The following is a 101,581-nucleotide window of genomic DNA, read 5'->3' as shown; positions in this document are numbered from 1 at the left end:
GAGAAACACATTTACTCCGGGCTACGGAACCCTCTAGCATGGTCGCTCAGACCGAGCGCGAGGATGGGGTTTGGTACGAGTGTGAGAAGTGCGGCCTCATGTTCGACGACGAAGAGGACGCCCGCCAACACGAGGCCAACTGTGACGCCGAGGAGCCGTCGTACATCCAGTAACGCCGGTGACGCCGCCCGCACGACGTAACGGGTTTGTCCGTCGCCAGCGTAGGGAGGGTAGTGACCGACAACGCGGCCGACGACGGAGGCGACGAGGGTGGGTCCGACGACGACTCGACCACCCTCGACCCGAACAGTGACACCGACGAACTGACGCTCGACGGCGACGGGTTCGCCGACCTCGTACAGACGGTCGGCCGTCCGGTCGTGACCGCACGGCAGGCCGCCCGCGAACTCGACTGCTCGCAGGAGCGGGCCAGTTCACTCCTCGACAAACTCCACGACGAGGGGGCCGTCCAGCGCGAGGACGTATCGAGCGACCCCGTCGTCTACTACCCGACCGATTGGTCCCGACTGGCAGACCGCGAGCGCGTCGTCGTCTTTCCAACGCGGCGGCAACTCGTCGTGGACCACCCCACGCAGTTCACGCGGGCGCAACTCTCCCAGTTCGCCCACCTGCTGGACACGACCCACCGCGGCGGCTACCTCTACGAACTCCGGCGCGAGGACATCTGGAGCGCGCCCTACGACGATGTCGACGCCCTCCTCGGGACGATGCGGGACGTCATCCCCGAACGCTCGCCCGAGTTGGAGGAGTGGGTGACCGACCAGTGGGAGCGTGCCCACCAGTTCACCCTGCGGACCCACGAGGACGGGTACGTCGTCCTCGAAGCCGCGACGGCGAACCTGATGGGCAACGTCGCCAGAGAGAAACTGGACGAGGGGTTGCTCCGCGCCCCGATTTCCGACACCGAGTCGTGGGTCGCCGAGGACGCCGTCGCCGAAGTCAAGCGCGTCCTCTACGAGGCGGGCTATCCGATACAGGACGAACGTGACCTCGACACCGGCGAACCGCTCGCCCTCTCGCTCGACCTCGACCTCCGGGACTACCAACACGAGTGGGTCGGACAGTTCATGGAGACCAAATCCGGCGTCCTCGTCGGGCCGCCCGGTGCCGGCAAGACCGTCGCCGCGCTCGGCATCCTCGCTCGGGTCGGCGGCGAGACGCTGGTCCTCGTCCCCTCGCGGGAACTCGCCGGGCAGTGGCGCGACGAGATTCTCGCCCACACGACGCTCACGGAGGACCAAGTCGGCGAGTACCACGGCGGGACCAAGGACGTGCGACCGGTGACCATCGCCACCTACCAGACCGCCGGGATGGACCGACATCGACAGCTGTTCGACAGTCGGGAGTGGGGACTGGTCGTCTACGATGAGTGTCTCGCTGGAGAGACGGTTATCGAGACACCGTCGGGACGTACGACGTTCGACGACCTGGATTCAGAGCTAGCACTGCAGCACGGATGGACTACAGACGTGGACCTGACGGTCCGGTCGTTTGACCCAGTAAAAGACGAGTACGAGTGGCAGGACGTGACTGGTATCTTCAAAACAGAGGCTCCAGTGGAGCGTATTGAGACCGATGCAGGCCATTCGTTGCGGGCGACCCCAGAGCACACGCACATCGTGTTCGATACCGAGACCGGAGAACTGGCCGAACAAACCGGCATTAGCGAGGGCGATTACCTCGTCCAGCCGACACCAGACCCAAAGCTATCGAACCCGGGGGAGTCACACGGGATACCACCAGAAATCGCAAGAGGTGAGTTACTTGGTTGGTTTTTGGGAGATGGGCATCATAACGAGTACGGCGATATCAAGTTCTCGTTCGGACGGAAGGCCGACGCACAAGTCGACATCATCAGGTCACTCTGTGATGCTGCCGGATTCGACTATTCCGTTTACAAGAACAGCAGAGACGACGTGACGATTTGGATTCCCAACCTCGGTTCGAAGTTGGACCACGACCTGCCGTCGGGGTATAAAACCGACTCCGTTCGTGTCCCGTCGGAATGTTATACGTGGTCGGCGGCCCGGGTCGGCGCACTGCTCCGTGGGCTGTTCGATGCGGAAGGGTCCGTCGATACCAAGTCGCGTATTCAATTCAACTCCGTGTCGGCGAGCCTAGCGGCGGATGTCCGGCTTCTGTTGCAAAAAATCGGCATCCCTTGCCGACGACTCGAAATAGAACGCGACGACGTACGCCACAACGACGTCTACCGTCTCACGATAGCGTCGTTCTACGGTGGCCGTTTCGAAGAAGCAGTCGGGTTCCGGCTGTCGCACAAGTCAGAGCGGGTGGGGACGGGAGAGAGTCCAGCAACCGGTCTCCCAGTTGGGGCCTTGCTCCAGTCCATTAAAAATGATATTGAAGCGACAAATGCAGACCTCGCTTCGATGGCGGGAGTCAACAGACAGACTATCGGTGATGTCATTAGAGGGAAATACAGAATCGGGCAGAGACACCTCTCCGAACTCGCCCATGGTCTGCGTGAGTACGCCGAGAATGACGTAGAAGGCCCCAAAAGAGTACGTGATAGACACAATGTCACGTATCAGGATATCGGTACTGAAGTGGGACTAACGTCCGGGGGTGCATACCGACGGTTTCAGGAGCGAGACGCGGGGGCACTGAACGCAACGAAACAAATCGCCTCAGAGCGACGGCAACGAGCGAAAGCACACGCATCCAAACTGTCGAAACTGACGGGACTGACTATCTCCGAAGTGACGACCGTTGAGACAGAGGGCGTGGATACTGTCTACGACCTCGAAACTGAATCACACACGTTCGTCGCGGACGGGTTCCTCACACACAACTGCCACCACATCCCTGCGAATGTGTACCGACGTAGTGCTGATTTGCAAACGAAACATCGCCTCGGACTGTCTTCAACCCCTGTACGTGAGAGTGACGACGAAGAGGAAATCTACACCCTCATCGGGCCGCCTATCGGCACCGACTGGGACGCGCTGTTCGACGCGGGGTTCGTCGCGGAACCCGAGGTACAAATTCGGTACGTCCCGTGGGCCGACGACGACGCGCGCAACCAGTACGTCAGCAGTCACGGCCACGAACGCCGGCAACTCGCGGCGACGAACCCGGCGAAAGTCGAGGAAGTCGAGCACTTGCTGGCTCAGCACAGCGACAAGAAGGCACTGGTGTTCGCCGACTACCTCGACCAAGGGCGGGCACTCTCGGCGGCACTCGACGTACCCTTCGTCAGCGGCGAGACGCCCCACAGCCAGCGTGAGCGGTTCCTCGACGAGTTCCGTCACGGCGCGCGTGACAGGCTCGTCGTCTCCCGCATCGGCGACGAGGGCATCGACCTCCCCGACGCCGAGGTGGCCATCGTCGCCTCGGGACTGGGCGGGTCGCGGCGACAGGGGGCACAGCGAGCGGGCCGGACGATGCGTCCCGAGGGCCGGTCGCTGGTCTACGTCCTCGCCACCCGCGGGAGCAACGAGGAAGACTTCGCCCAGCGTCGTCTCAGGCACCTCTCCTCGAAGGGCGTCCGAGTGAGCGAGTCCGAAGCAGAGACGGGGGCCGTCGCGGGCGAACTCGACGGCAACGGCACGGCGGATACCGCGACCGACGACGACGGTGATGCCTCTGTGGAGCGGGACGAACGAGAGTGACGAACGGTTACCGCGGTCGGTCGCGGGTCGGCGGGTTCAGGAAGAGCGCGTCGACCAGCGCGGCAGTCCCGACGACGGACGCGCCAGCGAGCGTCATCTCGACCGGGACGGACAACAGGTGGCCGAGAAACACACTCGCGGCGAGTACCAGCGGTATCAGGACCAACACGAGGTCGTATCGGGACAGCCCCGCGACCGGCGTTCGCTGGTCGGTACCGAACTCGTGGGGTCTCCTGTCGCTCGTCGCCATGTGTTGCCACCTCCTCGTTCAAAAGTAGGTGGAGCATCCAGTAAAAATGTTACTCCGGTGTCTTCGTTGGAAGGCATTAAGAGAGACGCCAGTGGTTCTCAAAATAATACGAGAATGCAACGGAGGGGCGGAACGCACGAACCGGCGTGTTCGGGCAGAACTCTCTCCGCCGACCGCACCGGGATGGGGAGCAGTTGCCGTGGGCCGTTGTGACACAACTGTTTTACTCGGGCCACTCGTAGCTCCGTGCAACTATGGTCGCCGACGTCTGGGTTCACGGTGCTATCGTCAGCCTCGCCGTGGCACAGTTGGTCGTCGTCGTGTACCTCTACCGGCGTTCGGCACTCGCCGACGCGTGGGAGGGGGCACAGGGGGCCGACGGGTCGGGACGTGGGGGTGCCGACATCTCGGTGGTCGTCTGTCCCGAGTGTGACGCGCGCAACGAGACCGAGTTCCAGTTCTGTCGGAACTGTGCGGCCGAGCTTCCGGGGCCGACGGCGACGAGTGGCCTCGTAGGGGGCGCGCAGGGGAGCGGGATGCGGTGAACTCGGCACGAGTCCACAAGAGACAGGCCGGTAGAGCCGAAGAGACGGGTATGGACCCCGGAACCGACCTCGAAGGACAGCGGGCACGTGTGACTGTCGACGGTGTCGAGTGTGCGGGCACGGTTACCGCCGTCACGTACACGCCGAAGAAGGGGAACGCCGTCGCACGACTGGAGTTGGACGAAGCCGGCCCCGACGGCAGGGAGACGGTTGCCGTCGGCGTCGAGGAGTTAGAGGGGGTCTGACCCGGCCGGTCAGTTCGTCCAGCGCGCGTCCGCCAGCGTCCGCTGGACGGCTTCCTCTCCGACCGCACGGGCGAGCGTCTCGAACCCGGCACGCTCCGTGTGGTCGTCGGCGTCCGCGACCAGTCGGGAGACGATGAACTCGGGTGTAGACTTCCCGACGGTGCCGAAGCGTGGCTGATAGTCCACGGCCAGTTCCAGGTCCGGGTCCAGCCCCTCCGCGAAGATGCCGTCCGTCCGGGCGGTGTCCGGGAGTGGCTGTAAGTCGTCGGCGAGGTGCGTGACGAACACGCCGACGGCGTCCCGGTCGACGGTCAGCGTGACAAGTCCGTGGAGCAGGTCGGCCGCGCTCCCCGGTTCCGTGATGGCCTCGAACTCGTCGACGAGCATCAGCGGCCGGTCCGCGTCGGTCAGCGGCGGGACGATGGTCCGGAGCGTCGATTCGAGGACGCCGGCGTTGAAACTCGCGTGACGGCGGTGGAAGACCACCACGTCGACGATGCTGACTTCGGCGGTGTCGGCGGGGACTGGCAGGCCCATCTGCGCGAGCAATTGCACCTGACACAGCGTCTCCAGCAGTGTCGTCTTCCCGCCGCTGTTCGCGCCGGTCAGGACCGCCACCCGGTCGCCCGACGGCGGGGCCGTCGCCGCCGCGAACTCCACCTCGTGGTCCCCGATACCGTACTGCACCGGCTGGACCTGCACGTCCGACTCGGCGAGGAGCGTGAGGTTCCGGGCGTCGGCCACCGCGAGGGTGTCACGGTCCTCGACGAAGGTCGGCGGCTGTAACTCGTACGCGACGGCGAAGCGCGCGAGCGAGACGTAGAACGCGGCGTCGTCGACCAGTTCGACCGCCGCGTCGATGTCCTCGCGGGCGTCCTCGACGGCCCCCTCCAGCGTCGCCGCCACCTCGGTCTCACGGTCATCGACTGCCGCCCGCAGGTCGTCGGTGAGCGTCCGCAACGTCTCGCCCAGAAAGCCCGCGGCGTCGGCGGCGTCGGACGGCATCGCGTCCCGCACTCGGCCGATGTCGACGCCGGTGTCGGCGGCTATCTGATCCAGTACCGTCTCCCGGAACTCGTCGGTGCCCCGGACTTCGCTCTGGACCGTCTCCGACAGGTCCGTCTGGTTCGCGGCGAGTTCCTCGGCCGCCCGGTACTGCTCGCGGAGGGCGTCCAGTCTGTCGTCCGCCCCCTCACCGACTGCCCCGTCACCCAGAACCGCGAGCGCGTCGGCGGCCTCGGCCAGCGCGTCCGTGTCGAGGTCTGTAATACCCTCGAAGGCACCTTCAGAGACGCCGGCGTCGGCGAGGGCGAGTGCCGTCTCCGCCGCGGAGCGGTCGCCGCCTGCGACGCTGTCGTGAGTCTCGAAGGCGGCGACGACTGTCTCACGCGTCGCGGGGTCGAGCGTTCGCCACGCATCGACGGCCGACAGCACGGTATCGAGGCGGTCCCGAATCGCCGACAGGTCACGGAGCGGCGTGAGGACGCGGATGCGGTCCTCGGCGTGGCGCGTGACGGCGAACTCGCTGGCTACGTCCAAGATGTCCTTGTACACGTCGCGGGTGTCCCGGGTTGCGAGAACGTCCATCCCCTCGCCACCCTTCGCCCGGCGGAGGATGCGAGTCGCACGGCCGCGACTCAGCCCCGCGTTCACGAGCGTCCTGCTGTCGGCCGCCTCGATGGCCGCGATGGCTTCGCTCTCCCCGAGTTCCTCGGCCAACACCTCGCGGGTCTTGGGACCGACGCCCCAGAACTCCTCCAGTCGCATACACCCGCCACGAACGGCGGTGCCTTAGACGTTCGTGACTCGCGGCGAACGCCCCGGCGACGAACGGGCCGACGACGCTACTCGAGAAGTTCCTTCGTCTTCCGGTGACGGAACCGGAACATCGGTTCGAGGCCGACGACGGCGAGCGGTCCCAACATCCGCCCGAGCGGCCCGAACGGGAGTTGGTATTCGACGTGGTCGTGGACGACCGTTCCGTCACCGTCGGCGTAAAACGAGTGCGTGTGCTCCCACTCCGCGAAGGGGCCGCCCTCCATCGTGTCCCGAAACATCGCCGTGCCGTCGCCCGATTCGCGTTCGGTGATGACGGAAGTCCACTGCTGGCGTGGCCCGACGCCGAACGGCCGTACCGACGACTCGGCGCGTGCCCCTGCTTCGAGGATTTCCGGGTCGGCCTCGCCGTCGGGACCGGTGACGGACTCGATCTCGAGGTTCATCCACCCCGGGGTCAGCGCGTCCAGCCCCGAAATCTGTGAGTGAAACTCCCACACATCCTCGAACGGCGCGGCGACGCGAGTTCTGCGCTCGTAGACAGCCATGCACCCTTTAGGAGCGACCGGAGTAAAACGTCGGTGGTCGGTTCGTTCCCACGGCGTGAGACTGCCCCCCGTGTTGAAGGGGTGGCGTGTGAAACCGTTACACATGAACTACGACAGGATACTCGTCCCCACCGACGGAAGCGAAGCCATCGTCGACGTACTCGAACACGCCCTCGACATGGCCGACCGCCACGACGCGACCGTCGAGGCCCTGTACGTCGTCGACGAGCGGCAGTACCACGCACTCCCGGCGGACAGGCGGGCAGAGGCCGAGGAAACGCTCGAACGGAAGGGTGAGCGGGCCATCGAGGAAGTCCAGATGCGTGCCGAGGAACTCGGCGTCGAGGCGACGGGGTCCGTCCGCGAGGGCATCCCGTCGGAGACCATCGTGAAACACACTCGGGGTTCGAGCAACGACGTCGTCGTCATCGGGACGCGCGGGAGTGGCGACCACGACCGACACGTCAAACTCGGAAGCGTGACCAGACGCGTCGTCGAGAACGCGCGGGTGCCGGTGTTCGTCGTCCATATCGGCGACCCGAGTGCGTGAGACGGACTGCCGGCGTCAGGGGAAGACACCGGCCTCGTCAGCGGCAGTCGCGACGCGGTCGATTGCGACGACGTACGCCGCCGTTCGGAGGTTCGGGAGGTCACGGCGTTCGTAAGTGTCGGTCATCGTGTCGAACGCGTCGGTGATGACGCGCTCCAGTCGGTCGTTGACACGCTGTTCGGTCCACGCGAACCGCTGTCGGTTCTGGACCCACTCGAAGTACGAGACGGTGACGCCGCCCGCGTTCGCCAGCACGTCGGGGAAGACGGCCACGTCACGCTCGGTGAGCACGTCGTCGGCGTCCGGGGTGAGCGGGCCGTTGGCCGCCTCGACGACGATGTCCGCCCGCACGTCGCGGGCGAGCGTCCCGTCGATGGCGTTCTCGAGCGCGGCGGGGACGAGCAAATCCACGTCCATCGTCAGCATCTCGTCGTTGCGTAGCTCCTCGCTCGCACCCTCGAACCCGGACAGCGACCCGGTCGACACCTTGTGGGCTTTGGCCGCCTCGGTGTCCAAGCCGTCGGCGTTGTACACTGCCCCGCCGGAATCCGAGACAGCGACCACGTCGGCCCCGAGGTCGTCGATGAGTCGGGCGGCGACCGACCCGGCGTTCCCGTAGCCCTGTACCGCGACAGTCGCGTCGGCGATGTCGCGGTCGAAGTACTCGAACGCCTCCCGGGCGGTGAGCATCACCGACCGCCCCGTCGCCTCGACGCGGCCCGCGCTCCCGCTGCTGGTCGGGGACTTTCCGGTCACCGTGCCGGGGGCCGTCGTCCGTTCGAGCGTCTCGTATGTGTCTTTTATCCAGTTCATCTCCTGCTGGCCGGTGTTGACGTCCGGCGCGGGGATGTCCCGGTCCGGCCCGATGAGCGGGCGCAGTTCGGTGGCGTAGGACCGCGTGATGCGTTCGAGTTCACTGGCGGAGTAGTCCCGCGGGTCGAGGACGATACCACCCTTGCCGCCACCGTACGGGATGTCAACGACGGCACACTTGTAGACCATCCACCCGGAGAGTGCCTTCACCTCGTCGCGAGTGACGCCGGGATGATAGCGGATGCCGCCCTTGTACGGTCCCCGGTCGCCGTTGAACTGCGACCGGAACGCCTCGAACACCTCGATGGACCCATCGTCCATCTCGACCGAGAGGTTCGTCTCCAGCACCCGCTCCGGTCGCTTCAGCCGTTCGATGCGGTCCGGAGCGATGTCGAGAAAGACGGCTGCGTCGTCGATTTGCTCCTGCAAGCTCTCGAACGGGTTCACCTCGTTTGTCATGCCCCACCAATCGGCGACGGCCGAGTTAAACGTGGTGCCGTCCGTGAGTCAGCGGTCGTCGCCCGCCCGTGCCAGTTCGAGGACGCGTTCGGCCCGCGCGACGACCGGTGCGTCGACCATCTCGCCGTCGACGCGGACTACGCCACGGCCCTCCGCCGCGGCGGCCTCGCTCGCTTCGAGGACGCGTTCGGCCCACTCGACCCGCTCTGCGGGCGGTGTGAAGGCATCGTTGATGACCGGAATCTGGTCGGGGTGGATTGCGACCTTGCCGTCGAACCCCAGTCGCCTCGCCGTCGTCGCGTCCGCCGCCAGACCCTCGGTGTCCTCGATGTCGGCGTGGATGCTGTCGAGGGCATCCACGCCCGCGGCACTGGCGGCGAGGACGACGCGCTGGCGGGCGTACATCGTCTCCCCTCCCTCGACGGACCGAGCCGCCCCGATGTCGACAGCGAGGTCCTCGGCACCGAACACCAGCGCGTCCGTCGGGTCCGCGCGAGCGATGTCCTCGGCGGCGAGGACCGCCGCCGCCGACTCGACGATAGCGAGGACCGACAGTGCCGCGCCGTGGTCGGCCAACAGGTCGCCGAGGGCGGTCACGTCGGCGGCGTCGCTGACTTTCGGGAGCATCACGCTGTCGAGTCGGGGGTCACCGTCGAGAACCGCGGCCACGTCGGCGGCGGCCCCGGCACCCACCGGATCGAGGCGGACGCACACCTCACAGTCCGGGTCGAACGCCGGGTCGGTGAGTACCTCGTGGACGGCGTCGCGGGCCGTCGTCTTCTCGTCGGGTGCAACGGCGTCTTCGAGGTCGAAAATCACGCCGTCGGCACCCGTCTCGGGTGCCTTCCGCAGCAACGCGGGCTGGTCACCGGGCGAAAACAGGAGACTCCGACGTGCCATACAGGCCGTTTCGGTGGTGGCGGCTTCAGCGTTCCGGGGGTCGAGCCGGGCGGTCCCCGTTCCCGATACCGTTATCAGCGGGCCAGGAGACGACACGGGCGTGACCGGTCTCTACTACGAGGAGTTCGAGGTCGGCGAGACCATCGAACACGACAAACGGCGGACGGTCTCCGAGAGCGACAACCAACAGTTCTGCGACATGACGATGAACCAACAGCCGCTCCACCTCGACTCGGTGTTCGCCGCGGACACGCAGTTCGGCGAACGCGTCGTCAACGGCCTCTACACGATGGCACTGGCCGTCGGCATGACGATACCCGACACCACCGACGGCACCATCGTCGCCAACTTGTCCTACGACAACGTCGAGCATCCCGCACCGGTGTTCCACGGCGACACGATTCGGGCCCAGTCCACGGTGACGAACAAGCGCGAGACGAGCGACGGGGACCGTGGCGTCGTCACGATGCACGTCGAGGCGTACAAACTGGGCGACGACGGCGAGGAGACGCTCGTCTGCGAACTCGACCGGACGGCACTCTCGAAGAAACGACCCGACGATGCGAGTGAATGACACAACATTGATTTGCCAGTGCTGAGAGGGATACGGTAGTATGGCGAACAACACGGCACTGGGCGTGCTGGGGGTCATCGTTCTCGTAGCGATGGGCGTCGGGATTCTCATCGGGATGCAGATCGGTGGGCCGGACCCGGTAGCGACTGATGCCGACGAGGGGACGCCGACACCGGTTCCGACCGCCGCCCCCGACCAGCAGGGTGGGAGTGGAACGCCGACTCTTCCGGGCGGCCGAACCACGGTTCCGACGCGTGAGTTCGACGAGAGCGAGATTCGGTCGGAGGTACTCCGCTTGGTCAACAGCAGACGGCGCGCGGACGACCTGAACGCCTTCGAGAGAGGTGGACAGACGGCCGACGCCGTGACCGAGATGGCCAACAGCCACAGCCAGCGGATGGCCAGAGAGCGTCTCGTCAGCCACGAGTTCGACGCCACGAGTAGTGCCGACCGCTACCGGAACGCGAACCTCTACGACACCTGTCAGTTCGAGTCGGCCGCCGGCACGTACATCATCAGGGCCGACACCTCGTCGAGCAGTAACCTCGAAGTGCTGTCACAGACTGTCGCCGGGCGGCCGTACGAAGTCGACGGCGTCACGGAGTTCAACGAGGACGAAACCGAAGTCGCACGCGACATCGTCGAGAAGTGGTACGACAACTCGGCGTACCGGGAACGGCTCTCCTACGAGAACGCGGAGTATCTCGGTGTCGGCCTCGCGATAACCGACGACGGAGAGGTCTACTCGACCGGCAACCTCTGCTGAAGGGGGCGTTCCACGCGGCAAGCGGGCGCGAACATTGATACCCGCGGCCCCCCAGCGTTCGACCATGTTTGTCGGCGACAAGACGTGGCCGGAGTTAGGCGAGTATTTCGGAACCGAATCGGTCGCACTCGTTCCGCTGGGGTCGACAGAACAGCACGGCCCGCACCTTCCCGAGGCGACTGACGCCATCATCGCGGAAGGGTTCGCCCGCGAGGCGGCCCGACGGACCGGGTTCCTCTGTACGCCCACCGTCGACATCGGCGTGAGTCCCCACCACCGACAGTTCCACGGGACGATGTGGGTCGACGCGCCGGTGTTCCGTGACTACGTGGAGAGTTTCACGCGCAACCTCACGTATCACGGCATCGACCGAGTGGTCTTCGTCAACGCACACGGCGGCAACGTCGAACACCTCCGGGAGGTCGGTCGCCGCCTCCGCGACGACGAAGTCGCGTACGCCGTCGAGTGGATGTGGGACGAGAGCATCACCGACCGCATCGAGGCGGTGTTCGAGACGCCCGGGCCGCACGGCGGCCCGAAAGAAACGTCGCTGGTGTGGCACCTCGCGCCGGACCTCGTGCGCACGGACCGTATCGAGGACGCACGGGACGGTGGCCTCGTGGAGTTCGACGCCGAGGCCGGGCGGACCTACGGCGCCAGAACGTTCTACGACGCAATCGACAACACGGACAACGGCGTGCTGGGCGACCAAACCGACGCATCGCCCGAAATCGGCGAAGAACTGTTCGAGGCCGCCTGTGAGAACCTCGTCAACCTCGCGGGCTGGTTGGACGACCAGCCGTTCGAGGACTTACTGCCGAAACCGCACGTCTGAGTTACTGGTTGTCTTCTACCCACTGCTGGACGAGCCACTGCTGGTACTCGTTCTGTGAGCGCACGTCGACCGTTCCGAGCATCCCGGAGTGGCCCGTGCCACAGTATTCAGCGCAGTAGAGCTGATGGGTACCGGTTTCACCGACGTTCGTCTGCAGGTAGTTCGACTGCTCGGGGAAGGCGTCGGACTTCAGCCCGAGGCTCGGGACGTGGAAGGCGTGGAGCCAGTCGACCGAGGTGATGTTGAGGCGCACGTCCTCGTTTGCGGGCATCACCATCGTCTCCGTCGTTCTGACGGAGGCACCGGCGAGCGTCGCGTCCGAGATGTTGGCGTCCGAGACATCGACACCGTCGGCGGAGACGCTCTCGCCTTCGTTCGCATCGATACCGGAGACAGTCGCGGAGTCGAGCGTTGCGGACTCGACACCAGCCCCGGTGAGTTCTGCCCCCTCGACGACAGTGCCGTCGTCACCGGTACTGACCACCTCCCCGCCCTCGACGGAGACGTTTTCGAGCGTCAGCCCGGTGGCCGAGACGTCCTCGGCACTGATGTCGTCGTACTGGAAGTACCAGATGTACTTTTGCCCGATGACGTCAATCTGCTCCATCTCCTCGACCTGCTCTTGCTGTGCGGTCGAGGCGGTGACGTACGGGTTCCCGAGGACCTGATAGGACGCGACGCCGACGAAGAGGAGAATGACGGCTGTCGCGATGGTCCACGTGATTTCGAGTCGGCGGTTCTCCTGTGTGGGTTTGGCCTCGTCGCTCTTGCTGTACTTCCAGACCGTGTACACCAGAATACCCTCGACGAGGATGGTGATCGGTATCGCCACGTAGAGGAGCTTCATGTTCAGCCCCCAGATGAGGCTCTCCGTCGTGGAGGTACTGGTCTGCGCGAGGGCGGGTTCGACCGCCACCAGCAACAGCGCGGCACTGAAGAGGCCCATCAGCCCGGCGCGCTTGCGGTTCATCGTAAGCGGGCGTTAGGAATTCCGGCATAAATACCTACTGTCTTCCGCCCAGCCCGTCCCTCGTGACGCGGTTCTCGCGCCGCCGTCGACGCCGAAGCGGGGGGCATAAGTGGACCCGCGACAAGGAACGACTAGTGAGAGTTCCATCGGTGTTTGGGGCCACCGGCCGCCCGCGGTTTGCGACGCTCCTCGCCAGCACCGCCGTTGGCGTGTACCTGCTGGTAGTTCTCGGTGCGACCGCCGCCATCTCCGACGCCGCGAGTGCCTGCCCGTCGTGGCCGGTCTGTGCACAGACACCGACGCTCGCCACGCCCGCACTGGCCGTCGCGTGGACCCACCGCGCCGTGGCCGCGCTCGTGTTCGTCCTATTGTTCGTGGCCGCACTCGCCAGCCTCCGCCGTGACGACATCTCGACCCGCGTCCGGGTGGCACTGGGCGTCGCGCTCGTTCTCTACCCCGTCCAGGTCGTAGTCGGCGCGTTCGTCGCCGTCGAGACCGGTGCCGCCCCGTTCCCCCTCGCCCACCTCGTCGCGGGCATGGGCATCTTCGCGGCACTGACCCTCGCGCTGGCGTGGCACCTCGAACCCGCCGAAACCGACGAACCCGAGGAATCACCGACCCTCGAACCGCCGAGTGCCGAGGCGGCCGACGAACCGCTCGACCAGCCGCCGCTCCCCGACAGCGCGCTCGGCCGGGCGAAGGCCGTCGGCATGGCCTACTTCCGCCTGACGAAACCTCGGCTGATGTGGCTGCTCTGTCTGGTCGCCGCCGCCGGTATGGCACTGGCTGCCGGTCCCTCCTTGACCGTCCGCACCGTCGTTCTGACGCTCGGCGGCGGCGTCCTCGCAATCGGGGCCAGCGGGACGTTCAACCACGTCTTCGAGCGCGACAGAGACAAGCAGATGGACCGCACCAGCGACCGGCCGATAGCGACCCACCAAGTGCCGGTCCGCAACGCGATGGCGTTCGGGCTGGCACTGGCCGCCGCCTCCCTCGCGGTGTTCCTGCAGTTGAACCCCCTCGCGGCGGTGCTCGGCCTCGTCGCCATCCTGTTTTACAGCATCGTCTACACGCTGGTCCTCAAGCCGAACACGGTCCAGAACACGGTCATCGGCGGTGCGGCGGGCGCGCTCCCGGCACTCATCGGGTGGGCCGCCGTCACCGGCTCTATCGGGATACCGGGCGTGGTGTTGGCCGGCGTCATCTTCGTCTGGACGCCCGCCCATTTCTACAATCTCGCGCTCGCGTACAAGGACGACTACGAGCGCGGCGGGTTCCCGATGATGCCCGTCGTCCGCGGCGAGGCGACGACGCGCAAGCACATCCTCCTGTGGCTGGGGGCCACCCTGCTCGCCGCGACGGTGCTGGCCGCGGTGACGGAACTGGGCTGGGTGTACGCCGCGACGACCACCGCGCTCGGGACGGTGTTCCTCTGGGCAGTCGTCAGGCTCCACCGTGAGCAGACCGAAGGGGCGGCCTTCCGCGCCTTCCACGCCTCGAACGCGTATCTCGGCGCGCTCCTGCTCGCCGTCGTCGTCGATGCACTCGCGCTATGACAGACACCGCCACCGCGAACTGGCTGGACCGCTTCGACATCAGCCGTGAGACAGTGTTGTGGGGGCTGTTGGTCCTCAACGTCGAACTCTTCGCACTCGGGCTGTACTGGCTCGTCTCGAGTGCCCAGTTGACGAGTGCCGGCGGACTGCGCTACTGGGTGTACCCGTTCGTCTGGATAAACGTGGGTGTGTGGGCCGTCCTCCGAACCGACCCGGCACCGACGGGGACGCGACAGCGACGACTCGCGGCCGCCGTCGCCGTCGGCTACTTCGTCCTCCTCGGCTACTTCGGTGGCCTGTTCGGCCTCGCCACGCCCGGCCCCTCGTCGTTCCGCATCGCCGCGCTCTCCATCCCGCCGGGATGGGGGCCGGCCGTCCTGTACAACGGGTCGGTGGTCGCCGTCACGCTGTTGCCGTTCAAAGTCGTCGGCTACGCCGCGCTCGCGTATCTCGTCTACGCGACAGTCATCGACGCCGCGGGGTCGGCCGTCACGGGACTGCTCGGTCTGCTCTCGTGCGTGAGTTGCACGTGGCCGATTCTGGCAACGGTCGTGACCGGCGTGGCAGGCACCGGGACGGCACTGGCGGGCGCGGTGTACGCCCAATCATACGGTCTCTCGACGGTCGTGTTCGTCGTGACGGTCGGCCTGCTGTACTGGCGGCCCTTCGGCCGCTGACGGCGTAGCCTTTTGAATGGTGCCGACCAAACCCCGGGTGTGACCGAAGTCGAAATCGAATACTGCGTCCCCTGTGGATACCTCGACCGAGCGGTGAGCGTCCAGCGCGCGCTCCTCACGGCGTTCGGCGAGCGACTCGACGCGGTGACGCTCCGAACCGGCGACCACGGCGTGTTCCGCGTCACCGTCGACGGAGAACCGGTGTTCGATATCGCAGACGACGAGTTCGACGTGGACGAGACGGTGCGCCGCGCGCGGCAGTACGTCTAAACCAGCCGTTCCCACGAGATGGTCCGGGCGACCAGCGCGGCCAGTCCCGCACCGAGGAGACCGCTGACCGCGTAGGCGACCCAGATTGCCGTCGGCCCGAGTGGCCCGACCAGCGCGAGCGCGAGGCCGAGGCGGACGGGGAGGAACGCGACACCGGTGACAACCATCGCCACGCTGGTTCGACCGGCACCGCGGAACACGCCGCTGTACACCCGGAGGGCCGCCTCCAGCCCGAACGCCGGCCCGGTGTAGGTGAGGAAGGCTGCCGCGTGGCCGATAACGGCGTCGTCGGGCGTGAACACGCCGGCCACGACTGGTGCCGCGGCGACGACGAGGAGGCCGACGGCAGTCAAGCCGACGAGGGGGTAGCCGACGGCGATTCGGGCGGCGCGGCGCGCTCGTTCCGGTTCGTCCGCGCCGAGGTTCTGCCCGACCATCGTCGTCGTGGCACTGGCGACGCCGATGGCTGGGAGAAACATCAGCGAAAGGACGCGCTCGCCGATACCGAAGCCAGCGACGACGGGTTCGGGGAACCGCCCGACGACGAACAGCATCGCCGTGACGGAGACGGCGATGGCCGTGGTTTCGAGCGACGCTGGGACTCCGAGTCGGAGGACGCGCGCGAGGTACGCCCGTCGCGGCCACATGTCCCCGAGGGGGACACCCGGTCCGACACGGCCCGACACGAGCAACCACACGCCGGCGACGGCGGCCACCCCACGCGCGCCGAGCGTGGCGATGGCGGCCCCGCGCAGGCCGAGTTCGGGGACTGGGCCGAGTCCGAACACCAGCACGGGGTCGAGGACGATGTTCAACAGGACGGAGGCGGCGACGACGAGCAGTGGCGTCACGGTGTCCCCGTAGCCTTGGAGGACTGCCGAGAACGTCGCGGCGAGAAAGAGTAGCGGCAGGCCCGCGAGGACGTAGGTGAGGTACGTCTCCGCGAGCGGGGCAACGTCGGGCCCAGCACCGGCGGCGGCCAACAGCGGCGGCACGCCGACGACGCCGAGGCCGGCGACGACGAGTGCCGCGGCGACGGCGAAGGTCAGCGTCTGGCCGGCGACGACGCCCGCGTCACGCCGGTCACCGGCCCCCTCGTACTGGGCGACGAGGATGCGACCGGTGGTCGAGACACCGCCGCCGAGTGCGAGCGAGAGGAACACGAGGGGGAAGGAGAACGTCAGTGCCGCGAGCGCGGTGCTGTCGTACTGCCCGACCCAGAAGGTGTCGGTCAGGTTGTACACCGTCTGGAGCAGGGTGGCGAGGACGACGGGGACGGCGAGTTTGAACAACGGACCGCGCACGCTCCCCGCAGTCAGTTGCAGGTCCTCTTTGCTAGCGAACAGGTCCACGGCACAACTCGGGCCGCCAGCGGCTTATCCCCCCGGGACGAATCGAATCGCTTACGCCGATACCGGCCCCCCGGGCACACATGACAGCGGCCATCGTCGCCGAGGACGTGCGCCGGGCCTACGGCGACACCGTGGCGGTGGATGGCGTCTCGCTCTCCGTCGAGGAGGGTGAAGTGTTCGCACTGGTCGGCCCGAACGGCGCGGGCAAGACGACGCTCGTCCGGGCACTCGTCGGAACGACCGACGCCGAGGGGCGCGTGTCGGTGTTCGGCGGGCCGCCGACCGAGATGGACCGACAGCGGCTCGGCCTCCTGCCGCAGTCGTTCGACCCCCCTGCCCGGTTGACCGTCCGGGAACTACTGGCGTACTACGCCGGGCTGTACGACGAGACGCGGTCGGTCGAGTCGGTCCTCGCGGACGTGGGCCTCGCCGACGCCGCCGAGACGTGGTACGAGAACCTCTCCGGCGGGCAACAGCGACGCGCCTGCGTCGGGACGGCGTTGGTCAACGACCCGGACTTGCTGGTGCTGGACGAACCGACGACCGGTATCGACCCGGCCGGCCGGCGGGCACTCTGGCGTCTCGTCGAGGAGTTGGCCGCCGCCGGAACCACCGTCTTCCTGACGACCCACTACATGGAGGAAGCCGAGCGACTCGCCGACCGGGTGGGGTTGCTCGACGGCGGCGAACTCGTCGCCTGTGACGTGCCCGCCGCACTCGTCGAGCGGCACGGCGGGGAGAGCCGTCTGGTCGTCGAGACGGACGCCGACCCGTCTGTGACGGACGCGCTCGACTACCCAGCCGAGTTCGCCGACGGGCAGTTGACCGTGTACGACGTGCCCCCGGAGGCCATCGGTGACGTGGTGGCCACGCTGGAAGCGACCGGTGCGGCGTACGACGCCCTCTCGTGGACGGAACCGGACCTCGAAGACGTGTATCTCGACCTGACGGGGCGAGCGGTTACGCGGAGCGGCGACGCGGTGGACCGCGGCGAGATACCGCTTGCCGACGGCGGCAGGCGGTCACACGGGGCGGACGACACGGAGGAGGTGCAGTGACGATGGGCGCGCTCACTCGCGTCCGCGCCGCGTCGGTCGCGGCGTGGCACTCCTTCCTCCGACGCCGGACAGCGGTGTTTTTCACCTTCTTCTTCCCGGTCATCATCGTCCTCATCTTCGGGGTGCTGGTCGGTACACAGCCGACGGGGGGCGGCCTGTTCACCGAACCGCCAGCCTACTACATCCCGGGCTACCTCGCGGTGGTCGTGTTGTTCACGCCGCTGTCCCGCGTCGGGAGCGAGGTGGCGCGCCACCGGGCGGGCAACCAGTTCGAGAAACTCGCGACGACGCCGCTCTCGCGGGGGGAGTGGTTGCTCGCACAGACGCTCGTGAACGTCGTCGTCATCGGACTGGCGGGGCTGCTGTTGCTCGCGCTGGTCGTCCTCGCCACGGGGGCGGATGTCACGCTCTCGCCGCTGGTCGTCCCGTTCCTCGTCGCCGGCGTCGCCCTGTTCTGTGGCGTCGGGGCACTGTTGGGGTCGTTCGCGGACTCACAGGACGGCGTCATCGCGGCCAGCAACGCCATCGCGCTCCCGCTGTTGTTCCTCTCTGAGACGTTCGTCCCACCGGACCTGCTCCCGGCGTGGTTCCGCCCCGCGATGCAACTCTCGCCGCTGACGTACTTCGCCCGCGGCGTCCGTGCCCTCACGTCCGAACCGGCGGCCGAGACGTGGTTCGGGATGGCCGCACCCGGTCCGCTCCTGTACTTCGGCGTGTTGGCCGGGGTAACGGTCGTCTGCTTCGCGGCGGGTGCGGCGTCTCTCCCGCGGACGGACTGAGGGACCCATGCGGTGACTCGCCGTGCCGTTGCGATACATGACTTTCCCGTTTATATCAGTTTACACTCACTCGTTCACTACGATAAAGACAGGCACGACAACCGTTCTCATAACACCGGTGTTACCAACTAATACCCAAGAAATGCAAACTTTTGCTCGTTTCGACGTTCGAAGTGTTACCGGCTACTAACCGGCTGAATACCCAAATACCTGATAATTCTTGGTACGGTGTATGCAGTCGCGAGCGGTAAGGGCGGGAGCGGCAAAACGACGACGGCCATCAACCTCGCATCTGTCTTCAGCGCGACCGGTCGTGACGTGGCACTCGTCGACGCCGACCTCGCCATGTCGGACATGGCTGACGTACTGAACCTCAGCCCCGAGCACACCATTCACGACGTGCTCACCGGCGACGCGGAACTCTCGGAGGCGTTCGAGGGGTACCCTGTCGAGTTTGGCGACGTGGAAACGAGTCTCGACGTACTCGCCGGGTCCGACGACCTGCTGGCGTTCGCCGACGCGGACCCGAAGCGCGTCGCGGACGTGCTGAAGACGGTCAGCGCGGCGTACGACATCATCGTCGTCGACACGGCGACTGGCCTGACCGAGGAGGTGCAGGTTCCGCTGGAAAACGCCGACGAGGTGGTCGTGGTGAGTTCGCCGGAGCGCGCGGCCGTCTCCGACACTCGCAAGACCGTCGAGTTCGCGGAGAAACTCGGGACGGACGTGTCGGGCGTCGTCGTCACGGACACGGCCCGTGAACTCCCGTTAGAGCGCGTCCCGGTGGAAGTCGGCAGTGACCTCCTCGGCACCGTCCCGGACCTGCGCGAGACGGAGGACCCGGTAGCCGCCTACGAGGACATCGTGAAGAACCTCCTCCTCGGCGACGTGATTGCCGGGAGTGGGTCGAGCGCGCTCTCGACGGCCACCGACGAGTCCGACTCGGACGACACGGAACAGACCGACGACTCGACGCTCGAAGTCAATAAGTCGCTCTCCGAGGTAGGTAGCGGTGGAAGCGGCGACGGCGAGGCTGAGACGGATGCCGACGACAGCGAGGCGGAGGCGGACGAGGACCCGGAAATCGGCGGCGCGTTCGGCCGGTTCGTCGACGTGGTCGGCGGCGGTAGCGACGACAGTTAACGGTTTCAGCCGTCCAATTTCTCCCACAGGTTCGGCACGGCGACCAGCAAGAGGAGTTCTGCCCGCGGTTCCCAGCCATACACGTGGTTGAGCATCAGGTACGTCACGATGCCCAACGCCAGCGAGAGGCCCCACGCGGCGACGGCGACGCGGCCGACGCGCTTGTGAACCGTGTCCCGCAACTCCTCGGGCGTGTGCGTCAGTCCGAGGACGACGGCGTGGAGGACGACGGGCACCGAGAGTGCCGACAGGAGAATGTGAATCGCGAGCATGGCGAGGTAGGCCCACAGCACCACGCCTTTGGCGAGGATTGCCTTCTCGAACCCGCCACCGACCTTGAGGAGGTACAGGGCCAGAAAGACCATAATCAGGCTGAAAGCGGTCAGCATCGCGGCGCGGTGTTTGCGGACTTCGCCCCGACGGATGAACCGGACACCGACGAGGATAGCCGCCAATGCCGCGGTGTTCACGACGGCGATAGCGTCCCCGAGCAGGTTGACCGTCCCGCGCTCGATGGTCGGGAACGGGAGCACCCCGCCGAACGCACCGAGGACGAGGATGTACCCGACAACCGACAGCACGGCGGTCACGACACGGGGATGAGCCTTCGGAAAGCGTCCGAGAGTCTCGGCAGCGGCCATACCGGACTTGAGGCGTCGAGTTTCTTCAGTCCGTCGGGTTCCGGGCACAACGATAAGAGTGAAATCATCCACCGTGTTAGAGAGGGGCATGAGCGCGGAGCAAGAGCAACGGACGATACGGTGTCTGGTCGGCAAGGTCGGGTTAGACGGCCACGACAGGGGTGCGCACGTCATCGCTCGCGCCTTCCGGGACGCCGGGTTCGAGGTCATCTACTCGGGCCTGCACAAGGCACCGGACGAAATCGTCCAAGCGACGGTCCAAGAGGACGTGGACGTACTCGGCATCTCGATTCTCTCCGGCGCGCACAACACGCTGGTACCGAAAGTCCTCGACGGCCTCGAAGAGTACGGCGCGAAAGACGACACACTCGTTCTCGTCGGCGGCATCATCCCCGAAGAGGACCGTGATGAGCTGCTCGACCAGGGCGTCGCCCGCGTCTTCGGTCCCGGTGCGTCGATGGACGAGATAATCGAGTTCGTCCGCGAGAACGTCCACGAGCGATGATGGCGGTGGCGAGTCGCCCGCCGCAGGGCGGTGGTCGAGCGTGACCGAACAACTCATCGAAGACCTGCTCGCGGGGAAACACCGCGCGCTGGCCCGCACTATCACGAAGATAGAGGACCGGTCGCCGGGCTACCGGGACCTCGTCTCGGCACTCCACGAACACACCGGCCACGCTGATGTCATCGGCATCACCGGTAGCCCCGGGGCGGGCAAGTCCACGCTGGTGGACAAACTGGCAGAGGCCTACCGCAACCAGGGACAGACCGTCGGCGTCATCGCCATCGACCCGTCCTCGCCGTTCACCGGCGGGGCGGTGTTGGGCGACCGCATCCGTATGGCCTCGAACGTCGGCGACATGGACGTGTTCTTCCGGTCGATGTCAGCCCGCGGAACACTGGGCGGTCTCTCGACGGCGACGACGGACGCCGTGAAGGCTCTCGACGCCTTCGGCAAGGACAAGATTCTCATCGAGACGGTCGGTGCGGGGCAAAACGAGGTGGACATCGTGAAGACGGCGGACACCGTCGCCGTCCTCGTCCCGCCGGCCAGCGGCGACGACGTGCAGATGCTGAAGGCGGGCATCCTCGAAATCGCGGACCTGTTCGTGGTCAACAAGGCGGACTTAGACGGGGCCGACCGCACAGTTCAGGAACTCCGCGAGATGCTTGAGATGCGCCGGAACGACCTCGCGGTAGCGACGGGGCACCACGGCACGGTCGAGACGGACACCGGGGGCGGCTCCGGGACGGGCGACGCCGACGACGAAACCGTGTGGGACCCACCAATCGTCGAAACGGTGGCGAAAACCGGCGACGGACTCGAAGACTTACTCGCGGCCTTCGCGGACCACCGCACGTTCCTCGAAGCCTCCGGGCAACTGGTCGAGAAAGAGCGGGACCGCTACGCCAGCGAGATACGGGCACTCATCCGGGAGGACACCGCCGCCCTGCTGGCCGACGAAATCGAGGCGCGTGGCGGGATGGAGCAGTTCGTCGACCGGGTCGCCGACCGCGAGACCGACCCCTACGCCGTCGCGGACGAAATCGTCGGCCCCATCGTCGACTGCGTGGAGTCACAGCGGCACTGACGCGAGTTCCCAGTCTCTGGGAGCGCGACGTGTCCTTATACCGACTCATATTGTACAACGAACACAAGAGCACAGTGGAGGTCGGCGACGGAACCGGCCGCAACAATTCGAGACAGACGCGATTCCGAGACACTACATATGTGCGACAAACACAAGACTGGCGGACGAGCGGGCGAGCAGACTGACTGTAACTATCACCTGGGACGGCGGCGCGTCCTCGAAGGCGTCGCGGCGGCGGGAGCCGTGTCACTCGCCGGGTGTTCGAACCTCGGCACGGACGGTGATACCGAGGAAGTCCCGTCGGCGGTGACGCTGACGACGGACGACGCCTGTGAAGTCTGTGGGATGATTATTCCGAACCATCCCGGCCCGTCGACGGAGATATTCTACCCCGGCAGGGAACCCTCCGGGCACGAGAACCCAGCGCGGTTCGACAGCACGTGGGAAGCGTTCCAGTACGACTTCGAGCGTTCGGACCGGGGGTGGGAACGCGCCGTGATGTACGTGACCGACTACTCCGCCGTCGACTACGACATCGCCGACGAGGGCGGCGACCTGCTGATTTCGACCCACCCCGAAGCGGACGCCTTCGTGGAGGCGAGTGCAGTCACCTTCGTCGTCGGGTCGGAGGTCAAGGGCGCGATGGGGCGGGACCTCATCGCGTTCACCGACGGCGGGGACGCCGAGTCGTTCGCCGACGAGTACGGGGGCGAGTTGCTGACGCTCGACGAGGTGACGCCGCAAGTCATCGGCCGACTGGGGCGGAACTGACGGCGAGCATGCGAGTCACATACGCGCTCGTCGGTGTCGTCCTCCTCGTCTCGGTCACCGGGATGGGGTTCCTCGTCGACCCCTTCGACGCCAGCGACCCGGACCCGGCCCCGTTCGGCGAGACGCTCACGCTGGGAATGACCAGTGCCGACGTGAACGAGGCAGAAGAGGACGGGTACAGCATCCCACGAGCCGAGGTGTTCTTCTCACAGTACCAGTACGTCATCGGCTACTACGGCGTCGAGAGTGCCGCAAGCCACCTCACGGCCCCGTACACCGAACGCCAGTTCGGGCCACCGCTCGAAGTGCTCGTCACCGACTACAGCGGCACCGAACTCCGACTGTCGGACGGCGGCTACCTCGTCGAGGGGTACAGGGGCGGTGGCGGCTGGATACCGGCACGGACCGCGGTGTTCGTGGTCGATAGCCGCGCGCGCACCCCCGCCGGACCGGCCGTCGTCCCGTTCAGCGACCGGGACGACGCGGAGCGCTTCGCCGAGGGCTACGGCGGTGACGTGGTCGATTGGCAGGGCGTCCTCGCGCGGAGTCAGCGCGACGAGTCACCGACCGCAGACATGGCGCGACACGTCTCGAACCGAACGGAGTGGGCCGACCGACAGGTGACGGCGACAGCCCCGCTGACGGAGCGACCGGTGTCGGTTGTCGTGGGGCGTGACGTACCGACGCTCGCAGCGGCGATAGACCGCGCACCCCCCAACACCACCGTTCGCCTCCCGCCGGGCACCTACGACGGGAACGTGACCGTCGACAAGCCGCTCACGCTCGCAGGTGCAGGCTCGGACAGTCACGTCGCCGGTGACGGGACGGGGACGGTCATCGACGTTTCGGCCCCCCGGTCGGCCGTGACCGACTTGCGAGTCACCGGCGTCGGCCCGAACGGGTCCCGGTCCTTGGCGAACCTCTCTGACGAGGAGTGGGACCAACGCATCAGGGTGGCCTACGGACAGGGCGACGCTGCCGTCCGCTTCGAGGACGCGAACCAGTCGCTGGCGACAGGATTGACCATCGAGACGGACGCCAACGGCATCCTCGCTCGTGCCAGCGACGGCCTCGTGGTGCGAGACTCGAACGTCACGGGTCCGGACGAGTGGCCGGACGGATTCATGGGCGTACTGGCGATGTTCGACCCCGTCGTCGTCCAGAACGTCACGTTCGAAGGGGGCCGCGACGGCGTGTACACGCACCGCGCACACGGCGTCGTCGTCCGGAACTCTCGGATGGAGGGCCTCAGATACGGCGTCCACGAGATGTACACCTCCCGGGCACTGGTGGTGAACAACACGGCACGCGACACCTACGGGGGTATCATCGTGATGACGCGGCCGCGCCGGAACGCGCTCGTCGGCAACGAAGTGACCGACTCCCGTGCGGCAATCACCGTGGCCGGGACGGCGTCGTTCGTCGCCGACAACGTCGTCAGCGACAACGAAATCGGCCTCTCGGTCGCCGCACCCCAGTCGCTCGTGACCGGAAACGTCGTCGTCGACAACGACATCGGGGTCAGAGCCGACACGCTCTTGCCGTCGCTGACCGTCGTCGGCAACGACATCGTCGCCAACCGGCAGGCAGTGAGCGCGGGGGGCGGTCCGGTGCGCATCTGGACTGCCGACGGCCGCGGGAACTACTGGGGCGCGCTCCCGGGCCGCTCGGCAGGGGGCGAGACGCTCACGACGACGTACCGGCCGACAGGACCCATCGACGGCGGGCTACTGGGCACACCCGGCGGCGTAACGCTCCGTGATTCACCGGCGGTGACGCTCCTCAGAACCGTGCAGGACCGACTTCCGGGGTTGCGGGCCAGCGGTGTCATCGACACGGCACCGCTGGTCGACCCGGTCCACCCCGAGACGCTCGACAGACTCAACACCACAGCATGACTGACAACGCACTCGTCGTCGACGACCTCACGGTCACGTTCGGTGACCTCCGGGCCGTCGATTCGGCCTCGGTAACGCTCGGGACGGACACGGTGGCGTGCCTCGTCGGCCCGAACGGGTCAGGGAAGACGACCCTCGTCCGGGCCGTGGCCGGCCTCCTCTCCTACGAGGGAACTGTCGAATACGCCTCGGAGGCGGACAGACCGGTCGGTTACCTGCCGCAAGCACCGGCGTTCCGACCAGAGTTTACCGTCCGTGAGACGCTCTCGTTCTACGCGGACCTCGTGGCCGCCGACACCGACGCGGACGCCGTCGCGGACCGGGTCGGTCTCGGCGGCGTGACCGACCGCCGCGTGAACGCGCTCTCGGGCGGCATGACGCGTCTGCTCGGCATCGCACAGGCGACGGTCGGGGAACCGCCGCTCGTGTTGCTCGACGAACCGTCGAGCGGTCTCGACCCGATGATGACCCGGCACATCTCGACCGTCCTGACCGACCTCGCGGGGGGTGGCCGGACGGTGGTGGTCTCGACACACGACCTGCGGGCCGTCGACCGCATCGCGGACGTGGTAATCGTCCTCGACCGCGGGTCCGTGGCCGCGACGGGGTCGCCCGCGGAGTTGCGCGACCGCACGGACACGGACGACCTCGAAGCGGCGATGGCGGCACTCGTCGGCGGCGAGACGGGGGAAGTCACGACCCGCGAACCCGCCGAGGGGGTGGCCGAGTGAACCGACCCGACCATCTCCTCGCCGTCGCGCAACGCGAGTTCGATACGGTCGTCCGGGCCCGGACCGTCCTGCTGTTGGGTGCCGGGTACGCCGCCGTCCTGTTCGGCCTCGTCGCCACGGCCGGCACGGGCGGCTACCTCCCGCTCCTGCTGGACCTGTTGACGCCGGCGGAGGCTCTCGTCCCCCTGCTCGCGTTCGCGTTCGGGTACCGGGCGGTCCTCTCGGACGCCGACAGCGGCGAACTCGAGACGATTCGGACCTACCCCGTGAGTGCCCCGGCCTACGTCGGCGGCGTCTTCCTCGGTCGGTTGGTCGGGTTCGTTCCCATCGTCGTCGTCCCGATGTTGCTGGCCGCCCTCGCCGTCGTCCTCGGCGGCCCGGCGGAGATTACGGTGGTCGCCGCCCACGGTACCGTCGACGCGCCCGCACTCTACCTCCGGTTCGTCGGGTTGACAGCCGGGTTCGCCGTCGTGTCGCTGGCGGTGGCCGTCGCCGTCTCGGCCGTCGCCCGGTCGGCACGACAGGCACTCGCACTCGCCGTCGTCGTCTTCGTCGCCTTCGTCGTCGGGTTCGACGCGACCATCGTGGCGGCGCTCTCCGGCGGCCTCGTCGATACCGACTCGCTCTCGACGGTGGCGGCACTCAGCCCGAACAGTGCCTACCGGAGTCTCGTGTACGCACTCGCCGTCGGGGAGACGTACGCCCGAAGCGCGCCCCTCGCCGCGCCGTTGCCGGGCGCGGTCAGCCTGCTCCTGTGGCTCGGTGGGTCCATCGCCGTCGCCATCCGCGCAGTCTGGAGCGACTGACGCCGCCCACGTCGCGCAAGACCCTGCCGTTCTTAATACTGCCCGGAGAACGGTCGGCGTGTGACGGGAACCGCCGCGGTCACGTCGCTCGAACCGAGTCCGGTCGTCGAGGTGGCCACCGCGCTCGGCATCGGGGTGCTCGTCGGCATCGAGCGCGAGCGCAGCGACTCTGCAGGCGTGTTCGCCGGGAGTCGGACGTTCCCGCTCTTTGCACTCCTCGGCGCGCTGACGGGCGCGTACTTCCCCTCGCTGCTGCCGGTCGTCGGAGCCATCGTCGGCCTCGTCGTCGTCAGCGCGTACGTCGGAAAGGTCGTCGTCGTGGGCGACCTCGGGACGACGACGACGGCCGCGCTCCTCCTCACGTTCGTCTACGGCGCGATGACGACCCACTCGGCGACGGCCTACACGATGGCCGTCGTCCTCGGCGTCCTGACGACGGCCGTCCTCGCCGCGAAGGGACCGGTCCACGACTTCGCCGACCGACTCGAACACGAGGAGTTCCGGGCGACGCTCCAGTTCCTCATCGTCTCGCTCGTCGTCCTCCCGCTGTTGCCGGACCGCAGTCTCCCGGCCCTGCTCGGACTGAACCCCCGATTCGTCTGGCTGATGGTCGTGTTCGTCTCGGGCATCAGCCTCCTCGCGTATCTCCTCTCGCAGTACCTCGGCACAGAGCGCGGCGTCGGTCTGACCGGCGTCCTAGGTGGGTTCGTCTCTTCGACGGCCACCTCGGCATCGATGGCCCAGCACACGAACGACGAACCCACACTCTGGCCCGTCTCCGGCGTCGCCGTCGTCGTCGCCTCGACGGCGATGTTCCCGCGAGCACTGCTGGAGGTCACCGTCGTCAACCCGGCACTGGTGAGCAGTGTCGCCCTCCCGTTGCTGGCGATGACCGCCACGGGCGGCCTCCTCTCTGGCGTGACCGTCGTTTGGTTCTACACCCGGGAGTCGGTCGACATCGAACTGGAGAACCCCTTCCGGTTGCGCCCCGCGCTGTTTTTCGGGCTGATTTTCGCTGTCGTCTTGTTGGCCTCGGAGCAGGTGAGTATCCGCTACGGTGCCAGCGGCGTCTACGTCGCGTCGTTCGTCTCCGGGTTGGCAGACGTGGACGCGATGACGCTCTCGCTGAGCCGTCTCGCTCAGGACGGGACGGTCACGACGGACGTGGCGGCGACGGGCATCGTCATCGCGGCGGCGTCGAACACCATCGTCAAAGCGGGTATCGCGTGGGTGCTGGGGACCAGAAAACTCGGGTTGTTGGTCACGGGGTCGCTGGCAGTGACCGCGGCCGTCGGTCTCGTGACCGTCACCGTGGTCTGATAAACATATAACCGGCTGTCGACCGTACCACGTAGTATGAAACTCCGAACGGCTATCGCCGGGACGCTCGGTGCTGTCGGGCTGACCGCCGCGGCGAACCGCATCCTCCAATCACGGGCAGGAGACCTCGACTCGCCGCTGGACGGGACGACTCGAACCTACCGCTGGCGGGGCTTCGACGTGGCATACACCGAGGCCGGGGACCCGGAGGACCCCGACCTTCTCTTGCTCCACGGCATCAACGCCTCCGGGTCGAGCCACGAGTTCCGGGGGGTCTTCGACGAACTCGCCGAGGACTACCACGTCCTCGCGCCGGACCTGCCCGGGTTCGGCCGGTCGGACCGCCCGCCACTCATGTACTCGGGGTCGCTCTACACTACGTTCGTCGAGGACTTCGCGACCGACCTGACCGACGACGCGACGGTCATCGGCTCCTCACACGCGGGCGGGTACGCCGCCGTCGCGGCCCAGTCCGTCGATTTCGAGGAGTTGCTGCTGGTCTGCCCGACGACGGAGGGGATTCCCGGGACGCGGCCACTCGTCCGCTCGCTCGTACGGACGCCGCTGCTGGGCGAGGCGCTGTTCAACCTCGCCACGAACGAGCGCGCCATCCGCTACTTCAACGCCGACCACGGCTACTACGACCCCGAGAAGGTGACCGACGAACTCGTCGAGTACCAGTGGCAGACCGCCCACCAACCCGGCGCGCGGTTCGCGGCCGCCTCCTTCTTCGGCGGCTTCCTCGATTTGGACGTGGACCTCGGCGAAGTGCTGGCGGACGTGGACGAACCCGTGACGCTCGTGTGGGGGCGGCAGGCGACCGTCAGCCCGCTCGACGACGGCAAGGACATCGCGGCCGCCGCGGACGCGCAACTCGTCGTCTTCGACGAGTCCGACGTGCAACCCCACGTCGAACACCCCGACCAGTTCGTCCGGCAAGTCGTCCGCGGTGCCGACGTGGGCGCGACGACCATCGAAATCGAAAGCGTCGGCGAGGAACACGAACCCGCGTCGGAGTGACGCCGCGGCGACCGGCCGCCATCCGACCAGTCGGTCGGTTCGGCTAGATGCGAGTCGTCTCTCCCGGTGGCGACAGGTCGCGACCGAACTCGTCGAACTCCCTGATATCGTCCGGTACCTCGCTGGGTAGTCGCCGCTCCTCCCGGTTGTCCGGGAGTGGGCCGGGATGGTCGGCGACCGGTTCCCAACCCGGCTTCACTTTGACAGTCTTCGCCGGGGACCCGACAGCGATGTGGTGGGCCGGAACGTCGCCGCGGACTATCGAGGACGCACCCACCATCGCGTTCTCGCCGACCCGTACCCCGGCGTCTAGCATCGTGTCGTAGCCGAGGCGAACGTCGTCGTCGACGACGGTCCGGTAGTTCGTCACGTCGGTCTGGTCCACCGTGTCGTGGTTGTGGGTGTGAAGGTGACAGCGGTCTGCGATGGACACCCGGTCCCCGAGGACCAACTCGCCGCGGTCGTCGAGCAGGACGTCGTTGTGGACGACGACGTTGTCCCCCATCCGGATGTTGTGCCCGGCCTGAATCTTGATACCGCCGAACAGTCGGAGGCCGTCGCCCGCCTCGGCGAAGAGGTGGTCCGCGAGCAGTTGCCGGAACGGCAACGCGAACGCCAAGTTGTTCGCGAGCGGTGACTGGTCGAACCCGCGCCAGAGGTACAGCAGACACTTCGACTCGCGGAGTTCCGAACGGTCCTGTTCGGCCCAGTGTTCGGTCTCAGTCAGCGCGCTTCTCGGGTCGTAACTCTGGAGGCGGACCGAGGCTATCGGCGAGAGCGAGGCACCCGCACGGTACTGTTCGAACAACTTCCGGTCGCCGAACAGGTCGGCGAGCAGTTCCTGCACGACCATCGCAGTGTCCTCCTCGCCGGAGAGACGCCGGTCGATGGCCGCTATCGCCTCGTCTATCTGGTCTCGGGCGTCCGCCGGAACCTCGACGTGTCGCTTCGTCATGGTTCGCCTTGCCCCCCAGTCCGCGCCGACCGGACGCTTCGGCAGTGTTCAGTTATCGACGGCATTTACCCTGTAATCGTCTCGGTTTCACCTAAGTCTTTGGTATAGTGTAAACATTTACGCCCTCAGAGGAAACGTAGGTGGCCCACTGTCGCAGATAACTGGACGACCGAAGGTCTATCTCTGCTGGAATTGCAACTCCGCGGTACGGGAACGTCTCACGGCGAGAAGGGGTGCGTTCGGGGCAGTTACCGGGGTTCGAAGACGACGAGGCGGTCGCGGTTCGTGACGGTCCGGTCGGTGTCGATACCGACGACCAGTCCGGTCTCCACCTCGTCGTGGTCGACGCCGCGGACTTGTCCGGTAATCGAGACGGGGCCGAAGTCCGCGATGGCAGTCACGTAGGGTGCGTCGTCCTCGAACTGTGGTGTCGCCACGGTGATGATTGTGAACGTCGACACCGCACCGGAGTCGGGGAGCGGCGTCTCCGCTATCTCGCGCGACCCACACTGCGGGCAGACCCGCCGTGGCGGGAGCGACCCGTGGCCGTGTTCGCATTCGAGGAAGTACCCCTCACCGTCCGCGATGGCGTCCAGCCACTCGTCGAACCCCTCGTCGGGAACTGACTCGCTCATTCTGCCACCTCCAGCACGTGAACGGTCGCACTCGCGACCGTACCGCCGGCGTTGTGTGCCACCGCCGTCTCGGCGTCCGCCACGTCGGCGGCGCGGTCGTGCCGCCCCTCGAGGAGTTTCGTGACGCTCACCAACTGCGCGACGCCCGTCGCACCGACGGGGTGACCTTTGGCCTTCAGACCGCCCGAGAGGTTGACCGGCGTTTCGCCGTGGCGGGTGGTTTCGCCGTTCGCGGCGGCGTCGATGGCCGCGCCGTTCTCGTAGATGCCCAGCCCTTCGAGGGCGAGTACCTCCGCGATGGTGAAACAGTCGTGGACTTCGAGGAAGTCGACGTCGGCCGGGCCGATACCGGCGTCGGCGTACGCCTCCTCGGCAGCGTCTTCGGTCGCCGGGGACCGGGAGTAGGCCTCCCGGTCGTGGAGTGCGAGATTGTCCCCGCCCTGTCCCGTTCCAGTGACGGCGACGCCCGCGTCCAAGCCGTGGTCCGCGGCGTACTCGGCACTCGTGACGACGGCCGCGCTCGCACCGTCGGTGATGGGACAGGAGTCGTAGAGACCGAGTGGGTCGGCGATTATCGGCGCGTCCAGCGCGTCCTCGACGGTTATCTCCTGTCGAATCTGTGCGTGTTCGTTCGGCAGGGCGTGTTCGTGGTTCTTGACCGCGACTTCGGCGAGTTGCTCGCGCGTCCCGCCGTACTCCTCGAAGTAGGCGCGGGCCATCAGCGCGTACGCACCGGGGAAGGTCATCCCCGCCCGAATCTCGTAGAGGTCGTCCGCGGCGATGGCGAGGGCGTCCGTCGCGGCGGCCGTGCCGACGTTGGTCATCCGTTCGGCACCGCCGACGAGCACCACGTCGGCCTCCCCGTTGCGGACTGTCCGGACGGCGTCGCGGACGGCGACCCCGCTCGACGCACAGGCGGACTCGTAGCGCGTCGCGGGGGCCTGTAGCCCGACGGCCTCGGCCATCAACGGCCCCTGATGGCCCTGGTGTTCTGCCAGTTCGCCCATGAAATTGCCGTAGAAGAGTGCCTCGACGTCGTCCGGGTCGACCCCGGCGTCGTCGAGAGCGTCCAACCCAGCCTCGGCAAACATGTCCCGTCCCGTCCGCTCGGGGTGTTTCCCGAAGTGGGTTAGGCCAACTCCGGCCACGCGTGGGTTTGACATCACACCCGTTACGAGGTTTGCCGCATTTATGCCTGCCGATGGGATGTTACGGATGCACACTCGTCGCCGTTGACAGGTGGTTCGCGGCTCGAAGGCGCGATTCTGTAAACCGACCGGCAGTTGACGGTGCCGTCACATCCCCATGTCGGTCGCGGGTTCCGGAACCGGCAGGTCGTGGGGTGACACGCCGAGCAGTTCGGCCGCGTGGTCGAGTGCCATGTCGAACCCGTAGTAGCGCTCGAGTTCGTCGCCGTCCGCACTGGGACGGACTTTCAACATCGCGTATCCCTCGATGTTCTGCGCTATCGCCGCCGTCATGCCGTCGCGTTCGAAGGTCAGCAGGCGTTCGGTGTCCGTCTCTCGGTACGTGCCCGTCACTCCGTCCGCCGTCGCCGTAGCCTCGGCGTCCGTCATTACCCGGCATACGGGTTGGAGTTAGTCGTGTCTTCCGGTCGCGTCGAACCACAAAAGCCGTTAGCGGCCCGGGGCCATCGTCCCCATGGCTCGCTGGCTCCAGAGCGGCACCCGCCGAGACGTCTGCATTCTCCTCGCGGGTGCCGACGGTGGCGAACTCCCGGCACAGAAGTTGAAGACGCGGCTGGAACGCCACTACGACGACCGCATCGACCCCAAGCAGTTCTACGGCGCGCTGGACGCGCTACAGCGACAGGGGTTCGTCGCGTCCCGAACGGAGGGGCTGAGCGACGTGTACGAACTGACCGACGCCGGCGAGTCACGCCTCCGGGACCACTACGAGTGGACCCGAGAGAACGTCGACCCGAGCGCGCTCACCGAGTAGAGACGGGAAGGTGGGACGACCGGCTATCCGCCACCGGTCGCGTTGATGTTGTCACCGGTGGTGATGTTGAGGTCCGTCCCTGTCGTTCCGGTCGTTCCGTCGGTCTGCCCGCCACCGCCACCCTGTGCGTCGGTCTGGAGGATTATCGGCGTCCCCTCGTCGTCGGTGGCGAGGATGACCTTGTCGGCAGCACTGATACCCCGGATGTAGTCCTGCCGGAGGACGATTGGATTGTCTCTGAGTGCCTGTCCCCGTATCTCGATGACACGGGCTTCGGCCTCGGCCTGTATCTCCCGGCGCTCTCTCTCGCGTCTGGCCTGCTGTATCTCGAACTCCTTCTGTTGCACTTCCTGTTTGGCGATTTCTTTCTCGTTCAGTGCTTGGTCGTAGGAGTCCGGGAGGTCCACGTCTCTCACTTGGACTTCCTCCAAGACCAGTGCTTCGTCGTCGAAGACCGACTCCAGTTTCTCCTGTGCGGCCATGCCAAGCCGTTCGCGGCCGTCCCGCGTGTATATCTCGCTGGTCTGGATACCGGCCGCCTCGTCACGGAGGCGCGAGCGAACCGAGGGGCGGATGAGTCGCTGTTCGACTTGTCCGACCGTACTCCACTCCGACACAAACCTGGACGGGTTGTCACGCTGGACGCGGTACCGCACGGTGATGTCGATGTCGGCCGTCGTCCCGTTGACCGTCTGGACGGTGACCGCATCGGCCCGTTGTGGCTCCGCACCCTCACCCCGTTGGTTCGCCATCGTGTACGTCCGCGGTCGTATCTCCACGTCCTGTACCGAGTCCTTTATCGGCACGATGATGTGCGCACCGGGGGCGAGTTCGGCACCAGTCACGGCTCCGAAGGACTTCTGGACGCCGACGTGCCCTTCCGGGACTTGGTGGTAGCCACCGAGGAGGACGACGACGACGAACAGGCCGACGATTGCGATGCCAGCCAAGCGGAGGTACCGTCGAGCATCGACGTCGATGTCCGGCCCGGACCCCGAATCGTCCCCGAGGTCGAAGTCGTCGTCTGGGTCGGGTACGTCAGCCATGCGTTACTCCGTTCGCTGTCTCGGTCGAAAGTGTGTGTTCGGGAACCACAGTTCGACTTCGGCCCGAACTCAATTAAGTAGCGCGAGACGAGTCCGACCGAGTGGCGGCATCACTCGCGTCCGGGTAGGTCCTCGGGATTCCGTGGGAGTCGCTCCGGGCCGTTCCCGAACCCGACCCCGAGCCATCGGTAGACGTGGCTCTCGGTGTAGACGTACAGTTCGTCCCACCCCGTAACGCCGCCGTCCGGGAGGTCCGCGACGGCGTCGAAGCGCGACCACTCGGTGTCCGGGGCCGAGAGCGTCCCCGTGTTCTCGCGGTACACGATTTCCGTCACCGCCGTGTCGCCGACGGCGTCACGTACGAGCGTCCGCAGGTCGGCATCGCTACCTTCGTGGTCCGGTGTCGTCTCTCCCGTGTCGACTCCCACACTCTTCCCTGACATACGTACCCGTACTACGGAGAAGAGCCACCTAACACTCCCGGCGCAAATATGTTGTACTTTAATTACAGTCCCGGTGGCTCGAGTCGCCGCGTCCGGCCGTCACTCGAGCAACTGCTGGCCGATGGTGTTGCGGAGGACTTCGCTCGTGCCCTCGTATATCTCGTTGAGTTTGGCGTCGCGGTAGAACCGCTCCATCGGGAAGTCCTTGGTGTAGCCGTAGCCGCCGTGAATCTGGATGCCCTCGTTGGCGACTTCCCGCGAGACTTCCGAGGCGTAGAGTTTGGCCTGTGCGGCCTCCTTGATGAAGCTCTCACCGCGAATCTTCTTGTCGGCGGCGTCGTGCATCAGCAGGCGGGCCGCCCGGGTCTTCGTGTCCATGTCCGCGAGTTTGTGCTGGATGGCCTGAAAGTCGCCGATGGGCTGGCCGAACTGCTCGCGGTCACCGGCGTAGTTCGCCGCCTCGTCGAGTGCGGCCTGTGCGATGCCGACGGAGCGGGCGGCGATGGTGATGCGGCCGCCGTTGAGCGTCTTCAGCGCGTGGACGAACCCGTCGCCCTCCTCGCCGAGGCGGCGGCTCTCGGGGATGCGCATCCCGTCGAAGCGGAGTTCGGCGGTCGGGCAGCCCTTGTCGCCGAGTTTGTCCTCCGTCCCCTCGACGATGAAGCCGTCGTCTTCCTCGGGGCGGACGATGAACGAAGAGATGCCCTTGTTTCCGGCGTCGGGGTCGGTCTTCGCGAACAGGGTCACGGTGTCGGCGACGCTCCCGTTAGAAATCCAGAGTTTGTTCCCGTCGACGACGTACTCGTCGCCGTCCTTCTCGGCCGTCGTCTCCATCGCGGGCACGTCGGACCCGGCACCGGGTTCCGAGAGCGCGAACGCACCGATGTCGTGGCCCTGTGCCAGCGGCGTGAGGTACTCCTCTTTCTGGTCCTCGTCGCCGAACTCGTAGACCATGTTGCCCGCCAGTGAGATGTGAGCGGCGACGATGGTGCCCAGTCCGCCCGACCCGCGTGAAATCTCCTCCAGTGCCATCGGGTAGGCGTGGTAGTCCAATCCTGCACCGCCGTACTCCTCGGGGAATGGCATCCCCATCAGGTCCAGTTCCGCGAGTTCGTCCACGAGGTCCCACGGGAACTCGTCTTCCTTGTCGATTTCAGCCGCGCGCGGCTTCACTTCCTCGTCGACGAACTCCGCGACCATCTCTTGAATCTGCTTTTGCTCGGGCGTCGGGCTGAGGTCCATACCCGGAATCTAGGGCAGTCAATCCTTTACTTTTCTCATCGCCGGGTCAGGCGTCCAGGTGACGCTCGAAGAACGCCCGCTCGGCCGATACCACTTCCTCGAAGCACTCGCCCGTGTACGGCTCGAAGTGGCCAACGGGGTATCGGTCGCGTTCGACGTGGTCGAGTTCGCGGACGAGGGCGTCGACAGAGTCCGCGGGGATGATGCTGTCCTCGGTGGCCTGTGCGACGTAGACCGGACAGTCGACGTCCGCGGCCGCCGTCACTGGCCGGTACGTTCCGACGGTGGCGAGAATGCGAGCGGCACACTCGTTGTCCCAGTCTTCGCCCTCGGGGACGAGCGAGAGGTATCCCGGTTTCGCGTCGGGCGTGTTCAGGACGCCGAACTCGTCGGGGTCGGCGACGATGGGCACGTACGCCGGGCCGCGGAGCGTGGCCCGCCGGAGGGCGTTCCGAGTGAGTGCCCGCTGGACGCCCGCCACGTAGGAGAGGCCGCCCTGTCTGACGAGGTGGAGCGCGGTCCGTCGGCCGTCAGTGAACGGCACCTGTGAGACGACGGCTTCGACGTCCGCCTCGGCGGCGACTTCGACGACGTGGCCGCCGCTGAACGAGGTCCCCCACAGCCCCACCCGGTCGCCGTCGACGCCGTCCAGCGAGCGAACGTGGTCGAGCGCGGCCCGGTAGTCCTCGACGTGCCGACGACCGGAGACGACGTGCCGAGGCGTGCCCTCGCTGTCGCCGAACGTCCGGTAGTCGAAGACGAGGACGGCCATCCCGGCCGCGGCGAACCGTTCGGCGAACGCCGGGAGGCGGGCCTCGCGCTCGCCCCCGAACCCGTGGGCCATCACGACCACGGGCGGGTTCTCGGCGGCCGGTTCGTAGAGCCACGCCGCACATCGCGTCCCGTTGCTCCTAAAGTCTGCGTCGCGCCGTTGCACTGACATGGGGTGGCCCAGTAGGGCAGCCAACAAAGCCGTTGTGCGCGTCTTCGACGGTCCGTTTATATCTGCCCCGTCCCGCCGTCGGTGTAAACGCTTACCCGAGCGGGACCACTCCGCCGATGTAGGAATGTCGCCGACGCTATCCGAGTTGCAGGACGTGCTCGACTGGGAGGCAATCGTGGTGCTCCGGGCCATCGACGACGCACAGGGCGCGAGTGTGGCGTCGGTCACCGAGACGACCGGTCTGGAGCGCGAAACTGTCACGAGTCGGTGCCAGCAATTGTCCACACTCGGGTTGCTAACCGACGCCGAGGACAGCGACGTGTACGAGGTGACCGGGATGGGTCACGGTGCTATCGGCGAGGGGCTGTACGACGAGTACGAGATGGTCGGCGAAGCGGACATCGACGAACTCGCGGCGGAAGTCGCGGACCTGCTGGACCGCCGGGAGACCATCGAGTCCGAACTCGAACGGCTCCGCGAAGACGCCGACGAGATACGGACGCGGGCGCGACAGCAGTTCGGTGACCGCGAGGACGTGGCCGCCGAGTTCGAGTCGCTGCTGGCCGACATCGACGCGCTGGCGGACCGCTTGGCGGAGTAGCCGACTCGCCAGTTGGTCAGTCTCCGTACTCGTAGAACCCCCGCCCCGTCTTCTTGCCGAGGTCACCAGCCTCGACTTTGCGCTTGAGCAGGTAGGGTGGCTGGTAGCGGTCGCCAAGTTCCGCGTGCAGCGTCTCCATCGCGTCGAGACAGATATCGAGACCGATGTGGTCGGCGAGTTCGAGCGGTCCCATCGGGACGTTCGTGCCGAGTGTCATGCCGCGGTCGATGTCGGGTTTCTCGGCGACGCCCTCGTCGTAGGCGCGGATGCCCTCGGCCAGCCACGGCATCAGAATCCGGTTCGTGACGAACCCGGGCTTGTCGTCGGACTCCCACGTGGACTTGCCCAGCGACTCGGCGAAGTCGTGGGCGAGGGACGCCACGGCAGGGTCGGTCTTCTCGCCGACGACCACCTCGACGCCCTCCATCAGCGGGACGGGGTTCATGAAGTGGAGGCCGACCACGAGTTCGGGGCAGTCCGTCGCGCTGGCAATGGACGTAATCGAGAGCGTGCTGGTGTTCGTCGCCAGTACCACGTCCTCGGCCACGGTGTCGTCCAAGTCGGCGAATACGGACTGTTTGACGTCCATGTCCTCGACGATGGCCTCGACCACGAGGTCGGCGTCGGCGAGGTCCGCGAGGTCTGTCGTGCCGGTGACCCGCTCACGGGCGTCGTCGGCCTCCGCTTCCGAGAGGTCGCCCCGCGTCACGAACCGGTCCAGACTCTCGTGGATGCCCGACAGCCCCGACTCCACGAGTTCGTCCTCCACGTCGCGTAGCACCACGTCGTAGCCGTCGAGTGCCGCGACCTGTGCGATGCCGTGTCCCATCGTGCCCGCGCCGACGATGCCGACGGTGTCGATGTCATCGAGTTCGCGCATAGGACCATCCACGACGCCACAGGGTGTAAGGGTGGCGTCGAGCGTTCCAACAGGATTATTAGCGAACGTGGGGCATCAACGCGTGTATGATTCCTATCGACGACAGCCCCCTGACCCGGGACGGGAAGGTACTCATCCTCGCCTACGACCACGGCCTCGAACACGGGCCGGTGGACTTCGAGGACGTGCCGGAGAGCGCGGACCCAGCACGGGTCTTCGACGTAGCGACCCACGACGCCGTCACCTCCCTCGCGGTCCAGAAGGGCGTCGCCGAGGCCTACTACCCATCCTACGAGGACGACGTGGACTTGCTCGCCAAGTTGAACGGAACCTCGAACCTCTGGCGCGGCGAACCGGACTCGGCCGTCAACTGGTCGGTCGACTACGCCCACGAGGTCGGTGCCGATTCCATCGGCTTCACCGTCTACGGCGGGTCGAACAACGAAATCGAGATGGTCGAGGAGTGGCGTGACGCCCAAGAGACGGCCCGCGAGTACGACATGGCCACGGTCATGTGGTCCTACCCGCGGGGGCAGGGCCTCCGTAACGCCAAGACGCCCGAGACCATCGCCTACTCCGCGCGCCTCGGCCTCGAACTCGGTGCGGACGTGGCGAAGGTCAAGTACCCCGGGAGTCAGGACGCGATGGAAGAGACCGTCCGCATGGCCGGCAAGACGAAAGTCGTCATGAGCGGTGGGTCGAAACGCTCCGACGAGGAGTTCCTCTCGAACGTCAAGTCCGTCATCGACGCGGGCGGCGCGGGCCTCGCCGTCGGGCGTAACGTGTTCCAGCGGGAGAACCCCGAGCGCATCCTCGACGCCTTGGAGCAGGTCATCTTCGAGGAAACGTCCGTCGAGGAAGCACTCGACGTGGCCGACGCGGCCGCACCCGAAGCCGAGTGAGATGGACGCCATCGAGCGCGTCTTCGAGACGGTCGCCGAGACGGCCCCCGACATCCGCGCGAGTCTCCCCGGACGGCGCGAGTACGAGACGGCCGAGAACCCGACCGGCGACCAGATGCTCGCCGCCGACCGCTACGCCGACGAACTGCTGGAGGAGCGACTCCTCGCTATCGAGGGCGTCGCCAGTTACGCGAGCGAGGAGCGCGAGGGCGTCGTCGAGGGAGAAGGCGGGGACCTGCACGTGGCCTGTGACCCCCTCGACGGGTCCTCGAACCTGAAGTCCAACAACGTCATGGGGACCATCGTCGCGGTGTACGACGACCCCCTCCCCGCCTCGGGGCGAGCACTGCGGGCCGCCGGGTACGTCCTCTACGGCCCCATCACGTCGATGGTCACGGCACGGGACGGGACAGTCGCCGAGGCAGTCGTCGAGGACGGCGAGCGCACCGTCGTCGACGACGACCTGACGCTGCCCGCCGACCCAGTCGTCTACGGCTTCGGCGGCCGCGTTCCCGACTGGCCGGACGAGTTCGCGGCGTACGCCGCGGAGATAGAGGACGAACTGAAACTGCGGTACGGCGGCGCGATGATAGGCGACGTGAGCCAAGTGCTGGAGTACGGCGGCATCTTCGCCTACCCCGCACTCGACTCCGCCACGAACGGGAAACTCCGCCTCCAGTTCGAGGGGAACCCCATCGGCTACATCGTCGAGTCCGCGGGTGGTCGCTCCTCGGACGGACACCAGTCGTTGCTGGACGTGACACCCGAGCGACTCCACCAGCGCGTCCCGGTCCACGTCGGGAACACCGAACTCGTCGACCGGTTGGAGCGGGCCCTCGGGGAGTGACTGGCGGCGAGTCGGCCGCCGTCCGGGGAAAACGGTTTCACGACGGTGGCCGCAGACCGGGGTATGAACGTCCGCATCCCCGAGGGGGCAAGCGAGGAGGAAATCGCGGCGATTGCGGAGGCACTCGCCCGACACGTCGAGGACACCGTCGAACTCTACGTCGGCGATGCCACCGAACCGACCATCACGCACGAGAGTTCGGCGAGTCCCGACGCCACGGACGCCGAGGATACGCTCGGCCCGACGGAACGCGAAGAGCGACTCCGCGAGGAGATTGCGGACATCGAGCGTGGCGGCCCCGAGAAGTACCGCGACCGTCTCGAAGAGCAGGGGAAACTGTTCGTCCGCGACCGCCTCAACCTGTGGTTCGGTGACGACGGCGATACCTCGGGGCTGCTCTTCGAGGACGGCAAGTTCGCCAACTTCGACAGCGAGGACCGCCTACCCGCCGACGGGCTGTTGACCGGTGCCGCGGAGTTCGAGGGCCGGGATGTCCACTTCATGGCCAACGACTTCTCGGTGAAAGCGGGGTCGATGGCCGAGAAAGGCGTCGAGAAGTTCCTGCGGATGCAACAGCGCGCGCTGAAAACCGGGAAACCGGTGTTCTACCTGATGGACTCCTCCGGCGGCCGCATCGACCAGCAGACGGGCTTTTTCGCCAACCGGGAGGGCGTCGGGAAGTACTACTACAACCACTCGCGGCTCTCGGGCCGCGTGCCCCAGATTTGTGTCCTCTACGGCCCCTGTATCGCCGGGGCGGCGTACACCCCGGTGTTCTCCGATTTCACCGTGATGGTCCGGGACATGAGTGCGATGGCCATCGCCTCCCCGCGGATGGTGGAGATGGTGACCGGCGAGGAAATCGACCTCCAAGCGTTGGGCGGCCCGGAGGTCCACACCCGCCACTCCGGCAGTGCTGACCTCGTGGCCGAGGACGAGGAACACGCCCGCGAACTGGTCGCACAACTGGTCTCGTACCTCCCGAACAACAGCGACGAGGACCCACCACAGACGGCGGGCAAAGCACCCGCGAAGTCGCCCGACGGCATCGACGCCGTCGTCCCGGCGGACCCGAACAAGGGCTACGACATGGAGCGGGTGATAGAGCGGGTGGTCGACGCCGGGTCGTTCTTCGAGTTGCGCCCCGAGTACGGGGCCGAGATTCTGACCGGGTTCGCCCGCGTCGACGGCCGCCCCGTCGGCGTCGTCGCCAACCAACCCGCCCACCGCGCGGGAGCCATCTTCCCCGACGCCGCCGAGAAGGCCGCCGAGTTCGTCTGGACCTGCGACGCCTACAACGTCCCACTCCTCTATCTCTGTGACACGCCCGGGTTCATGGCCGGGTCACAGGTCGAGAAGGAGGGGATTCTCGAACAGGGGAAGAAGATGATTTACGCCACCTCCGCGGCCACGGTCCCGAAGCAGTGCGTCGTGGTTCGGAAGGCGTACGGCGCGGGCATCTACGCGATGTCCGGCCCAGCCTACGACCCCGAGTCCACGCTCGCCCTCCCGTCCGGCGAAATCGCCATCATGGGTCCCGAGGCGGCAATCAACGCGGTCTACGCCAACCGACTCGCCGACATCGAGGACGAGGAGGAACGCGCCGAACGCGAGCGCGAACTCCGCGAGCAGTTCCGCGAGGACATTGACGTGCGCCGGATGGCGAGCGATGTCGTCATCGACGAGGTGATTCCGCCGAGCGACCTACGGACGGAGCTGGAAGCCCGCTTCGCGTTCTACGAATCCGTCGAGAAGGACGTTCCCGATAAGAAACACGGCACCGTCCTGTAGCGGTCACAGCGTCGGCGACGACACTCTCAGTCGTCGGCCGTGGCCGTCTGCCGGTCGGCCGCCGCGACGACTGCCGCGGGGAGTTCGTCGGGGGTGACGGCCGGACGAAACTCCTCCCACCCGACAGTTCCTTCGAGGGCAGTACCGTCGGGTGTGACGGCGACGGCGGGTACCGTCACGTCGGCGGCGAGTTCGAACGCCGGGTTCGACGGTCCCGATGGGCCTACCGCGAGAACGGCCACGTCGGCCCCGTCGAGGAGTGCCGTCACGCGCTCGCGAGCCGCGTCCGGTACCGCCGCGAACGGCGGGGCGGTCACCGCGTCGATGCCGTGTGCCTCGGCCGTCTCGACGGCCACGTCGCCCTCCGGGAACGGGCCGCCGGTGACGGTCGCACCCGCGTCGACCAACCGGCAGATGGCACGCGTCGCGACGGGGCCGCCGCCGAGGACGTGGACGCGGAGGTCGCTGTCGCGCCGGTACCACAATGCCGTCACCGAGGGGGTCCCCGTCGCGGCGTCGGTCGTAACGGCGGTGTCGGTCCCGAAGGCGTCACCCAGATGCGTCGACTGCAGCACCTCGGCCGGTGGGCCGCTCGCCCGGACCTCGCCGTCCGCCAGCAGGACGAGACGGTCACAGTACCGTGCGGCCAAGTCGAGGTCGTGAATCGCCGCGAACGCCGTCTTCCCCTCGGCCACGAGGTCCGAGACGAGTTCCAGCGTCCTGACACGGTGGTTGATGTCGAGACTGGCGGTCGGCTCGTCCAACAGGAGCGCGGGCGTGTCCTGCACCAACGCGCGGGCGAGCAACACCCGCCGACGCTCCCCGCCGCTGACCGCGCTGACGGACCGGTCTGACAGTTCGGCCGTGTCGGTGCGAGCGAGCGCGCGCTCGACGCGTTGGCGTTCCTCGCTCGGGTTCGCGCGGCCGAAGCGCGACTGGTAGGGGGTCCGTCCCATCGCGACCACGTCGGCGACGCTGAAGTCGAACGCCATGGTCGGGTTCTGTGGGACCGTCGCCACGAGTCGGCTCACCTCGCGGGAACTGCAGGTCGTCACGTCACGGCCCGCGACGGTCACGGCCCCGGCGTCCGGGTCGAGGAGACCGTTGACCGTCTGGAGGAGTGTCGTCTTGCCCGCGCCGTTCGGCCCGACGAGCGCGACGAACTCGCCGTCCGCGACGGAGAGGGACACGTCGGTCAGCACCTGCGCGTCGCCCCTGCTGACGGCGAGGTTCTCGACGGTTATCACAGCGCGTACACCTCCCGTGTGCGCAAGAGGTAGAGGAAGAAGGGCGCGCCGACGGCGGCGGTGACGATGCCGACGGGCACCTCTGCGGGGCCGGCGCGTGCAAGCGTGTCGGCCGCGACGAGGAAACTCGCGCCGGCGAGCGCGCTCGTCGGCAGGAGGACGCGGTGGTCCGGGCCGACGACGAGTCGCATCCCGTGGGGGACGATGAGGCCGACGAAGCCGATGACGCCGGTGACGGCGACGGCGGCGGCGGTGAGGAGACTCGACAGCGCGAGCAACACGCGCTTGGTCCGCTCCACTTCGATGCCGAGCGTGTGGGCGTCCGCCTCGCCGAGCATCAGGACGTTCAAATCGCGCGTGTACGCCGCGAGGACGGCGAACGCGAGGAGTGCGAGCGGGAGCGTCACCTCCAACTCCGCCCACGAGGCGTTGTGGAGGTGACCCATGAGCCAGTACACCGCCTGCCGGAGGCTCTCGCCGGCGTGGAGGAGCATGTACGAGACTGCCGCACCGAGGAGCGTCTGAATCGCGACGCCCGCGAGCAGGAGGGTGGCCACCGGCGTGTGTCGCCCCTCCGAGGCGATGAGGTAGACACCGAACGCCGCCAGCAACGCGCCGACGAACGCCGCAGTCTGGAGGCCGAACGGGAGCGCGAGGGGGAACGCGATGGTGGCGACGGCACCGACCGCCGCGCCGGAGGAGACGCCGACGATAGAGGGGTCGGCCATCGGGTTGCGGAAGAAACCCTGCATCACGGTCCCGGCCGACGCCAGCGCGAACCCGACGACGGCGGCGAGCAGAATGCGGGGGAGTCGCACCTGCCGGACGATGGTCTCGGCTCCGCCCTCGACGGCGAAGGCGAACGGGTAGGCGTACGTCACGTCTGGGACGGGGACAGGCAGCGAGAGTGGGCCGAGGGACGCCGTCCCGGTGACCACGCCGAGGCCGACGGGGACGCCGACGGCGTTGAGCGTCGCCTTCGCGACGACGAGCGTATCGAGCGCGACGGGGCCGACCGTCGCGCTGGCGAGGACGACGCCCACGAGCACCGCCGCGAGTACCGCCGAGAACGTGGCCGCTCTGGTCCCCGTGTGCATCGTCTACAAGCCAACTTTCGGTAGGCAAATATTTGTTGGGTAACGACGGAACGTTAGGGAATGCGACTGAACGCAGTGCTTCTCACGGTGGTGGTGGTAGCCAGCGGGTTCGCGGCTGGCGGGTCCGGGGTCGCCGCGGCACCCGACGGCGCGACGCTCGCACAGTCCGACTGTACGTTCCCCGTCTCCGTCACGGACACGACGGGGACCGAGGTGACCGTCGAGGAACGGCCCGAGCGGGTGGTCGTGCTTCAACCGAGCGACGCACAGGCCGCGTGGGCCGTCGGGGCCGAGGACCGCGTGGTCGGGATGCAACAGACGCAGTACACGGCGTATCTCGACGGGCGTGAGGGCATCACCGATGTCGTCAACGACGACCTGAGTGTGAACGTCGAACAGGTCGTCGGGCTGAACCCTGACATCGTCCTCGCGGCGAACACGACGAGCGTCGAGACGGTGCGACAGCTCCGCACCGCCGGGATTACCGTCTACCACTTCGGTCTCGTCACCTCGCTGGACGAAATCGAAACCAACCTCGAGACGACGGGCGCGCTCCTCGGAGCCTGCGATGGAGCACGCGAGGCGAGCACAGAGTTCCGCCTCGGCGTCGAACGCGCCGAGCGCGCGGCCGAACTCGCGGAGAACAACCCACGCGTCCTGTACTACTTCTTCGGGACGACGACGGGCACGGGCACGCACATCCACGACGTACTCACGACGGCTGGCGGGACCAACGTCGCCGCCGAGGCTGGAATCGAGGGGTACCGCCAACTCAGCGAGGAAGTCGTGGTCGACAGCGACCCCGAGTGGATAGCCTACCCCGGCGACGCGACGATTCCACGGACCGCGGCCTACAACGGGACGACGGCCCTCCAGCGGAGCCAGACCATCGAGTTGCAGTCCAACTACATCAGCCAGCCCGGACCACGCGTCACGCAACCGCTGACGCGACTGGCCAAAGAGTGGCACCCCGACGCACTCGACAGGGCGAACGAGAGCATCACCCGCGAGGACGTGCGGACGGCGACGGAAACAGTCGCGGACACCGAGACGCCTGAAGCGACGACGGCGGAGACGGATGCGGCCGAGACGACTGCGGCCAGCGGGCCGGGACTGGGCGCCGGTGTGGCGACGGCCGCCATCGCGCTCGCGGCCGTCCTCGGACTGGCCCGCCGGCGGTAGTCGGCCCCGTGGGAGTCCCGGCACCGGCGCGACCAGCAAAGCACTTGTGTCGGGGCGGGCGAGGTGACGTATGGTCGAGAACGTCATGTGGCCCGCGTTTTTCGACGCGGACCTGACCCGCGCGGAGGGGCGGCGGGTCCCGTTGGAGTTGGCTGTCCCCGACCCGACGGTCGAGGAGATAGCCCAAGCCGTCCAGCAGGTCGGGTACGACGCCGTGGTCGAACGCGACAAACAGTACCCTAGAGAGTGGGAGGAACGGGGCCGCGTCCTCGTGAAGGACGCGGACGACGCGACGAAGTCGGACCTCGTGCAGGCCGTCGGCGCGTACCTCGGAGCCATCCGCGAATGAGACGCGTGGGCGAGGTCGTCCGAACGGCACAGGGGCTGGCCGTCCTTCGCACGCTGGAGGACGACCACCCGGAGTTCGGGACAGATGTCGTCGACGAGAACTTGGACGACGTGGGGCGCGTCGTGGACGTGTTCGGGCCGGTCGACCGCCCGTACGTGGCTGTCTCGCCCGCCGAGGGCGTTCGGCCGGCCACGCTCCTCGGGGACGCACTGTACGCGCGGTGAGTGACCGACGGCGCGCGCGTCGCTGACGTTCGCAATCCTGAAACCGGAGCCACGACAGGGGTCGGTATGGAACAGCGCACGCGGGCGGTCCTCGCAAGCGGGTTCATCGGCGTCGTCTTCCTGCTCGTGCAGGTGGGTGCCCTCGCGCTCGTCACCCCGTTCGACACGGCCGGATATCAGGCCGTCGAGGACCCGCAAGACCCGACGAACAGTCTCCTCTACATCGGTGCGATTCTGGTCGTCACCGCCCTGATGCTCGCCGTCATCAAACTCGACCTCGAACGACTCATCCGCGCGTTCGTGGTGTTCGCCAGTGGCTACCTCTCGTGGTACGTGTTCAGCGTCGTCCTACCGCCGGTGGTGGCACCGTACGGCGTCAACCTTCTCGCGCTCGGTGCGGCGGGCGCGCTCGCCGTCGCGCTGTACGTCTACCCCGAGTGGTACGTCATCGACGCTGCGGGCGTGGTCATGGGTGCGGGCGCGGCCGGCCTCTTCGGCATCAGCTTCGGCCTCCTCCCGGCCATCCTCCTTTTGATCGCGCTGGCCGTCTACGACGCCATCAGCGTCTACGGCACCGAACACATGCTCGAACTGGCCGACGGCGTGATGGACCTCAAGATGCCTATCATCCTCGTGATTCCGCTCACGCTCTCGTACTCGTTTCTGGACGCGGAGACGCCCGACCCGACTGGGGAAGTCGAGGGCGGGCCAGCAGACGAGGAGGTCGCAGCCGACGGCGACAGCGCGCCAGACGACGAGGACAGTGACGGCATCGAGGCCGACCCACTCGACCGCGAGGCGATGTTCATCGGGTTGGGCGACGCGGTGATTCCCTCGGTGTTGGTCGCCAGCGCGGCCTTCTTCGCGCCCGCAAACGTCCCGACAGTCACGCTCCCGGGGCTCTCGGTTCCGGTCCCCGCGCTCGGTGCGATGGTCGGGACGATGGTCGGTCTCGCCCTCCTGCTTCGGATGGTGCTACAGGGGCGGGCACACGCGGGACTGCCGCTGTTGAACGGCGGAGCAATCGCGGGGTATCTCGTGTCCGCACTCGCCACCGGGGTTCCAATCGTCGACGCCCTCGGGGTGGCGCAGTACCTATGAGTCCGGCTTGCCCATCATCGCCTCGCTCGCCGGAGAGAACGCGATAGTCTCGCCCAGTCCGCGCTCTTTGGCACGTTCGTAGAGCATGTGCCCGGCGGCCACCGTCTCGATTGCGGTTCCGCCGCTGTCGAACAGGGTAATCTCGTCGGGGCTCTCACGGCCCGGTTCGACGCCCGCGAGTATCTCCCCGAGTTCGGCGTGAACGTGGTCCTCGTCGATGGCCCCCTCCTCGAGGGCCACGATGAACGCCCCGGCGTCGGTTCGCGTTCGCGCGCGGAGGTCGGGGACGTACTTGGCCTTCTGCATCGCCGTGCTGTCGATTTCGCGCACGTCGGTGGAGTACTGCCCCATCGCGGTGACGTGGGTTCCGGTCTCTAAGAGGTCCCCGTCGAAGACGGGTTCCGGGGCGCGCGTGGCGGTGATGACGATGTCGGCCCCCTCGACGGCGGCGGCACTGGAGGCGACGGCGGCGACGGTGGCGTCGAGTTGTTCGTTCATCTCCGCGGCGAAGTCCTCGCGGTGTTCTTTCGTCGTGGAGTACACGTCGACGCGTTCGAGGTCACGGACGGTCGCTGTGGCGAGTAACTGGCCGCGTGCCTGCGCGCTGGACCCGATGAGTGCGACCGAGGAGGCGTCGGCACGCGCAAGTGCGTCGACGCCGACGGCACCGGTGGCCCCGGTCTTGTAGGGGTTCATGCTCGCACCGTCGAGGAGAGCGAGGGGTTCGCCGCTCTCGCTGTCGTACAGCGGGAGCATGAAGTGTGCGTCCTTGGTTCCGAAGCCCGCGCCGTAGGTGTACGTCCCCATCACACCCGTGTCGGGAAGGATGGCGAGGTACGCGGTGAAGAACCCCGGCGGGTGTTCGTTCGGGAGTTTCGTCCGGGGTTCGGCGGGCGCGCCCTCGCCGCGTTGGCGGTAGCCCTCACGGACGGCGTCCACGTACTCGTCCATGGTGGCGAGGTCGGCGAGTTCGTCGCTTCGCAGGAACAGCGCTTCGACATCATCGTCTGACATAGCCCTTCGTTCGGGCGAGGTCGTCTTAGATGTGTGGGACGGAATCAGTCGGCAGAAACGGGGGTGTCACGGGACGCGTTTGCGGTCGAGGTGTCCGTTCGTGTTGATGCGTCGACCGGACCGTTGACGAACAAGGCGTGTCCGACGAGTGCGACGCCGACTGTGGACGCCGCCGCGACGGCGAACGTCAGCGTGAACCCGGCGACGACGAAGGCCGCAGAGATGGTGATGAGTGAGACTGGAATGAGACCGAGCACGATGTCGTAGTAGCCCGTCATAGCGTACTCTAACAGAGGATAGTTCCTAATATAAGTGTTTCCCATAGGCACTGCATTATATCCACTGTAGGCACTGGCTATTTACTGTGAAGTTTCGGAATGACATGTCTATAACTTACGGATTGGTTTTGCCGGCAGTTTCGGCCCGAGCCCCGTCGTTCCGAGCGTGCGAAGTCTGACGAGGTTCGGTGACGGTGGCGTGGCTCAGGCGGAGGTCGTCGGTATGCCGGAAGCGGAGACGGGCCGGGCCGTCTCCAGTATCAATTTATGAAATAATCGACTAGAGAGCTTTGCATAAATTAGTTTCTGTTATTCGGGATGATAACAGCATGGACGGAATTATTTACGTCGGGGAACTTCTCTCGAGTGGAGGCAGCCCAACGGCGGTATAGCCGCCATGGTACCGATGAGCAGCCACGATACCAACCACGACGACGGCACGGGTGAGGACCGGACGGACCGGTACGCGGAACTCGTCATCGGAACCGACGAGTACGTCATCTACGACCGGGAGAACCACCACGCGTGGCTCCAGTCGGATATCGCCGTGTCCGTCGCCGAGCGGCGGTGAGCCAGTCGGTCTCCCCCCAGAGACGGGTGCCTCCACTCACTGCACCTGCACCTGCACTGACACCTTGCCCCGGGCCAACCGGGGCGTATTGAGTCCCCTCCGAGCGAACGCAACCGACGCGTTGAAGCCGCTGAGCCGTGAAGCGCGAGCGTGAACGACAACGACCGCTCTATCGTGGGCCTCGTCGCCGTCGCGCACGCGATGGTTCACACCTACGAGTTGTCTATCCCGATACTGGTCCCCATCTGGCTCGACACGTTCACCGCAATCGATCTCGGCCTCACGCAGTTCCCCGTCAACGCCGCGACCATCGGCGCGCTGGTCACCGTCGGCTACGGCCTGTTCGGACTCGGCGCGCTCCCCTCCGGCATCCTCGTGGACCGCATCGACGCGCGTATCCTCATCACCGGCTGTCTCGCCGGGATGAGCCTGTCGTTCCTCCTGCTGGCCGTCGCCCCCTCGCCCGTGCTGGTCGGCGTCGCACTCGCTATCTGGGGCGTCGCGGCCAGCGTCTATCACCCCTCGGGGCTCTCGCTCATCTCCCGGGGCGTCGAACAGCGTGGCAGTGCCTTCGCGTATCACGGGATGGCCGGCAACATCGGCATCGCCGTCGGTCCGCTGGTGACCATCCTCCTGCTCCTCGTGCTGGACTGGCGGGCCGTCGTCGCCGTGCTGACCGTCCCGGCGGCACTCGCGGCCGTCTACGCCATCCGCGTCGACATCGACGAGCGTGCGGCAGTGACGGCCACCGACGGCGGCAGTGAGGACGGGCGCGCCGGAACCGGCGTCAGTTCGTTCGCTGAGTTCCGTTCGGCCTCGGTCACGCTGTTCGCGGGTGCCTTCGCCGCCGTCTTCCTCGTCACGCTCTGTTCCGGACTGTTCTACCGCGGGACGCTGACGTTCCTCCCCGAACTCCTCCAGAACGTGCCCGCGCTCGCGCCCGTCGAACTCGCCGGTCGGACGTACCAGCCCGGCGATTACCTCTACGTCGGCCTGCTGATGGTCGGCGTCGGCGGGCAGTACACCGCCGGACGGCTGACGGACCGGGGTCGCCCGGAAATCGGCATCGCGGCCGGATTCACCGCGCTGGCCGTCGTCGCCGTCCTCTTTCTCCCGGCGGCGGCACTCGGCCTCGGTGCCCTGCTGGTGGTCTCCGCACTGCTCGGCTTCTTCCTCTTTCTCATCCAGCCGTTCTATCAGGCGGCCGTGGCCGAGTACACCCCGGCCGGGACGCGCGGCCTCTCGTACGGGTTCACGTATCTCGGCACCTTCGGCATCGGCGCGCTCGGTGCCGTCGTCGCCGGAGCGATGTTGACGTACTTCTCGCCGGAACAGCTGTTTCTGGTCCTCGGCGGCGTCGCGCTCTGTGGTGCTGGGCTGGGCGCGTTCCTCGTTACGCGCGCCCCGTCGACCGGAACCGGGGCATAACCGCGACGAGGACCAACCGCCAGGCAACGAGGAAGAGACCACCTACGGCGGCCGCGACGAGCGCGAACGTCAGCGCGGCGTCGCCGTGAAAGTACGCCGTCGACCGGAGCAACTGCCCGACGGCGTCCGCCACGAGCCACGCCCCGAGGACTGTGACGGCCTTCCGACGCGGCGACTCGTGCAGTCCACGGGCATATACGCCCGCCAACCCGGCCGCGAGGAGCCACCCGACGAGGAACGGGACGTACGTATCGGCGACGATACCGGGGTTCGCCAGCGGGTCGATACTGTGACTCATCTCGCCGATGATTACGAACGCGGCGATTGCCACGAGGTCACCGAGCAGCAACCCCGCCGTCGACACCGAGAGGTCCACGCGTCCGCGAACGCGGTCGGCCACGGTACTCATGCGGGGCCGTTCGGACCGGGCGGACTTGTGTCCCCCGACTCGGCGGGCTTGACGCCCGCGACGAGGTACTCGAAGCCACGGCGAGGAATAGACGCTCGGAGTCCGGCGGCCCGGACCCGAGCAGCGAGGTCTGCCGGTGTGTAAAACTGTGAGTCGAAGCCGACGAGATGCTCCCCAGCGACGAGTGCGCGCCCCGGGAGCGTCGTCGGGTCGAACTCCAGTACCGCGAGGACGCCGCCCGGCTCGAGGATGCGTGCCGCCTCCTCGATGACGGCCGCCCGGTCGTGCATGTGGTGAAGCGCGTCGAGTATCAACACCGCGTCGACCGACTCGTCTCGAACCGGGAGGTGCCGTCCGTCCCCGCGAACCGCGGCCACACCACGGTCGGCCGCCCGGCGGACCATACCGGGTGCCGGGTCGACGACGAGCGACGACGCGATATCGAGGCCGCGGACGCCCTGTCCGGACCCGCCGCCCACGTCGAGGACGCGGGTCACGTCCCGCTCGGCGAGTTCGAGCGCGGGTGCGACCGTAGCGGCGTCGGTCGCTGGCTTGAACCGGTCGTAGACGGTCGCGAAGCGGTCGAACAACCGGACATCGCCGGGAGAGCGGTCGTGTGCCACGGCGGAGGAAGGGGACACGCAGTCGTAAGTGTGTCCCACAGGGTACAAGCCGCAGGCACCGCTGGCTTCGGTATGGAGTTCGCGGTACGCGGGTGGCCGCCGGACGGCCCGACGCTCCGTCTCGACCACGAGCGGTTCAGCTACGCCGGGAAGTTCGTGATGTCGAACACCGGGAAGGCCGTGGTGCTGGACGACGGCGAGGTGGTGGCCGCCGTCTCGTTCAACGAGGACCGGACCGACGCCGACACCCTGTGGCTCCGGTACATCACGGTGCGGGCCGACCGGCGCGGCGAGGGAATCGGCCCGCGACTCGCGCGCTTCGCCACCGCGCGTGCCCACGAGCGGGGGTACGACCGCGTGACGATTGCGGTCAACAACGTCTTCGCCTACGAAGCCCTCTCCCGCGCCGGGTTCGGGTTCACCGGCGAGGAGACCGGCATCGCGGAACTCGTGCTCGAACACCCGAGCGACCGGTCGCCCGAGACGTACCGACGCGGGTTCGAGGCGTTCCGTGACCGCGAGTTGAGCGCGGACGAGCGGGCGTTTCTGGTCCGGAAGTCGGACGCTAGTCCGCCGCCGGTCGTGCCGGTGCCGGAGTGACGGCGGAACCTGTCGGGGGTTTCAAGCCCGGGCCACACTAACGAGACTGCGATGGGAAACGCAGATTTACGCGACCTCGCGGCCATCGAGGACGTGGCTTACGACGATCTTGAGGGGTCGGTCGTCGCGGTGGACGCCCACAACTGGCTGTACCGCTACCTGACGACGACGGTGAAGTTCACGCGGGACTCGGCGTACACCACCGCCGACGGCGAGGAGGTGGCGAACCTCATCGGCGTCGTACAGGGCCTCCCGAAGTTCCTCGAACACGACGTGACGCCCGTGTTCGTCTTCGACGGCGGCGTCACCGACCTGAAGGAAGCCGAAGTCGAGAAACGCCGCGAACAGCGCGAGCAATACGAGAAGGAACTCGAAGCCGCCCGCGAGGAAGGGGACGCGGCGAGGGTGGCGACGCTGGACTCGCGCACCCAGCGGCTGACCGACACCATCATCGAGACGACGCGGGGCCTGCTCGAACGGTTGGACGTGCCGGTGGTCGACGCGCCCGCCGAGGGCGAGGCCCAAGCCGCCCGGATGGCCCGTTCCGGGGTGGTGGACTACGCGGGCACCGAGGACTACGACGCCCTGCTGTTCGGGTCGCCCCTGACGCTCCGAGGCCTCACGGCCAGCGGCGACCCCGAGTGCATGGACCTCGACGCAACGCTCGCGGACCACGGGCTGACGTGGGAGCAACTTGTCGACGTGGGCATCCTCTGTGGCACCGACTTCAACGAGGGCGTCACCGGCATCGGCCCGAAGACGGCAGTGAAGGCAATCACGGAACACGGCGACATCTGGGGCGTATTCGAGGCCCGCGGCGTCGCCGTCGAGAATGCCGACCGGGTGCGTGACCTCTTTTTGAACCCGCCGGTGAACGAGGACGTGACGTTCGACACCGACATCGACCCGGACTTGTCGGCGGCCCGCGAGTACGTCGTCGGGGAGTGGGGCGTCGCGGGCGACGAGGTCGAACGGGGGTTCGAACGCATCGAGGACGCCACCGTGCAGGCGGGTCTCGACCGATGGACGTGAGAGGGCATCGACAATTATTCACCCGTCGCGCGCGAGGATAGAGCCATGAACGCCCTCCATCCTCGCGTTCGCCTCCGCTGGGGACTCGTCGGCCTCCTCGTCGCCCTCGTCCTCGGCGGTATCGTCACCGCCGTCGACCGGTTTCTGCTGACGATATCGCCGTTCCTCGGCGTGGGCGTCGCCGCCGTCGTCCTCCCCGTCGTCGTCGTGTACGTCCTCCTGCTGTACCGCAGTTGGGGGTACGAACTGGAACCCGACGCGCTCGCGCTGGAGCGTGGCGTCGTGACGAAAGTCGACACGGCCGTCCCCTACGTCCGAATCCAGCACGTCGACACGCGGCGTGGCCCGCTCGACCGCCTGCTGGGACTCGGACAGGTCGTCGTCTACACCGCCGGGTCACGGGGCGCGGACGTGACCGTGCCGGGCCTGACGCCCGACCAAGCCCGCGACCTCCGCAATCGACTCCGTGACCTCGCCATCGAGAGCGAACCGGAGGACGCGGTATGAGACTGCACCCGCTGAGTGCCCTCGTGCGCGGCATCCAGCGGGGGCTCGTGGTCGGGAGCGTCGCCTTCTTCCTGACCAGCATGTCGAACTTCCTCGTCCCCGACAGCACCGACACCGTCGGCCTGATTTTCGTCCTCGCTCCCCTCGGCTTCCTCCTCGGCGCGGGGTATCAGGTCGCCTACTACTACCGGTTCGAGTACGACCTCACGCCGGACACGCTCGACATCGCGGCCGGCGTCGTCGGCCGGAAGGAGCGCGAGATTCCCTACCGCCGTGTCCAGAACGTGGACATCACCGAGAGCATCTTCCACCGAATCGTGGGCGTCGCCGTGGTCCGCGTCGAGACGGCCGGCGGGTCCGAGACGGAGGCGACGCTGAACTTCGTCGCGGCCGACGAAGCCCGCCGGGTGCAGTCGGAAATCCGTGACCGGCGGGCCGCCGCACAGGGCGAGACGCGCGCGGCCGACGAACCGGACACGGCGGCCGCGACACCCGAGACGGACGCGGACGCACCCCGACGCGACACCACACCCACGGAAATCTTCGAACTCGACGAGAGCGAACTCGTCGTCCTCTCGCTGGCCTCGTTCCGGCGGGCCACCCTCTTTCTCGTGGCAGTCGGGTTCCCGCTGGTCCAAGACCGACTGTTCGGCTTCGCGGCGTCGGTAACCGGTATCGGCACCGACGTCGAGTCCATCACGGGAACGCCGGACTTGCTCTTGCTCACGGGCTTGGTCGCCGTCGCAATCGGTGCGGTCGGGACGTGGGCACTCAGCGCGGCCGTCACGTTCAGCGAGTACTACGGCTTCCGACTCGGGCGGCAAGGCGAGGACTTGGTGTACGAGCGGGGCCTGCTCCAGCGGTACAGCGGGTCGATTCCGACGGACAAGGTGCAGACGCTCACGATAAAGGAAAACCTCGTGATGCGCGCGCTGGGCTACGCGGGGTTGGCCGTCGAGACGGCGGGGTACAGCCCCGGGCAAAACAGCGGGCAGGGCGGTTCACAGTCGGCGGTGCCGCTGACGCGCCGTGCCCGGGCACTCGAACTGGCCCGGGACATCGAACCGTTCGATACCCTCTCGTTCACTCGGCCACCGAAAATCGCGCGGCGACGCTACGCGGTCCGCTACCTGCTCGCCGTCCTCGCCATCGCAGGCGTCTTCGCGGCGGCGCGGTCGTTCGTCGGGAACTTCTCGCTGTGGTTCACGCCGCTGCTCCTCGTCCCCGTGGTGCCCGTCGCGGCACACTACAAGTGGAAACATCGCGGCTATCACGTCGGTGAGGACTACTTCGTCGTGCGCGACGGGTTCTGGCGACAGACCACGCGCGTCGTCCCGTACTACCGGTTGCAGACGGCTATCCGGTCGCGGACGGTGTTCCAGCGACGGCTCGGCCTCGCACACCTCACCGCCGATACCGCCACGTCCTCGACGTTCGGCCAGCGGGACGCGACCGCCTACGACATCGACGCCGAGGACGCCCAGCGGTCCTTCGAGACCATCCGGGAGCGACTGCAGGCACATCTCGGCGCCGAACCCGTCGGGCAGTCCGAGTGAGAGGGGCGTATCACATCGTTTAGGAGGGTCCCGAACGACGGGGGGAGTGAACATGACTGACGAGGATTACCGTACGGAGCGGGACAGTCTCGGCGAGATGCAGGTGCCCGCGGACGCCTACTGGGGTGCCCAAACCCAGCGCGCCGTGGAGAACTTCCCTATCTCGGGCATCACGTTCGGGCGGCGGTTCGTCCGGGCACTCGGCGTCGTCAAGAAGGGGGCCGCACAGGCGAACCGCGAACTGGGGCTGATTCCCGAGGACAAGGCCGAGTGTATCGTCGAGGCGGCCGAGGAAGTCATCGCGGGCGACCACGACGACCAGTTCCCCGTCGACGTGTTCCAGACAGGGAGCGGCACGTCCTCGAACATGAACGCGAACGAGGTCATCGCCAACCGCGCGACGGAACTCTACGGCGGTGACATCGGGTCCCGCGAGATTCACCCCAACGACCACGTCAACTACGGACAGTCCAGCAACGACGTGATTCCCACCGCGATGCACGTCGCGTCGATGGAGGCCGTCGAGAAGGACCTCCTCCCCGCGCTGACGACGCTCCGCGACGAGTTGGCGGCGAAGGAAGAGGAGTTCGCCGACGTGGTCAAGACGGGCCGGACGCACCTCCAAGACGCCACGCCCGTCACGCTGGGGCAGGAGTTCGGCGGCTACCGCGCTCAGGTCGAGAAGGGCATCGACCGCGCCAAGAACACCCGCGACCACCTCAGCGAACTCGCGCTCGGCGGCACGGCGACCGGAACGGGACTGAACACCCACCCCGACTTCCCCGAACTCGCCGCCGAGTACATCAGCGAGGAGACGGAATTGGCCTTCGGCGAAGCCGAGAACCACTTCGAGGCACAGGCCGCCCACGACGCGATGGGCGAGGCCCACGGCCAACTGCGGACCATCGCGGGCTCGCTCAACAAAATCGCCAACGACCTGCGACTGCTCGCCTCCGGGCCGCGGAACGGCCTCGGTGAACTCGACCAGCCCGAGAACCAGCCCGGGAGTTCCATCATGCCCGGCAAAATCAACCCCGTCGTCGCGGAGGCCGTCAATCAGGTCCACAAGCAAGTCGTCGGCAACGATGCCGCCGTCGCCGCGGGTGCGGCCGAGGGCCAAATCGACCTGAACCTCTACAAGCCGGTCCTCGCGCACAACTTCTTGCAGTCGGCGGAGTTGCTGACCAACGCCAGCGAGACGTTCGCGGAGAAGTTCGTCCACAAACTCGAAGCCGACGAGGAACACTGCGAGGAACGCGTCCAGCAGAGCATGGCACTCGCCACCGCGCTGAACCCCGCCATCGGCTACGACAAGGCCAGCAAAGTCGCCAAGAAGGCCATGGCCGAGGAGAAGACCATCCGGGAAGTCGTGCTCGAAGAGGGGTATCTGGACGAGGACGAGGTCGACGAGGTACTCGACCCCCGGAAGATGACCGAGCGCGTCATCTTGGGCGACGAGTGACCCGGACGGTCGTAGAACCGAACTGCGGTCGTCGGCCAGTATGGGACGAGTGACCGACGGCTCGGAATTCTCCGATTCCCGGTGAGGCTATCGGCTCCGGTACCGCCGGTCGAACGCGGTTGCCGGACGCGTTCGAATCGGAAGTCGATTCGAATCGGCCATTGAATATCGGGTACTCCCGAGTAGGGGTATGGCCACAGACCACGCCAGTCAAGCCGACACCGGGACCGAACAGACGGGTTCGGAGGCGTACATCTCACCCGTGGCTGACTTCACTATCCTGTTCGTTGCCCTGACCGTCGTCGCTCTGATAGGCGTCGCCATTATTATGCCCTGACCGGCAAGTACCCGGTATGGGTTCTCAGAGTGTGCTCGCGGTGCTTGCGAACCATCAGCGGGCACTGTGGGCGGCAGCGGTCCTCTTCTACGGCCTCGGCGACACCGTGACGACGTTCTGGGGCCTCTCGGTCGGGACCGTGTCGGAGGGAGGGGTCGTCGCGGGGCCGCTGATAGAGGTACACGGCCAGTACGCCTTGCTGGCGGTCAAGGCGGCCGTCTTCGCCGGGTTCTACGCCGCGTGGCGGCTCCTGCGTGGACCGGGCCGCACCGCAGTCCCCGCGGCACTGGCCACTGTCGGTGCGACTGTCTCAATCTGGAACCTGTACGTAGTCTACACGAGCTAACCGCAGTGGCCAGCACCGGCGTGGTTCGTCGACTACTGGGGTAGTTTCTCCGTGAGTTTGTCCATCGTCGCCGCGAGTTGGGTCCCCTTCTGGATGTCGCCGTCCATCTCGAATTCCTGTTGCATGAACCCCTGAACGGGGTCTTTCCCGCCGGTGATGAGACTGGCGAGGGTGTTCGCCGGACCGTTGATGGTGATGTCCGGGTCGTCGAGCAGTTCGGCACCGCCGTCTGCGGTGCCTTCGTCGGCATCGAGCTGGAGGTGCCCCTCCATCGGCGCGTTCGAGGCCTCGAAGTTGACGCCCAAGTCCTCGGTGATGGAGTCTTGCACGTCGGGGCTGAACCGGACGAGCAGGTTCATCCCCGTCCAGAGTACGTCCATGAACCGGTCGACGGTGTCGGGATAGTCATCGGCGAAGGCGGCGATGTCCATCTCGTCCATCCGCTGGACGATGCGGGCGAACACCCGCGGGTTCTCCATGGCGACGACCTCGACTTGGCCTTCGATGTCGTCCAGTAGCGCGGGGAGTTCGTCCGCCAGTTCTTCGGGTGGGAGTTCGAGTGCCGATTCGACGCGTTCGATGAGGTCGTCGTCAGTCATGCGACTGTGATACCGTATCACATATATTCGACCTGTTCCCCAGTATAGAAGGCCGTTTATTTTAGGGTAGGTATATGATGGTCGCTATACCGGGCCGGTCTGCCGGGCGCGCCGACCGGGCGGAAGGGTGTGTTTTTTGCACTCCGCCCTCCCACGGACGGGTAATGACTGACGCGGACACCCTCGACTACGAGGAACTGGGGCTGGTCGCCGGCTTGGAGATACACCAGCAACTCGACACGGCGACGAAACTGTTCTGTGAGTGCCCGACCGTGCTTCGGGAACCCGAGGAGTCGGCGCGGAGTTTCACGCGCTATCTCCACCCCACCGCTTCCGAACTGGGCGAGATAGACGAGGCCGCGCTGGAGGAGAGCCGCGTCGACCGCGAGTTCGAGTACCTCGCCTACGACACCACCTGTCTGGTCGAGGAGGACGACGAACCGCCGGCCCGCGTCGACGGGGAGGCGACGACGACGGCACTCGAAATCGCCCAACTGCTGGACATGGACGTGGTCGACCAGATACACGTCATGCGGAAGATAGTGGTCGACGGCTCGAACACGACGGGGTTCCAGCGGTCGATGCTCGTCGCCACCGACGGCGAGATAGAGACCGAGGACGGCCCCGTCAGCATCGAGGACATGCAGTTAGAGGAGGAGTCCGCCCAACGCGTCGAAGAGACGGACGCGGGCGTGCGCTACAGCCTCGACCGACTCGGGATTCCGCTGGTCGAAATTGGGACGGGACCGGACATCACCACCCCAGCACAGGCCCGCGAGGCCGCCGAGCGCATCGGAATGCTACTGCGGTCGACCGGAAAGGTCAAGCGCGGTCTCGGGACGATTCGGCAGGACGTGAACGTCTCAATCGCCGACGGCGCGCGCATCGAACTGAAGGGCGTCCAGAGCCTCGACGACATCGACGACATCGTCCACAACGAGGCGCGCCGGCAGGTCGAACTGCTCGACATCGCCGCGGAACTGGACGAACGTGGGGCGGCAGTCGGTGACCCGCGGGACGTGACACACGTGTTCGAGGGAACGGATTCGGGGGTCATCGGCGGCGCGCTCTCCTCCGGGGGCGTCGTTCAGGCCGTCCCCCTCTACGGGTTCGACGGCCTCGTCGGCCGGGAGATTCAACCCGACCGCCGCCTCGGGACGGAGTTCTCGGACCACGCCAAGCGGCACGGTGCGGGCGGCATCTTCCACACCGACGAACTCCCGGCCTACGGTGTCACCGAAGCCGAAGTCACGGACCTCCGGGAGGCCGTCGGGGCGGGTCCCGAGGACGCCGTCGCCATCGTCGCCGACGACCCCGACACCGCCGAGATGGCCATCGACGCCGTCGCGGAGCGGGCGGAGACGGCGATTGCGGGCGTCCCCGAGGAGACCCGCGACGCCAACGAGGACGCCACCTCGCGGTACCTCCGTCCCCTGCCGGGTGCGGCGCGGATGTACCCCGAGACGGACGTGCCGCCCGTCGAACCCGACGTTGCCGAGGTGGAGACACCGGAACTGCTCACGGAGAAGGTCGACCGCTACAGCGAAGCGTTCGACCTCGGCGAGGGATTGGCGGAACAGGTCGCCTACGGCCAGCGGTGGCACCTGTTCGAGGACGCCGTCGCGACGGGCGTCGACGCCAACCTCGCGGCCCGAACCGTCGAGTCCGACGTGACGGAACTGCGCCGGGACGACGTGCCCGTCGAGAACCTCACCGACGACCACTTCCGCGGCGTCTTCGAGTTGGTGGCCGCGGGTGACCTCGCGAAGGAGGGGGTCCCGGAGTTGCTGACCGCACTGGCGGAGTCGCCGGAGTTGACGGCCGCAGAGGCCGCCGACCGCGAGGACCTCGGGAGCGCGGGTGAGGACGCCGTCCGCGAGGCAGTCGTGGCTGTCATCGAGCGCAACGCCGACCAAGTCGAGACCGAGGGCATGGGCGCGTTCTCGGGGCTGATGGGCGAGTGCATGGGCGAACTCCGCGGCAAGGCGGACGGCGACGTGGTGAGTGAAGTGTTGCGCGAGGAGATACAGGCACGAGCGAACTGACGGTCCCGCCGACCGCGCGCCCGAATTGAAGCAATTTCTGCCGCAACGTTTCTAACTGCTCGGCTATAACTACTAGTATGTATACTACATCCGGTCTCTTTCCGTGCGATTCTGTCCCCGGCGGCACCACGCTCATGTGTTCCGGGCCGCCGATGGTCGGCAAGCGGGAGTTCTGTCTCCGGTTTCTGGCGCAGGGGGCCGCGGACGGCGAGGTGGCCGTCTTCGTCTCGACGGACGCGGGAGCCGACAAAATCCGGCGGGAGTACGCACGCCACAGCGACCACCCGGACCAACTCGCAGTCGTGGACTGTACCGGCGAACCCGACTCCGGTGCGGCCGACGACTGGACGCACTACGTCTCGTCGCCGGCGGACCTGACCGGCATCGGTGTCGGCGTCTCCACGCTCCTCTCGGAACTCGCCACGGACGGGACCGCGACGGGAATTCGGGTCTGTCTGTCCTCGTTGACTTCGTTGTTCCTCTACGCCGAAGCGGAACGCGTCGGGCAGTTCCTCCACGTCCTCGTCGGACGGCTCGCGACGGCGAACGCGCTCGGCCTGTTCGCAGTCCAGACGGACACGCTCGGGGACGAAGCCTTCGGGCAGGTCCAGACGCTCGTCGACGGCGAACTCGCGCTCCGAGACGGCGAGAACGGGACGGAGGCCCGAATCCGTGGCCTCTCTGACGTGGGCGAGGAGTGGCAACCCGTACCCGACTGGAGTCCCGAGCCAGTCGGCGTCGGCACGACGGCGGAGTCGGAGGGGACGACCGAACCCGAGAGCGTCCCGGTGTCGCTGAAGGCTGTCATCGACGACGTGGCGACGGAGCGGCCGCAACTGACCGTGTACAACTACGACGGTGACCCGACCCGTCTCGCGGCCCTCGAATCCCACTGCGAGACTATCAACGTCGCGTTTCGCGAGACGACGTTGCGCGAGGACACCCCGCACAACGTGGCGATGCTCCACCGCGGTTCGGACCTCATCGGCGCGGAGCCGGTTCAGTCGCTGTTGGCGTCGTTCGAAGCCGTCGAGGGGGACATCGAGGCTCCGGAGACGGACGCACGGGCACTGCTGACCGACCTGAGTCGCTCGACGTTCGGTGCCCGCGGTGCCGACTGGGCGTTCCTCGTCGACATCAGTCACGTCATCGAGATGGAGGCGTGGCGGGCCGGGAGCGGGACGCTCCACGCCGGGTTCCAGCGACTGTCGAACCTCTGGGGCGACGACGAGGCACGGCGCGTCTACCGGCGACTCGCGGAGAGCGGCGTGGAGGTCCACGTCTACGGAGCACCCGACACGGACCCGGAGGAGTGGGATGGAGTGACGACCCACCCGACGACGAACGAGGAAATCGGTACTTCGTGGTTCGTCGTCTACGACGGCGGGGGAGACCCCGAGGGGAGAGCCGCGCTCCTGGTCCAGAAGAGTGGCCCCGGGACGTACGACGGGTTCTGGACGTATCGGGCCGACCTCACCGACCGCATCGCGAACTACGTGGCAGAGCGGTACGCGACACCGAACGGAAAGCACCACAGCGGACTACAAGTGACTTAAACGACTATCGTACACTCCAGAAACACTTTATCTGGAGTGTCTGTACGTGTGCCTGTTCGTATGAAGCCCTCCAAGTGGCCCGGAAGCGACCAGTCGGACGAGACGTCGAACAGGTTCACGACGAAGCGACTCACAGCGATACTGCTGCTGGCCGGGGGCACGCTCCTCGTCGCCGGGCTGGTCGCTGGCCCGGTTGCGGGAACGGGACTCCCCGGAGACACCGGCGCGACACAGCAGGCCACGTTGACGCCAGCCCCGGTCCAGACGAGCGGGTCGGCGAGCGGCGGCGGCAGTGCCAGTGCCAGCGACGCCGGTGGTGCCGTCAGTGACCCGGTACAGGACGCTCGCGAGGTAGCGTACGGTGACACCATCAGGAGCAGCATCGACGACGACGACCCGCAGTCGGAGTCCTACCGCGGATACCACGAACCACTCACCTTCGAGGGGTCTGCGGGTGACGTCGTCGGCGTCGAGATGCGGGCTGGCTACCGGGGAACGGGGGGCGAACCGTACCCGCCGCGGCCGCCGCGACGCTCGGACGAGGGTCGCCCCGCCGACCCGTACCTGTTCGTCGTGGGCCCCGACGGTGACATCATCGCCGAGAACGACGACACCGAAAACGGCCTGAACGCGGCAGTCCGTGGCATCGTTCTTCCCGAGGACGGCGAGTACACCGTCGTCGCCGCCGGGTTCCGCTCCGAGGCGACGTTCGACTACACGCTCCGACTGCAGACGCTCGACACCGAGGGTGCGGACCTCCGGTCTATCGACCTCAACAGCACCGAGACGGGTGAACTCGACAAGACGGACCCGTACGACGAGGACCGACGCGGGTTCTACGAACCGGTCACCTTCGACGGTGATGCCGGGCAGACGGTCCGCATCGAGATGGGGTCCCAACCCGGTGATACGTACCTGCAACTGCTCGACCCGAGCGGGACTGTCGTCGCCGAGAACGACGACAGCGACGGTCTGAACTCGACCATCGAGCGAGTGACGCTCACCGAAGACGGCGAGTACACTATCGTCGCCACGAGTTTCAGCCGTGAGGACACCTTCCCCTACGAGCTATCGGTCGAAACCGTCGGGGCCGGGACGGACGCGGGGCCGGACCTCCGGAGCATCGCGCCCGGCCAGACCCGTGAGAGTCGCATCGAAGAGAACGACCCTCGCGCACCGTTCCTCCGTGGCCACTTCGAGCCAGTCACCTTCGACGGCCAAGCGGGCGAGGACGTGACCATCGAGATGGAGAGCGACGACGATTCCTATCTCATCCTCTACGGTCCGAACGGCGACGTCGTCGCCGAGAACGACGACCACAGAGGCCTGGACTCCCGGATTCAGACCCCGCTCCCCGAGGACGGTGAGTACACCATCATCGCGACCAGTTACGACCGGGAGGCGACGTTCGACTACTCGCTGTCGCTGTCGGTCGAAGAGGATGTGGACCTGAGTGCCGACCTGCGGAACATCGAGTACGGCGAGACCCGTGAGGGTGCGATAAGCGAGGACGACCCCGAATCGCGGGCCTATCGCGGGTTCTACGAACCGGTCACCTTCGACGGCGAGGCAGGGGACGACATCACCATCGAGATGGAGAGCGAGGACGACACCTACCTCATCCTGTTGGCACCCAACGGCACTGTCGTCGCCGAGAACGACGACTACCAAGGCCTCGACTCCCGGATTCAGACCACGCTCTCGACGGACGGCGAGTACACCATCGTCGCCACGAGTTTCAGTCGTGAGGCGACGTTTGCCTACGAGTTGTCGCTCGGACCGTCCGGCGGGTCGATGGCGTAGTACGGCGGTTTCACTCTTCGTTCGCTCGCTGTGTCGCCCGTCGTAGGATACCGCGGAGCGTCTTGACTTCGCGGCCGGTCGGGTGTGCCCGGCCGAGCAGTCGCCGCCAGAGTCGCCCGGCCTTGGCACGTTTTGGTTCCGGGTGGCCGATGCCGACGAGCATGTCCGCGAACTGGTCGTGGAGGGCTTCGATTTCGCGCTCGTCGGCCCGCTCGTGTGCTTCTTCGGGGTGTTGTGTCGCGTCGACCGTCAGCGACCGGAGTTCGTACAGCACCACCGTCGCCGCCTGTCCGAGGTTCAACACGGGATAGTCGTCGCTGGCCGGGATGGAACACACTCGGTCGAGGCGCGCGAGTTCGTCGTTGGTGAGACCGACGCGTTCGCGGCCGAAGACGATTGCCACGTCGGTGTCGACGCCGCGTAACTCCTCGGTGAGGTCCGCGGGGGTCAGGAACGGGTACCGGACGTGGTTCGTCGCGTCCTCGTTCGTCGTGGCCGTACAGCCGACGGTGTAGTAGTGCTCGACGAGGTGGTCGAAGGTGACAGTGTCCGCTTCGGGGAGTACGTCCTCGCGGGCTTGACCGGCGAAGCCGTAGGCCTCGCCGTCGGGGTCCAGTTCCGGCGGGTCCACGAGCAACAGGTCCCCGAGGCCGAAGTTCTTCATCGACCGGGCGATGGTGCCGACGTTGCCCGGTTCCGTCGCGCCGACCACCGCCACCGAAATCATAGGTCGAGGTCGTCCAAGTCGACGCCGAGGTCGTCCAAGCTCTCGTCTTCCATCTTCTCCAGTTCCTCTTCGAGCGACGGGAGTTCCTCGGCCGGGTCCGGGTCGGGAATCTCGTCGGGGTCGGTGTTGACGTGGTCGAGGCTCCCGTAATCCTCGGGTGCGCGGCCGCCGTCGGCGAACCACTCGTGGAAGGCGTCTTCGAGTTCGGTGTCGCCGGCGTACGCTTTGCCGCCCGCCTCGCGGAACCAGTAGAGGAAATCCGGTTCATGGTCCGTACAGAGCAACACCTCGCCGAGCGGTTCGCCGTAGATGACCCGCGCGACGTTGCACTGTTCGATGTCCTCGTCGCCGTGAATCAGGTAGCAGGCGTCACAGGGTTCGCCCATCATCGCGGCGAGGCGAACGATTCGCTCGCGGGTGTCCGGTTCCATCGTCCCGAGCGGTCGGAGGTCACCGTCCGCGTCGAACACCTCCGACTCCTCGAACCGCCATCCACGCAAGCCGATGTTGACCTTGCCCATAACCGACGTAGCCGAGTGACGGGCATAAGCGGCGCGGGTTTCCCCCAGCGATTGGGGTTCATCTCGCAGCCTGTGGCCGAGAACGAGAGCACAACACCGTTCGTGGGTACACAGGGCCGAGCGGGGGCATGCTCTCCTCGATCGCGGTCACTTACCACGGGACCGAACTGCGGTTGCTCGAAGACGCGTCCGAGACGCGACGACGTGACAGCTCACACGCTCCGGCACAGCGTTGCCTACCGGATGCTCCACCAGCTTACGACGGGTACATCCGCTACAACGTCAGGAGTCGGCTCAGGCACTCGCGGCTGGCGACGACCGAACAGAAGTACGACCACTCCGACACGGTGTAAGTCGTCGGAAGATACAATACGATAAATTCACTATGAATTAGTATGAGCCGAACCTCAATCCCGGTTGATTCCGAGACGAAAGACCGACTCGACGGACGAAAAAGAGACGACGAGACGTGGGACGAGTTCTTGATGCGAGTGACTGCCGATGAAGAACCCATCAAGGCTGGAGCATGGTCAGAAGAAGGGGCAGAACGCGCCAAAGAGCGAATCCGAGAATCGCGAGAGGAGTGGGACGACCGCCGATGACGTTTCTCGATTCGTCGGCCATCATCGACTACCTGCAAGGTTCGGATTACGCAGTCGAGTATCTTGATGGGCGTGAACCGTTTTTCACTTCGACTATCTGCGTATACGAAGTGATTCAGAACAGGCTCGGGTCAGGGACGACCGACATAGAGGGGTTGCGCGGTGATTTTGGCGGGGTTCAGGCCCTTGATTTAACAGAGGAAATAACTCTTGAGGCCCTTCGGCTCCAAGACGAAGTGATGAGCGACGGCGACCGTCTGACGACACCAGACGCGCTTATAGCCGCCACCGCCCGCTCAACTGGTGCTGAGTTCGTGGTCGCCGATTCTGACTTCCAAACTTCCCACCTCGAAGACCTGATGACCGTCACGAACCTGCACGAGAACTGACCGCCCGAAGACCGCGCAGTGAAAAGTGTAACGCATGGCTAAGCATATTTCTGGAGAGTATGCCGGTGGTAGTTGCTCTTAGTCGGTTCCTCGGCGTAGCACCCGAATTGTAACAGATCCGGCCTGCCACCCCGCTGGATACGTCCACTTCTTGAAAACCGTGCTGGCCTTCAGCCACGACCGGCACCGAGTAGCCCGGAGTATCCTCGACGCCGGGTCAAATTGCACGCGGCATGTTCCGGCTACGTGTGTAGAACGAGGATCAGAAAATCTCGACGCCCCTCCCTGCGTGAGCGTCCCTAACTCGCCTTCTGCAGAGCTAACCCAACGAACTGACGGCCCAGACACTCCACACCGATTTCAGGAGTTCGAGTATGTGACAGATGTCAGACGCTCACGGGCCGAGACGGGCGTGCGGGGGCAACTCACACACCGAGAGCGGAGATTTGCCGTCTGACTAAGAGAAAACTTATGGCAGATGCGCATGAACTTCCGCGTGAAAGCCGAAAGGGCACCCGGGTAGGGGTACCAGGTCGTGCCATTTCGGCTCGTCCCGATTTATATAGGCGTCGAACACCGAGCAACAGCTATGGATTTCGAGGCGTGGGAGCCAGTGTACGAGTCAATCCTCGCGGACTTCGGGTTCGGCCGGGGGGCGGACAGGCGCGCGCGCGACGTACTGGCCGACCTAGTCGCTCCGTTCGATACTGCACGCGTGGACTTCGACGGTGCGGACGTGGCGATTGCCGGGGCCGCCCCCTCGCTCGAAGCCGAGGCAGACGCGGCCGCGGCCGCCGACGCGGTGGTTGCAGCGTCGTCGGCCGCCGACCGCCTCCAGTCGGCGGGCGTCGGCGTCGACTATCTCGTGACGGACTTCGACGGTGCCCCAGAGCGGGCGGCCCCCCTCGCGGAACAGGGCGTCACCGTCGTGGCGCACGCCCACGGCGACAACGTTCCGGCCGTCGAGCGGTACGTCCCCGAGTTACCGAGCGGGCGCGTCCTGCCGACGACGCAGGCCGCACCGGCGGGACCAGTCGAGAACTTCGGCGGCTTCACCGACGGGGACAGGGCGGCGTTCTTCGCCGACCACTTCGGCGCGGACAGGCTGAAGTTCGTGGGCTGGGAGTTCGAGGACCCGAACGTAGACGGGATGAAGGCACGGAAACTCGCGTGGGCCGAGCGACTCCTCTACTGGCTGGAACGCCGCCGGAATGAGCGGTTCGGTCTGCTCGACGGCAGGCGCGCGGGCATCGACACTGACCCGCTCCCGGTCGACGGCTGACGGCAGTCAGGCGAACCGGCGGTCGACCTCTTCGAGCGTCCGCTCCACGACGGTAGCCTCCGCCGCTTGGAGTGCTCGCACCACCTCGTCTGTGTACTCGATTGTCACTGTCGGGAAGCCGATGGAGAACAGTCCCGGAACGATGTCGCCGGTGTCGACAGCCACGTCGAACCGGAAGGCGTCGGGGTACTCCCGAAGCGGGTCGGTGAACGTGAAGTGCTGTTCCACGAGGTCGGTCGCGCGTTCGTAGTCGATGCTGTCCTCGGCCGCCGCCCAGAACTCCGACTCCGGGGAGTCGACGAGGGGTTGTGCGGCCTCGATGAGGTCACGCTGACGGGTCAACAGAGCCTCGACGATTTCCTCCCGTCGCTGTTCGGACACGTCATCGCGCAGTTGGTGGTAGTAAACCTCATGTTCGAGCACCGCGTCGCGATACTCCGCGAACGTCGCCCCGTCGTCCTCGGCGTAGTCGAGCAACACGCCGAACTGCGTCGTCACTTGGTTCCGGTAGTCCGCCAGTTCCGGCTGGATGACCTTCCGGTTGAGGCGGTCGCTGTTTTTGAGGAGGTTGCTGACGAGGCGGCTCCCGACGTTCGAACCCCCTTGCAAGGCCGCGACGACGTCGAACTCCGACAGCGACACCTCGATGATGTCGTCGATGAACTCCTCGAACGTCTCCTCGACGGCCTGCCGTGTCATGGCCGTCACTTGGAGCTACCCCGTCCTAACGCTGGCGGGTGATTCAGGGAACGAGAACGACCTTGCCGCTCGACTTGCGGTCCTCGATGAACTGGTGGGCCTCGGCGGCCTCGCTCAGGTCGAACTCGTGCCCGACGATGACCTCGAGGGCACCGGTTTCGAGTTGCTCGGTCAGGTTCGGCACCGCGGCCATCACGCGGCCGGGGTCACGGTACATCGCCTGTCCGAGGTGGTAGCCGATGACCGTGTGGTTGTTGAACAGGAGGTCGGCCGTGTTCGGCTGTCCAGGTTCGCCGGAGGCAGCCCCGAACGAGACCATCCGGCCGAAGTGCGAGAGTGCCTTCAGGCTCTCGGTGGTCGTCTCGCCGCCGATGCCGTCCAACACGAGGTCGACGCCGTCGCCGTCCGTCGCGTCGTTGACAGCCTCCACGAAGTCCGTCTCAGTGTACTGGATGGGGTGGTCACAGCCCAACTCTTCGGCGAGGGACAGCTTCTCGTCGGTGGAGGCGGTACCGAACACCTCGGCACCGGCGTTGCTGGCGAGCTGGACGGCGGCCGTCCCGACGCCGCCGGCGGCGGCGTGTATCAACACTTGCTCGTCCTCGGTCAGGTCACCCCACTCGAACAGGCAGTTGTGGGCGGTGAGGAACTGTACCGCAAAGCCAGCACCCTCTGAGAAGGACATCCCGGAGGGGATGTCGAACAGACCGGCGGCGTTGGCGTTGGCGTACTCGGCGTAGCCACCTTCCTCGACGAAGCCCATCACCTCGTCGCCGACGCTCCGGCCGACGCCGTCACCGACGGCGTCGACGACGCCCGCGACTTCCATCCCCGGAACGTACGGTGGCTCCGGTCCGCCCTGATAGTGACCCCGCCGCTGCATGATGTCCGCGAAGTTGATGCCCGCGGCCCGCACCTCGATGCGTACCTCGCCCGTCCCCGGCTCCGGTTTCTCCTCGTCAGTGATTTCGAGTGTGTCGCTGTCGCCGAACTCCGTTACCTCTGCTACCTTCATAGATTAACAATGGTAACCACGGAGTATAAAAATACGCCATGTCGGCTCGGTAAAACACGTCGGGGAAGTGTCGTGTGTAGCGGCCAGTGCTAGCGGCGGCTACGACATACGTTTAAGATGGCGCGGCCGCAGACTGGAAGTATGCCTCACGACTGCTCGTTTCTGACGGAGATTCTCCCCGACGCGCAGGTGTCGTTCGGTGATTCGGACCGCGATGACCACGCCGCCGACTGGGCGGCCGAACAGAAACAGACCGGCGTGACCCCCGACGCCGTCGTCTGGCCCGAATCGACCGACGACGTGTCCGCGGTCCTCGCGGCGGCGAACGACCGGGGCGTCCCGGTCACCCCCTACGCCGCCGGGACGAGTCTGGAGGGCAACGCCGTCCCGGAGTACGAGGGTATCAGCATGGACCTCACCCGGATGGACGAGATACTCGACGTGCGGCCCGACGACTTCCAAATCGACGTGCAACCGGGCGTCATGGGGTCGGCCGTCGACGAGGCCGCGGCCTCAGACGGCCTGTTCTTCCCGCCACTCCCATCCTCGGGGGACATCTCGACCATCGGCGGGATGATAGCCAACGACGCCAGCGGGATGCAGACGGTCAAGTACGGCGAGGTGGCCGACTGGGTCCTCGAACTGGAAGTCGTGCTGGCGGACGGCTCCGTGATTTCGGCCGGGTCGAAGGCGGTCAAAACGTCCAGCGGATACAATCTGAAGAACCTCCTCATCGGGAGCGAGGGGACGCTCGGCGTCGTCACGCGGGCGACGCTCGAACTCGAAGGGCGGCCCGAGCAGATACGGGGCGGCCGGGCCATCTTCCCGACGCTCGACGACGCCACCGAGGCCGTCTTCGACGCCGTGCGCTCGGGCGTCGACGTGGCGAAAATCGAACTCGTGGACGACGTGAGCGCGATGATGGCAAACGACTACCTCGACTTGGACCTGCCCGACACGCCGATGACGTTCGTGGAGTTCCACGCCAACCACGGCATCGAGGAGGAAATCGAGTTCTGTCGCTCTATCTTCGAGGCCCACGACGTAGACCAGTTCGAGATGGCCGACGAGGAGTCGATGGACGAACTCTGGCAGGCCCGGCGGGAACTGGCGTTCGCTACCCGCTCGTGGGACCCCAAGCAGTTGCCGATTCACGCGGGCGACGTGACGGTCCCCATCAGCAAACTCCCGGACATCATCCGCTACGCGAAGGAACTCGGCGAGGAGTACGACAAGACAATCCCCTGCTTCGGCCACGCCGGCGACGGGAACGTCCACTACAGCGTCCTCGTGGACTACTCCGACCCAGAGGACGTGGCGGAGGGCGAGGAAGTCTACGGGAAAGTCGTCGAGCGTGCCATCGAGATGGGTGGGACCTGTACCGGGGAACACGGCGTCGGGCGCGGGAAACGGCAGTACCTCGAACTCGAACACGGCGCGGACAGCGTCGAGGCGATGCGGGCGATAAAGCGCGCGTTCGACCCCAAAGACACGCTCAACCCCGGGAAGGTGTTCCCCGAGACTGCCGACGGCGAGCGGGTGCGAGCGAAGTCAGACGATTAAAGCCCCGGCCACTCGTTGTGCTGGTTCTCCTGCGGTGCGTCGACATCGGCCATCGCGCCGGGCGGCAGTTTGACGGACACCGTGGTGCCGTCGTCGGTTTCGATGAACGTCACGTCACCGCCCAGTTCCGTGACGCCCCACGAGACGACCCACAGACCGATGCCCGTCGTGTGTTCTAAATCGGTCTCTTGTCCCATCTCGACGGGCGTGAGTTCCGACGGGTCGATGCCCGGCCCGTTGTCGCTCACGTCGATGACCGGTGCCTCACCCGTCTCGCCGCGGTGGACCGAGAGTGTCACGCGTGGCGTCGCCGCGTCGTTGTGCTCTATGGCGTTCTCCGCGAGGTTCGAGAGGACGAGCGAGAGGATTTCCCGGTCCGTCCGGGCCAGCGTCGTCGTCCCCGTCTCCGTCTCGACCACCGCGTCCGGGAAGCGTCGCCGGAGGTCGGTGGCGATTCCCCGGACGAGGTCCGCAAGGTCGACCCGCTCGTTGCTCGGTTCGGTCCCCCGGAGTCGCTCGAAGTCGTACGCCTTCTCCCCCATCGAGAGGAGTTTCTGCCCTCGTTCGCGTACTAGCTCGGCTGAGTCTTGGACCTGTGCCTGTTCGCTCGCGTGGTCTATCAGGTCCGCCTGCCCGACGATGACGTTCATCTCGTTGCGGAGGTTGTGCCGAAGAATCCGGTTGAGAACCGACAGTCGTTGCTCGCGCTGGAGTTGGTCGGTGATGTCCTGCAACACGACGGTGTGGCCGACTGCCGTCCCCGCCGGGTCGGTCAGCGGCGAGACGGCGACGGCGAACTCGCGCCTGCGTCCGCCCGCCTCGGTCACGACGGTGTACTGGTCGGCGTCGTTGCTCACCGTGACCGGAACGATGTCCGTGACGGGCGTGCCGAGGACCGTCTCCTCGCCTATCTCGAACGTCGACGCCGCGGCGTCGTTGACCTCCACGATTCGGTGTTCGGGGTCTAAGATGAGAATCGGACTGGCGATGTCGTCGACGACGGAGCGTTCCGCCGCTCGGCGGGTCGTCGGGTTCGTCTCGAACATTCCAGACCCGACGAATGCGTAGCCGTCGAGTGCGGCGTGGGCGATGAAACAGACCGGCGCGAGGTTGAGGTACGGCACCGGCCCGGTTCGGAACAGCCACAGCAACAGTGCCGCCGAGGGCGCGAGCGTGCTCAACGCGACGGCAGTCGCCTCACGGCGGTAGAGCGGCCCGTAGTTGAACACCGTCTCGATGAGGATGAGGACGCCGGCGGCGGCACAGCCGGTGCCGCCGAGGACGACCAGAAACCCCCACGGCTGTATGGTGTACGTGGCGATTGCGAGGCCGAACTCGGACGTGATGTCGAAGTTCGACCACAGCAGCCCGTAGGGGGACATCGCCAGTGCCAGCACCGTCGTCACCGCCGGAACCACGAAGACCAGCGAGAACAGCCAACTTCGAACGATGTCGCCACGACCCGTGTAGTCGAGGCTGAACGCGAAGAACAGCGGGCCGGTCCAGAATATCCCGACCCACGCGACACCCTCCAAAAACTTCCGGGCCGTCGGGTCCGAGACGACGAGGGCGAATCCGTAGGCGAAACACCACAGTGCCTGTGCGGCGAGCGTTATGATGAACCAGTCCGCACCGGGTTTCCCGCGGTGGCGAGCGAGATACGCGACGAGGACGAGCGTCGCAACGCCGGCGAGGAGAGACCCCCCGACGACCGCGGTCCCCACGGGACTGCTCGGCAGTATCACCGTGGGGGAGATTTCACTGGCGACGACATAATTCCCCGGTATCCGGCGGTGCCCGGTGGGTTCCGGCCGCTCAGTCGTGGACGAGTACGTCCAGCACGTCCGGTCCGTCGCTGTCGAGCGCGTCCTCGACGGCCGGCGCGATTTCGTCCGGTGTCTCGACCAGATGCCCGCGCGCACCGTGGCTCTCGGCGTTCTTCACGAGGTCGACGGGCGGTTCGAAGTCCATCCCGACGTAGTCGTGGTCGTCGTCGTCGCCCCCGAACATCTTGATGGTGTTGTCCTTGAGGATGCGGTAGTTGCGGTTGTCGGGCACGATGACGGTCAAATCGAGGTCGTGACGCGCCGCCGTGTAGATAGACTGTGGGTAGTAGAGATACGACCCGTCCCCGATGTATCCGATGACGTCGCGCGGGTCGTCGGTCAGCGATTCCGCCAAGGCCGCACCGACGGACGCGGGCAGTCCGTAGCCGAGGCCGCCGCCTTTGTTGGAGATAAACTGCTCGGGTTCCATGTCGTAGCGCAGCAACAGCGGGTACTTCGCGGTGATACCTTCGTCGACGATGTAGGCGTCTCCGGCAACCTCCGAGAGCGTGTCGACCAGTTCGTGTTTCCCCGCGCGGGTGTCGCCCTCCGGCCGTTCGTCGACGCTCATCGACTCGATGGTCGACGCGAGAGCCTGCTTGGTCGTGTGGACCTCGTCGAGACGCCGCTCTCGCTCGTCCTCGGGCAAGCGGTCGTCCAGACGGTCGGCCAGTTGCTCCATGACCAAACCGGGGTCGCCGACGACGGCGGCGTCGGCGGGTTGGTTCTTTCCGAGTTCCCACGCCTCGTCGCTGATGTGGATGCAAGTCGTGTCCGGGTCGACGAGGTCGTCGTCGTGGCGCATCAGCGTCGTGTTGGTCGACGTGCCCGCGAAGACGATGGTGTCGCTACTCATGAGCATGCTCGCCACGCCCTCGTCGGGTGCGATGTGAGACATCCACTGGTCGTGACGCGTCGGGAAGTTCACCTCACAGGCCAGAATCTCGCCGTGGACGCGCGCGCCGGCGGCCTCCGCGAAGTCGACGGTCGCCTCGACGGCGTCGGTCCCCGAGCGGGCGATGTGGTCCCCGACGACGAGGACCGGGTCGTCCGCCTCGACCAGCAGGTCGGCGGCCCGGTCTATCTGTGCGGCGTCGCCCCGGCCAGCGGTCGGAATCGGCCCGAGCGGTTCGATTTCATCGGGGTCGGTCTCGGCCAGCATCGTGTCCATCGGGAGGCCGAGGAAGACGGGACCGGTCGGCGGGGTGAGTGCGACGCGGAAGGCGCGCCGGAGCATCGTCGGCAGGGCGGCCACGTCCAGCACTTCGTCGCTCCACTTCGTGAACTGGTCGACCATCTCCTCCAGTTCGCCGTGCAGGAGCGGCTCCTCGTGGCGGAAGTCACGCTCGTGGTTCCCGGCGGTGATGACCAGTGGCGTACCCGCGAAGTCGGCGGCGTAGGTGTTACCGATGCCGTGGGCGAGGCCGGGCGTGATGTGGAGGTTGACGACGCCCGCGGGCATCACGCTCTCGTCGTGGTGTGCTCGATACCGGCGGGTACTCGCGTAGCCCGACGCCATGCCGACGGCGATGTCCTCGTGGAGTCCCAAGACGTACTCCAACTGGCTGTCGCTCAACGCGTCCATCACCGGCAGTTCCGTCGTCCCCGGGTTGCCGAACACGTGCTCGACGCCGTACTGCTCCATCGCGTCGACGAACAAGTCGGCACCCGTGTAGCTGTCTGTCATGGAGATAGTCGTTGTGGCGGGGCACGGGCAAAATAGTTAACTGACGGTCGGCGGCGGTTTCACCTGTTTATCTCGGGGCAAAATCGCTGAACAGTGGTAATCGTTCGCGCGAATCGCTACTCTCGTCGTGCGGCGGGCGTGACGACGCGGGGAAGCCGTCCCATCTGTGTCAGGCCGAGGCCCAGCAGTGCGAGCGTCGCCCCGGCCACTTGTAGGACCGTCGCCATGTTCGGCCCCAGCGCGAACGCGAACGCCGGGGCGTACATCGCAACCAGCGCGAGGACGAGATACGCCAGCCGATGTAGCGTCCCAAGCACGTTCCGCCCGTCGTAGCCGATGGTGACGGCCGTCAGCGCGATGACGCCGACGAACACGCAGAACACCGAGATGGGCGTTCCGGTAACCGTCCAGTTGACGAGACTGTCGTTGACGATGAGCGCGTACGGGACGAGAAAGCCCGCGGCACCGATGCGCAGTGCCTGCTTCGCCGATATCATGAACCCGCTGTTGGCGATGCGGGAGCCGACGGCCACCCCGACAGCGACCGGCGGCGTAATGGCCGACAACATGGCGAACCAGAACACGAACAGGTGGGCCGTAATCTCGACGACGCCGAGGTCGACCAGCGACCCGGTCAACAGCGTCGCCACGAGGATGTACGCGGCGGGCGTCGGCATCCCGAGACCGAACAGGATGCTCGTGACCATCGCCAGAAACAGCACCACGACGAGGACACCGCCGCCGAGCGCGACCATCTGCGTGCTGATTTTCCCGGTCAGGCCGGTTTCCGTGACCATCGCGATGATGACACCCATCGCGGCCAACACGCCCACGAGGGGAGCCATGTCGAGCGCGCCCATCTTGAACCCGCGGAGGGTGGTGTAGACGGTGCGGCCGAGCGTGACGCCGGCCCGTCGGAGCGCGCCGGACTGGCCGCCCGCCGCCGTGGCACCCTTGTCGGCACCGAGCGGTCCGTCGACCAGTTGGTCCCGGACCAGCATCGTCCCCATTATCGTGATGACTGTGTACAGGCCCGCCGACATCGGCGACAGTTCCATGATGACGAGCGTGTACAGCAGGACGGCCATCGGGATACCGAAGTGACCGCCGTCGAAGAAGGCAGTCAGCGCGCGGACGAAGTCGCTCCCGACGCTCTCGTCGGCCCGCGTGAACAGGACCGACTGCAGGAGACGGACCGCGACGAGGACGGCCGCAGTGACGGCCGCCGAGGACAACAGCCCCAGTCCGAGCAGTCCGATTTCCGCCCCGGTGCCCGGAACTTGGAGGACATCCAAGCGCGCGACGAGGAACGCGGCGAACAGGAGCAGGAGGTAGCCAACCTTCTTTACCGTCCTCGTGCTGAACAGCGATGCTGTCAGCCGACGCTCGGTACCACGCTCCGTCGTCCACCCGTACCGCAACACTGCGAACTGGACGGCCACGCCGACGCTGAAGTAGAACAGCAACGCCGGGATGACGGCGGCCTGTATCACCCGGACGTACGAGACGCCGATGATGTCGGCCATCAGGAACGCGGCCACGCCCATGACCGGCGGCATTATCTGGCCGCCCGAGGAGGCGACGCTCTCGATTGCCGCCGCGAAGTCCTTGCGGACGCCCTGCTTTTTCATCATCGGAATCGTGAACGACCCGGTGGTCGCGGCGTTGGCCGCCGCGCTCCCGGTGATGGACCCCATGGCCATGCTGGAGAGGACGGCGACGTGGACGACGCCGCTTTTCAGGTTCTCGCCGAGTTTCTGGCCCAGTCCGAGGATGAAATCGAGCGCGCCGTAGGCCCGGGCGAGACCAGCGAACATGATGAAGACGGCGACCCACGTGGCACCGACTTCCATGATGAAGCTGAACGCGCCTTTGATGCGGACGGCTCCGAACGTCGCCACGTCACGGAGCTCGAACCCGGAGTGGGCGAGAAAGCCCGGCAGCGAGGGGCCGGCCATCGCGTACGCGACGGACGCGACGGCGACGAGCGCGATAGAGTAGCCGTACGCGCGGCGGGTCGCGTCGACGGTGAGTGCGACGACGACCAATCCGACGTAGAGGTCGAGCGGTTTGAACCCGAAGACGATGGCGTCACGGGAGAGTCTGAAGAACTCGGCAGTGACGTACGCGCCAACGACGAGTGCCGCGACGGCGGACACCAGACAGACGAGTGCGTCGAGTCGCCGGAGGAGTCGGTGGCGGGCGTCGGCGTCAGAGAGCGTGTCGACCGGCGATGGCAGGGAGGCCAGTGCCGTGGCGTCGAGACCGATACGCCCGAATCCCACGTCGAGGAGCCGTGAGACGTGGGACATCAGCTTCGTGTCCGACCTGTCGTCCGGGTCCGACACTTTGTCGAGTGCCCGCGAGAGGTAGTACAGCGCGGTGCCGACGCCGAAGAAAATGATTGCGAAGCGCGTGCGCACGATGGGACGCTCCCACGCGAAGTACAGTGTCCCGGCGGTCAGGCCGACGGCCATGACCGTGATGAGTGCGACGAGTAGTTGCTCGCCGAGTGGGCGTTCCCGGAACTGTGCGAACACGTCCGTGGGGTGGGGTACGTCGGATTCGAGTTTCGTTTCGCTCATGGGGTAGGATACCTCGTACTGTGTCTGTGGAGGTGGGGGTGACCGCCTGCTGTTCGGGGGTTACTCGCCGACTTCGTAGTCGTCGTTCCAAACGCCCTTGTCTTGGTAGAACTCGGCGGCGGCGGGGTGGAACGGGAGCGTCGAGTAGCCGTTCTCGGTCCAGAACTCGCCGTCGGCCATCGGGCCGAGCAGGGCGTTGTCTTCGCCGAGGCCCTCACGCTGTTCCCAGAGGGTGTCGAGGAACGTGCGGAGCGTGTCACCGTCGAAGTCGTCACGGACGACGAAGTTGTACGCCAGTGCGGGCGTGTTGAGCGGGTTCGGAGCGTACCCGAAGTTCTCGAACTCGCCGGTGTCGACCTGACTCATGATGATTGCGGGGTCGTCTTCGAGGTCCGAGAGTACGTCGTCCGGGAACCCGAGCAGTCGCAGGTCGACGGTCCCTTTCATCTGCTGGAGCCAACCGGGTTCGACGGAGCCGTTGATGAACGTCCCGGCACCGACGTCGAGGCGGCCCTCGCTCATCGCACCGCCCTGTCCGCCGTAGTCGATGCTGACACGCTCGTAGTCCTCGGTGACGTACCCGAGAGCGTGTTCGAGCATCTCGGCAGTCCCGGACCCGCGCGGTGTCGGGGAGACACGGGACCCGGATTCGATGTCCGCGACGGTCTCCCATCCATCGTTGGCGGTACAGAGGAACCACTGGAGGTCGTACAGGTGGAACACCTGATACGGCGTGTAGTCGAGGTCACCGAACGGGTCTTCGCCGTCGGCTATCTTGCTCGCCGTCCAGTTCTGGACGTAGGCGATGTCGGACTCGCCACGGGCGAGGCGGCCGACGTTGGCGTTGGTCCCCTCGCTCGGCCGGGCGGAGACGTTCACCGTGTCGTTGTTCTGGTTGACCGCGTTGGCGATGACCTGACTCATGGAGTAGGCCGCCGTCGTCTCCGTGGACGTCGTCATCACCATCTCGCCGTCGGCACCGGGAGCGGACCCCCCGTCGCCGCCACCGTCGCCGCCGCCGTCTCCGTCACCGCCCCCGTCGCCACCACCGCCGTCACCGTCGCCGCCGCCGTCCCCGCCGAAACAGCCAGCGAGTGCCATCGTTCCAGCAGCACCGAGCGTCCCCTTCAAGAACGTTCGTCGTGGTGACCGCGTTTCGTCTGTATTCTCACGCATGGAAACCCAATTAACATTTATCGGTAATATACTCTTTCATCTAACCGTTGTAAATGAGTATCGCCAACATATCTGTAGTGACAGGCTCACGACCGGCCGCTAACACCCTGACGACTGCGTTTTACTTAAATTACCCCGTATAACGTGCACAATATATTGGCCGGGTAGCTACGTTGCCCGCGACGGTACCCGGAATGAGTGTACTCGACGACTTCAAACTCGACGGCGACGTTGCACTGGTGACTGGCGCGGCGGGTGGCATCGGGGGCGCGTTCACCGAGGCGATGGCGGAAGCGGGGGCCGACGTTGTGGCCGCCGACATCGACGCCACCGGCGTGCAGGACCGAGCGGAGCGAATCAGCGAGGCGACGGGCGCGAACGTCCGGGCCGTCGAAGCGGACGTAACCGAGATGGCGGAGGTGGAAGCGATGGTGCGGACGGCCGTCGACGAGTTCGGCGGCCTCGACGTCGCGTTCGCCAACGCCGGCGTCTCCACCTTCGGTGGCGGCGTCGATAGCTACGACATGGAGGCGTGGGCGGACCTCATCGACGTGAACCTGACCGGGGTGATGCGGACCTGCAAGGCCGCAGTCAACGCGATGGCGGATGGGGGCCGCATCGTCAACACCGCCTCGATTCTCGGCCTCAACGGGACACAAGTGCCGGGGTTGGCCGCCTACTGCGCCTCCAAGGGCGGGGTCATCCAGTTGACGCGGCAGATGGCCGCGGAGTTCGGCACCGACGGCATCCGCGTCAACGCCATCGCGCCGGGGTGGATAGAGAGCGGGATGACGGAGATGTTCATGGGCAACGACGCCATCACGGAAGAACTTCTGAAGATGATGGCTATCAAGCGGTTCGGTGACCCCGCGGACCTCAAAGGGACCGCGCTGTACCTCGCTAGCGAGGCGTCACCGTACACCACCGGCGAAGTCGTCCTCGTGGATGGCGGGATGAACGCCTTCCACTAAGGCGCGAGTGCGTCTATCGTCGCCCGAATCTGTTCCTGGTCCGCACCCCGCGGCGTCGAGACGTTGATGGCGTCCAGCCCGTCGATACCCTCGAAGGCTTCGAGCCGGTCGCGCGCCTCCTCGGGTGTGCCGGCGACGGTGATTTCGTCCAAGAGGTCGTCGTCTAAGGCGGCCATCGCGGCTTCCCGGTCGCCGTCCGCCCAGTGGTCGGCGATTTCGTGCGCCGTCTCCTCGTGGCCCTGTCGGGCGAGACTGTCCCGGTAGTAGGTCCCCATGCCGCCGATGTAGAAGCAGGTGTGCTGTCGGACGAGTTGTCGGGCCGTCTCCCCGTCCTCGGAGACACAGCAGGTCAGCGAGAGCGTCACCTGCTGGTCGGCGCGGTCACGGTCACCCAACTCGGCCCCGTGTTCGAAGTCGTCCATCCGCTCTCTGAGGCCGTCTTTCGTGAACATCAGGGCGTGCCACCCGTCGGCGAACCGCCCGGCGAGTTCGACGGCCTTCGGTCCCATTCCGGCCGCGTCGACGGGTGGTACCGGGTCCGGGGGGTCACAGCGGAGGCGGAAGCCCGAGAGGTCGAAGAAGTCCCCGTCGTACTCGACTTCCTCGCCGGACACGACCTGCTTGATGATGTCGACTGTCTCGCGCGTGCGACGGAGCGGCCGCTCGAAGTCCATCCCGTGCCAGTTCTCGATGACGATGGGACCGCTCGGCCCGAGGCCGAGGCGGAAACGACCGTCCGCGACTTCCTGTAGCGTCGTCGCCGTCTGGCCGACGAGCGCGGGCGACCGCGAGTAAATCGGCATGATGGACGTCCCGATGCCGATGTCCTCGGTGCGCTCGGCGATGGCGGTGAGAGTCGTCACCGCGTCACGGCCCCACGTCTCCGGCAACCACGCGCGGCCGTAGCCCAACTCCTCGGCGCGCTGTGCTTGCTCGACGAGTGTGTCCACACTCGGCTGTGCGGCGACCGGCAGGAAGAGGTCGCGTATCATACGCTCTCACCGGCCCGCGGTGGGAAATAACTTGCCGCTTCAGCGGGACCGCTCCGGTTCCCGGTCGGTATGTCCCGTCGCGGTACCGGTGGTGTCTTCGGCCCGCTCGATGTCTTCCAACGTCTCCGTCTCCAGCAGTCGCTCGACTTTTCGCTCGAACTGTTCGTCCGTGAGTTCACCACGCGCGTACCGCTCCCGGAGGGTCTGTAGCGACTCGTCCGTCTCGGCCGACCGTCGCTCGTCGGGTTCCACGGAGGTGGCGTCGGTGTCCCACCACTCCCGGAGGTCCGAGTCGTCCCCGAACAGGAGCGCGGTCAGCGGGACGACGACGACGTAGCCGAACAACATGAACGCGAGCCACCAGTCTTGGTTCGTAAACAGGGCGGCCAACCAGATGCCCGTCACCAGCGTCGAGACGACGCCCGTGGCGTTCTGCGAGAGACGCCCGAGTGGCGAGGACGCGACCATACGCGGTCCGTGAACGCCGACAGAGATAAAACGGTGTCCCCGGCCTCAGAGGTCGGGGTCTTCCATGATGTCCGGCACGCCCTTCGCGGTGATGGTCTCCCCGGTGATGTACGAGGACGCCTCACTGGCGAGGAACTGCGCGATGTCGGCGATTTCCTCCTCCAGTCCGATGCGCCGGTCGACGTTCGACCGGTCGATGCTATCCGCGCTGACGCCCATCTGCGTCTCGACACCGGGCGTGGCGACGAACCCGGGCGCGATACAGTTGACCCGCACCTGGTCGTCGGACCACTCGAAAGCGAGCGTCTTCGTCAGGTTGACGACGGCGGCTTTCGCGGCCGCGTAGTGACTCATGAAGGGCGCGCCGTCCTGTCCGGCCACGCTGGCGAAGTTGACGATTTGCCCCCCGTCGCCCTCGCGCATGACTTCGCCCGCGGCCTGCGTGCAGTGGTACGTGCCGTGGAGGTTGATGTCCACGATGGTCTTCCACCCGTTCTCGCTGATGCCCTCGAAGTTCGCCATGAACGAGGCACCGGCGTTGTTGACCAGCGTGTCGACGCTCCCGAACTCCTCGACGGTGGTCTCGACCAGCGCGTCCACGGCGTCGCGGTCGGTCACGTCGCACTCGACGGGGATACACTCCCCGCCGTCCTCGGCGTTGATTCCCTCGGCGACTTCGTCGACTTTCTCCTGCTCGCGCGAGCAGATGACCACGTCCGCCCCGTCGTCGGCGAACCGCTCCGCGATAGAGCGACCGATTCCCTGTGACGCCCCCGTGACGAGTGCCGTCTGTCCCTCGACAGCGAACTGCTCTCTCATCGAACATCCCCCGCAGTTGTCGTTTCCATTGTTAATCTCCGTTCGGGTTCTGTTCACCGTCGGTAATAAATGTGGGTGTACCGCGACGTGACCGCCGCACCGCCCTGGACTCGGGACGCTGGGCGAGGCAGAACGAGGCCGCCGACGACTGGCCGGACAGTTGGTCCGGCAGTATCCACACCCGACTGTGGCCACGAACCGCGAATGATGTTAAATATACAGCCGTATATGAGGTGCTGTGTTAATACCAAATTCCGCTCGCCTACCAATGTTATCGGCGAGAGGAACGCTTATTTGTCAGAGGGCGTTCGTTGGGGGAAATGAGCGATTCACGGAGCGGACAGCGGGCAGCTGGCGTCCACCGAATCGAGTTCGACGTGGACTGGGCACCGGGACACGTAGCGGCGTATCTGGTCGACTGTGTGGAGCCGATTCTCGTCGACGGCGGAATGACCGGCGAGGGAGCCGCCGACGAACTTCGGGCCTCCCTCGCGGACGTGGGCTACGACCCAAGCGACATCGAACATCTCGTCATCACCCACCCGCACACGGACCACGTCGGGCAGGTGCCGACGGTTCTGGACGCGGGCGACCCCACCGTCTACGCGCCAGCGACCGTCGAAGAGCGGTTCGGGCGCGACGTCGAGGCACTGTCGGGGCGCGTGCGCACGAACGCCCAAGCCGCGGGCGTGCAGGGCGACTACCTCGACGACGCAGTCGAGATGGCGGTCGGGTCTCTGAAACGGGACCGTGAACTCCTCCCGCCGGAGGCCGTGGACGTGTGGATAGAGCAAGGGGCGGCCGTCGACGTGGGCCAGTTCACGTTCGAGGCGACACACGTTCCGGGCCACCAAGCCGACCACCTCTGTTACGCCACGGATGTCGGTGACGAGCGGGTGTTGTTCGCTGGCGACATGGCACTCACGTCGTTCCGGTCCGTCGCACTCCACGACGGGTTCGACGACGGCTACGTCGACGGCGTCGACGCGTTCTACACGGCACTCGACCGCCTCTCGGACCTCGACGCCGACCGCGTCTTTACCGGCCACAACCCGACCCACACGGACCTCGAAGGAGCCATCGAGGACGACCGGGACAGCCTCGACCGACTGCTCTCCCGAACGCGGGACGGACTCGGCGACAGCGGGAAGACCGCACTCGAAATCGCCTTCCAGCGCGCGGGTGAGCGCGACATCCGGTATCTGGTCATCGAGACGGCCAGTGCCCTCGCCAAACTCGAACGCGACGGCGAAGCCGAAAGCGAGGTGGACGAACACGGCGTCCGTCGCTACACCGCAGCATGAGACAGCCCGACCACTGGGACGCGGTGTTTTTCGACATCGGCGGCGTCGTCGTCTCCCTCCCCTCCATCAGGCAGGGGTACGCCGACTTCCTCGCCGAGTTCGCCGCCGACCGGGGGCTCGACCCGGGCGAAGCTATCGAGGAGTGGCGCGCGGCACTCGGTGACTACTTCAACGCCGCCGACGGGACGGAGTACCTGCCCGCCCGTGACGGCTACCGCGAGGCGTTCCGTGCCATCACCCACGACGGACTCGACGACGAGGCGTGGGTACCCGGCTTCGAGGCGGCCACCGCCGCGGCGATGGCACCCGAACCCAGCGCAGTCGAGACGATTCGAGAACTGGCCGAGTACGACCTCCACCTGGGCATCGTCTCGGACATCGACACGTGGGAGGCCGAGCGGATGCTCGACGCCTTCGGCGTCGCCGACGCCTTCGACGCAATCACCACCTCCGAAGCCGTCGGCTACAAGAAACCCGACCGCCGGATGTTCGCCGACGCCCTCGACAAAGCGGGTGTCCCGCCGGGGCGTGCCCTCCACGTCGGCGACCGCTACGAACACGACATGCAGGGTGCGACGCGGACAGGCATCCAGACGGTGGCGTACAACGGGACTGCCACGGAAGCGGTCGCGGACGCGACACGCGACGGTCACCGGGTACTCGACGACCCGGCAGTCGACTACGCTGTCGAGGACCTGCGGGACTTGTTGGCCGTCGTCGGCCGCTCGGAGTAACCCGGAGCGGGGACGGGTCTCCGGCCCCAATATAGGGCGAGCCTGTTATCTAAGGGAGTAGCATTAACAGGGGGCTTTCCGAACGGAAGATTGTCATGGACTTTGGACTTGACGACAAGACCGCCCTCGTCACCGGGGGCGCGGGGCGTATCGGGAGCGAAGACTGTTACACACTCGCAGAGGAGGGTGCAGAGGTTGTCGTCCTCGACGTGAACAAGGACGGTGCCAAGGACGTCGCCGACGAAATCGAGGAGGACGGCGGCGACGCCATCGCCCTCGAGTGTGACCTGACCGACCGTGAGGCCGTCTCCGAGGCCGTCGAGGACCTGCAGGACGCCACCGGTGGCGTCGACATCCTCGTCAACAACGCCGGGATGGTCGACGCCGTCGGTACCGTCGGCGACCTCGACCCGGACATCTGGGACCGTGACATGACCATCAACCTCACGGGCACCTACAACATCACCCGCGAAATCTTCCCGAACATGTGTGACCGCGGGTTCGGCCGCATCATCACGATGTCCTCGCTCGCCGGGTGGGAGGGTGGCTACGGCCAGATTTCCTACTCCACGACGAAGGCCGGCCTCATCGGCTTCGGGAAGACCCTCGCGCTCGAAGGCGCGCCGGAGGGCGTCACCTCGAACATCCTCGCGCCGACCATCGTCGTCGGCGACCTCGCGGAACTACCCCACGACCAACTCGAGAACGTCAACGAGCACTGGGCCGACATCGCCCGTGCGACGCCGATGGACAAACTCGGCAAAGAGGAAGACGTGGCCAACCTCGTCGCCTACCTCTCCTCGGAGCAGGCCGAGTACATCACCGGGCAGGTGCTGGGCGTCACCGGCGGCGTCGACCTGTTCACCTACTAAATTTTACGTCGTCGGGTCGCGGCTTCGCCGCGACCACTCCTCGCAAAATTTAGTATAAAACTCCCCGGACGCTCGGCCGCCGGCCTCGCGTCCGGTAGGACACGGTGTACCGCCGACCGCTCGCTTCTCGGCCGTCCCGGACAGCCTCTCGAAGTCGACTCACTCCGGGGCGAGTGCCTGCACCGTCTCCATCGCCAAATCCGCGGCTTGGCGCGGGACGGTAACGATGGGAATGTCGACGGGGCCGTCCTGCAGTTCGGCCAGTTGCTCGCGGGCCTGTTCGGTCGTTCCGGCGACACCGAGTGCGGCCACCATCTCGTCGGTGACGGCCGCTTTCGCCGCGTCCCGGTCCCCCTCGCGCCAGTTCCCGGCCACGGCGTCCGCTTCGTCGGGGAACCGCTCGGCGACGGCCTTCCGGTAGCCCTCGCCGTTGCCGACGTAGTAGGCCACGTGGCCGCGGATGGCGTCGCGGGCCACGTCCGGGTCGTCGTCGCTGACCGCCGCCGGGACGTACGGCGCGACGGTGATGTCGGCGGGGTCACGGTCGGCTTCCCGAGCGTGGTCGGCGATGTAGTCGAAGGTGCCTTCGAGGTTCGGAAACGGAATGTTGTGGGGAATCCAGCCATCCGCGAGGCGGGCGACGACCCGGCGGTTGGCCGGTCCCATCGCGGCGTGGAACACCGGCACGTCCCGGCCGAGGGTCTCGAAGTCCTGCACCGAGATTACTTCACCCTCGTAGGAGACGCGCTCCTCGCTGTCCGAGAGGTACGCTTTGACCACTTCGATGACTTCGTGGGAGCGGCGCACGGGACGGTCGTACGCCACGCCGTGGAGGTCTTCGATGGCTTTGGGCGTGCTGACGCCGGTGCCGAGCGTCATCCGCCCGTCCGAGTAGCGGTCGACGGTCGCGGCGGCCATCGCCAGCACGGCGGGCGAGCGCGAGAACACGTTGGCGATTGCGGTCCCGACCCGAACGTCGTCGGTGGCGTCGGCGACGGCACCCAACTGGACGAACGCGTCGGCACCCCAGAGTTCGGGCACCCACACCGACCCGTAGCCGAGCGATTCAGCGGTCGTGGCGACGCCGACGGGGTCCAACACGTCCGCCGGTGGCAGGAGGAGTCCGGGCTTCATGCTGACTGCACAGGACCGCCCGGTACAAAAGTCCCCGTCCGGCTACTGCACGACGCCGTCGTCGCGGAGGGAGGCGAGCGTCGTCTCGTCGTAGCCAACGGCCGAGAGGACTGCCTCCGTGTGTTCGCCGTGTCCGGGTGCGGGGCCGTCCGCGGTACCCGCTTCGGAGGACTGTGCGGGGAAGCCGACGCGGGGCGCGCCGGTCGCCCGGTCGAGGAGTTCCCGCGCCGCCGCGCGCTCGCCGTCGAGCGATTCCGCGAGCGTCCGAACCGGTGCGACCATCGCCTCCACGTCGCCGAGTTCGGCCTCCCACTCGTCGCGGGTCTTCTCGGCGAAGATTTCGGCCAACTCCGCGCGGAGTGCCTCGCGTTCGGCCGCGTCGCCGGTCATATGTTTGTCCACGAGGTCCGGTCTGTCCACGGCCTCACAGAACGTCCGCCAGAACTTGGGTTCGAGAGCGGCGAGCGTGACGTAGCGGCCGTCGGCGGTCTCGTACACGTCGTACCACGGGAAGCCGCCGATCAGCGGTGCCTCGTCGGGTGCCGGCTGGTCGCCGGTCAACGCCTCGTAGGCCAGTGGTTGGGAGAACGACGTTACTACGTCGGTCATCGCCACGTCGACGTACTCGCCGCCGGTGTTACCCAGTTCTCGGGAGAGCAACGCGCCGACGATGCTGAACGCGGCGAACAGCCCCCCCGCCATGTCGCCGATGGGGTAGCCCGGAATTTGGGGCGGACTGTCGCGGTCCGAGCGAGTCATATCGAGCAGTCCGGCCATCCCGACGTAGTTCAGGTCGTGCCCGACCCGGTCGGCGTCCGGGCCGGTCTGTCCGAACCCCGACAGCGAGCAGTAGACGACATCGGGGTTGACCTCACGGACGGCCTCGTAGTCGACACCCAACCGGTCCACGACGCCCGGGCGGAACTGCTCGAACACCACGTCGGCCGTCTCGGCGAGTTCCAGGAACGCCTCGCGGCCCCGTTCGTCCTTCAAATCGAGCGCGACGCTTCGCTTCCCGCGGTTGACGGCGTCGAAGATGGCTCCCGTGCCGTCGTCCGTGTACGGCGGCATCAGCCGGGCGTAGTCGCCCCCACCCGTGTCTTCGATTTTGATAATCTCTGCCCCCGCGTCGGCGAGGAGTTGCGTCGCGTACGGCCCCGGCAGTAGCCGTGAGAGGTCGAGTACCCGAACACCATCCAATCGCATGTCCGACTCCACTGACGTCAGCGCAATAAGTCCACCCCCGGACGAGTGTCGCCTCCCGGTGTCTCGTGAGCAGACACCTCGTGACTGCCGATAAACACAACACGGGATTTAAGTTGCCGTCGGTGTAGTCCCGTACCATGGCAACAGAGGGCACACAGCCGCCGGGTGGCGTCAGTTTCGACACGACAGAAGAGACGAGCCTCATCCTCGACAGTCTGGACGAGTTCATCGAACAGGAGGTCGAGCCGGTCGAACAGGAGTTGGGCGAGACGTGGACGAATCCACGCCTGCGCCACGAGGACGACGGTCGGTTGGTCCCCGAGGTACAGGAGGCCATCCAGACGGTCCGAAAGCGGAGTGCCGACGCGGGCTTTTACGCGATGAACCTCCCCGAGGACGTGGGCGGCGAGAACGTCTCGAACGTGACGTGGTACCGGGCGAAACGCCACGTCGCCAGCCACGGGACGGGGCTGACGGAGTTCGTTCTCGCGGGACCGGAGGGGCCGAAGCCGCTCCTGATGCAGGCCGAGGGTGAGCAAGTCGAAGAGTACCTGAAGCCCGCCGTGCGGGGCGAGAAATCCACGGCGTTCGCACAGACCGAACCGGGCGTCGGGTCGGACTCGCCGAGCATGTCCACGTCGGCCGAGAAGGACGGCGACGAGTGGGTCCTGAACGGGCGCAAGCAGTGGATTACGAACGGCCCGTACGCGGACTTCGTGCAGGTGTTCGCACGGACGACGCCCCAGGAGGACGCCGGCCGGTACGGCGGCATCTCCTGTTTCATCGTCGAGGACGACGAGTTCGAAATCGGGTCACTGAACAACGCCGTCGGGATGGAGGGGCTCCAGGCCGAACTCGTCTTCGACGACGTGCGTCTGTCCGAGGACCGAGTACTCGGCCAACCCGACGCCGCCTTCTACAACGCGATGGACTTCCTCTCGCTGGGTCGGTTGGAACTCGGTGCGGAGGCTGTCGGCCTCGCGGAGAACCTCATCGACCACGGCGTCCAGTACGCGAACGACCGGGAGGCATTCGGCCGCCCCATCGGGAAGTTCCAGGGCATCTCACACAAGATAGCGAAGGCCCGGGCGAAGACGTACGCGGCCGACGCCGCCGGTTTGCGGTTGGCGTGGTCGATGGACGAGGGCGACCAGGCCATCGAGGAGTCCTCGATTTTCAAATGGTTCGCCACGAACGCCCTCTGGGAGACGGCGGACGACATCGTGGGGGTCCACGGCGGCAACGGCGTCGCCGAGGACAACCCGTTCATGGACCACCTCCAAATGGCCCGCATCCTCCGCATCGTCGAGGGCACCGACGAGATACAACTCAACACCATCGCCAAGCAACTCGGCCTGCCCTGACACCTAAGACGCGGGCCGACGAATCACAGGACATGACGCTTTTGGTCCCCTACGACGGGTCGGCACTCTCGCGGACGGCCCTCGAACGGGCGACGGAGTTCGCGGCGTACCGCGACGAGGAGGTGCTGGCACTGACTATCGTCCCCGAGGACGAGGAGTTCGCGCGCGAACGGGGCTGGGTCGACGAGGGCGAGAGCGTCGACTTCGACGCGCTCTGTGACCGGTTAGAGCGGGAAATCCGGGACATCGCACCGTCGGCCACCGTCGTCTGTCGGCGGCCCGAACCGAGCGACTCGTTCACGGCGACGCTCATCGACGACGTGACCCGAACTATCCGCGAGATGGCCGACGAGTCCGACGCGTCCATCGTGTTCATCGGGAGCGAGAACGCGGGCCGCGTCTCGACGCCCGTCACCAGCGTCGGCAGTCCCATCTCGGAGGACCCGCGATACGACGTCCACATCGTCCGCCACACCGAATGAGCGGACACGCGTCGCGTTAGGTTATAAATATCCGAATATCATAGGTAAAATCAATTTACGTACCGTCTCGAAAACAGTCGGCCACCAGTGAGTTGCGGACTCCCCACTCACTGGTGCGGTTCTGAGCGAGCGAGCGGCGGCCACGTCGACCCGAGTCGGACGGGGAGTTTTTCACCGTCCACCATCGAACACTGGGCATGACTGTGGACGAATCGGAAATCGAGTTCGTCGCGCGGGCCATCGCCGACAGCGGCGACGTCGTCGCGCTGTCCGGAGCCGGGGTCAGCACGGCGTCGGGCATCCCGGACTTCCGAGGTGACGACGGCCTCTGGGAGCGACACGACCCGATGGACTTCCACATCGACCGATTCCGGGCGGACCCCGACGGCTTCTGGGCGGACCGGGTGGCACTGCAGGACGCGCTCTACGAGGACGGTGTGGGGCCGAACCCCGCCCACCACGCGCTGGCCGACATCGAGGACGCCGGCCACCTCGATACACTCGTCACCCAGAACATCGACGGACTGCATCAGGAGGCGGGGTCCGAGGAAGTCATCGAGATTCACGGCTCCGCCGCCCGCGTCGTCTGTCAGGACTGTTCGCGGCGGGTCGACGCGGACCCAGTGATGGACCGCGCCCGCGACGGTGACCTCCCGCCGACCTGTGAGGAGTGCGATGGGATACTCAAACCCGACACCGTGCTGTTCGGGGAGCAACTGCCCGAACACGCGCTGTTGCGGTCCCACGCGGCGGCGGAGTCGGCCGACCTCTTTCTGGTCGTCGGGTCCTCGTTGACCGTCGAACCCGCGGCCTCGCTCCCCCGGGAGGCGGCACAGCGGGGCGCGACGCTCGTGGTGAACAACCTCGACTCGACGCCGCTCTCCGACCGGGCGGAGTACGACTTCCGTGCCGACGTGACCGACGTGTTGCCCCGCGTCCGGGACGAACTCGTCGGTTGACGCGAGCGGCCCCGAACGGCCACACCGCCCCCTACGCTTTTACTCCGGGGTGCCGTGGTGATGCCTGCCATGGAGTACGAAGTACTCGACACGGAGGACGTACCGGTAACAGACCTCTCGGAGATCGAGGCGGTGCCGCCGGACCTGAACATCCGGCCCGTCGGGGAGACGATGGGACTCGAAGAGATGAACGTCACGCTGTGGCACTTCGAACCGGACGACGAGATACAGTACCACGCACACAGCGAACAGGAGGAGTTCTACTACGTCGTCGAAGGCGAGTTCTCGCTGAAACTCGGCCGGTCGGGCGAAGAGGAGTTCGTGGAAGTCGGGCCGGGCGCGTTCTGGGCCGCCGGCCCGGAAGTCGGCCACGGCCACCGCTACGTCGGCGACGACGAGGGGGTCGTGCTGGCCATCGGTGCCCCGCCCGTCGAGGACCCGGGGCTGGACCCACACAGTCTGGACGAGTGAGGGCGGACCGAACCGCTCAGGCGTAGGTCTTGTTCACGTATTCGAGGATGCGCTCGGACTCGGCCATCGTGACACCGGTATCGTCGTCGACGACGACAGGGACTTGCCGTTGGCCGGAGACGCGAGCCACCTCGTTCCGCTTGGAGTGGAGTCCCTCGACCCAGACCGTCTCGTAGTCGATGTCGAGTTCCTCCAGTCGGTCCATCACGAGTTCACAGTAGGGGCACCCTTCGAGTTGGTACAGTGTAAGCGACATACCCACCGGTAGGGGCCAACACGTCTAAAGCCTCGGGGTGTCGCCGCGTTCGGTGCCGTGACGAGGGTTTTTGTGACGGGCGGTCCACGAGGTGGTATGCCACCGACAGAGGGCGAGACTGTCCCGGACTTCGAGGCACTGCTTTGTGACGGTGAGACGTTCCGTTCGACCCGCCTCTCCGACGCACTCGGTGAGCGTGGCGGCGTCCTCGTCTCGACGGGGTTCGTCCACAGTGCCATCGCCCAGAACTGGTGGAAACGCTTCGAGAAGTACGGGTGGCACGAGTTCGACGGCGTCCCAGTCTTGGGGTTCAGCCGTGACGGACCGTACGCCCAAAACGAGTTCCTCCGCTGGTTGGGCGTCGACGCCTTCCGGACCTTCGCGGACGTGAACGGCGGCATCTCCGAGAGGCTAGACCTCCTGACCGACCGACACCACATGGCGAACGTCTCGACACCGTGGCGGTCGGTGTTCGTCCTCGACCCGGACCGCAACGCCGAGTTCGCCTACGTGGCCGACGAGTGGATAGCACCGCTCCCCCACGAGGAAGTCGAGGCGGCCGTCGCCGACCTCTAGGGTTGGAGTTCGTCGTGGCCGAACTCGTGCCCACAGGCTCCACAGCGGTACGTCCCGATACCGACCTTCCGAACGGGCCGAACCCGGTCACACGACGGACAGCCGATATCGACGAGTAGCGTCACAATCGGAGGGGCGTCCGCCAGCGGCTTGAGTGTCCCGCCCGCGACGGTCACGGGACGCCGGCAGGCCGAATCAGTGACGCCCGCGTTTTAAGATGCCGTCCGCCGTATAGTGTGACGTATGCCTGACGTAGGAGACGAAGCCCCCGATTTCACTGTATCGCGCGCTCACGACGGCGACCCCGAACCGTTCACGCTCTCCGAGCACTTGGACGATGCCCCCCTCGTGCTGGCGTTCTTCCCCGGCGCGTTCACGCCGCCGTGTAAGGAGGAGATGAGTCACTTCCAAGACGACATCGACGCCTACCGCGAGATGGGCGCGACGCTGTACGGTATCAGCGTCGACTCGCCGTTCGCACAGAAGGCGTTCCGCGAGGAGAACGGCTTCGAGTTCGACATGCTCAGCGATACGAACAAGGAGGTCATCGACGCCTACGACGTGGAGATAGACTTCGCGGACATGGGCTACTACGGCCTCGCACAGCGGGCCGTCTTCGTCGTCGACAGCGACGGCGAAATCACGTACAAGTGGGTCGCCGACGACCCCCACACCCAACCCGACTTCGAGGCAGTGCAGGACGCGGTCGAGGCCTCCGCCTGAGAGTTTAGTCGTCGGCGACGGGCCGTGACCCGTCGCCCTCCGCTTGCGCCGCCCACAGCGACGCGTATTCGCCCTCGGCGGCCAAGAGGTCGGCGTGGGTTCCCGACTCGACGATTTCGCCGTCGTCCATCACGACGATGCGGTCGGCGTCCTTGATAGTCGAGAGTCGGTGCGCGATGACGAACGCGGTCCGGTCCTCGATGAGGCGGTCCAGACTCTCCTGAATGCGGTCCTCCGTCTCGGTGTCCACGTCGCTCGTCGCCTCGTCGAACACGACGATTGCGGGGTCGTTGAGCAGTGCCCGCGCGATGGCGACCCGCTGGCGTTGCCCACCCGAGAGTTTGACGCCGCGCTCGCCCACCTGCGTGTCGTAACCGTCGGGCAGGTCGGTGACGAACTCGTGGGCCGCGGCGGCGCGAGCGGCCTCCCGGACCTGTTCGCGCACGTCCGCCTCCGCGACACCGGGGTCGGCCCGCCCGCTCTCGACGGCCAAGGCGAGTTCGTCGCCGTAGGCGATGTTCTCGGCGACGGTGCCCGAGAACAGGTACGGGTTCTGCTCGACGATGGCGACTTCCTCACGGAGTGCCCGCAGGTCGTACTCGCGCACGTCGACACCGTCGACGCTCACCGCCCCCGCGTCCACGTCGTAGAGCCGGGGGACGAGTTTCAACAACGTCGATTTGCCCGCCCCGGTCTCGCCCGCCAGTCCGACCGTGGTGCCCGCGGGCACGTCGAGCGACACGTCCCGAATCACCGGGTCGTCCTCGCGGTAGCCGAACGTCACGCCGTCGAACGTGACCTCCCCCGCGACCGACTCGGGTCGATGCGGGACCTCGGGTGAGGTCAGGTCGGGGTCACGCCCGAGCAGGCCGAACACGCGCTCGGCACTCGACTTGGCGAGTTGGTACTTGTTCGCTGACTTGCCGATGCGGCGCATCGGCGAGTAGAGGCGGCGGAGATAGAGGAAAAAGAGCGCGAACGCACCGGCCGAGAGCGCGGCCCCCTCGCCGGTCCCGAGGACGATGATGTCGCGGCCGCCGACGTAGAGGACGAGGACGAACACGACGCCCGTGAGCAGGCGGAGGCCGGCGAAGAAGGCCCGGCGGATGCGGAGCGCGGCTACCTTCTCGTCGTGGTACTGTTGGCTCTGTGTCGCCACCCGGTCGCGCTCGAACTCGTAGCGGTTGAACGCCTTGACGACGGCGACGCCACCGAGGTTGTTCTCCAGACGGGTGTTCAGCCGCGCCACCGTCTCGCGGATGGACTTGTAGCGTGGCTCTATCCACGTCAGGAACCGCCCCGACGCCAGCCCGATGATGGGGACCGGTGCGAGCGCGATGAGGGCGAGTTTCACCGAGTACGTCGAGAGGATGTACGCGATACCACCCACCGTCGCCAGCATCCGGATGAACTGCCGGAACTCCGTGTTGAGGAACTGCTCCAGTCTGTTGATGTCGCTGTTGAGAATCGAGAGCATCCCGCCGGTCTGGTGGTCGGTGAAAAAGCCCAGCGAGAGGTGTTGGAGGTGGTCGTACGTGTCGTTTCTGAGGTCACGTTGTATCTTCTGAGCCGTCGCCTGAATGAGATAGCGCGAGCCGAATCGGCTCACGGAGCGGACGAGGTAGGCGACGACGGCGATGAGGACTAACCGCTCCAGCAGGGCGATTCGGGCCGCCTCGCCGGCGATTTCGCCGCCCGGGACCAGCCCCACGTCCGAGAGGAGGCCGGGGTCGCCCTGTTGGAGGACGACGCGGTCGATGGCGACGGCGACGACGAGCGGCGGGACGAGACGAGCGAAACGGGTCAGGAAGGAGGCGACGACGCCCACGGTGAGCGTGAGCCAGTACGGGCGCGCGTAGCCGAGCAGGTTCAGAATCGGGTGGCCGTCCACGTTCTCGCGAACGTCTTCGAACCCGCCGTGCTCGTCGGCCATGTCCACGCAAAGCGGTTCGACTCGGAAATATGGCGCGAAGTCGGCCCACGGCAGGAACGTGTCGGCCGTCCTACCGCACAACACGTATATAAGCCGAGGTGGCCTAACCCAACTGTGGCGAAGCCCCTCCGATTCCGACGGTCCACGGGTAACTGGACCCTCGCACGCGTTCGCAACGATATCCTGCAGCCCCTCGACTCGAACCTCGGCGCGGAGATGACACGCCCGTGGTACGCTGGTCCCGACGGATACGACTGTCGTCGCTTCGAGATGGACAACGGCGACATCGCGCTGTTCTGCTGGAACGGTAGCGGCTACTGGCTCGGCAACACCGAGACGCCGAGTACGCTCTGGCGGACGAACAAGTTCAGTTTTGCGGAGGTACCCGACGCGGTGTCCGAGTGGGCCGAGCGCGAACTCCTCGCCCAATTACACGAAGAGTCCCCGTGGCTCGCGGAGTATCCGCACATCTCCGAGTTCTTCCTGCCCGTCCTGCTCTCGAAGGACGGCCGACACACCTCCCGGGAGTTCCTCAGAGAGTACGCCGCGGGGTTCCCGGACACGGACCCCGAGGACGGGTTGGCCTACTACGAGGAGTTGCTCGCGTCCGGCGCGCTCGACGACCGGCACGTGATGGCCGGGAAACTCGGGACGAGCGAACATCTCAACCTCGGGCGGATGCGGTCGGCCATGAGCGAGTTCACCGTAGCGAAACTCCTGCACGAACAGGGGTACGACGTGACCCCCGAAATCGAAGTCTCGACGGGCCACTCCATCGACTTCCGGGCCGACGAGAACGGCACCGGGACGCTCGTCGAGGTGACCCGGCCGCAACCGCCCGAGACGCGGGCGGCGTCCTCCGCCGTCACGTCCATCCGCGAGACGGCAGAGACGAAGACGAGCGGCCAGTTGGCCGCCCACGACGGGGGTGTCGTGTTGTTCGTTGACTGTTCCTCGTTCTCCGACGCACAGTGGCGCGACATCGTCCGGGAACGACCGGAGGTGCGCCACCGCCCCGCCGTCGTCTTCCGGGTCCGCCCCGGGCGGCCCGTCGAGGGCTACACCAAGGGGTCGGTCCCCATCGCACTCCCCGACGGCGTCGACGCCGAGTAAGCGGCCGCCGCTCACTCCGCTTCGACGAGTTCGTACGACCGCTCGCCGAGTTCGTCCTCCTCGAAGACGAACACGCGGCCGTCGACGGGTCGCTCCGTCTCGACGGTGACGCGGTGTTGCTCGTTGCGAACGGTCACGCCGGGGAACACCGTCGTCTCCTCGTCGACGTCGAGCAACACGCGGCCGACGCCGGTGTCCTTCAGGATGTCGTCGTACGTCGTGCGGTCGTTGACGTAGGTCAACACGCCCTCGGACTCGGACTCGTCAGTGACGAGGACGTGAACGTCCTTGCCGGGTGCCGTCTTCACGTGCCCTTCGCACTTCTTCGGGACGCCCCGGTAGAACACGTCCCGTCCGTCCGCGTACTCCACCTCGATGCCGTCCTCGGTGAGCGAGACGGGGAGCGTCGCCGGTGAAATCTCCTCTCGGATGGTCATGTCGGTCGGTTCCGTCCGCGTCGTCAAAGGCCCGTCGAACGACTCAGACGAACAACACCGCGAGCGTCGCCCACCCGGCGACGAGCGTCAGGAGGACGGAGAGTCCTTCCGAGGCCAGCGTGACGGGGCCAGCGGCTTCGATGGACCGGTCCGCGCTGACCGTCTGCGCGTCCTGAAATACCTGTACGTCGCCGCCGCTCGGGACGGCCCAGACGGCCAACGCGACGACGAGGACTGCGACGGGGACGGAGTCGGGACCGAGCGACACCGCCGCGTCGAGAACCCACGCCACGGTGGGGAAGACCAGCATCGGTCCGACGGCGGCGAGGCGGATGGCCCACGTCGGCGTCCCCGCGGTGAGTGTCCCGGACACGCGGCCCAGCGCGACGGTGCCGGCCGGTACCGCGCCGTCCCGGGGCGCGACTGTCAGCGTCAGCGAGTCGCGCCACGGCCACAGGACGGCGTAGTGAACCAGTTCGTGTGGCAGGAGCAGGCCCGACAACAGTACGCGAAGTCGCCCGTCCACACCGTCGCTTGGGCCGACGACGACAAAAACCCACGCTCGGACCGCAACCACCACAAGTAAGTACCGAGGTGCGCGAGGGGAAATCGATGGACGGTCGGGCACGCGCACCGGCGGCGGGGACGGTACTGAACGCGCTGGCGACGGGCACGGGGTCCGCGTTCGCCATCGACGAGTACACCACCGCCACGGTCGAGTTGACCGACGACGCGGGTGTGACGGGAACCGTCGCGGCGGAACCCGACGCCGACACGCGTCTGATAGAGCGGTGTGTCGAACTCGTGACCGACCGGTTCGGCGACGGCGAGGGCGGGACGGTTCGTACAGAGAGCGACGTGCCGATGGCGTCCGGCCTGAAGAGTTCGAGTGCCGCCGCCAACGCGACGGTGTTGGCGACGCTCGACGCACTCGACGCCGCCGACGCTATCTCGCGCGAGGACGCCTGTCGCCTCGGCGTCACGGCCGCACGGGACGCGGGCGTAACCGTCACCGGCGCGTTCGACGACGCGAGCGCGAGTATGCTCGGCGGCGTGACGGTGACCGACAACGACGAGGACGAACTGCTGGCCCGCGAGGAGGTCGACTGGGACGTGTTGGTCTGGACGCCGCCGGAACGCTCGTTCAGCGCGGACGCCGACGTGGCGCGGTGCCGACAGGTCGCCCCGATGGCTGAACTGGTCGCTGACCTCGCGTTGGACGGGGACTACGGCCGCGCGATGACGGTCAACGGCCTCGCGTTCTGTGCGGCACTCGACTTCCCGACCGACCCGCTCGTCGAGGCGATGGGCCGCGTCGCCGGCGTCTCGCTCTCGGGGACCGGGCCGAGTTTCACCGCCGTCGGCGAGCGAGACGCACTCGAAACACTGCAGGACGTTTGGAACGACAGAGAGGGTACGACATGGCTAACAACGACACAGACGGACGGAACCCGGAGGATATGAGTCTCGACGAACTCCGCGAGGAGATACAGACCATCGACCGCGAACTCGTCGAACTCATCGCACAGCGCACGTACGTGGCAGAGACCATCGCGGCCGTGAAAGACGAGCAGGGTCTCCCGACGACCGACGAACAGCAGGAACAGGCCGTGATGGACCGGGCCGGCGAGAACGCCGAGCGGTTCAACGTGGACTCGAACCTCGTGAAGGCGGTGTTCCGCCTGCTCATCGAGTTGAACAAGGTCGAACAGCGGGACAGTCGCTGACTGCCGATTCGCGGCCGCTCAGTACTCCCAAAGCCGTTCGACCCGGGGCGCGATGTCGGGGTACTCGCTCCGGAGCGTCGTGGTGTCCGTCTCGCCGTCCACGTTGCTTACGTGAATTTCACCGCGCTGTCCGGAATACACGTCTTGGAAGTCGTAGACGGCACCGACGACAGTCACGTCGCTCGGCACGTCGTCGCTCGCCCGGAGGAACTCGACTTGGCTGTCGACGTTGTACTCGACGAGGCGGTTTATCGCGCCTGCCCGGTTCACGGTTTCGGGGAGTGCCTCGACGCCCGGTTCGAGACGCGGTTGCAGGATATCGAGGCAGTGTTGGATGCCCGGTGGCTCCGAGAGGCTACCAGTGATGGCGTCGTACGTGGCTGTGACCGCGCCACACCCCGTATGGCCGACGACGACGGCGGTGTCCGTGCCGGTGTGTGCGATGGGATAGAGCACGTCACCAGAGACTGCCTCGCCCGAGGCGGTCCGCTGGACGACGCGGTTCCCGATGTTGGAACAGGTGAAGATGCGGCCGGGTTCGTCGTTGCCCCAGATGTGGTCCTGCAGGACGCGCGAGTCCGAACAGCAGACGGTCACCACGTCGGGATGCTGGGCGTCCTGTAGGTTGTCGAACCGGGACCGAAACGCGGCCGCGTGGTCGGCGTTTCGGTCCAGCAATTCGACGAGAGTCTGCATACGGAGGTGACTCTCGACGCTTCAAATGAGTTTTCGGTTCCGCGCTCCGGACGTATCGGCGACAGGTTACAGCGTGAACTCGTCGTTACCGGGTTCGTCGCGCATCGCGGGGTCCTGCTGGTCGGCGACGGACTGCTGGAAGATGTCCTCGCCGGCCGCCTCCGTCTCCGCCTCCTCGGCGGGGCCGTAGGCGGACACGCCGCGCGTGAGGAGTGCTTCCACGGCTTCGTCCCAGTTGACGAACTCTCCTTGTGCGACCATCTGTTCGATGTCGGTCTGAACACGGTCCGACAGTTCGACTTCGACGCGAGCCATACGGGTACTGCGGCCGTCAGTCGTGTAAGCCTTCGGTCTGCGTCGTGAGGTGAGGCCGCGGTCGATGCCGCGCCGTCGTCACTCGACGCTGTCGGGGAACGTCTCGGCGAGGGCGTCGAGTGCCTCGTGGTGTTCGGTCGTGTGCGGGGCGGTCAGCGGCGAGACGCTGACGCGGCCGTCCACGACGGCACGCCGGTCGGTCCCCGGGGGGTCGGGCACCTCACCTTCCGCCATCCGCTCCCAGATGCGGTCGTGAAGCGTCACCTCGCCACCGTCCCGTTCGGCGTCCATCATGTAACTGGTCGAGGGTTCGGTTATCTCCATCTCGGGGCCGCCCTCGGCGGCCGTCTCGGGCACTGGGGCGTTGACGTTGAGGTAGTCCGCGTGGTCGAACACACCCGCGTCGAGGGCGTGGTCCGCGAGGTAACGGGCGGCGTCCGTCGCGTTCCGGTACGCCTCGTACTCCACGTCCACGTCGTAGTAACTCGCGTCCTCGCCGACCGGAACGTACAGGGAGACGGCCATCGCGGGCACGTCGAAGAAGGCGGCTTCGACGGCGGCACTGACGGTGCCGGAACGGCCCAGCACGTACGCGCCGAGGTTCGCGCCCCTGTTACAGCCTGCAACCACCATGTCGGCGTCGGGGTGGAGGGCCTGCAGGCCGGCGACGACGCAGTCCGCGGGCGTCCCATCGATGGCGTAGCCGAGTTCGTGTTCCTGAACGCCGACCGAGTGAGACATGGCGCGGCCGACGGCACTCTTGTCGTCTTTGGGCGCGACGGCAGTGACCGCACCGACATCCGAGAGCGCGTCGTAGAGAGCGCGGAACCCGGTGCTCTCGATGCCATCGTCGTTCGTCACCAGAATCTCCAAATCGCCCATGGGACTACTGCGGGTGGCCGGCGCAAAAGCCCACCGTTCCCCACGGTGGCAATCGACGCACCCACGGACTGCCGGCGGTGTCGGCCACGCGAGCGGTCACCGGCTGGCGGGAACGCTGTCGACGACAGTCTCGCCGTCGACGACGAGGTTGTACGCGCCCTCGTCGTCGTTCCAGAGCGCGAGCGCGTTCTCACAGAGCAGGAGGTCACCGTAGTCGGCCGTCCGGAGTGCCTCGTTCAGGGCCGACTCCCTGGTGAGGACGGCGTAGTGACTGACCTGCTCGCTCCCGTCACCGACTTTGAACAGTGGGTTCGCGTCCGGGCCGTCGGTCAGGTCGTGGCTCAACTTGACCGCGGCCACGTCGATGCGGTTCGAGACGTGCGTGTCCATCTCGTCCATCCGCGCCCACTCGCCGGCGTCGGGGGTGAACTCGATGCGACGCCGCTCCTCGCGTCGGAGCAGGGAGTAGGCGAACTGCACGTCCACGTTGACGAACTCACCGGGGTCGTGGTCTGGGTCCGTCGCCGCCTCGTCCACCCGCCGCTGGAACGGGGGGACCTCGATGTCGGGTTTCACGTCGAACGACCAGCCCTCGTCCGTCGGGCGGGCGTCGGGCCACAACCGGACCGTCGGCGCGTAGACTGTGAGGCCGTCGTCGCCGTCTGACGCGACGTTCGCAGGGTGGTGTTCGACGGCACGCTCGACCTCACGGAGACCGATAGCGGTCTCCCGGTCCGCCGGTGCGAGGGCGACGATGGTCCCGTCGGGTGCGAGCGCGTCGGCGTACCGCTCGACCACGGCCGCCGGGTCCGTGAGTTCGCTGAGGACGCTACAGAACAACACGAGGTCGTACTCACCCTCGGGTTCGAAGTCCTCGGCCGTCGTCTCGTGGACCGTGGTGTGGACGTTCCGGTCCGTCTCCGACAGCATCGCGTCGAGGACGACGGTGGCACCACTGGGTTCGACGGCGTGGTACTCGACGATGGCGTCGGACGGCAAGAGGTCGGACAGGCCGAGTGCCGGGCCGCCGACGCCGGCCCCCACGTCGAGGACGCGCAGGTCGTGAGTCAGCAAGCCGTCCGTCACGAGGTCTGCGAGGACGTACTGGACCGCGGCGTAGTAGTCCGGCAAGTGGTACAGCGCGTACGCGAGGGCCGTCTCCCCGTCGTACTCGACGGCGTTGCCCCAGAGGTAGTCCGTCTTGAGGCTTCGAATCCGGTCCCGGAGTCGGTCACCGGACTCGCCCTCGGGCCAACCGGCCCCGTACTCCCCGACGAGGCAGTCTTCGAGTGCCAGTGCGTACTCGGACGGAAACGACTCGACACCGTGGAACTGGGTGGTGACCGGGCCGTCGGGCACTGGCTCGAAGGTCCCGTCCTCGCGTTCGCGGAGGCCGAGGTCGGTCGCGGACTGTCTGAGGACGCGACGCACGGCCGCCGGGTGTGGGTCCCCTTCGACGTACTCGTGGATTTCCGCCGGGTCGACGGGGCGGACCTCCCGGAGGTACTTGGCGTTCGAGCGAACCTGTTCGCGCTGGTCGTCGTTCATCGGTCGGTTGCCTCGCGGTAGAGGTCGGCGAACGTCTCGGTGTCGGCCGCGGCGATGTCGCGGGCGGCCGCGGCCACGTCGTCGGCTCCGTCGAACGTGGCCTGGATGTCGGCGTAGACACGCGGGTCGCCCCCGCCGACCTGCTCGACGAGGTCGAACAGTGCGTCCGAAACCGGCGTCTGAAAGGCGTCGGGCACGTCCCGAGCGGCGAGGCCGAAAGCGAGTATCGCGGCGTGCGCGCGGCTCTGGACGGTCTCCATCGCCCTGTCGTGTTCGGCGGGTGTCGTCTCGAAACAGTGGTTGCCCGCCGCCGCGAGGGCGGCACGAACGTCGTCAGTGACCGGTCCCGGTTCGTCCACGACGACGGCGACGTTCCCGGGCGCGTTCTCGGGGGCGAAGAGCGGGTGCAGACTCACGCGTTCACAGTCCGGGGCGTGAGTTCGCATCGCGGTCACGGGTCCCGCCGCGCTCCCGGTCACGTCGAGGACGGCCCGTGTCGCCCGGTCGGCGTGTGTCTCGATGGCGTCCGCGGCCGCCGGCATCGGGACCGCGACGCAGACGGCGTCGAACGTCTCGTCGGTGTCGAGCGGGACTGCCCGACCCCACTCGGTGTCGGCGGCCGCGCCGGCCGCGTCCGGGTCGGCGTCGGCGAACGCGACCGCTACCTCGCCAGTCGTGTTCGTGGCGAGCGTCCGGGCGAACCACCGCCCCATCGCGCCCGCACCGACGACCAGTACGTTCATCGACCGGTGGTAGCCCGTCGCCGCTCAAAAGCGGTTCGGGTCCGACGGGCGAGGAGTGGTTACGCGACCACGAGTCGCTCGGGGTACTCCGTGAGGTTCTCGTAGCCGCCCTCGGTGACGACGACGATGTCCTCGATTCGGACGCCGCCGACCGCCGGGTCGTACAACCCCGGTTCGACGGTCACGACGTGGCCCGGTTCGAGTTCCGTCCCGCCCGGGCCGACGAGCGGTTGCTCGTGCACGTCGAGGCCGACGCCGTGGCCGGTGTTGTGGATGAACCCGGTCTCGGCCCCCTCGTCACTCCGGAGGGTCGGTTCCCCGGCGTCCTCGTACACGTCACAGACCGCGTCGTGTACGTCCTCGCCGGTCACACCGGGTTCGAGGGCGTCGAGGGCCGCCGCCTTGGCCCGTGCCGTGAGGTCGTACCACTCCCGCAGGGCGTCGCTCGGGTCGCCGACGAGGAAGGTACGCGTCATGTCGGCGTGGTACTTCGTCGCCTTGTCGCGCGGGAAGATGTCGACGATTATCGGCTCGTCGGCCGCGAGCGGGCCGCTACCGCGGTCGTGTGGGTCGGCGGCGTCGGCTCCGCAGGCGACTATCGTCTCGTCCAGCGCGCATCCGTGTCGGAGGAGCGTCACCTCGATTTCTTCCGTGACGCGCTCGCTGGTCAGCGGGTCCCCGTCGTGGTGGAGGGTGCCGTCGCTGACCGTCGCCGCCGCGAGGAGGTCCTCGGCGGTGGCCATGGCGGCCTCGTTGGCCTTCTGTGCCGTCCGGACGTGTTCGATTTCGTCCTCGGTCTTGATCGCGCGTATCTCCTCGACGACGTTCGCGCCGCCGCGGCCGATTGTCGGGCTGTCGGGCGTCAGTACCTCGATGCCCTGCTCGCGGAGGCCGTCCGCCGTCGCCAGCGGGAACCGTGCGGGGACGGCCACCGATTCGACGCCGTGTTCGCGGCAGAACGCGGCGAGGACGCGCCGACTGCCGTCGACGCGGCCGTGGTCCGCCACCTGTTCGCGCAAGTCGTAGTCGGCGTGGCGTTCGACGGTGGCCGCGCGCGCCTCGCTGGCCGCGCGGCCGTACTCCAACCCGGAGACGAGCAGGTGGACGGACCCGTCGTAGAGGGTGTGGTAGGGGTCCGGCGCGTCGAAGCCCGAGAGGTACAACTGGTCCGATTCGTCGCCGCCGGCGTCCACGAGGAACCCGTCGACGCCCGCCTCGTCGAGGTGGGCGTCGAGGGCCGAGAGGTCGGGGTCCATGCTCGGCGTTCGGAGGGCGACGGGCAAAACTCCGTGGGTCGGGTCCGGTATGCTCATGTCGGGGGCCGACCACGACGCGGGTATGAACGTGGAAGTTTCGCCGTCCAGGGTGCGAGGGGCAGTCCGGACACCACCCTCGAAGAGTTACACACACCGGGCGATACTCGCTGCCGGGTACGCCGACGGCGCGAACGTGACCGACCCGCTGGTGAGTGCCGACACGCGGGCGACGATGCGCGCCGTGGAGGCGTTCGGCGGAGGCGTCGAGCGACGCGAGGACGACAGCGTCATCGACATCGACGGGTTCGGCGGTGACCCCACCGTCCCGGCGGATGTCATCGACTGCGCGAACAGCGGGACGACGATGCGGCTGGTCACGGCCTGTGCCGCGCTCGCGGACGGCGCGACGGTCCTGACGGGGGACGAGTCGCTCCGCTCGCGGCCGCAGGGGCCGCTGCTCGACGCCATCGAGCAACTCGGCGGCCGGGCCGAGAGTACCCGGCGGAACGGGCAGGCACCGCTCGTCGTCGAGGGCCCGATTGCGGGCGGGACTGTGTCTATCCCCGGCGACGTGTCCTCACAGTACATCACCGCGCTGTTGCTGGCCGGGGCAGCGACCGACGAGGGCATCGATATCGAACTGGAGACCGAACTCAAGTCCGCACCCTACGTCGACATTACGCTCGAAGTGCTGGACGCCTTCGGCGTGACGGCGACGGCGACCAACACGGGCTTTCGGGTCGACGGCGGGCAGTCCTACGACCCGCCGGGCGGCGAGTACGCGGTTCCGGGCGACTTCTCTTCGATGTCGTACCTGCTCGCGGCCGGCGCGCTCGCGGCGGACGACGAGTTGCGGGTCCAAGGAGCGCAGCCGAGCGCGCAGGGCGACACTGCCATCGTGGACGTGCTGGAGCGAATGGGAGCCGACATCGAGTGGGACCGCGAGGCCGGAGTCATCACGACACACCAGTCCTCGCTGTCCGGCGTCGAGGTGGGCGTCGAGGACACGCCGGACCTCCTGCCGACGATTGCGGTACTGGGTGCGGCGGCCGACGGAACGACGACCATCACCGACTGTGAACACGTCCGGTACAAGGAAACCGACCGCGTGAGTGCGATGGCCGAGGAGTTGACGAAGATGGGCGCGTCCGTCGAGGAAGCACAGGACACCCTCACGGTCCACGGCGGCGAGACGACCCTTCGGGGGGCCGACGTGGACGGGCGGGCGGACCACCGCATCGTGATGTCACTCGCCGTGGCCGGACTCGTGGCCGACGGGCAGACGACCATCGCGGGCGGCGAACACGTCGACGTGTCGTTCCCGGACTTCTTCGATGCACTCGCGGGCATCGGTGCCGACATCGAGCAGGCGTAACAATCCGTACGTAGCGGCGCGTTCGTCGGTGGAAACGAGGCG

At 66.7% G+C, this 101,581-nt stretch carries 109 protein-coding genes and 1 pseudogene; 62 read left to right on the top strand and 48 right to left on the bottom strand.

The window, feature by feature from the left end; all coding sequences use genetic code 11:
• The first annotated feature begins 38 nt into the window (after window positions 1–38).
• Both MUG95_RS16925 and MUG95_RS14930 read left to right on the top strand, forming a co-directional pair.
• A complete protein-coding gene (locus tag MUG95_RS16925; RefSeq protein ID WP_256463859.1) occupies window positions 39–173 on the top strand; it encodes a DUF7128 family protein in 135 nt (44 codons plus the stop codon).
• 60 nt (window positions 174–233) lie between these two features.
• Entirely contained in the window at window positions 234–3,653 is a 3,420-nt protein-coding gene (locus tag MUG95_RS14930; protein WP_372608179.1) for a DEAD/DEAH box helicase family protein, read from the top strand.
• 7 nt (window positions 3,654–3,660) lie between these two features.
• Here the strand turns inward: MUG95_RS14930 and MUG95_RS14925 are convergent, their stop codons facing one another.
• Window positions 3,661–3,903 (bottom strand): DUF8015 family protein, encoded by a 243-nt coding sequence (locus tag MUG95_RS14925; RefSeq protein ID WP_247009017.1) that lies wholly within the window; start codon window positions 3,901–3,903, stop codon window positions 3,661–3,663.
• A gap of 254 nt (window positions 3,904–4,157) precedes the next feature.
• On the opposite strand from MUG95_RS14925, the gene MUG95_RS14920 reads away from it, so the two are divergent.
• Window positions 4,158–4,448, top strand: a complete 291-nt coding sequence (locus MUG95_RS14920) for a DUF7577 domain-containing protein (RefSeq protein WP_247009016.1) — start codon at window positions 4,158–4,160, stop codon at window positions 4,446–4,448.
• A gap of 50 nt (window positions 4,449–4,498) precedes the next feature.
• Window positions 4,499–4,693: a hypothetical protein gene (locus tag MUG95_RS14915; protein WP_247009015.1), complete on the top strand. Its 195-nt coding sequence runs from the start codon at window positions 4,499–4,501 to the stop codon at window positions 4,691–4,693.
• A 9-nt stretch (window positions 4,694–4,702) separates the two neighbouring features.
• Here MUG95_RS14915 and MUG95_RS14910 read toward each other — a convergent pair whose 3' ends face one another.
• Both MUG95_RS14910 and MUG95_RS14905 read right to left on the bottom strand, forming a co-directional pair.
• The gene (locus MUG95_RS14910) at window positions 4,703–6,460 is read right to left on the bottom strand and encodes a MutS-related protein (protein ID WP_247009014.1); all 1,758 of its coding nucleotides are present in this window, start codon (window positions 6,458–6,460) and stop codon (window positions 4,703–4,705) included.
• Window positions 6,461–6,537: 77 nt separating this feature from the next.
• Window positions 6,538–7,017, bottom strand: coding sequence for an SRPBCC family protein (locus MUG95_RS14905; protein ID WP_247009013.1), 480 nt, complete (start codon window positions 7,015–7,017; stop codon window positions 6,538–6,540).
• Window positions 7,018–7,120: 103 nt separating this feature from the next.
• Here MUG95_RS14905 and MUG95_RS14900 point away from each other — a divergent pair, with 103 nt between their 5' ends.
• Complete coding sequence (locus tag MUG95_RS14900) at window positions 7,121–7,567, top strand: universal stress protein (RefSeq protein ID WP_247009012.1); 447 nt, start codon at window positions 7,121–7,123, stop codon at window positions 7,565–7,567.
• A 15-nt stretch (window positions 7,568–7,582) separates the two neighbouring features.
• Here the strand turns inward: MUG95_RS14900 and MUG95_RS14895 are convergent, their stop codons facing one another.
• On the bottom strand, window positions 7,583–8,839 hold the full coding sequence (locus MUG95_RS14895) for a Glu/Leu/Phe/Val family dehydrogenase (RefSeq protein WP_247009011.1): 1,257 nt from the start codon (window positions 8,837–8,839) through the stop codon (window positions 7,583–7,585).
• Between the two features lie 48 nt (window positions 8,840–8,887).
• Window positions 8,888–9,739 (bottom strand): HpcH/HpaI aldolase/citrate lyase family protein, encoded by an 852-nt coding sequence (locus tag MUG95_RS14890; RefSeq protein ID WP_247009010.1) that lies wholly within the window; start codon window positions 9,737–9,739, stop codon window positions 8,888–8,890.
• Between the two features lie 100 nt (window positions 9,740–9,839).
• On the opposite strand from MUG95_RS14890, the gene MUG95_RS14885 reads away from it, so the two are divergent.
• The 3 genes from MUG95_RS14885 (at window position 9,840) to MUG95_RS14875 (ending at window position 11,914) form a co-directional block, all read left to right on the top strand.
• Window positions 9,840–10,313: a MaoC family dehydratase gene (locus MUG95_RS14885; RefSeq protein ID WP_247009009.1), complete on the top strand. Its 474-nt coding sequence runs from the start codon at window positions 9,840–9,842 to the stop codon at window positions 10,311–10,313.
• Window positions 10,314–10,353: 40 nt separating this feature from the next.
• On the top strand, window positions 10,354–11,079 hold the full coding sequence (locus MUG95_RS14880; protein WP_247009008.1) for a CAP domain-containing protein: 726 nt from the start codon (window positions 10,354–10,356) through the stop codon (window positions 11,077–11,079).
• Between the two features lie 64 nt (window positions 11,080–11,143).
• A complete protein-coding gene (locus MUG95_RS14875; RefSeq protein WP_247009007.1) occupies window positions 11,144–11,914 on the top strand; it encodes a creatininase family protein in 771 nt (256 codons plus the stop codon).
• Window position 11,915: 1 nt separating this feature from the next.
• Here MUG95_RS14875 and coxB read toward each other — a convergent pair whose 3' ends face one another.
• Window positions 11,916–12,884, bottom strand: coding sequence for a cytochrome c oxidase subunit II (coxB, locus tag MUG95_RS14870; RefSeq protein WP_247009006.1), 969 nt, complete (start codon window positions 12,882–12,884; stop codon window positions 11,916–11,918).
• A gap of 134 nt (window positions 12,885–13,018) precedes the next feature.
• Here coxB and MUG95_RS14865 point away from each other — a divergent pair, with 134 nt between their 5' ends.
• From MUG95_RS14865 to MUG95_RS14855, 3 genes are read left to right on the top strand one after another with little or no spacing between them, the layout of a single operon-like run.
• Entirely contained in the window at window positions 13,019–14,440 is a 1,422-nt protein-coding gene (locus tag MUG95_RS14865; protein ID WP_247009005.1) for a heme o synthase, read from the top strand.
• Window positions 14,437–15,117: a DUF7546 family protein gene (locus MUG95_RS14860; RefSeq protein ID WP_247009004.1), complete on the top strand. Its 681-nt coding sequence runs from the start codon at window positions 14,437–14,439 to the stop codon at window positions 15,115–15,117. Before MUG95_RS14865 ends, MUG95_RS14860 begins: the two co-directional genes overlap by 4 nt.
• Before the next feature lie 39 nt (window positions 15,118–15,156).
• Window positions 15,157–15,387, top strand: coding sequence for a SelT/SelW/SelH family protein (locus tag MUG95_RS14855; protein ID WP_247009003.1), 231 nt, complete (start codon window positions 15,157–15,159; stop codon window positions 15,385–15,387).
• Here the strand turns inward: MUG95_RS14855 and MUG95_RS14850 are convergent.
• Window positions 15,384–16,739 carry an MATE family efflux transporter gene (locus MUG95_RS14850; protein ID WP_247009002.1) on the bottom strand — a complete coding sequence of 452 codons (1,356 nt, stop codon included), beginning with the start codon at window positions 16,737–16,739 and terminating at the stop codon, window positions 15,384–15,386. The two genes, MUG95_RS14855 and MUG95_RS14850, sit on opposite strands and share 4 nt — an antisense overlap.
• An 80-nt stretch (window positions 16,740–16,819) precedes the next feature.
• Here MUG95_RS14850 and MUG95_RS14845 point away from each other — a divergent pair, with 80 nt between their 5' ends.
• From MUG95_RS14845 to MUG95_RS14835, 3 genes are all read left to right on the top strand, one after another.
• The gene (locus MUG95_RS14845) at window positions 16,820–17,797 is read left to right on the top strand and encodes an ABC transporter ATP-binding protein (RefSeq protein ID WP_247009001.1); all 978 of its coding nucleotides are present in this window, start codon (window positions 16,820–16,822) and stop codon (window positions 17,795–17,797) included.
• A 2-nt stretch (window positions 17,798–17,799) separates the two neighbouring features.
• Window positions 17,800–18,576, top strand: a complete 777-nt coding sequence (locus MUG95_RS14840) for an ABC transporter permease (protein ID WP_247009000.1) — start codon at window positions 17,800–17,802, stop codon at window positions 18,574–18,576.
• A gap of 228 nt (window positions 18,577–18,804) precedes the next feature.
• A complete protein-coding gene (locus MUG95_RS14835; RefSeq protein ID WP_247008999.1) occupies window positions 18,805–19,719 on the top strand; it encodes a MinD/ParA family ATP-binding protein in 915 nt (304 codons plus the stop codon).
• Between the two features lie 5 nt (window positions 19,720–19,724).
• On the opposite strand, the gene MUG95_RS14830 is transcribed toward MUG95_RS14835, so the two are convergent.
• Window positions 19,725–20,360, bottom strand: a complete 636-nt coding sequence (locus tag MUG95_RS14830) for a DUF420 domain-containing protein (RefSeq protein ID WP_247008998.1) — start codon at window positions 20,358–20,360, stop codon at window positions 19,725–19,727.
• An 88-nt stretch (window positions 20,361–20,448) separates the two neighbouring features.
• Between MUG95_RS14830 and MUG95_RS14825 the strand changes: the two genes are divergently transcribed.
• From MUG95_RS14825 to MUG95_RS14790, 8 genes are all read left to right on the top strand, one after another.
• Entirely contained in the window at window positions 20,449–20,865 is a 417-nt protein-coding gene (locus tag MUG95_RS14825) for a cobalamin B12-binding domain-containing protein (RefSeq protein WP_247008997.1), read from the top strand.
• 40 nt (window positions 20,866–20,905) lie between these two features.
• Window positions 20,906–21,952, top strand: a complete 1,047-nt coding sequence (meaB, locus tag MUG95_RS14820; protein WP_247008996.1) for a methylmalonyl Co-A mutase-associated GTPase MeaB — start codon at window positions 20,906–20,908, stop codon at window positions 21,950–21,952.
• Window positions 21,953–22,090: 138 nt separating this feature from the next.
• Window positions 22,091–22,723: a nitrous oxide reductase accessory protein NosL gene (locus tag MUG95_RS14815; RefSeq protein WP_247008995.1), complete on the top strand. Its 633-nt coding sequence runs from the start codon at window positions 22,091–22,093 to the stop codon at window positions 22,721–22,723.
• 8 nt (window positions 22,724–22,731) lie between these two features.
• Entirely contained in the window at window positions 22,732–24,621 is a 1,890-nt protein-coding gene (locus MUG95_RS14810) for a NosD domain-containing protein (protein ID WP_247008994.1), read from the top strand.
• Entirely contained in the window at window positions 24,618–25,352 is a 735-nt protein-coding gene (locus MUG95_RS14805) for an ABC transporter ATP-binding protein (RefSeq protein WP_247008993.1), read from the top strand. The genes MUG95_RS14810 and MUG95_RS14805 overlap by 4 nt, the downstream gene beginning before the upstream one ends.
• Window positions 25,349–26,158, top strand: coding sequence for an ABC transporter permease subunit (locus tag MUG95_RS14800; protein WP_247008992.1), 810 nt, complete (start codon window positions 25,349–25,351; stop codon window positions 26,156–26,158). Before MUG95_RS14805 ends, MUG95_RS14800 begins: the two co-directional genes overlap by 4 nt.
• A 60-nt stretch (window positions 26,159–26,218) precedes the next feature.
• Window positions 26,219–27,478, top strand: a complete 1,260-nt coding sequence (locus MUG95_RS14795) for an MgtC/SapB family protein (protein WP_247008991.1) — start codon at window positions 26,219–26,221, stop codon at window positions 27,476–27,478.
• 36 nt (window positions 27,479–27,514) lie between these two features.
• Window positions 27,515–28,498 carry an alpha/beta fold hydrolase gene (locus MUG95_RS14790; protein WP_247008990.1) on the top strand — a complete coding sequence of 328 codons (984 nt, stop codon included), beginning with the start codon at window positions 27,515–27,517 and terminating at the stop codon, window positions 28,496–28,498.
• Between the two features lie 43 nt (window positions 28,499–28,541).
• On the opposite strand, the gene MUG95_RS14785 is transcribed toward MUG95_RS14790, so the two are convergent.
• From MUG95_RS14785 to MUG95_RS14770, 4 genes are all read right to left on the bottom strand, one after another.
• Window positions 28,542–29,453, bottom strand: coding sequence for an acyltransferase (locus MUG95_RS14785; RefSeq protein ID WP_247008989.1), 912 nt, complete (start codon window positions 29,451–29,453; stop codon window positions 28,542–28,544).
• 248 nt (window positions 29,454–29,701) lie between these two features.
• On the bottom strand, window positions 29,702–30,088 hold the full coding sequence (locus MUG95_RS14780; RefSeq protein WP_247008988.1) for a Zn-ribbon domain-containing OB-fold protein: 387 nt from the start codon (window positions 30,086–30,088) through the stop codon (window positions 29,702–29,704).
• The gene (locus tag MUG95_RS14775) at window positions 30,085–31,251 is read right to left on the bottom strand and encodes a thiolase C-terminal domain-containing protein (protein WP_247008987.1); all 1,167 of its coding nucleotides are present in this window, start codon (window positions 31,249–31,251) and stop codon (window positions 30,085–30,087) included. The genes MUG95_RS14780 and MUG95_RS14775 overlap by 4 nt, the downstream gene beginning before the upstream one ends.
• A gap of 132 nt (window positions 31,252–31,383) precedes the next feature.
• Complete coding sequence (locus MUG95_RS14770; RefSeq protein ID WP_247008986.1) at window positions 31,384–31,665, bottom strand: DUF7111 family protein; 282 nt, start codon at window positions 31,663–31,665, stop codon at window positions 31,384–31,386.
• An 85-nt stretch (window positions 31,666–31,750) separates the two neighbouring features.
• On the opposite strand from MUG95_RS14770, the gene MUG95_RS14765 reads away from it, so the two are divergent.
• Entirely contained in the window at window positions 31,751–32,050 is a 300-nt protein-coding gene (locus MUG95_RS14765) for a PadR family transcriptional regulator (RefSeq protein ID WP_247008985.1), read from the top strand.
• Window positions 32,051–32,073: 23 nt separating this feature from the next.
• Here the strand turns inward: MUG95_RS14765 and MUG95_RS14760 are convergent, their stop codons facing one another.
• The 4 genes from MUG95_RS14760 to MUG95_RS14745 all read right to left on the bottom strand — a co-directional run bounded on the left by MUG95_RS14760 (window position 32,074) and on the right by MUG95_RS14745 (window position 35,724).
• Window positions 32,074–33,096: a prohibitin family protein gene (locus MUG95_RS14760; protein WP_247008984.1), complete on the bottom strand. Its 1,023-nt coding sequence runs from the start codon at window positions 33,094–33,096 to the stop codon at window positions 32,074–32,076.
• 110 nt (window positions 33,097–33,206) lie between these two features.
• On the bottom strand, window positions 33,207–33,539 hold the full coding sequence (locus tag MUG95_RS14755) for a hypothetical protein (RefSeq protein WP_247008983.1): 333 nt from the start codon (window positions 33,537–33,539) through the stop codon (window positions 33,207–33,209).
• Window positions 33,540–33,638: 99 nt separating this feature from the next.
• Window positions 33,639–34,781, bottom strand: a complete 1,143-nt coding sequence (locus tag MUG95_RS14750; protein WP_247008982.1) for an acyl-CoA dehydrogenase — start codon at window positions 34,779–34,781, stop codon at window positions 33,639–33,641.
• A 46-nt stretch (window positions 34,782–34,827) separates the two neighbouring features.
• Window positions 34,828–35,724 (bottom strand): alpha/beta hydrolase, encoded by an 897-nt coding sequence (locus MUG95_RS14745; RefSeq protein ID WP_247008981.1) that lies wholly within the window; start codon window positions 35,722–35,724, stop codon window positions 34,828–34,830.
• Window positions 35,725–35,848: 124 nt separating this feature from the next.
• On the opposite strand from MUG95_RS14745, the gene MUG95_RS14740 reads away from it, so the two are divergent.
• Window positions 35,849–36,325 (top strand): septum formation initiator family protein, encoded by a 477-nt coding sequence (locus tag MUG95_RS14740; RefSeq protein WP_247008980.1) that lies wholly within the window; start codon window positions 35,849–35,851, stop codon window positions 36,323–36,325.
• Window positions 36,326–36,341: 16 nt separating this feature from the next.
• Here the strand turns inward: MUG95_RS14740 and MUG95_RS14735 are convergent, their stop codons facing one another.
• Window positions 36,342–37,205: a 3-hydroxyacyl-CoA dehydrogenase family protein gene (locus MUG95_RS14735; RefSeq protein ID WP_247008979.1), complete on the bottom strand. Its 864-nt coding sequence runs from the start codon at window positions 37,203–37,205 to the stop codon at window positions 36,342–36,344.
• A gap of 86 nt (window positions 37,206–37,291) precedes the next feature.
• On the opposite strand from MUG95_RS14735, the gene MUG95_RS14730 reads away from it, so the two are divergent.
• The 3 genes from MUG95_RS14730 to MUG95_RS14720 all read left to right on the top strand — a co-directional run bounded on the left by MUG95_RS14730 (window position 37,292) and on the right by MUG95_RS14720 (window position 40,745).
• Window positions 37,292–38,107, top strand: a complete 816-nt coding sequence (locus MUG95_RS14730; protein WP_247008978.1) for a class I fructose-bisphosphate aldolase — start codon at window positions 37,292–37,294, stop codon at window positions 38,105–38,107.
• Between the two features lies 1 nt (window position 38,108).
• Entirely contained in the window at window positions 38,109–38,954 is an 846-nt protein-coding gene (locus tag MUG95_RS14725; RefSeq protein ID WP_247008977.1) for a class 1 fructose-bisphosphatase, read from the top strand.
• Window positions 38,955–39,017: 63 nt separating this feature from the next.
• Entirely contained in the window at window positions 39,018–40,745 is a 1,728-nt protein-coding gene (locus MUG95_RS14720; protein WP_247008976.1) for an acyl-CoA carboxylase subunit beta, read from the top strand.
• A gap of 26 nt (window positions 40,746–40,771) precedes the next feature.
• Here the strand turns inward: MUG95_RS14720 and MUG95_RS14715 are convergent, their stop codons facing one another.
• Window positions 40,772–41,992, bottom strand: coding sequence for an ATP-binding cassette domain-containing protein (locus MUG95_RS14715; protein WP_247008975.1), 1,221 nt, complete (start codon window positions 41,990–41,992; stop codon window positions 40,772–40,774).
• Entirely contained in the window at window positions 41,989–43,089 is a 1,101-nt protein-coding gene (btuC, locus tag MUG95_RS14710; RefSeq protein ID WP_247008974.1) for a vitamin B12 ABC transporter permease BtuC, read from the bottom strand. Before btuC ends, MUG95_RS14715 begins: the two co-directional genes overlap by 4 nt.
• Before the next feature lie 60 nt (window positions 43,090–43,149).
• Between btuC and MUG95_RS14705 the strand changes: the two genes are divergently transcribed.
• From MUG95_RS14705 to MUG95_RS14690, 4 genes are all read left to right on the top strand, one after another.
• Window positions 43,150–44,271: a PGF-CTERM-anchored ABC transporter substrate-binding protein gene (locus tag MUG95_RS14705; protein ID WP_247008973.1), complete on the top strand. Its 1,122-nt coding sequence runs from the start codon at window positions 43,150–43,152 to the stop codon at window positions 44,269–44,271.
• Window positions 44,272–44,341: 70 nt separating this feature from the next.
• Window positions 44,342–44,620, top strand: a complete 279-nt coding sequence (gene srp19 / locus MUG95_RS14700; RefSeq protein WP_247008972.1) for a signal recognition particle subunit SRP19 — start codon at window positions 44,342–44,344, stop codon at window positions 44,618–44,620.
• Window positions 44,617–44,844 (top strand): H/ACA ribonucleoprotein complex subunit GAR1, encoded by a 228-nt coding sequence (locus tag MUG95_RS14695; protein WP_247008971.1) that lies wholly within the window; start codon window positions 44,617–44,619, stop codon window positions 44,842–44,844. Before srp19 ends, MUG95_RS14695 begins: the two co-directional genes overlap by 4 nt.
• A gap of 66 nt (window positions 44,845–44,910) precedes the next feature.
• Window positions 44,911–45,945 (top strand): presenilin family intramembrane aspartyl protease PSH, encoded by a 1,035-nt coding sequence (locus MUG95_RS14690; protein WP_247008970.1) that lies wholly within the window; start codon window positions 44,911–44,913, stop codon window positions 45,943–45,945.
• Here MUG95_RS14690 and MUG95_RS14685 read toward each other — a convergent pair.
• Together MUG95_RS14685 and MUG95_RS14680 are read right to left on the bottom strand one after the other, a co-directional pair.
• Complete coding sequence (locus MUG95_RS14685) at window positions 45,940–46,959, bottom strand: ornithine cyclodeaminase family protein (protein WP_247008969.1); 1,020 nt, start codon at window positions 46,957–46,959, stop codon at window positions 45,940–45,942. The genes MUG95_RS14690 and MUG95_RS14685 overlap by 6 nt on opposite strands.
• Before the next feature lie 44 nt (window positions 46,960–47,003).
• Window positions 47,004–47,237, bottom strand: a complete 234-nt coding sequence (locus tag MUG95_RS14680; RefSeq protein ID WP_247008968.1) for a DUF8015 family protein — start codon at window positions 47,235–47,237, stop codon at window positions 47,004–47,006.
• Window positions 47,238–47,643: 406 nt separating this feature from the next.
• On the opposite strand from MUG95_RS14680, the gene MUG95_RS14675 reads away from it, so the two are divergent.
• Window positions 47,644–47,808: a DUF7331 family protein gene (locus MUG95_RS14675; RefSeq protein ID WP_247008967.1), complete on the top strand. Its 165-nt coding sequence runs from the start codon at window positions 47,644–47,646 to the stop codon at window positions 47,806–47,808.
• Between the two features lie 150 nt (window positions 47,809–47,958).
• Window positions 47,959–49,236 (top strand): MFS transporter, encoded by a 1,278-nt coding sequence (locus tag MUG95_RS14670; protein ID WP_247008966.1) that lies wholly within the window; start codon window positions 47,959–47,961, stop codon window positions 49,234–49,236.
• Here the strand turns inward: MUG95_RS14670 and MUG95_RS14665 are convergent.
• Together MUG95_RS14665 and MUG95_RS14660 are read right to left on the bottom strand one after the other, a co-directional pair.
• Window positions 49,202–49,645, bottom strand: coding sequence for a DUF3054 domain-containing protein (locus MUG95_RS14665; protein WP_247008965.1), 444 nt, complete (start codon window positions 49,643–49,645; stop codon window positions 49,202–49,204). The two genes, MUG95_RS14670 and MUG95_RS14665, sit on opposite strands and share 35 nt — an antisense overlap.
• Complete coding sequence (locus tag MUG95_RS14660; protein ID WP_247008964.1) at window positions 49,642–50,268, bottom strand: class I SAM-dependent methyltransferase; 627 nt, start codon at window positions 50,266–50,268, stop codon at window positions 49,642–49,644. The genes MUG95_RS14665 and MUG95_RS14660 overlap by 4 nt, the downstream gene beginning before the upstream one ends.
• Before the next feature lie 72 nt (window positions 50,269–50,340).
• Here MUG95_RS14660 and MUG95_RS14655 point away from each other — a divergent pair, with 72 nt between their 5' ends.
• The 7 genes from MUG95_RS14655 (at window position 50,341) to MUG95_RS14625 (ending at window position 56,108) form a co-directional block, all read left to right on the top strand.
• Entirely contained in the window at window positions 50,341–50,868 is a 528-nt protein-coding gene (locus tag MUG95_RS14655; protein WP_247008963.1) for a GNAT family N-acetyltransferase, read from the top strand.
• A 51-nt stretch (window positions 50,869–50,919) separates the two neighbouring features.
• Window positions 50,920–51,900, top strand: a complete 981-nt coding sequence (gene fen / locus MUG95_RS14650) for a flap endonuclease-1 (RefSeq protein ID WP_247008962.1) — start codon at window positions 50,920–50,922, stop codon at window positions 51,898–51,900.
• Between the two features lie 45 nt (window positions 51,901–51,945).
• On the top strand, window positions 51,946–52,407 hold the full coding sequence (locus MUG95_RS14645) for a PH domain-containing protein (RefSeq protein ID WP_247008961.1): 462 nt from the start codon (window positions 51,946–51,948) through the stop codon (window positions 52,405–52,407).
• Window positions 52,404–53,963: a PH domain-containing protein gene (locus tag MUG95_RS14640; RefSeq protein WP_247008960.1), complete on the top strand. Its 1,560-nt coding sequence runs from the start codon at window positions 52,404–52,406 to the stop codon at window positions 53,961–53,963. The genes MUG95_RS14645 and MUG95_RS14640 overlap by 4 nt, the downstream gene beginning before the upstream one ends.
• Window positions 53,964–54,015: 52 nt before the next feature.
• Complete coding sequence (locus MUG95_RS14635; RefSeq protein ID WP_247008959.1) at window positions 54,016–55,425, top strand: class II fumarate hydratase; 1,410 nt, start codon at window positions 54,016–54,018, stop codon at window positions 55,423–55,425.
• 190 nt (window positions 55,426–55,615) lie between these two features.
• Entirely contained in the window at window positions 55,616–55,762 is a 147-nt protein-coding gene (locus MUG95_RS14630; protein ID WP_247008958.1) for a hypothetical protein, read from the top strand.
• A 16-nt stretch (window positions 55,763–55,778) separates the two neighbouring features.
• Complete coding sequence (locus MUG95_RS14625) at window positions 55,779–56,108, top strand: DUF5658 family protein (RefSeq protein ID WP_247008957.1); 330 nt, start codon at window positions 55,779–55,781, stop codon at window positions 56,106–56,108.
• Window positions 56,109–56,140: 32 nt separating this feature from the next.
• On the opposite strand, the gene MUG95_RS14620 is transcribed toward MUG95_RS14625, so the two are convergent.
• Complete coding sequence (locus MUG95_RS14620) at window positions 56,141–56,707, bottom strand: SCP2 sterol-binding domain-containing protein (RefSeq protein ID WP_247008956.1); 567 nt, start codon at window positions 56,705–56,707, stop codon at window positions 56,141–56,143.
• Between the two features lie 164 nt (window positions 56,708–56,871).
• Here MUG95_RS14620 and gatE point away from each other — a divergent pair, with 164 nt between their 5' ends.
• From gatE to MUG95_RS14605, 3 genes are all read left to right on the top strand, one after another.
• Entirely contained in the window at window positions 56,872–58,752 is a 1,881-nt protein-coding gene (gene gatE, locus MUG95_RS14615) for a Glu-tRNA(Gln) amidotransferase subunit GatE (RefSeq protein WP_247008955.1), read from the top strand.
• Between the two features lie 77 nt (window positions 58,753–58,829).
• Entirely contained in the window at window positions 58,830–60,308 is a 1,479-nt protein-coding gene (locus MUG95_RS14610; protein WP_247008954.1) for a DUF7504 family protein, read from the top strand.
• A gap of 60 nt (window positions 60,309–60,368) precedes the next feature.
• Window positions 60,369–62,111, top strand: coding sequence for a PPC domain-containing protein (locus MUG95_RS14605; RefSeq protein ID WP_247008953.1), 1,743 nt, complete (start codon window positions 60,369–60,371; stop codon window positions 62,109–62,111).
• A gap of 10 nt (window positions 62,112–62,121) precedes the next feature.
• Here the strand turns inward: MUG95_RS14605 and MUG95_RS14600 are convergent, their stop codons facing one another.
• Window positions 62,122–62,838, bottom strand: coding sequence for an RNA methyltransferase (locus tag MUG95_RS14600; protein ID WP_247008952.1), 717 nt, complete (start codon window positions 62,836–62,838; stop codon window positions 62,122–62,124).
• Window positions 62,835–63,359 (bottom strand): DUF8114 family protein, encoded by a 525-nt coding sequence (locus MUG95_RS14595; RefSeq protein ID WP_247008951.1) that lies wholly within the window; start codon window positions 63,357–63,359, stop codon window positions 62,835–62,837. Before MUG95_RS14595 ends, MUG95_RS14600 begins: the two co-directional genes overlap by 4 nt.
• A gap of 198 nt (window positions 63,360–63,557) precedes the next feature.
• On the opposite strand from MUG95_RS14595, the pseudogene MUG95_RS14590 reads away from it, so the two are divergent.
• The 4 genes and pseudogenes from MUG95_RS14590 to MUG95_RS14575 all read left to right on the top strand — a co-directional run.
• Window positions 63,558–63,712: pseudogene (locus MUG95_RS14590) on the top strand (tyrosine-type recombinase/integrase); the annotation flags it as partial.
• A gap of 42 nt (window positions 63,713–63,754) precedes the next feature.
• The gene (locus tag MUG95_RS14585) at window positions 63,755–63,961 is read left to right on the top strand and encodes a DUF7557 family protein (RefSeq protein ID WP_247008949.1); all 207 of its coding nucleotides are present in this window, start codon (window positions 63,755–63,757) and stop codon (window positions 63,959–63,961) included.
• Window positions 63,958–64,350 (top strand): PIN domain-containing protein, encoded by a 393-nt coding sequence (locus MUG95_RS14580; protein ID WP_247008948.1) that lies wholly within the window; start codon window positions 63,958–63,960, stop codon window positions 64,348–64,350. Before MUG95_RS14585 ends, MUG95_RS14580 begins: the two co-directional genes overlap by 4 nt.
• A gap of 589 nt (window positions 64,351–64,939) precedes the next feature.
• Window positions 64,940–65,632, top strand: a complete 693-nt coding sequence (locus MUG95_RS14575; RefSeq protein WP_247008947.1) for a 6-hydroxymethylpterin diphosphokinase MptE-like protein — start codon at window positions 64,940–64,942, stop codon at window positions 65,630–65,632.
• Between the two features lie 6 nt (window positions 65,633–65,638).
• On the opposite strand, the gene MUG95_RS14570 is transcribed toward MUG95_RS14575, so the two are convergent.
• Entirely contained in the window at window positions 65,639–66,331 is a 693-nt protein-coding gene (locus tag MUG95_RS14570) for a hypothetical protein (protein ID WP_247008946.1), read from the bottom strand.
• 43 nt (window positions 66,332–66,374) lie between these two features.
• Complete coding sequence (locus MUG95_RS14565; RefSeq protein WP_247008945.1) at window positions 66,375–67,346, bottom strand: quinone oxidoreductase family protein; 972 nt, start codon at window positions 67,344–67,346, stop codon at window positions 66,375–66,377.
• A gap of 141 nt (window positions 67,347–67,487) precedes the next feature.
• On the opposite strand from MUG95_RS14565, the gene MUG95_RS14560 reads away from it, so the two are divergent.
• Window positions 67,488–68,909, top strand: coding sequence for an FAD-binding oxidoreductase (locus MUG95_RS14560; RefSeq protein ID WP_247008944.1), 1,422 nt, complete (start codon window positions 67,488–67,490; stop codon window positions 68,907–68,909).
• On the opposite strand, the gene MUG95_RS14555 is transcribed toward MUG95_RS14560, so the two are convergent.
• From MUG95_RS14555 to MUG95_RS14540, 4 genes are all read right to left on the bottom strand, one after another.
• On the bottom strand, window positions 68,906–70,654 hold the full coding sequence (locus tag MUG95_RS14555; protein WP_247008943.1) for a sensor histidine kinase: 1,749 nt from the start codon (window positions 70,652–70,654) through the stop codon (window positions 68,906–68,908). The genes MUG95_RS14560 and MUG95_RS14555 overlap by 4 nt on opposite strands.
• A 70-nt stretch (window positions 70,655–70,724) precedes the next feature.
• Window positions 70,725–72,422, bottom strand: a complete 1,698-nt coding sequence (locus tag MUG95_RS14550; protein WP_247008942.1) for a thiamine pyrophosphate-binding protein — start codon at window positions 72,420–72,422, stop codon at window positions 70,725–70,727.
• 116 nt (window positions 72,423–72,538) lie between these two features.
• Window positions 72,539–75,007: a TRAP transporter permease gene (locus MUG95_RS14545; RefSeq protein ID WP_247008941.1), complete on the bottom strand. Its 2,469-nt coding sequence runs from the start codon at window positions 75,005–75,007 to the stop codon at window positions 72,539–72,541.
• Between the two features lie 60 nt (window positions 75,008–75,067).
• Window positions 75,068–76,183: a substrate-binding domain-containing protein gene (locus MUG95_RS14540; protein WP_247008940.1), complete on the bottom strand. Its 1,116-nt coding sequence runs from the start codon at window positions 76,181–76,183 to the stop codon at window positions 75,068–75,070.
• Between the two features lie 194 nt (window positions 76,184–76,377).
• Between MUG95_RS14540 and MUG95_RS14535 the strand changes: the two genes are divergently transcribed.
• The gene (locus tag MUG95_RS14535) at window positions 76,378–77,154 is read left to right on the top strand and encodes an SDR family NAD(P)-dependent oxidoreductase (protein ID WP_247008939.1); all 777 of its coding nucleotides are present in this window, start codon (window positions 76,378–76,380) and stop codon (window positions 77,152–77,154) included.
• Here MUG95_RS14535 and MUG95_RS14530 read toward each other — a convergent pair.
• From MUG95_RS14530 to MUG95_RS14520, 3 genes are read right to left on the bottom strand one after another with little or no spacing between them, the layout of a single operon-like run.
• Window positions 77,151–78,146: a TIGR04024 family LLM class F420-dependent oxidoreductase gene (locus MUG95_RS14530; RefSeq protein ID WP_247008938.1), complete on the bottom strand. Its 996-nt coding sequence runs from the start codon at window positions 78,144–78,146 to the stop codon at window positions 77,151–77,153. The two genes, MUG95_RS14535 and MUG95_RS14530, sit on opposite strands and share 4 nt — an antisense overlap.
• 39 nt (window positions 78,147–78,185) lie before the next feature.
• Window positions 78,186–78,614, bottom strand: a complete 429-nt coding sequence (locus MUG95_RS14525; RefSeq protein WP_247008937.1) for an SHOCT domain-containing protein — start codon at window positions 78,612–78,614, stop codon at window positions 78,186–78,188.
• Between the two features lie 45 nt (window positions 78,615–78,659).
• Window positions 78,660–79,433: an SDR family NAD(P)-dependent oxidoreductase gene (locus tag MUG95_RS14520; RefSeq protein ID WP_247008936.1), complete on the bottom strand. Its 774-nt coding sequence runs from the start codon at window positions 79,431–79,433 to the stop codon at window positions 78,660–78,662.
• Window positions 79,434–79,753: 320 nt separating this feature from the next.
• On the opposite strand from MUG95_RS14520, the gene MUG95_RS14515 reads away from it, so the two are divergent.
• The 3 genes from MUG95_RS14515 (at window position 79,754) to MUG95_RS14505 (ending at window position 82,343) form a co-directional block, all read left to right on the top strand.
• Window positions 79,754–80,737 (top strand): MBL fold metallo-hydrolase, encoded by a 984-nt coding sequence (locus tag MUG95_RS14515; RefSeq protein WP_247008935.1) that lies wholly within the window; start codon window positions 79,754–79,756, stop codon window positions 80,735–80,737.
• The gene (locus MUG95_RS14510) at window positions 80,734–81,471 is read left to right on the top strand and encodes an HAD family hydrolase (protein WP_247008934.1); all 738 of its coding nucleotides are present in this window, start codon (window positions 80,734–80,736) and stop codon (window positions 81,469–81,471) included. Before MUG95_RS14515 ends, MUG95_RS14510 begins: the two co-directional genes overlap by 4 nt.
• A 95-nt stretch (window positions 81,472–81,566) precedes the next feature.
• Entirely contained in the window at window positions 81,567–82,343 is a 777-nt protein-coding gene (locus MUG95_RS14505) for an SDR family NAD(P)-dependent oxidoreductase (RefSeq protein ID WP_247008933.1), read from the top strand.
• 159 nt (window positions 82,344–82,502) lie between these two features.
• Here MUG95_RS14505 and MUG95_RS14500 read toward each other — a convergent pair whose 3' ends face one another.
• Window positions 82,503–83,477, bottom strand: coding sequence for an LLM class flavin-dependent oxidoreductase (locus MUG95_RS14500; protein ID WP_247008932.1), 975 nt, complete (start codon window positions 83,475–83,477; stop codon window positions 82,503–82,505).
• Window positions 83,478–83,519: 42 nt separating this feature from the next.
• On the bottom strand, window positions 83,520–84,683 hold the full coding sequence (locus tag MUG95_RS14495; RefSeq protein ID WP_247008931.1) for a CaiB/BaiF CoA transferase family protein: 1,164 nt from the start codon (window positions 84,681–84,683) through the stop codon (window positions 83,520–83,522).
• Between the two features lie 137 nt (window positions 84,684–84,820).
• Between MUG95_RS14495 and MUG95_RS14490 the strand changes: the two genes are divergently transcribed.
• The 4 genes from MUG95_RS14490 (at window position 84,821) to MUG95_RS14475 (ending at window position 87,959) form a co-directional block, all read left to right on the top strand.
• Window positions 84,821–86,047: an acyl-CoA dehydrogenase family protein gene (locus tag MUG95_RS14490; RefSeq protein WP_247008930.1), complete on the top strand. Its 1,227-nt coding sequence runs from the start codon at window positions 84,821–84,823 to the stop codon at window positions 86,045–86,047.
• A 32-nt stretch (window positions 86,048–86,079) separates the two neighbouring features.
• On the top strand, window positions 86,080–86,529 hold the full coding sequence (locus tag MUG95_RS14485) for a universal stress protein (protein WP_247008929.1): 450 nt from the start codon (window positions 86,080–86,082) through the stop codon (window positions 86,527–86,529).
• Window positions 86,530–86,726: 197 nt separating this feature from the next.
• Window positions 86,727–87,488, top strand: coding sequence for an NAD-dependent deacylase (locus MUG95_RS14480; protein ID WP_247008928.1), 762 nt, complete (start codon window positions 86,727–86,729; stop codon window positions 87,486–87,488).
• A 69-nt stretch (window positions 87,489–87,557) separates the two neighbouring features.
• The gene (locus tag MUG95_RS14475) at window positions 87,558–87,959 is read left to right on the top strand and encodes a cupin domain-containing protein (RefSeq protein WP_247008927.1); all 402 of its coding nucleotides are present in this window, start codon (window positions 87,558–87,560) and stop codon (window positions 87,957–87,959) included.
• A 16-nt stretch (window positions 87,960–87,975) separates the two neighbouring features.
• On the opposite strand, the gene MUG95_RS14470 is transcribed toward MUG95_RS14475, so the two are convergent.
• Window positions 87,976–88,215 (bottom strand): glutathione S-transferase N-terminal domain-containing protein, encoded by a 240-nt coding sequence (locus MUG95_RS14470; protein WP_247008926.1) that lies wholly within the window; start codon window positions 88,213–88,215, stop codon window positions 87,976–87,978.
• Window positions 88,216–88,311: 96 nt separating this feature from the next.
• Between MUG95_RS14470 and MUG95_RS14465 the strand changes: the two genes are divergently transcribed.
• Window positions 88,312–88,791, top strand: coding sequence for a redoxin domain-containing protein (locus MUG95_RS14465; protein WP_247008925.1), 480 nt, complete (start codon window positions 88,312–88,314; stop codon window positions 88,789–88,791).
• Here MUG95_RS14465 and MUG95_RS16920 read toward each other — a convergent pair.
• Entirely contained in the window at window positions 88,788–88,916 is a 129-nt protein-coding gene (locus MUG95_RS16920; RefSeq protein ID WP_256463858.1) for an eL43 family ribosomal protein, read from the bottom strand. The genes MUG95_RS14465 and MUG95_RS16920 overlap by 4 nt on opposite strands.
• A gap of 118 nt (window positions 88,917–89,034) precedes the next feature.
• On the opposite strand from MUG95_RS16920, the gene MUG95_RS14460 reads away from it, so the two are divergent.
• Window positions 89,035–89,514, top strand: coding sequence for a redoxin domain-containing protein (locus MUG95_RS14460; RefSeq protein ID WP_247008924.1), 480 nt, complete (start codon window positions 89,035–89,037; stop codon window positions 89,512–89,514).
• Window positions 89,515–89,518: 4 nt separating this feature from the next.
• Here MUG95_RS14460 and MUG95_RS14455 read toward each other — a convergent pair whose 3' ends face one another.
• On the bottom strand, window positions 89,519–91,447 hold the full coding sequence (locus MUG95_RS14455) for an ABC transporter ATP-binding protein (protein WP_247008923.1): 1,929 nt from the start codon (window positions 91,445–91,447) through the stop codon (window positions 89,519–89,521).
• Window positions 91,448–91,561: 114 nt separating this feature from the next.
• Between MUG95_RS14455 and MUG95_RS14450 the strand changes: the two genes are divergently transcribed.
• The gene (locus MUG95_RS14450; protein ID WP_247008922.1) at window positions 91,562–92,560 is read left to right on the top strand and encodes a DUF5784 family protein; all 999 of its coding nucleotides are present in this window, start codon (window positions 91,562–91,564) and stop codon (window positions 92,558–92,560) included.
• Window positions 92,561–92,571: 11 nt separating this feature from the next.
• On the opposite strand, the gene MUG95_RS14445 is transcribed toward MUG95_RS14450, so the two are convergent.
• Together MUG95_RS14445 and MUG95_RS14440 are read right to left on the bottom strand one after the other, a co-directional pair.
• Window positions 92,572–92,997: a DUF5796 family protein gene (locus tag MUG95_RS14445; protein ID WP_247008921.1), complete on the bottom strand. Its 426-nt coding sequence runs from the start codon at window positions 92,995–92,997 to the stop codon at window positions 92,572–92,574.
• Between the two features lie 43 nt (window positions 92,998–93,040).
• Window positions 93,041–93,523 carry a hypothetical protein gene (locus MUG95_RS14440; RefSeq protein WP_247008920.1) on the bottom strand — a complete coding sequence of 161 codons (483 nt, stop codon included), beginning with the start codon at window positions 93,521–93,523 and terminating at the stop codon, window positions 93,041–93,043.
• 86 nt (window positions 93,524–93,609) lie between these two features.
• Here MUG95_RS14440 and MUG95_RS14435 point away from each other — a divergent pair, with 86 nt between their 5' ends.
• Both MUG95_RS14435 and MUG95_RS14430 read left to right on the top strand, forming a co-directional pair.
• Window positions 93,610–94,461, top strand: a complete 852-nt coding sequence (locus MUG95_RS14435; RefSeq protein ID WP_247008919.1) for a shikimate kinase — start codon at window positions 93,610–93,612, stop codon at window positions 94,459–94,461.
• Window positions 94,419–94,724, top strand: coding sequence for a chorismate mutase (locus MUG95_RS14430; protein WP_372608178.1), 306 nt, complete (start codon window positions 94,419–94,421; stop codon window positions 94,722–94,724). The genes MUG95_RS14435 and MUG95_RS14430 overlap by 43 nt, the downstream gene beginning before the upstream one ends.
• A gap of 18 nt (window positions 94,725–94,742) precedes the next feature.
• Here the strand turns inward: MUG95_RS14430 and MUG95_RS14425 are convergent, their stop codons facing one another.
• The 6 genes from MUG95_RS14425 to MUG95_RS14400 all read right to left on the bottom strand — a co-directional run bounded on the left by MUG95_RS14425 (window position 94,743) and on the right by MUG95_RS14400 (window position 100,164).
• A complete protein-coding gene (locus MUG95_RS14425) occupies window positions 94,743–95,420 on the bottom strand; it encodes a carbonic anhydrase (protein WP_247008917.1) in 678 nt (225 codons plus the stop codon).
• A 66-nt stretch (window positions 95,421–95,486) separates the two neighbouring features.
• Window positions 95,487–95,735 carry a DUF7120 family protein gene (locus MUG95_RS14420; RefSeq protein WP_247008916.1) on the bottom strand — a complete coding sequence of 83 codons (249 nt, stop codon included), beginning with the start codon at window positions 95,733–95,735 and terminating at the stop codon, window positions 95,487–95,489.
• Window positions 95,736–95,813: 78 nt separating this feature from the next.
• On the bottom strand, window positions 95,814–96,617 hold the full coding sequence (gene surE / locus MUG95_RS14415; RefSeq protein ID WP_247008915.1) for a 5'/3'-nucleotidase SurE: 804 nt from the start codon (window positions 96,615–96,617) through the stop codon (window positions 95,814–95,816).
• Between the two features lie 96 nt (window positions 96,618–96,713).
• Complete coding sequence (locus MUG95_RS14410; protein ID WP_247008914.1) at window positions 96,714–98,165, bottom strand: small ribosomal subunit Rsm22 family protein; 1,452 nt, start codon at window positions 98,163–98,165, stop codon at window positions 96,714–96,716.
• Entirely contained in the window at window positions 98,162–98,908 is a 747-nt protein-coding gene (locus MUG95_RS14405) for a prephenate dehydrogenase/arogenate dehydrogenase family protein (protein ID WP_247008913.1), read from the bottom strand. The genes MUG95_RS14410 and MUG95_RS14405 overlap by 4 nt, the downstream gene beginning before the upstream one ends.
• 59 nt (window positions 98,909–98,967) lie before the next feature.
• On the bottom strand, window positions 98,968–100,164 hold the full coding sequence (locus MUG95_RS14400; RefSeq protein ID WP_247010499.1) for a M24 family metallopeptidase: 1,197 nt from the start codon (window positions 100,162–100,164) through the stop codon (window positions 98,968–98,970).
• An 82-nt stretch (window positions 100,165–100,246) separates the two neighbouring features.
• Here MUG95_RS14400 and aroA point away from each other — a divergent pair, with 82 nt between their 5' ends.
• Window positions 100,247–101,539, top strand: coding sequence for a 3-phosphoshikimate 1-carboxyvinyltransferase (gene aroA / locus MUG95_RS14395; RefSeq protein ID WP_247008912.1), 1,293 nt, complete (start codon window positions 100,247–100,249; stop codon window positions 101,537–101,539).
• Window positions 101,540–101,581: the final 42 nt, after the last annotated feature.

It is taken from the genome of Halorientalis litorea (assembly GCF_023028225.1).
Classification (GTDB): domain Archaea; phylum Halobacteriota; class Halobacteria; order Halobacteriales; family Haloarculaceae; genus Halorientalis; species Halorientalis litorea.
The sequence above is the reverse complement of the archived record's forward strand: the minus strand, read 5'-3'. Positions and strand labels throughout refer to the sequence as shown.

Coding starts and splice junctions, on each gene's coding strand:
- MUG95_RS16925 (WP_256463859.1), top strand. CDS start 39: ATGGTCGCTCAGACCGAGCGCGAGGATGGGGTTTGGTACGAGTGTGAG.
- MUG95_RS14925 (WP_247009017.1), bottom strand. CDS start 3,903: ATGGCGACGAGCGACAGGAGACCCCACGAGTTCGGTACCGACCAGCGA.
- MUG95_RS14920 (WP_247009016.1), top strand. CDS start 4,158: ATGGTCGCCGACGTCTGGGTTCACGGTGCTATCGTCAGCCTCGCCGTG.
- MUG95_RS14915 (WP_247009015.1), top strand. CDS start 4,499: ATGGACCCCGGAACCGACCTCGAAGGACAGCGGGCACGTGTGACTGTC.
- MUG95_RS14910 (WP_247009014.1), bottom strand. CDS start 6,460: ATGCGACTGGAGGAGTTCTGGGGCGTCGGTCCCAAGACCCGCGAGGTG.
- MUG95_RS14905 (WP_247009013.1), bottom strand. CDS start 7,017: ATGGCTGTCTACGAGCGCAGAACTCGCGTCGCCGCGCCGTTCGAGGAT.
- MUG95_RS14900 (WP_247009012.1), top strand. CDS start 7,121: ATGAACTACGACAGGATACTCGTCCCCACCGACGGAAGCGAAGCCATC.
- MUG95_RS14895 (WP_247009011.1), bottom strand. CDS start 8,839: ATGACAAACGAGGTGAACCCGTTCGAGAGCTTGCAGGAGCAAATCGAC.
- MUG95_RS14890 (WP_247009010.1), bottom strand. CDS start 9,739: ATGGCACGTCGGAGTCTCCTGTTTTCGCCCGGTGACCAGCCCGCGTTG.
- MUG95_RS14880 (WP_247009008.1), top strand. CDS start 10,354: ATGGCGAACAACACGGCACTGGGCGTGCTGGGGGTCATCGTTCTCGTA.
- MUG95_RS14875 (WP_247009007.1), top strand. CDS start 11,144: ATGTTTGTCGGCGACAAGACGTGGCCGGAGTTAGGCGAGTATTTCGGA.
- coxB (WP_247009006.1), bottom strand. CDS start 12,884: ATGAACCGCAAGCGCGCCGGGCTGATGGGCCTCTTCAGTGCCGCGCTG.
- MUG95_RS14860 (WP_247009004.1), top strand. CDS start 14,437: ATGACAGACACCGCCACCGCGAACTGGCTGGACCGCTTCGACATCAGC.
- MUG95_RS14845 (WP_247009001.1), top strand. CDS start 16,820: ATGACAGCGGCCATCGTCGCCGAGGACGTGCGCCGGGCCTACGGCGAC.
- MUG95_RS14840 (WP_247009000.1), top strand. CDS start 17,800: ATGGGCGCGCTCACTCGCGTCCGCGCCGCGTCGGTCGCGGCGTGGCAC.
- MUG95_RS14830 (WP_247008998.1), bottom strand. CDS start 20,360: ATGGCCGCTGCCGAGACTCTCGGACGCTTTCCGAAGGCTCATCCCCGT.
- MUG95_RS14825 (WP_247008997.1), top strand. CDS start 20,449: ATGAGCGCGGAGCAAGAGCAACGGACGATACGGTGTCTGGTCGGCAAG.
- MUG95_RS14815 (WP_247008995.1), top strand. CDS start 22,091: ATGTGCGACAAACACAAGACTGGCGGACGAGCGGGCGAGCAGACTGAC.
- MUG95_RS14810 (WP_247008994.1), top strand. CDS start 22,732: ATGCGAGTCACATACGCGCTCGTCGGTGTCGTCCTCCTCGTCTCGGTC.
- MUG95_RS14805 (WP_247008993.1), top strand. CDS start 24,618: ATGACTGACAACGCACTCGTCGTCGACGACCTCACGGTCACGTTCGGT.
- MUG95_RS14790 (WP_247008990.1), top strand. CDS start 27,515: ATGAAACTCCGAACGGCTATCGCCGGGACGCTCGGTGCTGTCGGGCTG.
- MUG95_RS14785 (WP_247008989.1), bottom strand. CDS start 29,453: ATGACGAAGCGACACGTCGAGGTTCCGGCGGACGCCCGAGACCAGATA.
- MUG95_RS14780 (WP_247008988.1), bottom strand. CDS start 30,088: ATGAGCGAGTCAGTTCCCGACGAGGGGTTCGACGAGTGGCTGGACGCC.
- MUG95_RS14775 (WP_247008987.1), bottom strand. CDS start 31,251: ATGTCAAACCCACGCGTGGCCGGAGTTGGCCTAACCCACTTCGGGAAA.
- MUG95_RS14770 (WP_247008986.1), bottom strand. CDS start 31,665: ATGACGGACGCCGAGGCTACGGCGACGGCGGACGGAGTGACGGGCACG.
- MUG95_RS14765 (WP_247008985.1), top strand. CDS start 31,751: ATGGCTCGCTGGCTCCAGAGCGGCACCCGCCGAGACGTCTGCATTCTC.
- MUG95_RS14760 (WP_247008984.1), bottom strand. CDS start 33,096: ATGGCTGACGTACCCGACCCAGACGACGACTTCGACCTCGGGGACGAT.
- MUG95_RS14755 (WP_247008983.1), bottom strand. CDS start 33,539: ATGTCAGGGAAGAGTGTGGGAGTCGACACGGGAGAGACGACACCGGAC.
- MUG95_RS14750 (WP_247008982.1), bottom strand. CDS start 34,781: ATGGACCTCAGCCCGACGCCCGAGCAAAAGCAGATTCAAGAGATGGTC.
- MUG95_RS14745 (WP_247008981.1), bottom strand. CDS start 35,724: ATGTCAGTGCAACGGCGCGACGCAGACTTTAGGAGCAACGGGACGCGA.
- MUG95_RS14740 (WP_247008980.1), top strand. CDS start 35,849: ATGTCGCCGACGCTATCCGAGTTGCAGGACGTGCTCGACTGGGAGGCA.
- MUG95_RS14735 (WP_247008979.1), bottom strand. CDS start 37,205: ATGCGCGAACTCGATGACATCGACACCGTCGGCATCGTCGGCGCGGGC.
- MUG95_RS14730 (WP_247008978.1), top strand. CDS start 37,292: ATGATTCCTATCGACGACAGCCCCCTGACCCGGGACGGGAAGGTACTC.
- MUG95_RS14725 (WP_247008977.1), top strand. CDS start 38,109: ATGGACGCCATCGAGCGCGTCTTCGAGACGGTCGCCGAGACGGCCCCC.
- MUG95_RS14720 (WP_247008976.1), top strand. CDS start 39,018: ATGAACGTCCGCATCCCCGAGGGGGCAAGCGAGGAGGAAATCGCGGCG.
- btuC (WP_247008974.1), bottom strand. CDS start 43,089: ATGCACACGGGGACCAGAGCGGCCACGTTCTCGGCGGTACTCGCGGCG.
- MUG95_RS14705 (WP_247008973.1), top strand. CDS start 43,150: ATGCGACTGAACGCAGTGCTTCTCACGGTGGTGGTGGTAGCCAGCGGG.
- srp19 (WP_247008972.1), top strand. CDS start 44,342: ATGGTCGAGAACGTCATGTGGCCCGCGTTTTTCGACGCGGACCTGACC.
- MUG95_RS14695 (WP_247008971.1), top strand. CDS start 44,617: ATGAGACGCGTGGGCGAGGTCGTCCGAACGGCACAGGGGCTGGCCGTC.
- MUG95_RS14690 (WP_247008970.1), top strand. CDS start 44,911: ATGGAACAGCGCACGCGGGCGGTCCTCGCAAGCGGGTTCATCGGCGTC.
- MUG95_RS14685 (WP_247008969.1), bottom strand. CDS start 46,959: ATGTCAGACGATGATGTCGAAGCGCTGTTCCTGCGAAGCGACGAACTC.
- MUG95_RS14680 (WP_247008968.1), bottom strand. CDS start 47,237: ATGACGGGCTACTACGACATCGTGCTCGGTCTCATTCCAGTCTCACTC.
- MUG95_RS14675 (WP_247008967.1), top strand. CDS start 47,644: ATGAGCAGCCACGATACCAACCACGACGACGGCACGGGTGAGGACCGG.
- MUG95_RS14665 (WP_247008965.1), bottom strand. CDS start 49,645: ATGAGTACCGTGGCCGACCGCGTTCGCGGACGCGTGGACCTCTCGGTG.
- MUG95_RS14655 (WP_247008963.1), top strand. CDS start 50,341: ATGGAGTTCGCGGTACGCGGGTGGCCGCCGGACGGCCCGACGCTCCGT.
- fen (WP_247008962.1), top strand. CDS start 50,920: ATGGGAAACGCAGATTTACGCGACCTCGCGGCCATCGAGGACGTGGCT.
- MUG95_RS14645 (WP_247008961.1), top strand. CDS start 51,946: ATGAACGCCCTCCATCCTCGCGTTCGCCTCCGCTGGGGACTCGTCGGC.
- MUG95_RS14640 (WP_247008960.1), top strand. CDS start 52,404: ATGAGACTGCACCCGCTGAGTGCCCTCGTGCGCGGCATCCAGCGGGGG.
- MUG95_RS14635 (WP_247008959.1), top strand. CDS start 54,016: ATGACTGACGAGGATTACCGTACGGAGCGGGACAGTCTCGGCGAGATG.
- MUG95_RS14630 (WP_247008958.1), top strand. CDS start 55,616: ATGGCCACAGACCACGCCAGTCAAGCCGACACCGGGACCGAACAGACG.
- MUG95_RS14625 (WP_247008957.1), top strand. CDS start 55,779: ATGGGTTCTCAGAGTGTGCTCGCGGTGCTTGCGAACCATCAGCGGGCA.
- MUG95_RS14620 (WP_247008956.1), bottom strand. CDS start 56,707: ATGACTGACGACGACCTCATCGAACGCGTCGAATCGGCACTCGAACTC.
- gatE (WP_247008955.1), top strand. CDS start 56,872: ATGACTGACGCGGACACCCTCGACTACGAGGAACTGGGGCTGGTCGCC.
- MUG95_RS14610 (WP_247008954.1), top strand. CDS start 58,830: ATGTATACTACATCCGGTCTCTTTCCGTGCGATTCTGTCCCCGGCGGC.
- MUG95_RS14605 (WP_247008953.1), top strand. CDS start 60,369: ATGAAGCCCTCCAAGTGGCCCGGAAGCGACCAGTCGGACGAGACGTCG.
- MUG95_RS14600 (WP_247008952.1), bottom strand. CDS start 62,838: ATGATTTCGGTGGCGGTGGTCGGCGCGACGGAACCGGGCAACGTCGGC.
- MUG95_RS14595 (WP_247008951.1), bottom strand. CDS start 63,359: ATGGGCAAGGTCAACATCGGCTTGCGTGGATGGCGGTTCGAGGAGTCG.
- MUG95_RS14585 (WP_247008949.1), top strand. CDS start 63,755: ATGAGCCGAACCTCAATCCCGGTTGATTCCGAGACGAAAGACCGACTC.
- MUG95_RS14580 (WP_247008948.1), top strand. CDS start 63,958: ATGACGTTTCTCGATTCGTCGGCCATCATCGACTACCTGCAAGGTTCG.
- MUG95_RS14575 (WP_247008947.1), top strand. CDS start 64,940: ATGGATTTCGAGGCGTGGGAGCCAGTGTACGAGTCAATCCTCGCGGAC.
- MUG95_RS14570 (WP_247008946.1), bottom strand. CDS start 66,331: ATGACACGGCAGGCCGTCGAGGAGACGTTCGAGGAGTTCATCGACGAC.
- MUG95_RS14565 (WP_247008945.1), bottom strand. CDS start 67,346: ATGAAGGTAGCAGAGGTAACGGAGTTCGGCGACAGCGACACACTCGAA.
- MUG95_RS14560 (WP_247008944.1), top strand. CDS start 67,488: ATGCCTCACGACTGCTCGTTTCTGACGGAGATTCTCCCCGACGCGCAG.
- MUG95_RS14550 (WP_247008942.1), bottom strand. CDS start 72,422: ATGACAGACAGCTACACGGGTGCCGACTTGTTCGTCGACGCGATGGAG.
- MUG95_RS14545 (WP_247008941.1), bottom strand. CDS start 75,007: ATGAGCGAAACGAAACTCGAATCCGACGTACCCCACCCCACGGACGTG.
- MUG95_RS14540 (WP_247008940.1), bottom strand. CDS start 76,183: ATGCGTGAGAATACAGACGAAACGCGGTCACCACGACGAACGTTCTTG.
- MUG95_RS14535 (WP_247008939.1), top strand. CDS start 76,378: ATGAGTGTACTCGACGACTTCAAACTCGACGGCGACGTTGCACTGGTG.
- MUG95_RS14530 (WP_247008938.1), bottom strand. CDS start 78,146: ATGATACGCGACCTCTTCCTGCCGGTCGCCGCACAGCCGAGTGTGGAC.
- MUG95_RS14525 (WP_247008937.1), bottom strand. CDS start 78,614: ATGGTCGCGTCCTCGCCACTCGGGCGTCTCTCGCAGAACGCCACGGGC.
- MUG95_RS14520 (WP_247008936.1), bottom strand. CDS start 79,433: ATGAGAGAGCAGTTCGCTGTCGAGGGACAGACGGCACTCGTCACGGGG.
- MUG95_RS14515 (WP_247008935.1), top strand. CDS start 79,754: ATGAGCGATTCACGGAGCGGACAGCGGGCAGCTGGCGTCCACCGAATC.
- MUG95_RS14510 (WP_247008934.1), top strand. CDS start 80,734: ATGAGACAGCCCGACCACTGGGACGCGGTGTTTTTCGACATCGGCGGC.
- MUG95_RS14505 (WP_247008933.1), top strand. CDS start 81,567: ATGGACTTTGGACTTGACGACAAGACCGCCCTCGTCACCGGGGGCGCG.
- MUG95_RS14500 (WP_247008932.1), bottom strand. CDS start 83,477: ATGAAGCCCGGACTCCTCCTGCCACCGGCGGACGTGTTGGACCCCGTC.
- MUG95_RS14495 (WP_247008931.1), bottom strand. CDS start 84,683: ATGCGATTGGATGGTGTTCGGGTACTCGACCTCTCACGGCTACTGCCG.
- MUG95_RS14490 (WP_247008930.1), top strand. CDS start 84,821: ATGGCAACAGAGGGCACACAGCCGCCGGGTGGCGTCAGTTTCGACACG.
- MUG95_RS14485 (WP_247008929.1), top strand. CDS start 86,080: ATGACGCTTTTGGTCCCCTACGACGGGTCGGCACTCTCGCGGACGGCC.
- MUG95_RS14480 (WP_247008928.1), top strand. CDS start 86,727: ATGACTGTGGACGAATCGGAAATCGAGTTCGTCGCGCGGGCCATCGCC.
- MUG95_RS14475 (WP_247008927.1), top strand. CDS start 87,558: ATGGAGTACGAAGTACTCGACACGGAGGACGTACCGGTAACAGACCTC.
- MUG95_RS14470 (WP_247008926.1), bottom strand. CDS start 88,215: ATGTCGCTTACACTGTACCAACTCGAAGGGTGCCCCTACTGTGAACTC.
- MUG95_RS14465 (WP_247008925.1), top strand. CDS start 88,312: ATGCCACCGACAGAGGGCGAGACTGTCCCGGACTTCGAGGCACTGCTT.
- MUG95_RS14460 (WP_247008924.1), top strand. CDS start 89,035: ATGCCTGACGTAGGAGACGAAGCCCCCGATTTCACTGTATCGCGCGCT.
- MUG95_RS14455 (WP_247008923.1), bottom strand. CDS start 91,447: ATGGCCGACGAGCACGGCGGGTTCGAAGACGTTCGCGAGAACGTGGAC.
- MUG95_RS14445 (WP_247008921.1), bottom strand. CDS start 92,997: ATGACCATCCGAGAGGAGATTTCACCGGCGACGCTCCCCGTCTCGCTC.
- MUG95_RS14435 (WP_247008919.1), top strand. CDS start 93,610: ATGGACGGTCGGGCACGCGCACCGGCGGCGGGGACGGTACTGAACGCG.
- MUG95_RS14430 (WP_372608178.1), top strand. CDS start 94,419: ATGGCTAACAACGACACAGACGGACGGAACCCGGAGGATATGAGTCTC.
- MUG95_RS14425 (WP_247008917.1), bottom strand. CDS start 95,420: ATGCAGACTCTCGTCGAATTGCTGGACCGAAACGCCGACCACGCGGCC.
- MUG95_RS14420 (WP_247008916.1), bottom strand. CDS start 95,735: ATGGCTCGCGTCGAAGTCGAACTGTCGGACCGTGTTCAGACCGACATC.
- surE (WP_247008915.1), bottom strand. CDS start 96,617: ATGGGCGATTTGGAGATTCTGGTGACGAACGACGATGGCATCGAGAGC.
- MUG95_RS14410 (WP_247008914.1), bottom strand. CDS start 98,165: ATGAACGACGACCAGCGCGAACAGGTTCGCTCGAACGCCAAGTACCTC.
- MUG95_RS14405 (WP_247008913.1), bottom strand. CDS start 98,908: ATGAACGTACTGGTCGTCGGTGCGGGCGCGATGGGGCGGTGGTTCGCC.
- MUG95_RS14400 (WP_247010499.1), bottom strand. CDS start 100,164: ATGGACCCCGACCTCTCGGCCCTCGACGCCCACCTCGACGAGGCGGGC.
- aroA (WP_247008912.1), top strand. CDS start 100,247: ATGAACGTGGAAGTTTCGCCGTCCAGGGTGCGAGGGGCAGTCCGGACA.